Annotated in this window: 106 protein-coding genes and 1 tRNA gene (1 of these 107 cut by a window edge); 76 read left to right on the plus strand and 31 right to left on the minus strand. The window is 63.8% G+C overall.

Annotated elements, in window-relative coordinates; all coding sequences use genetic code 11:
• Positions 1-137 precede the first annotated feature (137 nt).
• Both AC0L3C_RS15930 and AC0L3C_RS15935 read left to right on the plus strand, forming a co-directional pair.
• A complete protein-coding gene (locus AC0L3C_RS15930) occupies positions 138-401 on the plus strand; it encodes a hypothetical protein (RefSeq protein WP_035992883.1) in 264 nt (87 codons plus the stop codon).
• A gap of 33 nt (positions 402-434) precedes the next feature.
• Positions 435-677, plus strand: a complete 243-nt coding sequence (locus tag AC0L3C_RS15935; RefSeq protein ID WP_473257635.1) for a hypothetical protein — start codon at positions 435-437, stop codon at positions 675-677.
• 38 nt (positions 678-715) lie between these two features.
• Here AC0L3C_RS15935 and AC0L3C_RS15940 read toward each other — a convergent pair whose 3' ends face one another.
• Complete coding sequence (locus tag AC0L3C_RS15940; RefSeq protein ID WP_473258369.1) at positions 716-1966, minus strand: DUF763 domain-containing protein; 1251 nt, start codon at positions 1964-1966, stop codon at positions 716-718.
• A 127-nt stretch (positions 1967-2093) separates the two neighbouring features.
• Here AC0L3C_RS15940 and AC0L3C_RS15945 point away from each other — a divergent pair, with 127 nt between their 5' ends.
• Positions 2094-3242, plus strand: a complete 1149-nt coding sequence (locus tag AC0L3C_RS15945) for a mechanosensitive ion channel family protein (protein WP_473257633.1) — start codon at positions 2094-2096, stop codon at positions 3240-3242.
• An 86-nt stretch (positions 3243-3328) separates the two neighbouring features.
• Here the strand turns inward: AC0L3C_RS15945 and AC0L3C_RS15950 are convergent, their stop codons facing one another.
• Positions 3329-4309: a tripartite tricarboxylate transporter substrate binding protein gene (locus tag AC0L3C_RS15950; protein ID WP_473257629.1), complete on the minus strand. Its 981-nt coding sequence runs from the start codon at positions 4307-4309 to the stop codon at positions 3329-3331.
• Between the two features lie 114 nt (positions 4310-4423).
• Between AC0L3C_RS15950 and AC0L3C_RS15955 the strand changes: the two genes are divergently transcribed.
• The 6 genes from AC0L3C_RS15955 (at position 4424) to AC0L3C_RS15980 (ending at position 9334) form a co-directional block, all read left to right on the plus strand.
• Positions 4424-5131 carry a TetR/AcrR family transcriptional regulator gene (locus AC0L3C_RS15955; protein ID WP_473408429.1) on the plus strand — a complete coding sequence of 236 codons (708 nt, stop codon included), beginning with the start codon at positions 4424-4426 and terminating at the stop codon, positions 5129-5131.
• Between the two features lie 29 nt (positions 5132-5160).
• Positions 5161-6045: an amidohydrolase family protein gene (locus AC0L3C_RS15960; RefSeq protein ID WP_473257625.1), complete on the plus strand. Its 885-nt coding sequence runs from the start codon at positions 5161-5163 to the stop codon at positions 6043-6045.
• Between the two features lie 83 nt (positions 6046-6128).
• Positions 6129-6842, plus strand: a complete 714-nt coding sequence (locus tag AC0L3C_RS15965; RefSeq protein ID WP_473257623.1) for a PIG-L deacetylase family protein — start codon at positions 6129-6131, stop codon at positions 6840-6842.
• Positions 6839-7522, plus strand: coding sequence for a 4-carboxy-4-hydroxy-2-oxoadipate aldolase/oxaloacetate decarboxylase (locus AC0L3C_RS15970; protein ID WP_473408430.1), 684 nt, complete (start codon positions 6839-6841; stop codon positions 7520-7522). The genes AC0L3C_RS15965 and AC0L3C_RS15970 overlap by 4 nt, the downstream gene beginning before the upstream one ends.
• A gap of 19 nt (positions 7523-7541) precedes the next feature.
• A complete protein-coding gene (locus AC0L3C_RS15975; protein WP_473408431.1) occupies positions 7542-8411 on the plus strand; it encodes a substrate-binding domain-containing protein in 870 nt (289 codons plus the stop codon).
• Entirely contained in the window at positions 8411-9334 is a 924-nt protein-coding gene (locus tag AC0L3C_RS15980; RefSeq protein WP_473408432.1) for a DUF1932 domain-containing protein, read from the plus strand. The genes AC0L3C_RS15975 and AC0L3C_RS15980 overlap by 1 nt, the downstream gene beginning before the upstream one ends.
• Before the next feature lie 12 nt (positions 9335-9346).
• Here AC0L3C_RS15980 and AC0L3C_RS15985 read toward each other — a convergent pair whose 3' ends face one another.
• Complete coding sequence (locus tag AC0L3C_RS15985; RefSeq protein WP_473257615.1) at positions 9347-9658, minus strand: hypothetical protein; 312 nt, start codon at positions 9656-9658, stop codon at positions 9347-9349.
• Positions 9659-9871: 213 nt separating this feature from the next.
• A complete protein-coding gene (locus AC0L3C_RS15990) occupies positions 9872-11113 on the minus strand; it encodes an amidohydrolase family protein (protein WP_473408433.1) in 1242 nt (413 codons plus the stop codon).
• 143 nt (positions 11114-11256) lie between these two features.
• Here AC0L3C_RS15990 and AC0L3C_RS15995 point away from each other — a divergent pair, with 143 nt between their 5' ends.
• The 5 genes from AC0L3C_RS15995 to AC0L3C_RS16015 all read left to right on the plus strand — a co-directional run bounded on the left by AC0L3C_RS15995 (position 11257) and on the right by AC0L3C_RS16015 (position 16097).
• Positions 11257-11676 carry a nuclear transport factor 2 family protein gene (locus AC0L3C_RS15995; protein ID WP_473257611.1) on the plus strand — a complete coding sequence of 140 codons (420 nt, stop codon included), beginning with the start codon at positions 11257-11259 and terminating at the stop codon, positions 11674-11676.
• Between the two features lie 178 nt (positions 11677-11854).
• On the plus strand, positions 11855-12763 hold the full coding sequence (locus tag AC0L3C_RS16000) for an amino acid ABC transporter substrate-binding protein (RefSeq protein WP_473408434.1): 909 nt from the start codon (positions 11855-11857) through the stop codon (positions 12761-12763).
• 216 nt (positions 12764-12979) lie between these two features.
• Entirely contained in the window at positions 12980-15031 is a 2052-nt protein-coding gene (locus AC0L3C_RS16005; RefSeq protein ID WP_473408435.1) for an FUSC family protein, read from the plus strand.
• The gene (locus AC0L3C_RS16010; RefSeq protein WP_027517340.1) at positions 15028-15234 is read left to right on the plus strand and encodes a DUF1656 domain-containing protein; all 207 of its coding nucleotides are present in this window, start codon (positions 15028-15030) and stop codon (positions 15232-15234) included. The genes AC0L3C_RS16005 and AC0L3C_RS16010 overlap by 4 nt, the downstream gene beginning before the upstream one ends.
• Positions 15231-16097 carry an efflux RND transporter periplasmic adaptor subunit gene (locus AC0L3C_RS16015; RefSeq protein WP_473408436.1) on the plus strand — a complete coding sequence of 289 codons (867 nt, stop codon included), beginning with the start codon at positions 15231-15233 and terminating at the stop codon, positions 16095-16097. Before AC0L3C_RS16010 ends, AC0L3C_RS16015 begins: the two co-directional genes overlap by 4 nt.
• Before the next feature lie 21 nt (positions 16098-16118).
• Here AC0L3C_RS16015 and AC0L3C_RS16020 read toward each other — a convergent pair whose 3' ends face one another.
• Both AC0L3C_RS16020 and AC0L3C_RS16025 read right to left on the minus strand, forming a co-directional pair.
• Positions 16119-17330 (minus strand): acyl-CoA dehydrogenase family protein, encoded by a 1212-nt coding sequence (locus tag AC0L3C_RS16020; protein ID WP_473408437.1) that lies wholly within the window; start codon positions 17328-17330, stop codon positions 16119-16121.
• A gap of 43 nt (positions 17331-17373) precedes the next feature.
• Positions 17374-18999: a long-chain fatty acid--CoA ligase gene (locus AC0L3C_RS16025; protein ID WP_473408438.1), complete on the minus strand. Its 1626-nt coding sequence runs from the start codon at positions 18997-18999 to the stop codon at positions 17374-17376.
• Between the two features lie 176 nt (positions 19000-19175).
• On the opposite strand from AC0L3C_RS16025, the gene AC0L3C_RS16030 reads away from it, so the two are divergent.
• The 11 genes from AC0L3C_RS16030 (at position 19176) to AC0L3C_RS16080 (ending at position 29617) form a co-directional block, all read left to right on the plus strand.
• Positions 19176-21029 carry a flavin-containing monooxygenase gene (locus AC0L3C_RS16030; protein ID WP_473408439.1) on the plus strand — a complete coding sequence of 618 codons (1854 nt, stop codon included), beginning with the start codon at positions 19176-19178 and terminating at the stop codon, positions 21027-21029.
• A gap of 39 nt (positions 21030-21068) precedes the next feature.
• Positions 21069-21887: a lytic murein transglycosylase gene (locus tag AC0L3C_RS16035; protein ID WP_473408440.1), complete on the plus strand. Its 819-nt coding sequence runs from the start codon at positions 21069-21071 to the stop codon at positions 21885-21887.
• A 195-nt stretch (positions 21888-22082) separates the two neighbouring features.
• Positions 22083-22304 carry a hypothetical protein gene (locus AC0L3C_RS16040; RefSeq protein ID WP_007592399.1) on the plus strand — a complete coding sequence of 74 codons (222 nt, stop codon included), beginning with the start codon at positions 22083-22085 and terminating at the stop codon, positions 22302-22304.
• 12 nt (positions 22305-22316) lie between these two features.
• Positions 22317-22739 (plus strand): hypothetical protein, encoded by a 423-nt coding sequence (locus AC0L3C_RS16045; protein WP_007592397.1) that lies wholly within the window; start codon positions 22317-22319, stop codon positions 22737-22739.
• Positions 22740-23123: 384 nt separating this feature from the next.
• On the plus strand, positions 23124-23570 hold the full coding sequence (locus AC0L3C_RS16050) for a MaoC family dehydratase (protein WP_247297582.1): 447 nt from the start codon (positions 23124-23126) through the stop codon (positions 23568-23570).
• A gap of 90 nt (positions 23571-23660) precedes the next feature.
• Positions 23661-24173, plus strand: a complete 513-nt coding sequence (locus tag AC0L3C_RS16055) for a hypothetical protein (RefSeq protein WP_211399667.1) — start codon at positions 23661-23663, stop codon at positions 24171-24173.
• 240 nt (positions 24174-24413) lie between these two features.
• Complete coding sequence (locus tag AC0L3C_RS16060) at positions 24414-25571, plus strand: helix-turn-helix transcriptional regulator (RefSeq protein WP_473257589.1); 1158 nt, start codon at positions 24414-24416, stop codon at positions 25569-25571.
• A 228-nt stretch (positions 25572-25799) separates the two neighbouring features.
• Positions 25800-26771, plus strand: coding sequence for a helix-turn-helix transcriptional regulator (locus AC0L3C_RS16065; protein WP_473278328.1), 972 nt, complete (start codon positions 25800-25802; stop codon positions 26769-26771).
• An 82-nt stretch (positions 26772-26853) separates the two neighbouring features.
• Positions 26854-27102: a DUF6894 family protein gene (locus AC0L3C_RS16070; RefSeq protein WP_473257583.1), complete on the plus strand. Its 249-nt coding sequence runs from the start codon at positions 26854-26856 to the stop codon at positions 27100-27102.
• Positions 27103-27267: 165 nt separating this feature from the next.
• On the plus strand, positions 27268-28386 hold the full coding sequence (locus AC0L3C_RS16075) for a helix-turn-helix transcriptional regulator (RefSeq protein WP_473408441.1): 1119 nt from the start codon (positions 27268-27270) through the stop codon (positions 28384-28386).
• A 112-nt stretch (positions 28387-28498) separates the two neighbouring features.
• On the plus strand, positions 28499-29617 hold the full coding sequence (locus AC0L3C_RS16080) for a helix-turn-helix transcriptional regulator (protein WP_473408442.1): 1119 nt from the start codon (positions 28499-28501) through the stop codon (positions 29615-29617).
• Positions 29618-29857: 240 nt separating this feature from the next.
• Here the strand turns inward: AC0L3C_RS16080 and AC0L3C_RS16085 are convergent, their stop codons facing one another.
• On the minus strand, positions 29858-30121 hold the full coding sequence (locus AC0L3C_RS16085; RefSeq protein WP_473408443.1) for a hypothetical protein: 264 nt from the start codon (positions 30119-30121) through the stop codon (positions 29858-29860).
• Positions 30122-30286: 165 nt separating this feature from the next.
• Between AC0L3C_RS16085 and AC0L3C_RS16090 the strand changes: the two genes are divergently transcribed.
• Positions 30287-31015 (plus strand): sulfite exporter TauE/SafE family protein, encoded by a 729-nt coding sequence (locus tag AC0L3C_RS16090; protein ID WP_473408444.1) that lies wholly within the window; start codon positions 30287-30289, stop codon positions 31013-31015.
• On the opposite strand, the gene AC0L3C_RS16095 is transcribed toward AC0L3C_RS16090, so the two are convergent.
• Positions 31012-34200 carry an efflux RND transporter permease subunit gene (locus AC0L3C_RS16095; RefSeq protein WP_473408445.1) on the minus strand — a complete coding sequence of 1063 codons (3189 nt, stop codon included), beginning with the start codon at positions 34198-34200 and terminating at the stop codon, positions 31012-31014. The genes AC0L3C_RS16090 and AC0L3C_RS16095 overlap by 4 nt on opposite strands.
• A gap of 148 nt (positions 34201-34348) precedes the next feature.
• The gene (locus AC0L3C_RS16100; protein WP_473408446.1) at positions 34349-35590 is read right to left on the minus strand and encodes an efflux RND transporter periplasmic adaptor subunit; all 1242 of its coding nucleotides are present in this window, start codon (positions 35588-35590) and stop codon (positions 34349-34351) included.
• A gap of 201 nt (positions 35591-35791) precedes the next feature.
• On the opposite strand from AC0L3C_RS16100, the gene AC0L3C_RS16105 reads away from it, so the two are divergent.
• Positions 35792-36397, plus strand: coding sequence for a TetR/AcrR family transcriptional regulator (locus AC0L3C_RS16105; RefSeq protein WP_473408519.1), 606 nt, complete (start codon positions 35792-35794; stop codon positions 36395-36397).
• A gap of 22 nt (positions 36398-36419) precedes the next feature.
• Here AC0L3C_RS16105 and AC0L3C_RS16110 read toward each other — a convergent pair whose 3' ends face one another.
• Positions 36420-37922 (minus strand): amidase, encoded by a 1503-nt coding sequence (locus tag AC0L3C_RS16110; protein ID WP_473408447.1) that lies wholly within the window; start codon positions 37920-37922, stop codon positions 36420-36422.
• Between the two features lie 265 nt (positions 37923-38187).
• On the opposite strand from AC0L3C_RS16110, the gene rnz reads away from it, so the two are divergent.
• Complete coding sequence (rnz, locus tag AC0L3C_RS16115; protein WP_473408448.1) at positions 38188-39090, plus strand: ribonuclease Z; 903 nt, start codon at positions 38188-38190, stop codon at positions 39088-39090.
• A 61-nt stretch (positions 39091-39151) separates the two neighbouring features.
• Here the strand turns inward: rnz and AC0L3C_RS16120 are convergent.
• Positions 39152-39225 (minus strand) — tRNA-Gln (locus tag AC0L3C_RS16120).
• Positions 39226-39520: 295 nt separating this feature from the next.
• Between AC0L3C_RS16120 and AC0L3C_RS16125 the strand changes: the two genes are divergently transcribed.
• From AC0L3C_RS16125 to AC0L3C_RS16160, 8 genes are all read left to right on the plus strand, one after another.
• Entirely contained in the window at positions 39521-39883 is a 363-nt protein-coding gene (locus AC0L3C_RS16125; protein ID WP_473408520.1) for a DUF1428 domain-containing protein, read from the plus strand.
• Between the two features lie 180 nt (positions 39884-40063).
• Positions 40064-41317 carry an ABC transporter substrate-binding protein gene (locus AC0L3C_RS16130; RefSeq protein ID WP_473408449.1) on the plus strand — a complete coding sequence of 418 codons (1254 nt, stop codon included), beginning with the start codon at positions 40064-40066 and terminating at the stop codon, positions 41315-41317.
• Between the two features lie 65 nt (positions 41318-41382).
• Positions 41383-42246, plus strand: coding sequence for a branched-chain amino acid ABC transporter permease (locus AC0L3C_RS16135; RefSeq protein WP_275167357.1), 864 nt, complete (start codon positions 41383-41385; stop codon positions 42244-42246).
• A 13-nt stretch (positions 42247-42259) separates the two neighbouring features.
• Complete coding sequence (locus AC0L3C_RS16140; protein WP_473257553.1) at positions 42260-43231, plus strand: branched-chain amino acid ABC transporter permease; 972 nt, start codon at positions 42260-42262, stop codon at positions 43229-43231.
• Positions 43221-43988: an ABC transporter ATP-binding protein gene (locus AC0L3C_RS16145; RefSeq protein WP_473257551.1), complete on the plus strand. Its 768-nt coding sequence runs from the start codon at positions 43221-43223 to the stop codon at positions 43986-43988. Before AC0L3C_RS16140 ends, AC0L3C_RS16145 begins: the two co-directional genes overlap by 11 nt.
• A complete protein-coding gene (locus AC0L3C_RS16150) occupies positions 43985-44704 on the plus strand; it encodes an ABC transporter ATP-binding protein (RefSeq protein ID WP_473257549.1) in 720 nt (239 codons plus the stop codon). Before AC0L3C_RS16145 ends, AC0L3C_RS16150 begins: the two co-directional genes overlap by 4 nt.
• Positions 44705-44753: 49 nt before the next feature.
• Positions 44754-45020, plus strand: a complete 267-nt coding sequence (locus AC0L3C_RS16155; RefSeq protein ID WP_473278343.1) for a hypothetical protein — start codon at positions 44754-44756, stop codon at positions 45018-45020.
• A 123-nt stretch (positions 45021-45143) separates the two neighbouring features.
• Positions 45144-45272, plus strand: coding sequence for an SEL1-like repeat protein (locus tag AC0L3C_RS16160; protein ID WP_473257545.1), 129 nt, complete (start codon positions 45144-45146; stop codon positions 45270-45272).
• Here AC0L3C_RS16160 and AC0L3C_RS16165 read toward each other — a convergent pair.
• Entirely contained in the window at positions 45267-45935 is a 669-nt protein-coding gene (locus AC0L3C_RS16165) for a TetR/AcrR family transcriptional regulator (protein ID WP_473278345.1), read from the minus strand. The two genes, AC0L3C_RS16160 and AC0L3C_RS16165, sit on opposite strands and share 6 nt — an antisense overlap.
• A gap of 108 nt (positions 45936-46043) precedes the next feature.
• Here AC0L3C_RS16165 and AC0L3C_RS16170 point away from each other — a divergent pair, with 108 nt between their 5' ends.
• On the plus strand, positions 46044-48332 hold the full coding sequence (locus AC0L3C_RS16170) for an arylsulfatase (protein WP_473408450.1): 2289 nt from the start codon (positions 46044-46046) through the stop codon (positions 48330-48332).
• Positions 48333-48343: 11 nt separating this feature from the next.
• Here AC0L3C_RS16170 and AC0L3C_RS16175 read toward each other — a convergent pair whose 3' ends face one another.
• From AC0L3C_RS16175 to AC0L3C_RS16185, 3 genes are all read right to left on the minus strand, one after another.
• The gene (locus AC0L3C_RS16175; protein ID WP_473278347.1) at positions 48344-48916 is read right to left on the minus strand and encodes an invasion associated locus B family protein; all 573 of its coding nucleotides are present in this window, start codon (positions 48914-48916) and stop codon (positions 48344-48346) included.
• Between the two features lie 66 nt (positions 48917-48982).
• Complete coding sequence (locus AC0L3C_RS16180) at positions 48983-52129, minus strand: efflux RND transporter permease subunit (RefSeq protein ID WP_473257535.1); 3147 nt, start codon at positions 52127-52129, stop codon at positions 48983-48985.
• Positions 52126-53298 (minus strand): efflux RND transporter periplasmic adaptor subunit, encoded by a 1173-nt coding sequence (locus tag AC0L3C_RS16185; protein ID WP_473408451.1) that lies wholly within the window; start codon positions 53296-53298, stop codon positions 52126-52128. The genes AC0L3C_RS16180 and AC0L3C_RS16185 overlap by 4 nt, the downstream gene beginning before the upstream one ends.
• A gap of 375 nt (positions 53299-53673) precedes the next feature.
• Here AC0L3C_RS16185 and AC0L3C_RS16190 point away from each other — a divergent pair, with 375 nt between their 5' ends.
• The 6 genes from AC0L3C_RS16190 (at position 53674) to AC0L3C_RS16215 (ending at position 59584) form a co-directional block, all read left to right on the plus strand.
• The gene (locus AC0L3C_RS16190) at positions 53674-53913 is read left to right on the plus strand and encodes a hypothetical protein (protein ID WP_473408452.1); all 240 of its coding nucleotides are present in this window, start codon (positions 53674-53676) and stop codon (positions 53911-53913) included.
• Between the two features lie 229 nt (positions 53914-54142).
• The gene (locus AC0L3C_RS16195) at positions 54143-56674 is read left to right on the plus strand and encodes a TonB-dependent receptor (protein ID WP_473408453.1); all 2532 of its coding nucleotides are present in this window, start codon (positions 54143-54145) and stop codon (positions 56672-56674) included.
• A gap of 19 nt (positions 56675-56693) precedes the next feature.
• On the plus strand, positions 56694-57383 hold the full coding sequence (locus AC0L3C_RS16200) for a Fe2+-dependent dioxygenase (RefSeq protein ID WP_473257524.1): 690 nt from the start codon (positions 56694-56696) through the stop codon (positions 57381-57383).
• A complete protein-coding gene (gene exbB, locus AC0L3C_RS16205; protein WP_473408454.1) occupies positions 57380-58300 on the plus strand; it encodes a tonB-system energizer ExbB in 921 nt (306 codons plus the stop codon). Before AC0L3C_RS16200 ends, exbB begins: the two co-directional genes overlap by 4 nt.
• Positions 58301-58303: 3 nt before the next feature.
• Complete coding sequence (exbD, locus tag AC0L3C_RS16210) at positions 58304-58759, plus strand: TonB system transport protein ExbD (RefSeq protein WP_007609020.1); 456 nt, start codon at positions 58304-58306, stop codon at positions 58757-58759.
• A 9-nt stretch (positions 58760-58768) separates the two neighbouring features.
• Positions 58769-59584: an energy transducer TonB gene (locus AC0L3C_RS16215; protein ID WP_473257516.1), complete on the plus strand. Its 816-nt coding sequence runs from the start codon at positions 58769-58771 to the stop codon at positions 59582-59584.
• Here AC0L3C_RS16215 and AC0L3C_RS16220 read toward each other — a convergent pair.
• From AC0L3C_RS16220 to gntR, 7 genes are all read right to left on the minus strand, one after another.
• Positions 59572-59994 (minus strand): hypothetical protein, encoded by a 423-nt coding sequence (locus AC0L3C_RS16220; protein WP_473258367.1) that lies wholly within the window; start codon positions 59992-59994, stop codon positions 59572-59574. The genes AC0L3C_RS16215 and AC0L3C_RS16220 overlap by 13 nt on opposite strands.
• A 65-nt stretch (positions 59995-60059) precedes the next feature.
• On the minus strand, positions 60060-60740 hold the full coding sequence (locus AC0L3C_RS16225; protein ID WP_473257514.1) for a site-2 protease family protein: 681 nt from the start codon (positions 60738-60740) through the stop codon (positions 60060-60062).
• A 161-nt stretch (positions 60741-60901) separates the two neighbouring features.
• Positions 60902-61294: a GFA family protein gene (locus tag AC0L3C_RS16230; protein WP_473408455.1), complete on the minus strand. Its 393-nt coding sequence runs from the start codon at positions 61292-61294 to the stop codon at positions 60902-60904.
• 7 nt (positions 61295-61301) lie between these two features.
• Entirely contained in the window at positions 61302-62048 is a 747-nt protein-coding gene (locus AC0L3C_RS16235; RefSeq protein ID WP_473257512.1) for an SDR family NAD(P)-dependent oxidoreductase, read from the minus strand.
• 16 nt (positions 62049-62064) lie between these two features.
• The gene (locus AC0L3C_RS16240; protein WP_473257510.1) at positions 62065-62796 is read right to left on the minus strand and encodes an SDR family oxidoreductase; all 732 of its coding nucleotides are present in this window, start codon (positions 62794-62796) and stop codon (positions 62065-62067) included.
• A 132-nt stretch (positions 62797-62928) separates the two neighbouring features.
• Positions 62929-64758, minus strand: a complete 1830-nt coding sequence (locus AC0L3C_RS16245; RefSeq protein ID WP_473408456.1) for an IlvD/Edd family dehydratase — start codon at positions 64756-64758, stop codon at positions 62929-62931.
• A gap of 122 nt (positions 64759-64880) precedes the next feature.
• Positions 64881-65981 (minus strand): HTH-type transcriptional regulator GntR, encoded by a 1101-nt coding sequence (gntR, locus tag AC0L3C_RS16250; RefSeq protein WP_473408457.1) that lies wholly within the window; start codon positions 65979-65981, stop codon positions 64881-64883.
• A gap of 202 nt (positions 65982-66183) precedes the next feature.
• On the opposite strand from gntR, the gene AC0L3C_RS16255 reads away from it, so the two are divergent.
• The 14 genes from AC0L3C_RS16255 (at position 66184) to AC0L3C_RS16320 (ending at position 78991) form a co-directional block, all read left to right on the plus strand.
• Positions 66184-67245 carry an ABC transporter ATP-binding protein gene (locus tag AC0L3C_RS16255; RefSeq protein ID WP_473257504.1) on the plus strand — a complete coding sequence of 354 codons (1062 nt, stop codon included), beginning with the start codon at positions 66184-66186 and terminating at the stop codon, positions 67243-67245.
• Positions 67246-67322: 77 nt separating this feature from the next.
• On the plus strand, positions 67323-68636 hold the full coding sequence (locus AC0L3C_RS16260; protein ID WP_473257501.1) for an ABC transporter substrate-binding protein: 1314 nt from the start codon (positions 67323-67325) through the stop codon (positions 68634-68636).
• Positions 68637-68702: 66 nt separating this feature from the next.
• Positions 68703-69650, plus strand: a complete 948-nt coding sequence (locus tag AC0L3C_RS16265) for a carbohydrate ABC transporter permease (protein ID WP_473257499.1) — start codon at positions 68703-68705, stop codon at positions 69648-69650.
• Positions 69651-69652: 2 nt separating this feature from the next.
• Positions 69653-70528: a carbohydrate ABC transporter permease gene (locus tag AC0L3C_RS16270; RefSeq protein ID WP_007592322.1), complete on the plus strand. Its 876-nt coding sequence runs from the start codon at positions 69653-69655 to the stop codon at positions 70526-70528.
• A 79-nt stretch (positions 70529-70607) separates the two neighbouring features.
• Positions 70608-71594 carry a D-erythronate dehydrogenase gene (denD, locus tag AC0L3C_RS16275; RefSeq protein WP_473278356.1) on the plus strand — a complete coding sequence of 329 codons (987 nt, stop codon included), beginning with the start codon at positions 70608-70610 and terminating at the stop codon, positions 71592-71594.
• 23 nt (positions 71595-71617) lie between these two features.
• Entirely contained in the window at positions 71618-72598 is a 981-nt protein-coding gene (locus tag AC0L3C_RS16280; protein WP_473408458.1) for a sugar kinase, read from the plus strand.
• 13 nt (positions 72599-72611) lie between these two features.
• A complete protein-coding gene (gene eda / locus AC0L3C_RS16285; RefSeq protein WP_473257489.1) occupies positions 72612-73262 on the plus strand; it encodes a bifunctional 4-hydroxy-2-oxoglutarate aldolase/2-dehydro-3-deoxy-phosphogluconate aldolase in 651 nt (216 codons plus the stop codon).
• Between the two features lie 59 nt (positions 73263-73321).
• Entirely contained in the window at positions 73322-74491 is a 1170-nt protein-coding gene (locus AC0L3C_RS16290) for an acetyl-CoA acetyltransferase (protein ID WP_473408459.1), read from the plus strand.
• A 116-nt stretch (positions 74492-74607) separates the two neighbouring features.
• Entirely contained in the window at positions 74608-74814 is a 207-nt protein-coding gene (locus AC0L3C_RS16295; protein ID WP_007592312.1) for a hypothetical protein, read from the plus strand.
• 121 nt (positions 74815-74935) lie between these two features.
• Entirely contained in the window at positions 74936-76159 is a 1224-nt protein-coding gene (locus tag AC0L3C_RS16300) for a CaiB/BaiF CoA transferase family protein (protein WP_473408460.1), read from the plus strand.
• Entirely contained in the window at positions 76156-77292 is a 1137-nt protein-coding gene (locus AC0L3C_RS16305; protein ID WP_473408461.1) for a thiolase family protein, read from the plus strand. Before AC0L3C_RS16300 ends, AC0L3C_RS16305 begins: the two co-directional genes overlap by 4 nt.
• Positions 77289-77648 (plus strand): Zn-ribbon domain-containing OB-fold protein, encoded by a 360-nt coding sequence (locus tag AC0L3C_RS16310; RefSeq protein WP_473408462.1) that lies wholly within the window; start codon positions 77289-77291, stop codon positions 77646-77648. The genes AC0L3C_RS16305 and AC0L3C_RS16310 overlap by 4 nt, the downstream gene beginning before the upstream one ends.
• Before the next feature lie 486 nt (positions 77649-78134).
• A complete protein-coding gene (locus AC0L3C_RS16315; RefSeq protein WP_473408463.1) occupies positions 78135-78662 on the plus strand; it encodes a carboxymuconolactone decarboxylase family protein in 528 nt (175 codons plus the stop codon).
• 26 nt (positions 78663-78688) lie between these two features.
• Entirely contained in the window at positions 78689-78991 is a 303-nt protein-coding gene (locus AC0L3C_RS16320) for a nucleoside triphosphate pyrophosphohydrolase family protein (protein WP_007592303.1), read from the plus strand.
• Between the two features lie 5 nt (positions 78992-78996).
• Here AC0L3C_RS16320 and glsA read toward each other — a convergent pair whose 3' ends face one another.
• The 4 genes from glsA to AC0L3C_RS16340 all read right to left on the minus strand — a co-directional run bounded on the left by glsA (position 78997) and on the right by AC0L3C_RS16340 (position 84532).
• A complete protein-coding gene (gene glsA / locus AC0L3C_RS16325) occupies positions 78997-80844 on the minus strand; it encodes a glutaminase A (protein ID WP_473408464.1) in 1848 nt (615 codons plus the stop codon).
• A gap of 22 nt (positions 80845-80866) precedes the next feature.
• Entirely contained in the window at positions 80867-82942 is a 2076-nt protein-coding gene (locus AC0L3C_RS16330; protein ID WP_473408465.1) for a TRAP transporter permease, read from the minus strand.
• Between the two features lie 35 nt (positions 82943-82977).
• Positions 82978-84144, minus strand: a complete 1167-nt coding sequence (locus tag AC0L3C_RS16335) for a TAXI family TRAP transporter solute-binding subunit (protein ID WP_473408466.1) — start codon at positions 84142-84144, stop codon at positions 82978-82980.
• A gap of 166 nt (positions 84145-84310) precedes the next feature.
• The gene (locus AC0L3C_RS16340; protein ID WP_063992790.1) at positions 84311-84532 is read right to left on the minus strand and encodes an acyl-CoA carboxylase biotin carboxyl carrier protein subunit; all 222 of its coding nucleotides are present in this window, start codon (positions 84530-84532) and stop codon (positions 84311-84313) included.
• 94 nt (positions 84533-84626) lie between these two features.
• Here AC0L3C_RS16340 and AC0L3C_RS16345 point away from each other — a divergent pair, with 94 nt between their 5' ends.
• From AC0L3C_RS16345 to AC0L3C_RS16370, 6 genes are all read left to right on the plus strand, one after another.
• Positions 84627-85601, plus strand: a complete 975-nt coding sequence (locus AC0L3C_RS16345) for an IclR family transcriptional regulator (RefSeq protein WP_007609063.1) — start codon at positions 84627-84629, stop codon at positions 85599-85601.
• Positions 85531-87090 carry an acyl-CoA carboxylase subunit beta gene (locus AC0L3C_RS16350; protein ID WP_473278365.1) on the plus strand — a complete coding sequence of 520 codons (1560 nt, stop codon included), beginning with the start codon at positions 85531-85533 and terminating at the stop codon, positions 87088-87090. The genes AC0L3C_RS16345 and AC0L3C_RS16350 overlap by 71 nt, the downstream gene beginning before the upstream one ends.
• A 422-nt stretch (positions 87091-87512) precedes the next feature.
• Positions 87513-89210 carry a GMC family oxidoreductase gene (locus AC0L3C_RS16355; protein WP_473408467.1) on the plus strand — a complete coding sequence of 566 codons (1698 nt, stop codon included), beginning with the start codon at positions 87513-87515 and terminating at the stop codon, positions 89208-89210.
• Positions 89211-89428: 218 nt separating this feature from the next.
• Positions 89429-90943 carry an ATPase domain-containing protein gene (locus AC0L3C_RS16360; RefSeq protein WP_473408521.1) on the plus strand — a complete coding sequence of 505 codons (1515 nt, stop codon included), beginning with the start codon at positions 89429-89431 and terminating at the stop codon, positions 90941-90943.
• Positions 90940-92649, plus strand: coding sequence for a response regulator (locus AC0L3C_RS16365; protein WP_473408468.1), 1710 nt, complete (start codon positions 90940-90942; stop codon positions 92647-92649). The genes AC0L3C_RS16360 and AC0L3C_RS16365 overlap by 4 nt, the downstream gene beginning before the upstream one ends.
• Positions 92650-92952: 303 nt before the next feature.
• Entirely contained in the window at positions 92953-93516 is a 564-nt protein-coding gene (locus tag AC0L3C_RS16370) for a hypothetical protein (protein ID WP_473257450.1), read from the plus strand.
• A 716-nt stretch (positions 93517-94232) separates the two neighbouring features.
• Here the strand turns inward: AC0L3C_RS16370 and AC0L3C_RS16375 are convergent.
• Positions 94233-95408, minus strand: coding sequence for a patatin-like phospholipase family protein (locus AC0L3C_RS16375; protein ID WP_473257447.1), 1176 nt, complete (start codon positions 95406-95408; stop codon positions 94233-94235).
• Between the two features lie 255 nt (positions 95409-95663).
• Here AC0L3C_RS16375 and AC0L3C_RS16380 point away from each other — a divergent pair, with 255 nt between their 5' ends.
• The 3 genes from AC0L3C_RS16380 (at position 95664) to AC0L3C_RS16390 (ending at position 98996) form a co-directional block, all read left to right on the plus strand.
• Positions 95664-96443, plus strand: coding sequence for an acetoacetate decarboxylase (locus AC0L3C_RS16380; protein WP_473408469.1), 780 nt, complete (start codon positions 95664-95666; stop codon positions 96441-96443).
• Positions 96444-96553: 110 nt separating this feature from the next.
• Positions 96554-97570, plus strand: coding sequence for a transporter (locus AC0L3C_RS16385; RefSeq protein ID WP_473408470.1), 1017 nt, complete (start codon positions 96554-96556; stop codon positions 97568-97570).
• Between the two features lie 22 nt (positions 97571-97592).
• Positions 97593-98996, plus strand: coding sequence for a carbohydrate porin (locus AC0L3C_RS16390; RefSeq protein ID WP_473408471.1), 1404 nt, complete (start codon positions 97593-97595; stop codon positions 98994-98996).
• Here AC0L3C_RS16390 and AC0L3C_RS16395 read toward each other — a convergent pair.
• The 3 genes from AC0L3C_RS16395 to AC0L3C_RS16405 form a co-directional block, all read right to left on the minus strand.
• The gene (locus tag AC0L3C_RS16395) at positions 98993-100288 is read right to left on the minus strand and encodes an MFS transporter (protein WP_473408472.1); all 1296 of its coding nucleotides are present in this window, start codon (positions 100286-100288) and stop codon (positions 98993-98995) included. The two genes, AC0L3C_RS16390 and AC0L3C_RS16395, sit on opposite strands and share 4 nt — an antisense overlap.
• Before the next feature lie 110 nt (positions 100289-100398).
• Entirely contained in the window at positions 100399-101595 is a 1197-nt protein-coding gene (locus AC0L3C_RS16400) for an acetyl-CoA C-acyltransferase (RefSeq protein ID WP_473280975.1), read from the minus strand.
• 264 nt (positions 101596-101859) lie between these two features.
• Positions 101860-102630, minus strand: a complete 771-nt coding sequence (locus tag AC0L3C_RS16405; RefSeq protein WP_473408473.1) for an enoyl-CoA hydratase — start codon at positions 102628-102630, stop codon at positions 101860-101862.
• Between the two features lie 154 nt (positions 102631-102784).
• Here AC0L3C_RS16405 and AC0L3C_RS16410 point away from each other — a divergent pair, with 154 nt between their 5' ends.
• Both AC0L3C_RS16410 and AC0L3C_RS16415 read left to right on the plus strand, forming a co-directional pair.
• On the plus strand, positions 102785-103324 hold the full coding sequence (locus AC0L3C_RS16410; RefSeq protein ID WP_473408474.1) for a PaaI family thioesterase: 540 nt from the start codon (positions 102785-102787) through the stop codon (positions 103322-103324).
• Between the two features lie 59 nt (positions 103325-103383).
• Positions 103384-104004 (plus strand): TetR/AcrR family transcriptional regulator, encoded by a 621-nt coding sequence (locus AC0L3C_RS16415; RefSeq protein ID WP_473408475.1) that lies wholly within the window; start codon positions 103384-103386, stop codon positions 104002-104004.
• 131 nt (positions 104005-104135) lie between these two features.
• Here the strand turns inward: AC0L3C_RS16415 and AC0L3C_RS16420 are convergent, their stop codons facing one another.
• Positions 104136-105050: a LysR family transcriptional regulator gene (locus tag AC0L3C_RS16420; protein WP_473280968.1), complete on the minus strand. Its 915-nt coding sequence runs from the start codon at positions 105048-105050 to the stop codon at positions 104136-104138.
• Positions 105051-105151: 101 nt separating this feature from the next.
• Here AC0L3C_RS16420 and AC0L3C_RS16425 point away from each other — a divergent pair, with 101 nt between their 5' ends.
• The 8 genes from AC0L3C_RS16425 to AC0L3C_RS16460 all read left to right on the plus strand — a co-directional run.
• Positions 105152-106648: a CoA-acylating methylmalonate-semialdehyde dehydrogenase gene (locus tag AC0L3C_RS16425; RefSeq protein ID WP_473280966.1), complete on the plus strand. Its 1497-nt coding sequence runs from the start codon at positions 105152-105154 to the stop codon at positions 106646-106648.
• Between the two features lie 118 nt (positions 106649-106766).
• Positions 106767-107912: an isobutyryl-CoA dehydrogenase gene (locus tag AC0L3C_RS16430; RefSeq protein ID WP_473280964.1), complete on the plus strand. Its 1146-nt coding sequence runs from the start codon at positions 106767-106769 to the stop codon at positions 107910-107912.
• Positions 107909-108976 carry an enoyl-CoA hydratase/isomerase family protein gene (locus AC0L3C_RS16435; RefSeq protein ID WP_473408476.1) on the plus strand — a complete coding sequence of 356 codons (1068 nt, stop codon included), beginning with the start codon at positions 107909-107911 and terminating at the stop codon, positions 108974-108976. The genes AC0L3C_RS16430 and AC0L3C_RS16435 overlap by 4 nt, the downstream gene beginning before the upstream one ends.
• A 30-nt stretch (positions 108977-109006) precedes the next feature.
• Entirely contained in the window at positions 109007-109897 is an 891-nt protein-coding gene (gene mmsB / locus AC0L3C_RS16440) for a 3-hydroxyisobutyrate dehydrogenase (RefSeq protein ID WP_473408477.1), read from the plus strand.
• Complete coding sequence (locus AC0L3C_RS16445) at positions 109897-111615, plus strand: AMP-binding protein (protein WP_473408478.1); 1719 nt, start codon at positions 109897-109899, stop codon at positions 111613-111615. Before mmsB ends, AC0L3C_RS16445 begins: the two co-directional genes overlap by 1 nt.
• Positions 111616-112095 (plus strand): MaoC family dehydratase, encoded by a 480-nt coding sequence (locus AC0L3C_RS16450; protein ID WP_473257409.1) that lies wholly within the window; start codon positions 111616-111618, stop codon positions 112093-112095.
• Between the two features lie 282 nt (positions 112096-112377).
• Positions 112378-113295, plus strand: coding sequence for an SDR family NAD(P)-dependent oxidoreductase (locus AC0L3C_RS16455; RefSeq protein ID WP_473257404.1), 918 nt, complete (start codon positions 112378-112380; stop codon positions 113293-113295).
• Positions 113292-113977, plus strand: the 5' portion of a protein-coding gene (locus tag AC0L3C_RS16460) for a BaiN/RdsA family NAD(P)/FAD-dependent oxidoreductase (RefSeq protein ID WP_473258365.1). 541 nt of this gene lie beyond the right edge of the window; the window shows 686 of its 1227 coding nt (coding positions 1-686); the start codon lies at positions 113292-113294; the stop codon falls past the right edge of the window. Before AC0L3C_RS16455 ends, AC0L3C_RS16460 begins: the two co-directional genes overlap by 4 nt.

The raw sequence follows: 113977 nt of genomic DNA on the forward strand, positions 1-113977 counted from the left end.
CGGACCTCGCGGCCGGTGGGGGCGATAACACGATCGCCGGCGTGGTCGACAACGAGGTCAACGCCAGTGGCGGCATCGAATAGGACGGCGCGCGCTGTGGCGCGCGCCGACGAGACCGATAGCTCCGGAGGACGAGCATGCAAGGCAAGAAGACCCACGAGCAACAGGTTCGCATCCTCGAGCGCAAGCCGGATGTTCCGGACGCGCGAGAGCTTGACCAGGCCATCGGCCACAATCCGGAGGACACGGCCGTCCATCGCGCGCGACCTGAGGCGCGGCAGAGTGAATTTCCGGTGAGCCGGGGCGGCCTCAACCAGGAAAGCGATCACAACAAACACAACGATACCGGCCAGAGCGGCCACAAGCCGCCGAAACCGACGCCGGCACAGCAGAAGCACTGAGCTTCACGGCTATCAAAGCAAGAGGAGAAAAAGATGCCAGGTGGTCATGGCAGCAAGACGCATTTCAGATCGGGCATGCACGGCAAGGGCGACGGCACCGGCGCCATGACGGACGTGCCCAAGGACAAGATCGGCGACAACATGGTCCTGTCCAACCGCGACAAGAAGCAGCATTCCGACATTCGCGGCATGGACGGCAAGGCGATCCAGACAGATCAATATCAGGATCACTCGGCCAACCGGCTCGACGAGGAGCCGGGCACCGACGAGACGTGAGAGCGGCGTTCCTCCCGGCTAAACTCGCGGACCGGTCTTCAGCCGGTCCGCTTTTTTGTCGATGCCATCTCGCGTTCCCAGCCGAACACGGAGCGGCCGTCGAGATCGGGTGAGGCGGCACGCTCGCCGGTGATGAACGCATCGACCGACGGCCCGCGCGCGGTGCGCTCCAGCCGCCGCGCCTGGTCGTCGAGGCGCTTGATGGCCTGCATCTCATCCTCGCGCCCGAGCTTTGCGTTCTGGATCGCCCCCTTCAGCACGCGAATAGTTTCGTCATAGACCTTGATCGGAACGGGGTAGGGGTGCCGGTCCTTGCCGCCATGGGCGAGCGAGAAGCGGGCGGGATCGTTGAAGCGGTAGGGCGCGCCGTGCACCACCTCGGCCACCATCGCCAGGGAACGGACGGTGCGCGCGCCAACGCCGGGCGTCAGCAGCAGCTCCGGAAAGTCGACCGGGCCGCGTTCGGCCGCGGCCGCGAGTGTGCCGTGCAGGCGACGCGCGAACACATCCTTCGGCCGGACGTCGTGATGCGCGGGCATGATCAGGTGCGGCAGCATCCCCTGCGCGGGCTCGGGCGCAGTCCCGGTCAGCCGCTCGAATTCTGAAAGGATGCGGTCCGGGCCGAGATCGCTCAGAAGCTCAAGCTGCGCGGCGCGCGAGATCTCGGCGCGATGGTCGGTGAGATTGACGATCTCGCCCTGCAGCGGCCCGTCGATCGCGCTGTGCGGGGTATCGACAAAACTCTTCAAGGCCTCGGAATGCCAGTGATAACGGCGGGCCTGCCGCTTGTCGCCGTTCATGCCCTGCTGCACCACAGTCCATTTGGCGTCGGAAGTGACGAAGAACCCGTGGAGGTAAAGGTCAAAGCCGTCCTGGACCGCCGCGCTGTCAACCTTGGCCACGAGGCGACTCGCACGCGTGAGCTTTGCGCCGTCGAAGCCGACGCGATCGCCGAGCTGCATCAGTTCGTCCGGGGTCTTGCGCGAGTGCTGGCCACGGCCGCCGCAGACGTAGATTCCGAGCTCATCCTGGAGCGGTCCCAACCCGCGCTTCAGCGCCCCGATCACGGAGGTTGTGATGCCAGAGGAATGCCAATCCATCCCCATCACGGCGCCGAAGGACTGGAACCAGAACGGGTGCGAGAGCCGCTGGAGGAATGCATCGCGTCCGTAGTGATGCACGATCGCCTGCGTGACGATCGCGCCGAGCGAAGACATGCGGGTCGCCAGCCAGGGTGGAACCCGGCCGGTGTGAAGGGGAAGATCGGCGCTGCCGGTCCGTCGAGTCATGATTGACCAGAAATAGCGCAGTTCGGCGATGATTGCACTAGAGGGATGCTGCATTGCACAGAGCGGGGGAGCGAACCACGCTGTAATGCGTTGAGCGGCAAGCGCGAATGCAAATGCGGGGACTTTAATGAATCGGCAGACCATTTTGGCCGACATCGACAGGATGTTCGGGTGGATACCGTCGTGGTTCGTCGGCCTCTGTCTGGTCGCTGGCGCTATTCTGATGGCCCTGTCGATCTATCGCCTCTCGGTTTGGCTGTTCAACCGCGCCTTCGGAACCCGTCTTCCGCTCGTGAGCGTGTTCATCGCGCGCACGGCGGGCCCTGCTCAGTTGGCCCTCAGTCTTGCCGCCGTAGCCTTGGTGCTGCCGCTCGCGCCGCTGGACGATGCCTTCCGCACGCCGCTGACGCGCCTGTTCGTCGTCGCCTTCATCGCGCTGATCGGCTGGATCTCGATCCGGATCGTCGATATGAGCGCGGCACGGTATCTCCTGAACTTTCGCGACGTCACCGAGAATTTTGTCGCGCGCAAGCACGTCACCCAGGTCCGCGTCTTCAAGCGCGTCGCCGATATCATCATTGTCATCATCACGGTGTCGACCGCGCTGATGACGTTCGACTCGGTCAGGCAATATGGCGTCAGCCTGTTCGCCTCCGCCGGTGCCGCGGGTATCATCGTTGGTCTTGCCGCCCGACCGCTGCTGAGCAATCTGATCGCGGGCATGCAGATCGCGATCACCCAGCCGATCCGCATCGAGGATGCCGTGATCATCGAGAACGAGTGGGGCTGGGTCGAGGACATTGCCTCGACCTATGTGGTGATCCGGCTGTGGGACTGGCGCCGCATGGTGGTGCCGCTGTCCTATTTCATCGAAAAGCCATTCCAGAACTGGACCCGCGACACCGCGTCCCTGATCGGCGTGATTGCGTTCCATGTCGATTATCGTGCCGACGTGCCGCGGATCCGGCGCTGGCTGGAAGAAGCAGTGAAGGAGTCCAAGCTCTGGGACGGCGAGGTGGTCAACCTCCAGGTAGTCGATGCGGATTCGCGCACCATCGAGCTCCGCGCCCTCGTCAGCGCCAGGAACGCGCCGCAGTCCTGGGACCTGCGCTGCGAGATGAGGGAGAAGCTCATCGCCTTCATCCGCGACGAGATGCCGGAAGCGCTGCCGCGCGAGCGCGCGATCCTGATCCCATCGGGGGGAGGCGACGATGAAGCCGATTTCGTGCGGCGTCCCGCGCCGCCAGAGAAGAGGCGGGCGAGCGCACGCAATTGACCTACTCGCGCGTCGCCCCCGTGGCGCCGCGCGATCCGGCCTGGCGCTGGATCGTGTCCAGCGCGCCGGTCCTCATCCGAAGCACCTCATTGCGCGCGGATGTCGGCGGCCTTCAGCACCGGCTCCCATTTGATCGCCTCGGCATGCATGTAGGCGTCGAATTCCCTCGACGAAGAACCGACCGGGGCCGCGCCGATCTTGCCGAGCGTCGACAGTACGTTCGGGTCCTGCAACGCCGCCTTCAGATCGGTTTCGAGCTTTGCCACGATCTCCGGCGGCATTTTCGCCGGGCCGAGAACGCCCCACCAGACGGAGACGTCGTAACCCGGCACACCCGACTCGGCGATGGTCGGAACATTGGGCAGCGCCTTCGAGCGCTCGGCCGAGGTCACCGCGAGTGCGCGCACCGGGCCGCCTTCGATCTGGCTGATGGCCTCCGCAAGTGGATTGATGCTGAGCGGGATGTCGCCGGCGATCACGGCAGTCAGCGCGGGGGCGCCGCCTTTGTAGGGGATCGCGACGATCTTGGTGCCGGACATGTATTTCAACAGCTCACCGGCGAGATGCGCCGAGGTGCCGTTGCCGGACATGCCGTAGGAAAGCTTGTCAGGGTCCTTCTTCGCCGCAGCGAGGAGATCGCCGAGCGTCTTGTAGGGGCTGTCCTTGGCGACGACGATCGCGAGCGGTGAGGAGGCGACCTCGGTGATCGCGGTAAAATCCCTAAACGTATCGTAGGGTACGCTCGGATAAATGAACTGATTGAGGGGATGACCGCTCGCGACCAGGATCAGCGTGTAGCCGTCGGGGGCGGCCTGCGTCAGGGCCTGCGAGGCGACGATGCCGCCGGCGCCGGGGCGGTTGTCGACCACCGGCTGCTGGCTCCAGGTCTTCGCCAATGCCTGTGCGAGCGTGCGCGCGAGCACGTCGACCGCGCCGCCGGCCGCGTAGGGCACCAGGATGTGAACCGGCTTGCTCGGATAGTTGTCGGCGGCCTCGGCGCCGCCGCCCGCCAGCAGCAGACCGGCACCCAGCATCAAGCCGCCGATCTTCTTGTTCAAACCCAGCATTTTCCAGCACTCCTTGCGGGCGTCTGCGCGAACCGTCGCTCTTTCGAGCCGTCCGGACGCCGCCCACGGTTTTTGTTGACGAGACCTGATCTTTTGTACGATAGTACAAATCATATGATGCGCAACCCCGCCAGCAAGGAAACGGCCCGCAAGCCGAACATGCGCGAGGCGATTCTCGCCGCGGCCGAGGAGTTATTCGCTACCAACGGCTTCAACGCCGTGTCGGTGCGCGATATCGCGCAGGCCGCCGGCGCCAATCCCGGCAGCGTCACCTATCATTTCAAGACCAAGGACGGCCTGCTGCTGGAGATCTACCGGCGCCATTGCGGGCCGATGAACTTGCGTCGTTCCGAGCTGCTCGCGGCCGCCAAACGCGTGCGTGATCTCCAGGACCGGCTCGAAGCAGTGGTGCGGGCCTATGTTGTGCCGGCCTTCACCTCGGGCAGCGATCTTGCCGGGGGTGGGGCGCGGTTCACGCGGCTGCGCGCGGTGATGTCTGCGGAGGGCAACGAGGTCGCGCGAAAAATCATCGCGCAGACGTTTGACGACACCAGTCACGCCTTCATCGACGCGATCCACGAAAGCCTGCCGCACGTTCCGCGCACCGATATCGTCTGGCGTAGCCACTTCCTGCTCGGCGCACTCTATTATTCGCTGGTGACGCCGGATCGCGTCTCGCGCCTGTCGCGCGGCGAGGCCGACGGCAGCGATGCCGCCATCGCCATCGAGCAATTGGTGCAAGCCACCGTGGCCGCGTTCCAGGCACCGGCGCTGGATCAGGCGCCAGCACGGCGACGGTCGGTCGTCGGCAGCAAGACTTAAAGACGCGGTCCCGTTCGGCGGTTTATCTGATGGCAATGATGTACACGCCGACCATTCCGCCGCCCAACCCGAACACGCGCACGCCGAAGTTCAAGCTGCCGAAGCTGGCATGCGATGCGCATTGCCACATCTTCGGGCCCGGCGCGAAATACCCTTACGCGCCGGACCGTTCTTACACGCCGCCGGATGCGCCGCTCGCGGATTTCCGCGCGTTACATGCCAAGCTCGGCGTTGGACGTGCCGTCATCGTCAATGCCAGTGTGCATGGCACCGACAATACGGTGGCGCTCGACGCTATCGCGCAGAGCAAGGGGGCCTATCGCGCGGTTGCCAATATCGACGACACCATCACCGAGCCCGGGCTCCGCGTGCTGCACGAGGGCGGCTTCCGCGGCTGCCGCTTCAATTTCGTCCGCCATCTCGGCGGCGTTCCCGACAAGCGGGTGTTCGACCGTATCGTCGCGATGGTCGCGCCGCTCGGCTGGCACATCGACCTGCATTTCGACGCGATCGACCTGCCCGAATACGCCGATATGCTGACCAGGCTGCCGCTGAGCTACACGATTGACCATATGGGACGGGTGAAGGCGTCCGAAGGGCTCGATCAGCTTCCGTTCAGGATCCTGATCGAGCTGATGCAGCGCGACGAGAAGTGCTGGGTCAAGATCTGCGGCTCGGAACGAGTGTCATCGGCCGGTCCGCCGTTCACCGATGCCGTGCCGTTCGCGCGAAAGATCGTCGAGACCGCACCCGACCGGGTCATCTGGGGCACCGATTGGCCACATCCCAACGTCAAGACGATGCCGAACGACGGCGATCTCGTCGACCTGATCCCGCTGTTCGCGCCGGAGCCGGAGTATCAGCAGAAGATCCTCGTCGATAATCCAGCGCGCCTGTTCGAGTTCGACCAATGACGGCGCTTGCGATCGACAAGCCGCGCGGCCGCGTCGCTTGATGAACTTATGACGTTGACGAACAGAAGAGGGGAGTTTGTCCCATGAAAACAGGTCTCGTAGTCACCGCCCATCCCGGCGACTTCGTCTGGCGCGCTGGCGGCGCCATCGCGCTGCATGCGAAGAAGGGCTATCGCATGAAGATCGTCTGCATGTCCTACGGCGAGCGCGGCGAGAGCCAGTTCGCCTGGAAGGAGAAGGGCGCGACGCTGGAATCGGTCAAGGCCGGCCGCAAGGACGAGGCGGAGCGGGCTGCCAAGCTGCTCGGCGCCGAGATAGAGTTCTTCGATTGCGGGGACTATCCGCTGAAGCTGACGGAAGCGCATTTCGACCGCATGGTCGACATCTACCGCGAGCTCAATCCGAGCTTCGTGCTGACGCACGCGCTGGAGGACCCCTATAATTTTGACCATCCGAACGCCGCGCATTTCGCGCAGGAGACCCGCGTGGTCGCGCAGGCCATGGGCCACAAGCCCGGCGCGCAGTACAAATACTCTGCGCCGCCGGTGTTTTTGTTCGAGCCGCACCAGCCCGAGCAGTGCAACTACAAGCCGGACCTGCTCCTCAAGATCGACGAGGTCTGGAAGGAGAAGTACGAGGCGTTCCAGATCCTCGCCGCGCAAAGACATCTCTGGGGCTACTACGAGCGTGTCGCGCTCAACCGCGGCATCCAGGGCAGCCGTAACACCGGCGTTCCCATGACGTATGGCGAGGCCTATCAGCGCTTGTTCCCGACGGTAGCGGAGGAGCTGGCATGAAGCCGGTCGTCGTTCGCAACATTGAGCGAGCCGATCCCGCTGCCATGGCGGAGTACGGCGTCTCGACCGTGCACGAGGCCTATGGTCGGCTCGGCCTGATGAAGCCGTATCTGCGGCCGGTCTGGGTCGGCGCGGCGATCGCCGGCCCCGCGGTCACCGTACTGGCGCAGCCCGGCGACAACTGGATGATCCATGTCGCGGTCGAGCAGTGCAGGAAGGGCGACATCCTCGTCGTCGGCTGTACCACCGACAACACCGACGGCATGTTCGGTGAGCTGCTCGCAACCTCGTTGCGGGCGCGCGGCGTACAGGGGCTGATCATCGATGCCGGCTGCCGCGACGTCAGTGCACTGCACGAGATCAAGTTTCCGGTGTGGTCGCGCGCGGTCTCGGCCAAGGGGACAGTGAAGGCGACGCTCGGCTCGGTCAATGTCCCCGTGGTCTGCGCCGGCGTCAACGTCGATCCTGGCGACATCATCGTAGCCGATGACGACGGCGTCGTGGTGGTACCGAAGCGCTACGCGGCCGAGGTCGCCGCGAAGGCGAAGAAGCGCAACGCGGAGGAAGGCGGCAAGCGCACGCGGCTGGCTTCGGGCGAGCTGGGCCTCGACATGTACTGCATGCGCGAGGCCTTGGCGAAGGCGGGGCTCGTCTATGTCGACAATCCCGAGGATGTCTGAAGAGAAGCGGAGCGGGCCGATGGATCGTCTCAAGCTGAAGGCCGTGCTCGGCAATCACCCCCACGTCCAGGCGGTGAAGAGCGGCGAGCTGCGCTCCGACCGCTTCGATCTCGACTTCATCGAATACACGCCAACCAACACCGCGTTCAAGCCGATGGTGCGCGAGCAGGCCTTCGACGTCTGCGAGATGGCGATTGTCACCTATCTGATGGCGAAGGCGCATGGCAAGCCGCTGGTGCTGCTGCCTGCCACCATGCTCGGCCGTTTCCAGCATTCCTATGCGCTCTATAATCCTGCGCGTGGAACGCTTGGGCCGTCCGATCTGGAAGGCAAGCGCGTCGGCATCCGCTCGTTCACGACCACGACGGGCGCCTGGATCAGGGGCATCCTTGCCAACGATTACGGCGTCAATCTCGACAAGATCCGCTGGGTCACGTTCGAGGATCCGCACGTCGCCGAATATGTCGACATCACCGAGCGCGCGCCGAATGGCAAGAAGATCTTGCAGATGCTGATCGACGGCGAGCTCGATGCAGTCCTTGGCGAGGCCTCTGATGATCCCAAGCTGAAGCCGCTATTTTCCGATCCGGCCGCGGAAGCCGCCAAATGGTACGCCCGTCGCGGCGTCGTGCCGGTCAATCATTTCGTGGTCGTGACCGAGCAGCTGGCGAAATCGCGTCCTGACGTGGTTTCGGGCATTTATGATCTCCTCAAGCGGAGCAAGGTGCAGGCGGGACCGGCGGCAATGCCGGACCTTGTTCCGTTCGGAATCGAAGCTAACAGGAAGCCGCTGGAGCTGATCGTGGACTATGCGTTCCAGCAGGCGCTGATCCCGCGCCGCTACGCGGTCGAGGAGCTGTTCGACGAGACGACGCGAGGATTGAACTGATGGCGGGTGATCCAAGACGATGGCAGATCGGACTGGTCGGTTACGGCGAGGTCGGCAGGATTCTGGCCGAGGATCTGCGCCAGCAGGACATCAAGGTCTCTGCCTATGACATCAAGCTCGGAGGCGAGCAGGGCGGTTCGCTGCAGGAGCATGCTGAAAAATTCGGTGTCTGGCTCGCAGCCTCGCACTCTGAGCTGACCGCTAAATCCGATTTCATCGTCTCCGCGGTCACCGCCAGCCAGGCCGTGCCGGTGGCGAAGGCCTGCGCGGCCGCGATCAATCAGGGCACCTGGTTCCTGGATTTCAATTCGGCGTCTCCCGGCGCCAAGCAGCGCGCCGCCGCGCTGATCGATGCCGCCGCCGGACGCTATGTCGAGGGCGCGGTCATGACGTCGGTGCCGCCTTATCGGATCAAGGTGCCGCTGCTGCTCGGTGGTCCCGGCGCCAGGGAGCTGGAGCCGCTTTTGAACGCGATCGGTTTTGCGGCCAAGGTTGCGAGCGACAAGCTCGGTGTTTCATCGGCGGTGAAGATGTGTCGCAGCATCATGATCAAGGGCCTGGAGGCCATGGTCATCGAAAGCTTCACCACCGCGCGCGCCTATGGCGTCGAGGATGCGGTACTGGCTTCGCTGGCGGAAACCTTTCCCACGATCGATTGGGAGAAGCAGGGCGCTTATTGCTTCCAGCGCGTGATCGAGCATGGCCGCCGCCGCGCCGAGGAAGTGCGCGAGGTCGCCGAGACTGTGCGTGAAGCGGGGCTGACGCCGTGGTCCGCGCAGGGCACCGCCGAGCGGCAGGCCTGGGTGGCGGACCTTGCCGATGAGGGCCTGTTCGGAACGAAAGGCACCGAGGAGTTCGCCCGCAGCGCTGATTGGCGCACCGAGGCGGACCGAATCCTGGCGAAGATCAATCGCGAGAAATAGGGCGGCTTCTGCTCAGGACTTTGGCGTGCGACAGCCCGTGAACTCGTCGCGGGCGCGTTCGATCAACTCCATCAAGTCTTCGGCCTTGCGGGCCAGCCGATCGTTCGCGACTTCGGTCCGGAATTCTGCGCGGATCGATCGAATACACTTGTCGGCCGTATCGAGCGTCAGGAGCATGCGCGTCAGGTCATCCTGTGTCCGGACGCCCGCCAGATCGAGGTCCGACAGGACGTGCCCGATGCCGTCGAGCCGCTTCACCGCGGCCTCGCTGGGCGTTCTCGCTCGAATGGAGTGAGTGTCGATGCCGCTGAATGCGCTGAACATGTCGATGCTTCCCCGTTGAATGCAGACATCAGTGCCGGTCCTACTATGACCGGCACCGCGGGACTTGCAATGCGCGCAGCTATCGGGAATCAGCAAGAATCTACTATCCGGGAATCTACCGGATTCGGAATTGCGAAACGATCAGCGGTAACATCGAACGGAAGCTGCTCGGAAATAAGCCGCCCTTCAATGCAGATATGCATCGAGAGCGGATCAGCAGCCGGGGCTGAACAGAGTGGGCCGTTGACGCGCAAAAGTCTGCCGGCCGCTCTTGAAGCCCATCACGATATCCGGCAGTTCGGCGATGGCGAAGCGGCTGTCCTGCGTATCGAGCAGGACGAGATCGGCCGGATTCCCAACCTTGATGCCGTAATCCCCGAGGTTCATCAGCCGCGCCGGCAGCTCGGTCACGAGATCAAGGCAGGTATCGAAGTCGTTGACCGAGGCATGCGCGACGTTGGCGTAGAAATTCGCCATTCGCAGGAGTGAGGCATCACCGAACGGCGTGAAGGGATTGAGCACGTTGTTGGTCGCGATGGAGCACACCACGCCTTCGCCAGCGAGCTTGTGGGCGAGCGTCAGCCCACGCGGCGCGTTGTGGGTCGCCTCGCGCCCCATCAGATAGAGATCGGTTGCCGGCAGCACGGTGACGGCAACGCCGGCCTTGGCCAGTTGCGCGGTAGCAGCCTTCAGCCGCTCCGGTGGCAGTGCGGAGAGTTTCGTCGCATGGCCGATTGCCACGCGACCCCCGTAGTTGCGCCGCTCGGTCTGCCGGCAGACCTCGTCGAGGTGCCACCAGGAGGGATCGAGATCGAAATCGAGATGGAGATCGACATCGAAGTCGAATTCCTGCGCTAGCTCGAAGATGCGGGCGAGATGTGCGTTCGGGTCGCTGTCGGTGTAGGGGCAGCCGCCGATCACCTCGCTGCCGTCACGCAGCGCCTGGACCAGAAGCTCCTCGCTGCCGGGATCGTTGGTGAGGCCTTCCTGAGGAAAGACACAGAGCGACAGGTCGATCGCCCAGGCATAGTCACGCTTCAGCGCCTTCACCGCCTCGAAGCCGCGCAACCCGATGCGCGGGTCGATCTCGACATGGGTGCGCATGCGCGTGGTGCCGTGGACGATGGCACGTTCGAGCACCCTGGCGCCGCGTTCATATACGTCCTCTACCGTGAAGTCCTTCTTCATCCCGGCGACGGCGCGGATCGCTTCCGAGACGCTGCCGTGACCATGCCCGCAGCGGCCGAGCAGGCAGGCCTTGTCGAGATGGATGTGGCTGTCAACGAAGCCGGGCAGGGCGAGGCGCCCGCCGATATCGACCTCGACGGCCTCGCAGGCGAGCGTCGGTTCGATAGCGGTGATCCGGCCGCGCGTGACGCCGATGTCCATCGGGTCGGCGGCACCACGCAGCAAGGCGTTGCGAAAAATGAGGTCAAAGGCGGATTGGGTGATCATGGCTCTTGCGGAAGGAATTTAGTGCATTCAGCCGCGTTTGGCGGCTCCAGATTGTCGGCAGTGTAGCGACGGAAATGTTCAAAATATATGCACGTATTCCCCGAGAGCGGCGTTAGTATTCCGGAAACCGGGGAGAACGAGCCATGTCCGTTGCCGCAAAAGCCGAAGCCGGTCCGTCGTCCGACGCCGAGATCGTGGAAGCCTATCTCACGGCATCGATGATCCCCGATCCGGACGCCGCCGCGGCCTATATGGCGCCGGGCACGGTGATCACCTTTACCGGCGGGCGCGAGTTCGATCATCCGCGCGGCCCGACCGGGTTCAACGCCAAGCGCTACCGCTGGGTCAAGAAGAAGATGGATCGGTTCGATATCTGCCCGGGCGACGGCGAGACCGTGGTCTACAGCGTCGGCACGCTCTACGGCGAATGGATGGATGGGACCGCGTTCGAGGGCAACCGCTATGTCGACCGCTTCGTGGTCCGGAATGGCCAGATCACCAAGATGGATGTCTGGAACGACAGCGCCGAGCGCATCCTGGTCCAGCGCGGTATCGACGCGTAAGCGCCATCCTGGCGGTTGAGCCGCCCTGACTCCACGGAGACAAACGGCCGGTCACCGTATCGCAAGCCGCGATAGCTGATAGACGCAAGCTCGTCTGGCGGCTGTCGCGCGCCTGCGCTATCAACGGCGCGATTGCTGCGCCCGGCATGGAGGCGCGAGCCTCCTCGAGGAGTTCCCGATGCGTTTACCCACCCTTGTCCTGGCCCTCACATGCCTTGCAACTGCCGCCTCCGCCGAAGACCTGTCGGGTACGCTTCAGAAGGTCAAAGAGACCAAGAAGATCACGCTGGGCTATCAGGAGGCCTCGGTCCCGTTCAGCTATCTCGACGGCAACCAGAAGCCGGTCGGCTTTGCCATGGATATCTGCCTGAGAATCGTGGATGCCGTGAAGAAGCAGCTCGGCATGCCCGACATCGCCGTCGACACCATCGCCGTGACGTCGTCGAACCGGATTCCGCTGATGGTCAACGGGACGCTCGACCTGCATTGCTCGGCGACCACCAACAATGCCGATCGCCAGAAGCAGGTCGCCTTCACCAACACGCACTTCCTCAGCGCAACGCGATTTGCGGCCAAGAAAGCCGCAAAGATCAACACCATCGACGATCTCAAGGGCAGAGCGGTGACCGCGGTGGCCGGATCGGTCAATCTGACGCAGCTCGCCAAGGTCAACACGGAGCGCAATCTCGGCATCAATGTGATGCCGGCCAAGGACCAGGCCGAGGCCTTCCTGTTGCTGGAAACCGACCGCGCCCAGGCCTACGCGCTCGACGACGTGCAGCTCGCGGTCGCGATCGCGCGCTCGAAGGAGCCGCAGCTGTTCATGATCAGCGAGGAGACGTTCTCGAAGCCTGAGCCTTACGGGATCATGCTGCGGCGGGAGGACGCGCCGTTCAAGGCGCTCGCCGACCGCGCAACGGCGGAGCTATACGCGAGCCAGGAGATCGAGGTCCTCTACAAGAAGTGGCTGCAATCGCCGACGCCACCGAACGGCCTCAACTACAACGTCCCCATGTCGGGCGCCTTGCGCAACGCCTTCAAGAAGCCGAGCTCCAGCTTCGATCCGGATGTGTACGTCGTCAATTGAGGCGAGGACTGTCGCCGCCGGAGGCGTGTCGCGCGCGAGCGGTCCGCCGAGATGTCAGTAGGCCGTCGGGAACCCCCGCCGCGCCCCGGGTCCGGCCGGGGGCGGGCCAGCCTGCTGCATGATATCGGCCCCGAGGAACTTGCGGTCACCTTCGCGACTCTCCAGCGCATAGAACGGTGGGCAAGCCGCCAAGACCGACGCCGAAGCGAAATAGCCATGCGCGCAAATGAACCCTTCCTGGTCCGCCACGCGGACCTGATTTTCGCTTTGAAGACGTTCGCCGCGTCGATCCTGGCGCTCGTCATCGCGCTGGCAATGGATCTGCCGCGGCCTTATTGGGCGATGGCGACCGTATACATCACCTCGCAGCCGCTGGCGGGGGCGACCAGTTCGAAGGCGTTCTTCCGCGTGATGGGCACGCTGGTCGGCGCGATCACGACGGTGGCGCTGGTCCCCAACCTGATCGATGCACCCGAGCTGCTGTGCCTCGCGATCGCACTCTGGGTCGGGCTCTGTCTTTATCTCTCGCTGCTCGACGGCACACCGCGCAGCTACGTCTTCATGCTGGCCGGGTACACGGTGGCGCTGATCGGCTTTCCCTCGGTGTCCGAGCCGGGCGCCATCTTCGAAACCGCGGTGGCAAGGCTCGAGGAAATTTCGCTCGGCATCATCTGCGCCAGCCTGGTTTCGACCATCGTCTTTCCGCGCAGCGTCGCGCCGGCTGTTGCCAATCGGATCGAGAATTGGGTGGCGGACGCGCAGCGCCTAAGTCAAGTCGTCCTGCTGCGCCACGGGACGAACGAAACCCGCCGCGGCAAGCGCATCAAGCTTGCGACCGACATCGTCGAAATCGACACGCTCTCCACCCATCTTGCTTATGACCGGTTGACCGACCGCAATGCCGTCGTCGGACTGGGTGAAATCCGGCTTCGCATGCTGATGCTTTTGCCGGTGATCGCTTCGCTCGAGGACCGGCTCGCCGCGCTGGGCGAGGAGGCGTTGAGGCGGCAACCCGAGCTGGGGCGGCTCCTGGAAGATCTCGCGGGATGGATCACGAGCGACGCCAACGAACGGCAGCCGGCCGAGCGGATTCGCGCCATGATCGCACGGCAGCAGGCGGTCCTCGACGACAGCGCGTCCTGGGAGCGGATCATCGTCACCAGCCTGTTGTCGCGGCTGCGCGAGCTGGTCGACCTCTCGAGCGATTGCCGCGCCCTGACGGAAGCGATCGTCGAGAACCGGAACGTCTCGACCCTCGATCTGGATTTCCAATCCGAAGCAGGTGCCGCGCCGGTGCGCCATAGGGATCGCGGCCTTGCCCTGTGGTCGGCTGCCGGCGCGTCGGCGGCCATCCTGATCTGCTGCGCGTTCTGGATCGGTACCGGCTGGCCGGACGGCGCGTCGGCGCCGATGATGGCGGCCGTCGCCTGTTCGTTCTTCGCCGCGCAGGACGACCCCGCGCGCTTCATCCGCAGTTTTGGCCTGTGGTCCCTGGTCGCCATTGTCGTCGTGGCGATCTACCTTTTTGCGCTGGTGCCCGCGATCTCGCATCTCGAGGTTTTGGTCGCCGCGCTCGCGCCAACATTCCTCCTCTATGGCTTGCTGATTGCAAGGCCCGCAACGACCGGAACCGGCATGGCGCTCGCAGCCAACACGGCGACGCTGCTGGCGCTGCAATCGACCTACAGCGCGGATTTCGCGTCCTACGCAAATTCCGCTGTCGCCTTCTTCGTCGGTGTCATCATTGCCGAGCTGGTGACGCGGATCGCGCGTGGGGTGGGGGCGGAGTGGATCGCCAACCGCCTGGTGCTGTCGAACTGGACGGCGCTCGCGGTCGCCGCCGAACGGCGCGGCAAGCGGGATCGCGCGGAGTTCGCGGGCCTGATGCTGCACCGGCTCGGCCTTCTGGTGCAGCGAATCGCGTTTCTCTCCGAGAGTGACCGCCGCGACGCCGAGAGCCTGGTCCAGCTTCGTATCGGAATCAACATCATCGATCTGCGGCGCGCCCGCTACGGGCTTGCGGCATCCACCATTGCCGTGATCGACGACATGCTCGATCAGCTCGCCATCGCCTGCCGCAGATATGCGGGTGATGGAATGCCGGCCGAACTTCTGACAAGCGTCGATCGGGCACTGGCCCGGGCGGTGAAGGATCCCAACGGAAAGGCGCGCGAGGACGCTCTGGTCGGCCTCGTCGGCATAAGGCGCGGCCTGTTTCCGGACGCACCGGCCTATCGGCCGCGGGCAGGCGAGAGTGTTGCGGCGTGAGATACGTGATCGATATCTACGGTGTGCTCGTGCCAGCGCTGCTGTTGTGGATCATCATCGCCTACGCACTGAGTGCTCTGCTGCGCCGCTTCATGCAGCGCTTTGATCTTTACCGGCTGGTCTGGCACCGCGCGCTGTTCGATTTCGCGATCTATGTCTGCATTCTCGGCGTCGTCGTCTATCTCTCGGAGTATCTTGCATGAAAGGGAATGTTGCCTGGCTCGGGCGCCTCGCGTTGACGCTCCTTGCCGTCGTCGCCGCGCTCGCTGTCGGCCGCGAGCTCTGGGTCTATTACATGGAGCAGCCATGGACCCGCGACGGCCGGGTGCGCGCCGACGTGGTGCAGGTCGCGCCCGATGTGTCGGGCTTCGTGACCGAAGTGTTGGTCAAGGACAACCAGAAGGTCCATCGCGGTGACGTCCTGTTCAAGATCGACCGCGAGCGTTTTGCGCTGGCGCTGCGGCAGGCCGATGCGTCGGTGGCCGGTCATCAGGCTACGCTCGATCAGGCCAATGCCGATTTGAAGCGCTACAGCGCGCTGACGACCGACGCCGTGTCGCAGCAGAAACAGGAGCAGGTGCTGGCCACCCAGCTCCAGGCCAAGGCGGCTTTCGATGCGGCCGTTGCCGACCGCGCGGTCGCCCAGCTCAACCTCGATCGCAGCGAGGTGCATGCCTCCGTGAACGGCGTGATCACTAACATGAATCTGCGTCCCGGTGCTTACGTCACGGCCGGGAAGGGCGTGATGGCGCTGGTCGACACCGACACGTTGCATGTCGAAGGCTATTTCGAGGAGACGAAACTCGCGCGCATTCGTATCGGCGACAAGGTGCAGGTCCGACTGATGGGCGAGAAGGTGACGCTGCTGGGTCATGTCGAGAGCATCGCGGCCGGCATCGAGGATCGCGACCGTGCCGAGGGGGCCAGCCTGCTTGCCAACGTCAACCCGACCTTCAGCTGGGTGCGCCTCGCCCAGCGCGTCCCGGTGCGAATCGCGCTGGATCATGTGCCTGACGGGATGTCGCTGGTGGCCGGGCGTTCGGCGACGGTTGAGGTGTTGAACTAGGCGCGACTGCCATCACTCGCTTCAAGCATTCGAATATTTCTTCAGCTCGAACCGCGCAATCTGGTTCCTGTGGACCTCATCCGGGCCGTCGGCGAGACGCAGCAAGCGCGCGGTTGCGTAGGCCTGGGTCAATCCGAAATCATTGGACGTGCCGCCGCCGCCGTGGGCCTGGATCGCCCAGTCGATGATCTGGCAGGCCATGTTGGGCACGGCGACCTTGATCATCGCAATCTCGGCTTTCGCCACCTTGTTGCCGACGGTATCCATCGCGTAGGCGGCGTTGAGCGTCAGCAACCGGGCCTGCTCGATCATGATGCGGGCTTCAGCGATGCGCTCCTGCGTCACCGTCTGCTCGGAAACCGGCTTGCCGAAGGCGACGCGGCTGCGCACCCGGCGGCACATCTTTTCCAGCGTGCGCTCGGAGAGCCCGATCAGCCGCATGCAGTGATGGATACGCCCCGGGCCGAGGCGTCCCTGCGCGATCTCGAAACCACGGCCCTCGCCGAGCAGCATGTTCTCCTTGGGCACGCGCACATCGGTGAAGACGACCTCGGAGGCGCGATCGGGCACGCCGTAGAAGCCGAACACGGGCAGGGGACGCTTGACCGCGACGCCCGCTGTGTCCATCGGCACCAGGATCATGGATTGCTGCTTGTGGCGGTCCGCATTGTCGGGATCAGTCTTGCCCATGAAAATGCAGATCTTGCAGCGCGGGTCGGTCGCGTTGGTGGTGTACCATTTTCGGCCGTTGATGACGTAATGGTCGCCGTCGCGGACGATCGAGCTTTCGATGTTGGTCGCATCGGACGAGGCGACGGCAGGCTCGGTCATGGCGAAGCAGGAGCGGATTTCGCCTGCGAGCAACGGCTTCAGCCAGCGCTCCTTGTCGTTCTCCGTGCCATAGCGCTCCAGCACCTCCATGTTGCCGGTATCGGGCGCCGAACAGTTGAAGACTTCGGGCGCGAGATGCGAGCGGCCCATGACTTCGCAAAGCGGGGCATATTCGAGATTGGTCAGGCCTGCACCGTGCCCGGAGTCCGGCAGGAACAAATTCCAGAGACCTTCGGCGCGCGCCAGCGGCTTCAGCTCCTCGACGACCGGATAGACCTTCCAGGGCCCCAGCTCCTCCGCCTCGCGATAAAAGCGTTCCTCGTTCGGATAGATGTGCCGGTCCATGAAACCGTCGAGCCTGCGCTTCAGCTCGACGACTTTGGGGGACATCGGGTAGAGCATCTTTGGTCTCCTCGATCGATGGACAGGCTGGCGCGCAATCGGCTCAGGCGACGCGATACTCTTTGAATTTCTCGCGCAGCGCCGATTTAAGCACCTTGCCGGTGCCGGTCATCGGGAACTCGTCCATGAACTCGACGGCGTCGGGCATCCACCAGCTCGCGATTTTCGGGCGCATGTGGTCGAGCAGCGTCTTGCCGTCGACGGTCGCGCCCTTCTTGCGGACGACGATGAGCAGAGGCCGCTCCTGCCATTTCTCATGGTTGATCGCGACCACGGCGGCTTGCAGCACATCGGGGTGAGACAAGGCGACGTCCTCGAGCTGGATCGAGGAGATCCATTCGCCGCCGGACTTGATCACGTCCTTGGAGCGGTCGGTCAGCGTGACGTGGCCCTGGGGGTCGATCACGGCCATGTCACCGGTGATCAGCCAGCCGTCGCGGTCCAGGCCTTCGTCGAGTTTCATGTAGCCGGACGCAACCCACGGTCCCCGCGCGCGCAGATGGCCGACGCTCTTGCCGTCGCGCGGCAGCTCGTTGCCGCCGTCGTCGACGATGCGCAAGGCGGTGCCGAAACACGCGCGGCCGGACACCTGGCGGCGGTCGAACTTCTCCTTGTCTTCGAGATGCTCGGAGCCCGGCCGAAGGCCCGGCATCGAGCAGCCCAACGCTTCGGTCATGCCCCAGGCCTGGATGTAGTCGATGTCATACTCACGCTTGAGCTTCTCGACCATCGCGCGCGGCGGCGCCGAGCCTGACGACAATGTTGCGCGAAGTGTCGAGAACCTGTTGCCGGTGCGTCCGAGCCAGTCGAGCAGGATCAGCCAGAAGCTAGGCACGCCCGCCGACAGCGTCACCTTCTCTCCTTCAAGCAATTCGTAGAGCTTGTCCGGCTCGTAATTGCGGCCGGGCAGCACCAGCTTCGAACCGGTATAGGGCGCGGTGAACGGCATGTTCCAGCCGTTGCCGTGGAATAGCGGCGCCATCGGCATCATCACCTCGCGCACACCTTCCAGGTGCCCGGGCAGGAAGTCGAAATTGCAGGAGACCATGGTCTGCAGGATCGCGGCGCGGTGCGAATAGATCACGCCCTTCGGATTGCCGGTGGTGCCGGAGGTGTAGCAGATCGTGGACGCCGACTTTTCGTCGAACTCCGGCCAGACGAAGCCGGCGTCGTTCTCTTTGTCCAGAAGCTCCTCGTAGCAATGGACGTTGGCAAGTTTGGTCTCCGGCATCCGCTCGCGCGAGCACATCACGACATAGGCTTCGATCGATTTGAGCTGCGGCGCGATTGCCTCCACGATCGGCAGCGTGGCGCGGTCGATGAACAGCAGCCGGTCCTCGGCATGATTGACGATATAGACGAGCTGTTCGGGGAACAGCCGCGGGTTGATCGTGTGCAGCACATAGCCCATGCCCGGCGCGGCGTAGAACATTTCGAAATGCCGGTGCGTATTCCAGGCCAGCGTTCCGACGCGGTCGCCGGGCATCATGCCGAGCCGCTTGAGCGCCAATGCCATGCGCTTGATGCGCGGATGGGCGTCCGCATAGGTGTAGCGATGGATGTCGCCCTCGATCTCGCGGGCGACGACCTCGGCCTCGCCGTGATAATCGGCGGCATACTGGATCAGGCCGCTGATCAGGAGCGGCATGTCCATCATCAATCCCTGCATCGTTCCTCCGGATCGCCACGTCGTTGCGCGGCGTGCGCTTGTGATGTGCGCTTGAGGTTAGCGGAACGCCACGCGACGTTCACGTAAAAAGCGAGGGACCTGATTGCATGCGTCTCTTTTTCAGGGCTAAGTGATGTGAGCTGCCGGCGAAGCAGTTTCCGCCGGGGAGGAAATGGATGTCAGCGGAAAGACACAAGACCGGTGCAGCCGGCGAATCTACAATCGACATTGCCGCACTCCGCGCGCGCTATCGCGATGAGCGCGATCGCCGCCTGCGCACCGAAGGCAAGGCGCAATATGTCGAGGTGACCGGCGAGTTCGGGCGCTATCTCGACGATCCCTGGGCCAATTCCGGATTTGCGCGCGAGGCTGTCAGTGAACAGACCGAGGTGCTCATCGTCGGCGGCGGCTTCGGCGGCCTTCTGTGTGGCGCGCGACTGCGCGCGGCCGGCATCGATGATTTCCGGGTCGTGGAAAAGGCCGCCGATTTCGGCGGCACCTGGTACTGGAATCGCTACCCTGGTGCGGCCTGCGATACCGAGAGCTACATCTACCTGCCGTTATTGGAAGAGACCGGCTACATGCCGGTGCGTAAATATGCGCGAGCCCCCGAGATCTACGAACATTCGCGCCGCATCGGCCGTCACTTCGATCTCTACGAGCGCGCGCTGTTTCAGACCGTCATCACGCGCATGGAATGGCAGGAGTACGAGGCACGTTGGCTGGTCGAGACCGATCGCGGTGATTGCATCCGCGCGCGCTTCGTCATCCTTGCTGGAGGCCCACTGAGCCGTCCGAAGCTGCCGGGCATTCCCGGTATCGAAAACTTCAAGGGACACAGCTTCCACACTAGCCGCTGGGATTACGCCTACACCGGCGGCACGGCCGAAGGTGATCTTGGTGGTCTTGGCGACAAACGCGTCGGTATCATCGGCACCGGCGCCACCGCCGTGCAATGCGTGCCGCATCTCGGCCGCTCGGCCAAGGAGCTCTACGTCTTCCAACGTACGCCGTCGGCGATCGGCGTGCGCGACGACCGCCCGACGGATCAGAGCTGGGCGCAGGGACTCAGACCCGGCTGGCAGCGCGAGCGCATGGACAATTTCACCACGGTGATCTCGGGCGAGCCATTCGAACAGGATCTGGTGCAGGACGGCTGGACCGGCCTGCTCGGCGAGATACTGCTGGCGCCGCGTCGCCAGACGCAGCCGGTGACCTCGATCGAGGAGGCGCTCAAGGTCATCGAGCAGGCCGATTATCGCAAGATGGAAGAGATCCGGGCGCGCGTCGACGCGATCGTCAAGGACGAGGCAACTGCTTCGGCGTTAAAGCCGTGGTACAAGGCCTTCTGCAAGCGGCCGTGTTTCCACGACGAATATCTCGACACCTTCAATCGTCCCAACGTGCATCTCGTCGACACCAGGGGGCAAGGCGTCGAGCGCATCACCGAGAACGCCGTCGTGGTCGACGGCAAGGCCTATGAGCTCGACTGCCTGATCTATGCGAGCGGTTTTGAAGTCGGCACCGATTACGCCCGTCGTATGGGCTTCGAGATTTATGGACGCGATGGCACGAGTCTGTCCGAGCGCTGGCGCGACGGCGTCAAGACGATGCATGGCTTCTACAGCCGCGGCTTCCCGAACTGCTTCCTGATCGTCATGGTGCAGGCCGGCCAGAGCGCCAACTTTCCGCACATCATCGACGAGCAGTCGCAGCACATCGCCTACGTGATCGCTGAAGCGCGCAAGCGCAAGGCGCGAACTCTTGAGCCGACGCTGGCGGCCGAAAACGCCTGGGTTGAGGAGGTGGTCAAAGCCGCGCTCGGACGCCAGACCTACCTCGCTGAATGCACGCCCGGCTACTACAACAATGAAGGCGTGTTCGATCCGATCGCGGCGAGAAACAGCCAGTATTGGCGCGGGCCGGTGGCATTCCTGCGGCTGCTCAACAAGTGGCGCAAGGAGGGCAATTTGGACGGACTGGAACTGTCGTATGAGCACGCCATGGAGTCGGCGCCTTCGTCCGGGTAAGCTCGGGCATTGGATCGCGCCAGAGAGAGGACATTGGACATGATCAGGGGCAGAACTGTAACTGCGGCGGTTTTCGGGGCGATGACGCTGCTCGGCTGCCTCTCGCCCGCCGCCCACGCCGCGCAATGCGGCAGTTCGCCGGCCGGCTTCGAGGCCTGGAAGCGCGAGTTCAGTGCGGAAGCGCAGGGCAAAGGCGTCGGCCAGACCGCGCTCGGGGCGCTGATGCAGACCAATTACGCCAGTGCCACCATCGCGGCCGACCGCGGCCAGCGCAGCTTCTCGCTGACACTCGACCAATTCCTCGCCAAGCGCGGCGCCACTACCATCGTCGCCAAGGGGCGCCAGCTCAAGCAGTCGCAGGCCGCCTTGTTCGCCTCGATCCAGCAGCGCTATGGCGTTCCGCCGGGGCCGCTGATCGCGATCTGGGGCATGGAGACCGGGTTCGGCAGCCAACGCGGCAACCAGAACATGCTCTCCTCGATCGCAACGCTTGCCTATGACTGCCGCCGTCCCGAATTCTTCACCGAGCAGCTCTATGCGGCGCTGAAGCTGATCGATCGCGGCACGCTGTCGGGGGCAACCCGCGGCTCGATGCACGGCGAAGTCGGTCAGACCCAGTTCATGCCCAAGAACATCCTGGCCTACGGCACAGGCAATCTCGAAGTTGCCGCCAATGCGCTGAACTCGACAGCGAATTTCCTCAAGGCCCATGGCTGGCGTGCAGGAGCCGGTTACCAGCCGGGCGAGCCGAATTTCGCCGCCATCGAAGCCTGGAATGCCGCCGGCGTTTATCAGAAGGCGATCGCCCTGATGGGACGGCAGATCGACGAGGGCGGAGGTACGGCCGCGTCGCGCTGACCAGAGCCCCGTTTCGAACGGGCTCTACCTTCTTGTTTTGGCGCGTTTTCCTTATGCGGACCGGCATCCACTTCGCTTGGGCACCCTGCTGCTCAGCAAGGCGTGATGCGCGGGCAAGAGAAAGTTGTTGCCAACTGGAACCGACGGCACGAGGTTTGCTTTGATCGAACAGGGCTGGGCATGAGGAGACTCAACATGGCAACCCAGATCGTGATGGACCAGACTGGCGACACGCGCCACGAGTTTGATCCTGGCAATGCCGAAGCGCTGGCGCGGGCCGAACGGCGCTTTCGGGAGCTGACCGGAGCGGGCTTCACCGCCGCGCTGCGAACCGGACCCGGCGAAGTCACCCGGATCCGATCGTTCGACCCGACCGCGCAGGAAACGCTGTTCTATCCCCGCCTGGTCGGCGGTTGATCTGAGCTGCTCATGATCGCGGCGGTCTGGCTCCGCGCGCCGGCGCGTGCGCGTCTGCATGCGCTACGCGAACTCTATCGGCGCTTCTTCGGCGAGAACACGCCGGATGCCCGCGGCCGGCGGCTCCTGGCCGAATGGCTGTCACCGGCGCAGCGCGCGCAATTCGAGCAGTACCGGCATTTCGATGTCGTCGGCTGCGATACCGGCAAGACCTATCGCATCCACTATGGCACCGCCGCCAATGTCCACGAGATCGACGCGGCCGGAAACGCGACAATGGGGTGGTGCTTTGTCCCGTCAGGCTTTCTCGTCCCCGGCGACGTCATGCTCGCACAGAAGATCGCACTCGAAACCGACGAAAGGGGAGCTCTCGCGCTCGCCAACAGGTTTCCGCCGGCAACGCATTCGGAGCATTTCTACCGGCGGCCGTTCTAGGGCAAGGCTATCAGTGCACGGCTATCAGTAATGTGTGGTGCGATAGGCATCCACCGCGTGCGCTGCAAAAACGCCGACGCTGCAAAGCGCGAGCAGGGCCGAGATCAGCTCGATCATAGCTCGTCCTCCTGCGGCGCCAGGGCGACGAGGTGCTGACAGCAGGAATAATCCCAGATCAGGTCGAGGAAGAATTGCATGGTGGCCGTCCCTGTATGATTTTGACAACCAGATAACCGAGCATCTGTTTCAGGCGTGTTTCGTCGCATCTGGAAACGGGTTTCTTGGGGAACCCCGGGCTGGTTTGTGCGCTGCGGAGCCGCTACATCCCGCTCTTGCTCAATCCCATTAGCCGCGAGGCGGCGCATCACATGGCGAGGCGAAATCATGGCGCAGGTCGAGTGGTTCGACGATCTCACCATTGGAATGCAGTTCAAATCCCCCGAAGTTCACGTCACCGAGGCCGACATCAAGCGGTTCGCGGCCGAGTTCGATCCGCAGCCGATGCATCTCGACCACGAAGCCGCCAAGCAGACCCTGTTCCGGGGTCTCGCTGCCTCGGGATGGCACACCGCTGCGATTGCCATGAGCCTCGCGATCCAGACCCGCCCCTTCGGCCCGCATCCGCTGATCGGCGCCGGCGTCGACGGGCTGCGCTGGACCATCCCGGTACGGCCCGATGACCGCCTGCATCTGGTTGGCGAGGTCATGAGCCTGACGCCGTCGAAGTCGAAGCCGCAGGGTATCGCACTGGTGAAATGGACCATGTTCAACCAGAACGGCGAGGAGGTTTACACCTTCACCCCGATCGCGATCGTGCCGCGGCGGGAGTAGGGCAAGGTCGGGGCCTACGCACCCCTGAAGCCCTTGCGGGTCACCGGCAGAGGTGGTCATCTCGGTCCGGGGAACACGCTGGAGGCTGACATGAAACGATCTCTTCTCGCCGCCGGGTTGCTGGCCGGCGCCTTGAGCGCAGTCGCTTTGACCGCAAGACCGGTGCAGGCGCAACAATCCAAGGTCGGCGACTGGACCATCGAAAAGCGTACGCAAGACGCACATTGCAATGCGAGCCGCGGCTACAAGGACAAGGAAGACGAGAACCGGGACTACGTCATCGTCATTACCTATTCCGAGAAGGCTATTGTCATCGTCATGATCTATGACGGCTGGGAGTGGGACAAGGTTGGTGAGATCCTCCGGGCCGATGTCGGCACCGACGACGCCGATATCATGAAGAAGGCCAAGTGGGAGGTCATGGACAAGACCACCGTGCGCGGCATCTTCGAATACGATCAGTCCATGATGGACCGGCTGTCTAAGGCCAAGCGTCTCTCGCTCGATTTCGAGGACGATGACGACGACAGCATCGAGATGCAGGTGCCGCGTGCCGGTGAAGCGCTGGCGGCGCTGAAATTCTGCGAGGAGAATCGCAAGTAAATTGCCGGAATCGGATGCGACGTCGGCGGGATCGGTGACGACAGGGTTCTGCAGCGCGCGGCGCCTGACGCATCGCGCACGTGACTCATCGCACACAGTCCGCGCGCTGTTCGCATTTATCCTAGTCTTTGGCGAAAACGTCCAAGCCGCATCCTGCGGTTGACGTTACGCAAGGACGATGTTCGATATTCCAGCATTTCGTTGCAACGTTTTCTCCGCGTCGATTGCGTCGTCCGGCCGATGACAATCCTCCACGCAAATCGGTTTTCGTCTCTCGTCGGCGAGATCTACGACGCGGCGGTCGATCCCGCGCTACGCAGCGGGGTGCTGGAACAGGTTTCGCATTTCATCGGCGGATGTGCCGCGACCATCCTGTCCAGGGACAGAGCCAGGCTCTCGATCGAGATCCATGAGCATTTCGGCAGCGAATCCCGCTTCCGCCAGCTATATCGCGACCGATATGTGGAGCTGGACCCTCTGCTCGATCGTCATCTCACGCTCGCGGCGGAACAGACGATCGGCGTAGCCGACATCATGCCTCATGCGGATTTCCTGACAACGAGCTTCTATCGCGAGTGGGTGGAACCGCAAGGAGCGATGGACCTTGCAACCGTCGCGCTCGAGACGTCGGCCACGCGCACCACGATCCTGCAGGTGTTGCGGCACCGGTCGCACGGACTCGTCGACGAGCCGATGCGTGAGCGCATGCGGCTGCTTGCTCCGCACCTCCAGCGCGCCAGGATCATGGGCCGGCAGATCAGGGCACGCTCGCATACCGTGGACGACCTTGCCGATATCTTGGATGGGCTGAGCACGGCGATCTGCCTGCTCGACGCAGATGGCCGCGTCGTGCATTCCAACGCAGCATGCCGCGGGCTGTTCGCGGATGCCAGACTGCTCGCAATGGTCGGCGACCGGATCGTGGCCCGTAACACCCAGACCGAGAAAATATTCCGTGGCCTGTGCGAAATCGATTCAGGGAACGAAACTCGTTCCGTTCCCCGCCGTCAGATCGAGCTTGCGACATCAGTTGATGGGCAGCACTATCTGCTCCACGCTTTTCCCCTGAAGCGCGATCGCACTCCATCGCGAGATGTTGCAGCCACGGTGCTGTTCGTTCAGAAGGCATCGGCGGCGACATGGCTCGCAGCCGATGCGATCGCTGCGGCCTTCAGGCTGACACCGTCCGAATTGCGCGTATTGATGGCAATTATCGAGATTGGCGGCGTTCCCGACATTGCGGCAAAGCTCGGCATCGCCGAAACGACGGTGAAGACGCATCTCGGCCGCCTGTTCGAGAAGACCGGCGCCGGCAGGCAGGCCGACCTGGTCAAGATCGCCACCGGCTTTGCCGTTCCATTCGCGCGTCGAACGAACGACGGTGACGATGCCTTGTGATTTATTTCACATGGTTCGCCGGCTATGTGCCGCAATCTCAATCCATTGTGATGAGCCGAGCTCCGGTGTCCTCCGAATGCAGGACGCGAGTCATTTGAGACTTTCGTATATCGCGTTGCAGAAAAGTGAAAAGCAGCAAGCGCCGCGAAGAGATGCCACGACGGCATCGAACGCGAGTGTGAGGAACGACAGCGCGCGGCCGGCCTGCTCATCGGTTGGAGGATTGCAGTGAGCCAGTTTGATTTTTCCGTTATCAACGTTTCAACGAACGAAATTCCCGAAAACGAGCGCATCCCTCTGCTTCGCGATTTTTACTGCCGCGGGGTGTTGAAAGCGGAGGTCGAGCCCAGGGAAGGAAAGCCGTTCGCGGCGAGCTTCACGTCCCACGTCATGCCGGAAGCCCAATTGCTGATCGGAGGATTGTGCGGAGCGCGGGTCATTCGCACCAAGCACATGGTTGCCGATGGCGATGACAGTCTGGCCCTGATCGTGAATCGATCCGGCGTGCTTGGGATATCCGAGCGAGGGCACGATCTGAGCCTCCGTGCCGGAGAGGCTGTCCTGACGAGCGCGGAGGACGTCACGACGTTCGAGCGATTGTCGCTGGGTAGCTGTTTCTCGCTGCGTGTGCCGAGACGCGTGCTGGCGCCGATGATCGTGGATGTCGATGACGCTGTGATGAGGGTCATACCGGAGAGTTCAACGGGACTTCGGCTGCTGGTCGATTACGCGGTGACGCTGGTGCGGGAGAATGCGTTCGCGATGCCCAATTTGCGCCAGCTCGGGGTCGGGCATCTGCACGATCTTCTGGCAATCGTCCTCGGTGCCACCAACGAGCCGCGGGAACTGGCCGGGCGGCGCGGCCTCAAGGCGGCACGGCTGCAGAAGGCCAAAGCCTCCATCGCCAACAATTGTTGGCGGCAGGACCTGTCGGTTGCCACGGTCGCCCACGAGCTCGGCGTGACGCCGCGTTATCTCCAGCGCCTGTTCGAGGCCGACGGCAAGACGTTCTCGTCCTTCCTGATCGAACAACGCGTCAAGCGTGCACATCGCATGTTGCGCGAACCCGGATACGCCGAGCGGACGGTCAGCTCGATCGCCTACGATGTCGGTTTCGGCGATCTCTCCTATTTCAACCGCTGCTTCCGGCGGACTTATGGCGCCACGCCCAGTGACGTCAGGAGCCGCGAGATGTCGTGACCGCGCGCGATTGAATGTCAGGTCAAATGCCGATTGGAGACGGCACGGGCGTGCGCCGCCCGCAGTTGGAGTGTTGTATTGCATGCGCCGTTTTTTCTTTGATCTTATGCTCGGCAATATCGTGAAGATCGATCCGGGTGGCATGGTGTTCGAATGCCCCGAAGCGACATTCGTGGTGGCCAACGAGATGGCAAGCCACCTGTTCGTCTGGCGCGACGATTTGCGCGGCCGCGATGCCTGCATCCGGGTCAGAGACACCGACGGGCGCGAGATCTATCGCGCCGCGGTCTGGTCGGAGAATCTGGAGAAGGTCGGCTGGGACGAGGCGTGAGCGTCCCGGTGCGGTATTGCAACTCCGCATCAGCAGCGCCCAAAACGGATGTCCGTTCGTTCCGGCCGGCTCGATCCGCCGGGCCGGCGTCCTCCGATCGGAGGATGCCGCATGCTGTGGTTGTGGTATGCTTGGTGATATTGATCACCCAGGCCATTTATAGCCATGCACGGACCACGGAAACTGCCCGACCTGGTCGAGGCCATCTACGATGCCGGGCTCGATCCCTCGCTGTGGAATAACGTCGTCACCGGCATCCGCGACTTCGTCGGCGGCCAGGCCTGCGGGCTGTTTTCCAAGGACTCGGTCAGCAAATTCGGCGTCACGCACTATTATTGCGGGGCGGACCCGCACTACATCCGGCTCTATTCCGAGACGCATTCGAAGTTCGATCCGCTGACAGTCCTGCCGCCGCATGGCCAGATCGTCAGCATCCCGGATCTCGTCAATTTCGATGAATATCGGCGAGGACGCTTTTACCAGGAGTGGATGCGGCCGCAGGGTTGCAGCGATGCGGCCAACGTCGTGCTCGAGAATTCGAATCCGAACTGCCCGGTGATGATGACGGTGCTGTCGGGCCGCCGGATGGTGGATCCCGTGATGAAGCACCGCCTCTCGCTGGTCGTCCCGCACGCCAGCCGCGCGTTGCTGATCAACCGCGCCATGACCTCGCAACTGACGCTGGCGACAGCGCTGGCGGAGGTCCTGGACAATCTTGCCTGCGGCATCTTCCTGCTCGATGGTTTCTGCCGGGTGGTGCACGCGAATTCCGCGGGGCACGATTTGCTTGCGGCCGACGATCTGGTTCGGTCCGTTGCGGGGCAATTGGTGACCAGCAGTGCGGAGGCCAATCAGACGCTGCGGGAAGCGTTCACGGCCCGCAATGAAATTGCCCTGCTTGCCACAAAGGGGCATGCGTTTTCACTGCTTTCGCCTTCGGGCGAGCGTTACGTCGCGCACATCCTGCCGCTGTCGTCCGTCCTGCGGGACCGCAGCGAGCGGGTGGTCGATGCCGTCGGTGCGCTGCTCCTGCGCCAGGTATGGCCCGGCGGACAGTCCTACGGCGAATTGATCGCGCGGACATTCGACCTTACGCCGGCCGAGCTGCGCGTGTTCGTGTCGATCGTCGAGGTTGGCGGCGTCCCGGAGACGGCGGTCGCGCTCGGTATCGCGGAAACGACGGCGAAGACGCATCTGCACCGCGTGTTCGCCAAGACGGGCGTTTCGCGTCAGGCTGATCTCGTCAAGCTTGCAGCAGGGTTCTCCAATCCGCTCGTCAACTAGACCGTTGATTTTGCCATCGCGATTGAACCTTTCGCTCCCGCGAAAGACTCACGGAAGCCGCCAGGCATGAAGAACATGTCGCCATGTCCATGTGTCACCATTGGCTCTTCCGATGCCCCGACCTCCAAAGCCGTCCGAGTTGATCGAGACTATCTATGACGCGGGTCTCCACCCGGAGTTGTGGAGCGATGTCGTTGTCAAACTCAATGCCTTCATCGGCAGCCAGGCCTGTGGTCTGATTTCGAAGGACCCGGTCAGCAAATCGGGCGCGACGCATTATTACTGCGGAGTCGATCCGCACTACATTCAGCTCTATGCGGAGACCTACTCCCGGTACGACCCGCTCGCTCGGCTTCCGCGCTACGGCGAGGTGCGCAACATCCCCGATCTCGTGGATTTCGACGAATATCGCCGCGGCCGCTTCTACCAGGAATGGCTGCGCCCCCAGGGCTGCGTCGACGTCGCCAACGTGGTGCTGGAGCAGTCGAAGTCGCCGTGTCCGATGCTGATGACCGTGATCCCGGGCAGGGAGATGCTCGACGCCGAGCAACGGGCGCGGATGCAGTTCCTGGTTCCGCATGCGAGCCGGGCGCTGCTGATCAACCGGGCCATCGAACGGAAGCAGCAGCGCGCGATCGCGCTCACCGACGTCGTGGACCGACTCAACGCGGGCGTCATTCTGCTCGATTCGACCTGTCATATCGTCCACAGCAATCTGGCCGCGGAGACGATCCTGGCCGTCGATGATGTCCTGCGGTCTGTCTCGGGCCGGTTGGTGGCAAGCTCCTCCGCTGCAAACTCGGCCCTGCGCGATATCTTCCGCGACACAAGCGAAGTCGCTTTGGCGGCATCTTCGGGGCGGAAAATTCCGCTGATATCGCGTGACGGTTCCTACTACGTCGCGCAAATCATCGCGCTGCCGTCATTGCTGCGCGAGGGGACGGCCGAGCGCAGTTCGGCCGTAGGAGCCTTGTTCATCTGGAAAGCGGAACTCGACGGCCGCTCATGTGCCGGTCTCATTGATCGCACCTTCGAACTCACGCCTGCGGAACTGAGGGTCTTGCAGTCGATCGTCGATGTCGGCGGCGTGCCGGAGACCGCGGTTGCGCTCGGTATCGCAGAGACGACGGTGAAGACGCATCTGCATCGGGTGTTCGCCAAGACCGGCGTTTCTCGTCAAGCCGATCTCGTCAAGCTCGCAGCTGGATTCTCCAATCCGCTCGTGCACTGAGACGCGTTCAAAACGCAGGCGAGTCGCAGCAGCTCGCAATAGGTTCAATCAGAAACATCATTAGAAAGTTATCGCGCGTCGTTCGATCGAATGACGCGTTTTTCCGCGCTCTATTCTACTGAACATCACGCGGTCTGTTGTTCGACATGTCAGGCATTGTGTGAAGCAACTCACTGCAGGCGGAAGTGGATCCCGTCAATCTCTCGAACAGGTTGAGAGGAGATTGTCATGCGAACGGCGTCACCGGTTCTGACAGGCAGGTTCCGCGATATCGTCGCCCGCATAGGCGCGGTACTCCGCGCGCAGCGGGAAATCGACGCGCAGCGCGTGTTGCAACGCTATCGTCACCTGCTGGACCAGCCGCACGAAGCGCCGTGTTTGAATGAAATTATTCCCGTCTCCCGTGAAGAGGATACTTTTGAAAATGCCAACGGAGTTGATCCGCGCGAGCGTAAGACCGGCCACCCCAAATTCGAGCGTGCGTAACGTCAGCATCGTCGCCATTGCGCTGACCGCGGCGCTCGTTGCTCTCCAACTGGTCGGCCTCGCGATGCTGGAGCGATCGCACGCTTACGCGCATCCGTCGGTTCCACTCGTGCCGGCCGTTTGCACCGAGAGCGCCGATATCCCTGTCTTGCAAATTCCCTACGACTGACCCGAGGGCGGATTGTGCCTGATGTCACGACTGTGATGCTGCTCAGCGCCGCCGTGTTCGCCGGTGCGTTCGTCTCCGGGCTCTCGGGATTTGCCTTTTCCGCAGTGGCGGGCGCCATCCTGCTCCGGGTGTTTCAGCCGCTCGAAGCCGTGCCGCTGATGATGGCGTGCAGCATCGGCGTGCAGGCCACCAATCTGTGGGCGCTTCGGCGCAATATTCGCTGGGAAGGCAGTCTGCTGCTGATCGTCGGTGGCTTGATCGGCGTTCCCATTGCGGTGGCGCTGCTCCAGAGCACCGATACGCATCTGCTCCGGCGCGGCTTCGGCATCATCGTTGCACTCTATGCGGCCTACATGCTGCTGCGGCCGACGCTGGTGACGGCCGGCGAGGCGGTCGGACGACACTGGGTCGCGTTGATCGGGTTCGGGGGAGGGCTGGTCGGCGGGCTGACCGCGATGCCCGGCGCGATCCCGACGATCTGGTGCGACATGCGCGGCGTGCCCAAGAGCGAGCAGCGCGGTCTGGTGCAGCCGTTCATCGCCGCGATGCAGCTGTTCGCGATCGCGCTGCTGATCGGACATCAGGATCTGTCGTCAAAAGTCTTCGTCGATCTCGCGGTCAGCCTGCCGGCGCTGTTCGCCGGCTCCGCGCTCGGCGTGATCGCGTTCCACAGGGTCAACGAGACGGTCTTTCGCAAGACCGTGCTCGTTTTGTTGTTGCTGTCAGGGATTTCCCTGATCTAGTGCCCGACGGGTTGCACCGGCGCCGCGCTGGTGTCGCTGCCGTGATGCGTCAGCGGCTTCATGCCGGTGACCGTCCGCAGCAGCACATAGAACACCGGCGTCAGGAACAGGCCGAATACGGTGACGCCGATCATGCCGGAGAACACGGCGACGCCCATGGCGCGCCGCATCTCCGAGCCGGCACCGGTCGAGAGCACCAGCGGCAGCACGCCCATGATGAACGCCATCGAGGTCATCAGGATTGGGCGCAACCGCAGCCGACTCGCCTCGATGGCGGCCCGGACCGGCGTGCGGCCTGCGAACTCGAGCTCGCGCGCGAATTCGACGATCAGGATCGCGTTCTTGGCCGAGAGTCCCACCAGCACGATCAAGCCGATCTGGGTGAAGACGTTGTTGTCGCCCTTGGAGATCCAGACGCCGAACATCGCAGCCAACAGGCCCATCGGCACGATCATGAGGATTGAGAGCGGCAAGGTCAGGCTTTCATAGAGTGCGGCCAGCACCAGGAACACCAGCAGGATCGCCAGCGGGAACACCCAGAGGCCGGAATTTCCGGCGATGAACTCCTGATAGGTCAGGTCGGTCCATTCGAAGGCGAAGCCGGGCGGCAATGTCTCCGCCGCGATCCGCGTCGCGACCTCCTGTGCCTGGCCGGAGGAAAAGCCGGGCGCAGCCGCCGCGTTAATGTCGGAGGACAGAAAGCCGTTGTAGCGGATCGCGCGCTCGGGGCCCGCGCTCTGGCGGATCGTGAGCAACGCCGACAGCGGCACCATGTCGCCGGAGGACGAGCGCACCTTCAACTGCCTGATGTCGTCGGCACGCGCGCGGAACGGCGCGTCGGCCTGCACGTAAACGGAATAGGTGCGGCCAAACTTGTTGAAGTCGTTGACGTAGTAGGAACCGAGATAGATCTGGAGCGTGTTGAACACCTCCGTCACGGGGACGCCGAGCTGGAGCGCCTTGGTGCGGTCGATGTCGGCAAAGAGCTGGGGCACGTTGACCTGGAAGCTCGAGAACACGCCGGCGATCTCCGGTGCCTTCTGCATCGCCGCCATGAACGCATTCGTCGCCTGGTTCAGCGCCTCATAGCCGAGGCCGGCGCGATCCTCGATCTGCAGCTTGAAGCCGCCGATGGTGCCGAGACCGTTGACCGGCGGCGGCGGGAACATGGCGATGAAGGCTTCCTGAATCCCGGAGTATTTCTTGTTGAGGTCGGCCGCGATTGCATTGCCGCTCAGCGCGGGGCTCTTGCGCTCGTCGAACGGCTTCAACGTTGAGAACACGATGCCGGCGTTGGAGGAGTTGGTGAAGCCCGAGATCGACAGGCCCGGGAATGCAACCGAGCTCTCGACACCGGGCTGGGTCAGCGCGATGTCGCTCATCTTGCGGATGACGTCTTCGGTGCGGTCCAGCGTTGCGCCATCAGGCAGTCGTGAGAAGCCGACCAGATACTGTTTGTCCTGACCCGGCACGAAGCCGCTCGGGACCTGCTGGAACAGGAAGGCGGTGAGGCCGACCAGGACCACATAGAGGCCCATGACGGCCGCCTTGCCCGAGATCACCTTGGTGACGGTGCCGCTGTAATTCTCCGACGAGCGTGTGAACACCTTGTTGAAGCTGCGGAAGAACCACCCGAGGCTCTTTTCCATGATGATCGTCAACCGGTCCTTCGGCTCGTTGTGTCCCTTGAGCAGCAGGGCCGACAGCGCCGGCGACAGCGTCAGCGAGTTGACGGCCGAGATCACGGTCGAGATCGCGATCGTCAGCGCGAACTGCTTGTAGAATTGCCCGGTGAGGCCGGAGATGAAGGCGAGCGGCACGAACACGGCGATCAGAACCATGGCGATCGCGATGATCGGCCCCGACACCTCGCGCATCGCCTGGTAGGTCGCATCGCGCGGCGACAGCCCGCCCTCGATGTTGCGCTCGACGTTCTCGACCACGACGATGGCGTCGTCGACCACGATGCCGATCGCAAGCACCAGGCCGAACAGGCTGAGCGCGTTGATGGAGAAGCCGAAGACGTGCATCACCGCGAAGGTGCCGACGATCGACACAGGCACCGCCAGCAGCGGAATGATCGAGGCGCGCCAGGTCTGGAGGAACAGGATCACCACCAGCACCACCAGCGCGATCGCCTCCAGCAGCGTGTGGATCACGGCCTCGATCGACGAGCGGACGAATTGGGTCGGGTCGTAGACGATCTGGTAGGACACGCCTTCCGGCATGTTCTTCTTGATTTCGGCCATGGTGGCGCGAACGTGGTCGGAGATCTCGAGCGCATTGGAGCCGGGCGCCTGGAAAATCGGGATCGCCACCGCCTGCTTGTTGTCGAGCAGCGAACGCAGGCCGTATTGCGAGGCGCCGAGCTCGATGCGTGCGACGTCGCGCAGCCGCACCACCTCGCCACGCGTGCCGGTCTTGACCACGATGTCGCCGAACTGCTCCTCGTTCGCAAGCCGTCCCTCGGCGTTGACGGACAGTTGCAGGTCGATGCCCTTGACGTTCGGGGAGGAGCCGACCACGCCGGCGGCGGCTTCGACGTTCTGCGCCTGGATCGACTTAACGATATCGCTTGCGGTGAGGCCGTGTTCGGCGGCCTTCTGCGGATCGACCCACACCCGCATCGAATAGTCGCCGGCGCCATAGAGTTGAACATCGCCGACGCCGTCGATCCGCGCCAGCCGGTCCTTGACGTTGAGCACGGCGTAGTTGCGCAAATACGTCATGTCGTAGCGATTGTTCGGCGACAGCAGATGCACCACCATGGTGAGGTCGGGCGAGGACTTCTTGGTGATGATGCCGAGCTGCCGCACCACAGCGGGCAGGCGCGGCTCGGCCTGCTGCACGCGGTTCTGCACCAACTGCGTCGCCTTGTCAGGATCGGTGCCGAGCCGGAACGTCACCGTCAGAGTCATCGCGCCGTCGGTGGTCGCCTGGCTCGACATGTAGAGCATGTTCTCGACGCCGTTGATCTGCTCCTCGATCGGCGTCGCCACCGTTTCCGCGATCACCTTCGGATTGGCGCCGGGATAGGTCGCGCGCACCACCACCGAGGGCGGCACGACGTCGGGATATTCCGAGATCGGCATCGCGAACAGCGAGATCAGGCCCGCGAGAAAGATCAGGACCGACAGCACGCCGGCGAAAATCGGACGATCGATGAAGAATTTCGAGAGATTCATGGCCTTGCCCCTGCGCGAGAGACGACTCTCCCGTCATTCCGGGGTGCGGACAAAGCCGCGAACCCGGAATCCAGAAGTATGTCTAGGTGGTTCAACGATTTCGACATTCCGGTTCGCGCTGCCCGCGCGCTCCGGCATGGCGGAGACGCTAACGCTGCACGACGTCCTGATTGCTGTGGTTGGACGCCTGCTGCGGCCCGCCCGCGCCCATTGCCGCGATCTCCGTCTTGAGCAGGGCACCCGGGCGCACGCGCTGGAGGCCGTTGACGATGATGCGGTCGCCGGTCTTCAGCCCTGCCGTCACGATACGCAACCCGTCCACCGAGCCGCCGAGCGTGATCGACCGGTAGACCGCGCGGCTATCGTCGCCGACCGCCATCACGAACTTCTTGTCCTGATCGGTGCCGATCGCGCGCTCGTCGATCATCACCAGCGCCTGCTGCTTCGGTTGGCCCATGCGCACGCGGGCGAACTGGCCGGGAATGAGACGCCCGTCCTCGTTTCTGAACACCGCGCGGACGCGGATGGTGCCGCTCTGGCCGTTGACCTGGTTGTCGATGAGCTGGATGTGGCCCTTCGCCGAGAGGCCGCCTGAGGTCGCCATCTCCACCGGGATCTGGTCGAGATTGCCGCGCTTGCCGGAGCTATCTGCGATCGAGTTCAGCGCCCGCAGCACCACCTCCTCATCCGCATCGAACGACGCGTAGATCGGATTGACCGAGACCAGCGAAGTCAGCACGGGGGAGGCGGTACCGGCGGCGACGAGATTGCCGACGGTGATCTCGATCTTGCCGACGCGGCCGTTCACGGGCGCGCGCACCTCGGTGTAGTCGAGATTGAGCTTTGCGGTCTGGAGCGTCGCCTCGGCCGCCTTCACGTTGGCGATGGCCTCGCGGTAGGCATTGTCGCGCTGGTCGTAGTCGCGCCGCGTGACCACCGCGTTGCCGACCAGCTGCGCGCCGCGCTCGAGCTCATTCTGCGTGAACACCACGCGCGCTTTCGCGGCTTCGAGCTGCGCCGCGGCCTTGTCCACCTCGGCCGCGTAGGGCGCTGGATCGATCTTGAACAGGACGTCGCCAGCCTTCACCAGCGCGCCTTCGGTGAAGTTGGTCGCAAGGATCGCACCCGCGACGCGCGGGCGAAGCTCGACGCGTTGGATAGCCTCGAGCCGGCCGGAGAAATCGTCCCACAGCACCGTCTGCTTTGGTTCGATCAGCGCGACCGTGACAGGGACGGCTTGCTCGGCCGCGGCGGTCGCGGTCGCCTGCGCGGCACGAAAGTAATGGCCCGTCGCGATCGAGCCGGCTACGACGAGAGCGCCCACGATGGCGATGCCGCCGAGAACGCGGCGAACACGGCCAGGGCGAGAGGTATTTTGGGAGGGGGGCATTTGCGCGCTCCAGATATGTAGTGTTCACTACAGATGTGGAGCTGGATACCGCAGCGCAAGATACTTATGTACCGTCCGCTAAGAAAATTGTAGCCGCTTACCGCAAGAGTTGGCAAGTGGAAGAGAAAATAAAGCGAGAACAAAGAGATAGGATCTGGCGTTAGGTTGAGAGACGACGCCGATTTTGAGGAGAACAGGCACATGGGCATAGGACGCCCCCGCGAATTCGACGCCGAAACGGCGTTGGACCAGGCGATGGAAGTGTTTTGGCGCCATGGCTACGAGGGTGCCACGATCGCTCAGTTGACCGAGGCCATGGGGATCAATCCGCCCAGCCTCTATGCCTGTTTCGGCAACAAGGAAGGGCTGCTGAAGGCCGCACTCGACCGCTACACCAAATTGCGCAACGTCTGGATGGATGAGGTGGTGGCGGCACCCACCGCCCGCGACGTCGCGGAGCGGATGCTGATGGGCATCGCCGACAAGCAAACTGATCCGGCCAACCCGCCGGGCTGCCTGCTTGTGCAGGGCGGCATTGCGTGCGGCACCGGATCAGAGAGCGTCCCTTTTGAACTCGCCGCCCGCCGCGCCGAGAACGAAGATCAGCTCCGCGATCGCTTCATTCGCGCAAAGGCCGAAGGCGATCTCAAGGAGAGCGCCGACCCCGCGGCACTCGCACGCTATGTCTCAGCGGTATCCGTCGGTATGGGCGTGATGGCGTCTTCGGGCTCGGACCGCGAAGCGTTGCAGCAGGTCGCGAGTGTCGCCGTACAGGCGGTCGAGGCGCAATCGACTGAAAGAACCTGACGACCGTTGGCGTCTTCGCCTCTCATCTCACCGATTGCGTGGCAGCCAACGACGGCGGCGGGACGAAGCCGCCGAACGCGCATTCGATCAATCCGGCGAGCGCAATCGTGGTGCGGTCCTCGAGATAAGCTCCGATGATCTGGACGCCGATCGGCAGGCCCGATGGCGTGCGCTCGATCGGAACGGCCGTTGCAGGCAGTCCGCAGGTCGAAGCGGGGTCTCCCCAGATGAAGCCCGCATCGGCATAGTTGTAGAGCTGTCCGTCGATATCGAGTTGCCGCGCGTCGAACGGCTCGGACTGGTCCTGTGGAAAGGCCGGCACGGCGGCGGCCGGGTAGATCACTGCGTCGAAATCGCGGAACAGCTCCTGCCATCGTTGTTGCAGCTGCAGGCGCGCCGCATCGGCCGCCAGCCATTCACGATGGATCATCGCCCAGCCGCGCGCGCGCTCTGCCTGCAGGCTGCGGTCGTCGGGCGAGAGTGCCGCGGCAACGCCTTCCGCCTCTGCGAGGGCGGCCGGTGTCAGGCGTGGACTTCGCGCCGCGTTCAACAGCTTCATGTAGAGCCGCGCGGATTCGGCGAGGTCGGGCAGCGACGCGCTCGAGCGCGAAACCCGCGCGCCTGATCGTTCGAGCCGTTCCGACAGCCGCCCGATGGCGGAACGCACGGCATCGCCCGTCGGCATCAACGGATGCGTATCGATCACGAGGATCCTGAAATCCCTGAGCTGGTCGTGGCGCGGGGCCGGCAGCGCAAGACGATAGCCGATCCCGTCGCGCGTCTCATCCGGCCCCGCGATCACGTCGAGGGCGAGCGCAAGGTCCGAGGCGGTGCGCGTCATCGGCCCGACGACGGCCAGATCGCCCTGGCCAGGCGCGGGCGGTGCCGGCGGAAGGCTGTATCCGCGCAGCGGGACCAGGCCGAGGCTCGGCTTGTGTCCGAACACACCGCAGAAATGCGCCGGGACCCGGATCGAGCCGCCGATATCCGAGCCCATCGAGAGCGGACCGAATCCCGCGGCCAGCGCCGCGCCCGATCCGCCTGAAGAGCCGCCGGGCGATCGGCCGAGGTCCCACGGATTGTTCGTCGTCCCGTAGATATCATTGTAGCTCTGAAAATCCCGCAGACCGATCGGGATGTTGGTCTTGCCGATGATGATGGCGCCCGCCGCCTTCAGCCGCGAGACGACAAGGGCGTCCTCCGCCGGTTGGAAATCTTTGAAATGCGGAAAGCCCCATGTCGTCGGCAGGCCGGCGACGTTGAACGGTTCTTTCAACGTCACGGGGATGCCGAGCAATGGCAGGCGCTCGCCGCGGCCAAGCGCGGCATCAGCGGCGCGTGCGGCGTCTCTTGCGCGATCGAAATCGCGAACGATGACGGCATTGATCCGCCCGTCCAGCGCCTCGATGCGCGCGATCGTATGCTCGATCAACTCCGACGCAGAAAGTTTGCGTGCGTGCCGGGCGCTCAGCAGTGTGCTGATCGAACCATAGTCCCAGTCAGTGGCGGTCAATCCGGGCGGCATCACGATCTCCATTGCCTTGCATCGCCGCGCTGATGTCGTTCGGCTGCAAATCAATCCGAGGATTGAGCATGCAGTTTGGCAGATGGGATGAGGAGGCCGCGCAACGGGAACCAGATCTGTCCGCCGGTCGGGGTCCGAAGGCGGCGCCAGGCAATCAGATCGCGGGATACGCACCTCTTGCCGCGATCTATGCGCGATCGATGGGCTCTGTACGCGCTGCTGCTCACGTGGCATTGGGGGCGGTGAAGCCTGGATACTGACGAGCATGTTCGCCCTGACATTCCTTGGCACTTCGGCGAGCGTTCCGTCCGCGGAGCGCAACCATCCCGCTCTCCTGGTGGAGGCAGCGGGCAAGCGCGTTCTCATCGATTGCGGCGAGGGCACGCAGCGCCAGTTGCTGCGCAGCGGCGCGGGCTTTCGACGGCTTGACCGCATCCTGCTGACGCATGCCCATCTCGATCACGTGCTCGGCGTCCCCGGTCTCTTCTCGACGCTGGGGTTGCGCCAGCAATCGGACGCAACGACCGTTCACGGAGGGCAGGGCACGCTCGACATCGTCATCCGCATGCTTGCCGGTCTGTGGGGCGCGGGCAGGGCGCCGATCCCTGTTGAGTTCGCGCCGCTGATCGAAGGACTGGTTATCGACGTCGGCGACTTCACCATCGATTGCTTTCCGGTCCGCCACCGCGACACCGACAGCTTTGGATTTTCTTTCCAGAGTCCCTCACGTCGCCATCTTGAGCGGGCGCGCCTCGCCGAGTTCGGCGTTCCCGATGGGCCGCTGCGCGGAGAACTGGCCGCGGGACGACCAGTCGTGATCGCCGGCCGCACGATCGATGCGGAAGACGTTCTGGGGCCGCCGAGCGGCGGCAGGAAGCTCGTGGTGATCGGCGACACCGAAACAACCGAGGGGCTGTCCAAACATGTGGCCGACGCCGACCTGCTGGTGATCGAGGCGACCTTCCTCGATCGCGACGCCGCGACCGCACGGAACTATGGCCATCTCACCGCACGCGAAGCGGCTTCATTGGCCGCCGCGAACAACGTCGGGCAACTCGTGCTGAATCACATGTCGGGGCGTTATCGGGACGAAGAGATTTTGGCCGAAGCGAGGACGATTTTTCCAAGCACGCGGATCGCCGCCGACTTCGATCGCATCGTGATTTAGCGGCAGCGCTCAAAGAGAGCGCAACCTCTGACGGTCTGATTGTGAGCCGCTTAACCTGCGGTGGCTGGGGAACTAGGATTCGAACCTAGACAAACAGAGTCAGAGTCTGTTGTGCTACCGTTACACCATTCCCCAACGGAATAGCCGAACAAATTCAATGACTTGTTGATTTGTCTGGCTGCGGCCGATGGCGCTTATCGCGCAAATCACGGCTCAGGCGTGGAGGGTTTCTACCCGCTCGGCTGTGGGCTGGCAAGCGCTGCGACGCAGGGCTGTTTTGCGGTTCACCTGCGGCCTGCGGGCCGTGGGGTGGAGGCTCCGGCGGAGCGCCGCGGCGGCGCGCGACCGTTTGCCTCATCCGAAATCACGCTTCCCGGTCGGATCGTTACGCGCCCCATCGTCCTTCGGACACACAACAAGGAGATCCATGATGCCCTATGTCGATGGTTTCGTGCTGGCCGTGCCGAAGGACAAGATCCAGGCCTACAAGGCGCTGGCGACAACGGCCTGCGCGATCTGGATGGAGCACGGTGCGCTCGATTATGTCGAAAGCATCGGCGACGACGTGCCCTATGGCGAGCTCACCTCGTTTCCGCGTGCGGTGATGGCGAAGGAGGACGAGATCGTGGTGTTTTCCTGGATCGTCTATCGCGACCGGGAGACTCGCGACGCCGTCAACCAGAAGGTGATGGCGGACCCTCGCCTGAAGTTGGACAGCATGCCGTTCGACAGCAAGCGCATGATCTATGGCGGCTTCACGACGCTGCTGAGGGCGAGCGACCCCGTGGGGTGAGGCGCTGACCCAGCCCACACGTCGGTGCTTGTCTATGCAGCATCGTGGCAAGCCGTTTTGCTTGCCGGTACCGGGCCAGCATGCCATCCTCTCATCGCCAGGCATAAACAAACGGAAGCGGGCGCTTAGCCGAGCTTCCAAAAAATCTGGTTGGGGAAACCCTTTGGGAGGTCTGATTTCATGAGATTGAAGCACGTCACCGGGCTGCTTTGCGCGGCCGCGATATCCGTTGCGTTCGCTTCTGGCACGCAGGCCCAGGACAAAATTGTCAAGATCGGCGCGATCCTGCCGATGTCCGGCGGCACCGCCTCGATCGGGGCGCACGCCAAGGCGGCGCTCGAGGTCGCCATGGATATCATCAACAACGCTCATCCCGAACTCGAGACTCTGCCGCTGGCCAAGAACGCAGGCCTTGCGGGCCTCGGCGGCGCCAAGATCGAGATCGTGTTCGCCGACAACCAGGGCAACCCGGCAACAGGCCAGAACCAGGCGCTGCGCCTGATTACGGAAGACAAGGTGGCCGCCGTGTTCGGCTCCTATCAGTCCGGCGTCACGCTGACGTCGAGCGCGATCGCTGAGAAATACGGCATTCCCTTCCTGAACTCCGAGTCGGTCGCCGCCAATCTCACCGAGCGCGGCTTCAAATGGTTCTTCCGCACCACGCCGATCGCCACCGACTTCGCCAAGGCCTATGTCGATTTCCTCGCCGACATCAAGGCGCAGGGCGCCAAGACCGATGCAATCGCGCTGGTTCACGACAACACCGAATACGGCACCTCGGTCGCCAACACGATCAGCGCCGCCTTCAAGGAGAAGGGCCAGGCCATCGCAATTGACGTCGCCTATCCCGTCAACGCGACCGATGTTCAGGGCCAGGTGCTCCAGCTCAAGGACAAGAAGCCCGACGTGATCATCATGATCAGCTACACGTCGGATGCGATCCTGTTCGCCAAGACCATGCAGTCGCTCGACTACAAGCCGGCGGTGCTTTTGGCCGATGACGCCGGCTATTCCGATCCCTCCTTTATCAAGGCGGTCGGCAAGATATCGCAAGGCGTCTTCAACCGTTCGTCATGGTCGGTGGGGCCGGCCGGCTCACCGTCGGCCATCATCGCCGACATGTACAAGAAGAAGAGCGGCGAGGAGATGGACGACACCGTCGGCCGTCAGATGCAGGGCTTCTTCGTGCTGGCCGACGCGATCGACCGCGCCGGCTCGACTGAGCCTGCAAAAATCCAGGCCGCGCTGAAGGCGACGGATCTGAAGCCCGAGCAATTGATGATGGGCTACAAGGGCGTGAAGTTCGACGACAAGGGCCAGAATATTCTCGCGTCCGGGCTCATCATCCAGCTCCAGGACGGCGAGAACTACACCGCGGTGTGGCCGAAGGCCAACGCCGCGAAGGCGCCGGTGCTGCCCTACAAGGGCTGGTGAGATTTGAAGGCGGGGCTGCGCGCCCCGCCACTCCCGAAATGATTTGATCAGAGCAACACTGGCTCATGTCCTTTGTCCTCGTACAGGTGATCGTCGGCGGGCTTCTGCTTGGCGCCGTCTACGCCCTGTTTTCCTCAGGCCTCACACTGGTCTGGGGCATGATGAACATCGTCAATTTCGCGCATGGCGATTTCGTCATGCTCGGCATGTATGTCGCCTATGTCGTCTACACCCTGATGGGGGGAGGGCCGATCCTCGGCGCGCCGCTGGCGACGCTGGTGCTCGCGACCGTCGGCGTCGTGGTCTATTTCGCCCTGATCCGCGATATCATGAAAGGGCCGATGCTGGCGCAGATTCTCGGCACTTTCGGGCTTGCGCTATTGCTGCGCTATTCCGTGTTCTGGTGGTTCGGGGCCAACTTCCTGTCGATGCCTCCGAACATCGTGGGGGGCACTTATGCGTTCGCGGGCCTGCGCATCGAGGCCTCGCGGCTGCTTGCCGGCGTAGTCGCGCTGCTCGTCACGCTCGGGCTGCATCTGCTGCTGACGCGGACGTCGCTCGGTTCGAAGATGCTGGCGGTGGCGGAGGATCAAACCGCAGCCCAGCTGATGGGCATCCGTCCCGACACCATGCAGGCAATTGCCTGGGCGATTGCGGCGGGCGCCACAGGGCTTGCCGGCGCGCTGATTGCGAACTTCTTCTACATCGTGCCGACCGTCGGCGAGACGCTCGGCATCGTCGCCTTCGTCACGGTGTCGCTCGGCGGCTTTGGGAGTGTGCCGGGCGCCCTCGTTGCAGGCCTGCTGATCGGCGTGATCGAGTCGCTGTCGGGCTATCTGATCGGCGCGATCTACAAGGACATCGTCGTCTATGTCCTGTTCCTGCTCTTCCTCTGGTTCCGGCCACAGGGCCTGATGGGGAAGATGTGATGAGCAAGCTGTGATGCGGCGCTTGATCTGGCTCTCAGTTGTCGCGGCGATTGCGATCGCCTATCCGCTGCTGCTGTCCTCGCCGTTCCAGCAGCGCGTGGGCGCGCTGGTGCTGCTTTATGCGATTGCGGCATCCGCATGGAATATCGTCGGCGGCTATGCCGGCCAGGTTTCGGTCGGCCACGTCGTGTTCTTCGGCTGCGGTGCTTATGCCGCGATGGGATCTTACGCAAAGTTCGGCCTGTCGCCCCTGTTCGGCATTCCCGGCGGGATCGTGCTCGCCGTGGCGCTGGCCGCGATCATCGGCGTGCCGACGCTGCGCCTGTCGGGCCATTATTTCAGCATGGCGACAATCGCGGTCGCCGAGACGATGCGGCTGATCGTAACCAACACCGACTGGCTCGGTGCGGCGGTCGGGCTCTCCGGGCCGACGGTGCCGCGCAACATCTTCGATCTCTCGTTCCTGTCGTCGCTGCCGTACTACTATCTCTTCCTCGCAATCCTCGCGATCACTCTGTTGATCACCTGGTGGATGACCAACAGCCGCATGGGATTTTACTTGCGCGCGATCAAGGATTCCGAGCGCGCGGCGCGCTCGCTCGGCGCACCCGCCAGCCGCACCAAGCTCTACGCCTACATGCTGAGTGCGGCGCTGACGAGCGTTGCCGGCGCGCTCTATGCCATGATGTTCGGCTTCGTCGATCCCGAGTCGGGATTCGGCATCCTGATTTCGGTGAAAATTCTGATCATGGCGGCGCTCGGCGGGGCAGGGCTATTGTTCGGACCTTTGGTCGGTGCCGCGATCCTGGTGCCGCTGGAGGAGATCTCCAACAGCTGGCTCGGCGGCAAGGGCGCCGGGCTCACCTTCGTGCTCTATGGCGCGATCATCGTCGTGATCGCGCGTTTCCAGCCGGGTGGCTTGCTCAGCCTGCTCACGCGGCGCAGCAAACCGACCAAGGACACGGGAGCTGGCCATGCTCCTTGAGGCACGCGCAATCACTAAGGCGTTCGGCAGCTTCAAGGCGGTGGACGACGCCTCCGTGACCTTGGAGCAAGGCGACATCCTCGGCTTGATCGGCCCGAACGGCGCGGGCAAGTCCACCTTCTTCAATTGCCTGACTGGCGATCTCAAGACCACCTCGGGCCGCGTCCTGTTCGAGGGCCGCGACATCACCGACTTCACGCCGGAGCTGCGCGCCGGACTTGGGCTCGCCCGTACCTTCCAGGTGCCGCAGACCTTTGAGGGCATGACGGTGCTGGAAAACGTCATGATCGGCGCCTTTCTGCGCACCTCGCATCGCAAGGACGCCGAGACCAAAGCGCGCGCGGTGCTTGAGCGCGTTGGCATGATCAGGCTTGCGGATGCGCCGGCACGCTCGCTCGGCACGCCCGGCCGCAAGCGGCTGGAGATCGCACGGGCGCTCGCGACCGAGCCGAAGGTGCTTCTGCTCGACGAAGCCATGGCCGGCCTCAACGCCCATGAGGTGAGGCTCGCCATCGATCTGGTGCGCGACATTCACCGTTCCGGCATCACCCTCGTGATCGTCGAGCACATCATGGAAGTTATTATGTCGCTCGCCAGCCGCGTGATGGTGTTCCACCAGGGCAAGGAGATCGCCCGCGGCTCGCCGCGCGAGGTCACCTCCAACCCGGCGGTGATCGAGGCCTATCTCGGCAAGCGTGCAGCGAAGGCAGCCGCCGGCCACACGCCAGTCGAGCTGATGGGCGGGCCGGACCTATGAGCGAGCCGTTGCTGCGGATCGAGCACCTCGAGGTGCGCTACGGCGATCTCATCGGCGTGTCCGACGTCTCGCTGGAGGTTCCCGAAGGCAGCGTGGTCGCGCTGCTCGGCTCCAATGGCGGCGGCAAGACCACGACGCTGAACGCGATCGCCGGCCTCATTCCCGTGCATTCCGGATCGATTCGCTTTCGCGGCGAGGACATCGCGGGCGAGAAGGCGTTTGCGATCGTGCGCAAGGGGCTGGCGCTGTCGCCGGAAGGTTGGCGGCTGTTCGTGCAGCAGAGCGTCGAGAACAATCTTCTGCTCGGAGCAACGCCGCTGCGCGACAAGTCGCGTCGGGCCACGCTGCTCGAACGCGTCTACGAGATCTTTCCGCGCCTGAAGGAACGCCGCAATCAGCGCGCCGGCACCATGTCCGGCGGCGAGCGGCAGATGCTCGCGGTCGGGCGCGCGCTGATGAGCGACCCGAAGCTGTTGATGCTGGATGAACCGTCGCTCGGTCTCGCGCCGGCGGTGGTCGAGTCCATGTACGAGACCTTCGGCCGCCTGCATCGCGAGGGCCTGACCATTCTGCTCGCCGAGCAGTCGATCGAGCTCGCACTGGAGGTCTCGGATTTCGCCACGGTGCTCCAGGTCGGCAAGAGCGTGCTGTCAGGCACGGCGGCCGCGCTCGCGGAGGATCCGCAGGTGCAGAAGGCTTATCTCGGGGTGGACTGATCGGCGTCCGTTCGCAGCAACCGCGGGATGTCAGCGAATGATGTTATGCTTGCAGTTTGCGAGCCTGCCGGGAGATTGGATCGTGTTCTCAGACGGGCTCGGATTCGATGTTGGGGTCGCCCGACAACTTTTGAAGGAAGTCGGGGACGGCGAAGGCGTCGCCTATCTGGAGGCGTTCATCGCGAAAGGCTCTGTCATGGCCATGATCGAGATGGCTGAATATCTGCATGACAAGGGCGATCAGCCAGCCAGTCTGGCGCTGATGGCGCGAGCCGGGGCATCGATCGCTGCCGACGATTGCGAGTCATGGCTCTAGCTCGCCGGAGCCTTGCGAAGAGGGCTCGGGGCCGGAACCCCCAGGGAGCGCTACTTCAGGGCCTTCGATCTGAAGGAGCGGGTGGCCGAGTCAGGTCATTTGGCGACGATCCGAGAGATGATCGTGAATTGTTTTGACGGCCTCAACGGCACGCCGAAAGATAATGAGCGTGCCGTGTATTGGCTCAGCAAAGCCGCGGAGCTCGGGGACGAGGAGGCGAAGCAGATCCTTCGCGAGGAAGGACTGTCATAGCTCCGCCTGAAGCAGCAGCAACAGGCAGCCGGCCAGCCGCGTCTCCATCTCTTTCGACGAAAGCGACAGCGGGCCGGGATCGTTGAGGATGGCGTTCACCAGCGTACCGAGGACGATTTGGAAGCCGAAGGCGATGGTGCGGGTCTTGGCAACCTTGCGTCGCTTGCCCATGGCCGACAGCAGGAGAGGGGTGGCGCCCATCGTGGTGGCTTTCGCCAGCGCCTTGAACGCCGACCATTTGTCCGGGCGGTTGTCGTCATGCTGGAGCGCGGCGCGCAGCACGCCCTCGTGGTTGCGCATCCAGGCGATGATGCCTTTGACAACGATTTGGCAGAGCTCGCCAAGGCCTGTCTCGGGCGACGGCTGCCTGATCTCGCCCAGTCGGTGCTCGCCGTCGCGCGCGGCCAGCGCCATCAACGCGTTGAAATAGGCCTCCTTGCTCTCGAAGCGGCTGTAGAAGGCGCCAACGGTGGCGCCGACCTCGGTGCAGAGTGCTTCGATCGAGAGCTCGGCGAGGCTGCGCGTCCGCAGCATCTCGGCGCCGGCGCGCAGCAGCGCCAGCGTCGTCTCTCTGCTGCGCTTCTGGCGCGACGGGGCGACGCCGGGCAGGTCGAAATCGCGAACCCCGGGGTCTTCGGAACGTGGCTGCTTCCGTGCTTGCATCGCGGCTAAATGATAATCATAATTCTTATTATAATTTAGGTGGGGACGAGCTGCGGGTCAACCGTGGCCGTCCGCGGCCACCCAGGCCGGCCGAACAGGGAGGATCAGATGAGTGCAGGCAGCGATACGCGGTTTCGCGGCACCGTCGGCAGGACGGTTGCGGACTCAAAACCCTGGTGGCCGGATTCGCCAAGGCCGCCCGAGGGCGCGCCGAACATCCTGGTGGTGCTATTCGACGACGTCGGCTTCTCCGATTTCGGCTGCTACGGCTCGGCGATCCGGACGCCGACCATCGACCGGCTCGCCGCCGAAGGCTTGCGCTATTCCGGCTTCCATACCACAGCGATGTGCTCGACGACGCGGGCTGCGCTGCTGACGGGGCGCAACCATCACTCGGTCGGCGTCGGGTGTCTTGCCAATTTCGATTCCGGGTATCCTGGCTACCGCGGCAAGATCGCGCGCGAGGCGGGGACACTCGCCGAGATGCTCCGCACCCACGGTTATCGCAACTACATGGTCGGCAAATGGCATGTGACGCCTCTGACCGAGAGCGGCGCCACCGGCCCGTTCGACGGTTGGCCGCTTGGCCGCGGCTTCGATCGCTTCTACGGCTTCCTCGACGCCGAGACCGACCAGTACGCGCCGGAGCTCGTCTCCGATAACACGCATGTCGATCCCCCGGGCACCTATGCCGACGGCTACCATCTGACCGAGGACCTGATCGACCAGTCGATCCGCTTCATCGGAGATCACGTCGCCGATCGACCGGATATCCCGTGGCTGACCTGGGTCGCGCTGGGGGCCTGCCACGCGCCGCACCAGGCTCCGATGGATATCATCAGGAGCTACGACGCCTCGTTTGCGCACGGCTGGGACGTCGAACGCGAGCAGCGGCTCTCGCGTCAGAAGGCGTTGGGACTGGTGCCGGAGGGAACGCGGATGCCGGCGCGCAATGACGGCGTGAAAGCCTGGGAAGATCATTCGGCCGACGAGCGTCGCGTCTTCACGCGCCTGCAGGCGGCCTTTGCCGGAATGCTCGACCATTCCGATCGTCATCTTGCACGCCTCGTCTCATTTCTGGAGAAGGCCGACATTCGCGACAACACCATGATCATCGTGATGTCCGACAATGGCGCGAGCCAGGAGGGCGGGCCGCTCGGTTTCGTCAACGCGATGGGCCCGTTCAACTTCAAGCCGGAGCCGATCGCGGAGAAGCTGAGCCGCATCGACGACATCGGCGGGCCGGACACCCACAGTAATTTTCCGCATGGCTGGGCGATGGCCTCGAACACGCCGCTGCGCCGCTACAAGCAGAACACCCATGGCGGCGGCATCCGCGATCCCTTCGTCATCAACTGGCCGAAGAAGATCGCGGGCACGGGCGAGCTGCGGCACCAGTTCGTGCACGCCTGCGACCTCACGCCGACGCTGCTGGAGCTGATCGGCATCGAGGCGCCCACGACGATCGCTGGCTGCCGGCAGATGCCGCTGGAAGGCGATAGCTTCGCGCGCTCGATCATGGACGCGTCTGCTCCTTCAAAGAGCTCGCCGCAATATTTCGAGATGTTCGGCCATCGCGGCCTCTGGAAGGGCGGCTGGAAGGCGGTCGCCTTCCATCCATCGGGCACGCCGTTCGAGAGCGACAAATGGGAGTTGTTCCATCTCGATGAGGATTTCTCCGAGACCGATGATCTCGCGGCGAAAGAGCCGGAGCGGCTGGCAACGATGATCGCAGCATGGTGGGCGGAGGCAGAGAAGCACAACGTGTTACCGCTCGACGACCGGTTCGGGCCGCGCTTTGCGGAGAATGCTGCGCGCTTTCACGGTGCCCGCCATCGTTTCGTCTTCCATGCTGGCATGGGCCATGTGCCGACCGATGTTGCACCGGACGTACGCAGCCGTAGCTATACGATCGAGGCGCATGTCGAGCTCGACGAGGCGGGTGCCGACGGCGTGCTGATCTCGCATGGTGATGCGACGTCAGGCTATAGCCTCTACGTCAAAGGGGGGCACCTCGTGCACGACCTCAACATCGGCGGCAGTCACCAGATCATCCGCTCGGACCGCAAGGTGCCGTCGGGCGCGCGGCGGCTCGGCGTTCACGTGAAGCGTCTCGTGCGCCAAGAGCCGCCGGCGAAGGGCTCGCGCACCGGTATCACCGACTACACGCTTCTGATCGATGGCGAGAAGGCGGGATCGCTGCAGACCCAGCTGGGATTCCACACGCTGATCTCGTGGTCGGGCCTCGACATCGGCCGCGACCGCGGCAGCCCGGTGTCGCATTACGAGGCGCCGTTCGAATTCACCGGACGGCTCTCGCACGTCAGCGTGACCATGCACGACGACCAGAAGCTCGACGGCGACGCCGTCGGCAATGCGCAGATGGCGCGGCAGTGACGACGATACGGCTACTTGATCTTGTCGTAGGCGGCCGCGAAATCGCCCAACGGCATCGGGATCGCGATCGTTTCCTTGGCCATGTTCTGGAAGGAGACCTTCAACTGCTTGCCCGAGCGCAGGGCCGCGAGCAGGTCCGGCGCAATCGGCGTCGAGGCGTAGCAGCCGCGATTCTCGCAGGTCTGGATTGGGAGATCGACCGTCTTGCCTTCGTCGACCTGGAGCTTGGCGCCGATGGGAAGGTTGAGGCCGAGCGGCAATTGCAGCAGCGCCACCGGCGTGCGGGTGTCGGACGCGATGCGGATGTTGATCAGGACGATGGTCTGGCCAGTCTTGGTCAGCACTGCGTTTTGCTCCATCGCGCATTCGAGCGGTGCGTCGCGGCTGACGCTGGTGCAGCGCACGACCCAGCCGGGCTGCTGCGCCGGAGCGCCGTCAGCCTGCGGTTGCGTCGGAGCCGGTGCGGGCTGTGCCACCGGGGCAGAGGGAGCCGCGTTCTTCTTGGCGCCTTGCTGGGCATGCGCGGTGCCCGCCGACAACAGGACAGCGGTGGCAAGGGCGACAAATCTGGATTGCATGGGCATGGCAAGACCGCATTGACGTGAACCGAGGGCCTCGCTGTAACGTCGTGAGACGCGCGGTGCAAGCTGCTACTCGGCAGCTTCCTTTACGGTGCCGTGCTCGACCCTCTCGTCGCCTTCGCCGTCACCCTTACGGCCCCAGCCGGAGAACCAGTTGTTGAGCTCGTCGAGATAGAGATAGACGACCGGCGTGGTGAACAGCGTCAGCGCCTGGCTGACGATTAGACCGCCGACCATGGCGTAGCCGAGCGGCTGGCGAATCTCGGCGCCGGTGCCGTGGCCGAGCATCAGCGGCACGCCGCCGAGCAGGGCAGCCATCGTCGTCATCATGATCGGACGGAAGCGCAACAGCGCCGCCTGCCGGATCGATTCCGCCGGCGTCTTGTGCTCGTCGCGCTCCGCGGCGATGGCGAAGTCCACCATCATGATGCCGTTCTTCTTCACGATGCCGATCAGCAGAATGACTCCGATCAAAGCAATGAGGCTGAACTCGAAGCCGGCTGCCATCAGGATCGCGAGCGCGCCGACGCCGGCCGAGGGCAGGGTCGACAGAATCGTGATCGGGTGGATGTAGCTCTCGTAGAGGATGCCGAGGATCAGATAGACCACCACCAGCGCGGCGAGGATGAGGAGCGGCACAGTGCCGAGCGACTGCTGGAACGCCTGTGCCGTGCCCTGGAAGCTCGAATTGAGCGTCGGCGGCGCGCCGAGATCGGCCATCGCCTTCTGCACGGCCTCCGTGGCCTGGCCGAGCGCGACGCCCTGGGCGAGGTTGAAGCTGATCGTGATCGCCGGGAACTGGCCCTGGTGGCTGATTGAGAGCGGCCGAACCGGGTCGGTGCTCCAGGTCGCAAACGTCGACAGTGGCACCTGGTCGCCGGTCAGCGGAGATTTCAGGTAGAGCTTGTTCAGGCTCTCGAGGCTGCCCTGCATCTCCGGCAGGATCTCAAGGATCACCTTGTAGGTGTTGAGCTGGGTGAAATACTGCGTGACCTGACGCTGTCCGAACGCGTCGTACAACGTATCGTCGATCAGCTGCGGCTGGATTCCGTAACGCGCTGCCGTATCGCGGTTGATCTTGAGCTGGACCGTGGTGCCCTGGGTCTGCTGGTCGGTCGCGACGTCGCGCAGTTGCGGCAAGGTCTGCATCTTGGCGAGGATCTTGGGCGCCCAGTCGTTGAGCTCGGCGAGATCGGCGTCCTGCAGGGTGAACTCGAACTGCGTACGGGTCGGCCGGCCGCCGAGCCGGACGTCCTGGGCCGCCTGCATGTAGAGGCGGGCGCCGGACACCTTTTCGAGCTTGGGACGCAGCCGGGCGATGATCTGCTGCGCGGAGGCATTGCGGACGCTGAGCGGCTTCAGCGTGATGAACATGTTGCCGTTGTTGCCGGCGCGGCCGCTGCCGCCGATGTTCATTGCGATCGTTGCGACGTCGGGATCGTCCATTACGATCTTGCCGAGCTCGACCTGGCGGCGCTGCATCTCCGCGAACGAGATGTCCTGGGAGGCTTCCGAGGTCGCGGTGATCAGGCCGACGTCCTGCTGCGGGAAGAACCCTTTCGGGATCAGGACGAACAGATAGATCGACAGGGCAAGGGTCGCGAAGAAGATCGTGAGCGTCGTGCGGCGCCAGGCCAGGGCATGGTCGAGCACCCATTCGTAACCGCGCAACATCCGGTCGAAGCCGCGCTCGCTCCACTGGTAGAACTTGCCGTGCGTGACCTCGCCATGGGCGCGCAGGAAGCGCGAGGCCATCATCGGCGTCAGGGTCAGCGACACGAACATGGAGACGAAGATCGTCATCGCCAGCACGACGGCGAATTCGCGGAACAGGCGCCCGATGATCCCGCCCATCAGCAGCAGCGGAATTAGCACTGCGACCAGCGAGATGCTGATCGACACGATGGTGAAGCCGATTTCCTTGGAGCCCTTGAAGGCGGCCGCCATCGGCGATTCGCCTTCCTCTATATAGCGGGTGATGTTTTCGAGCATCACGATGGCGTCGTCGACGACGAATCCGACCGCGATGGTGAGAGCCATCAGCGACAGATTGTCGAGCGAATAGCCGACGACCCACATCAAGGCGCACGCGCCCAGCAGTGCCAGCGGCACCGTGATGGTGGGAATGACGGTCGCCCAGAAACTGCGCAGGAAAATGAAGATGACCATGACCACCAGCGCAATGGTCAGCAGCAGCGTGAACTGGACGTCCTCGACCGCGGCGCGGATCGTCGTGGTGCGGTCGCTGATGAGCTCGATCTTGATCGCGGGCGGGATCGCGGCGACGAGGCGAGGCAGAGTGGCCTTGATCCGGTCGACGGTCTCGATGACGTTGGCGCCTGGCTGCTTGAATATCACCAGGAACACGCCGCGCTTGCCGTTGGCCCAAGCCGCCTGTTTGGCGTCCTCGGCGCCGCTGACCGCCTGGCCGACATCGCGGATTCGCAAGGGACCGCCATTGCGATAAGCGATGATGACGTCGTTCCAGTCCTTGGCCTGGGTGAGCTGGTCGTTGGCGTAGATCGTGTAGGCGCGCTTCGGACCGTCGATGTTACCCTTCGGGCTGTCGACCGTGGTGATCGCAATCTGGCTGCGCACGTCCTCCATCGACAGGCCCTTGGCGACGAGTTTCGCCGGGTCGATCTGGATGCGGATGGACGGTTTCTGCTGGCCGCCGATGAAGACCTGCGCGACGCCGGAGAGCTGGCTGATCTGCTGGGCGAGCTGGGCGTCGACCGCGTCGCTGACACTGGTCAGCGGCAATGTCTCGGAGGTCGCCGACAGCAGCAGGATCGGGGCGTCGGCCGGGTTGACCTTGCGATAGGTCGGCGGCGAGGGCAGGTTCTTCGGTAGCTGACCGCTCGCGGCGTTGATGGCGCCCTGCACGTCGTTGGCGGCGCCGTCGATGCTGCGGTTGAGGTCGAACTGGATGGTGATCGACGCGGTGCCCAGATAACTCGTCGAGGTCATCTGGGCGATGCCGGGGATCTGGGCGAATTGCCGTTCGAGCGGCTGGGCCACCGACGAGGCCATGGTCTCCGGGCTGCCGCCCGGCAGATTGGCGGTGATCTGGATGGTCGGGAAGTCCACCTGCGGCAGGGGCGCGACGGGCAGCAGGGGATAGGCGACGAGACCGACGAAGAGAATGCCGGCCATCAGCAGCGAGGTGCCGATGGGATAACGGATGAAAGGTGCCGAAATCCCGCCCGCGTTCATTCCTGTCGAACCTTGTTCTGAGCCGGATCCGTACTCGCCACGGCCGTGGAGACGAGGCTTCCGGGCTGGACCTTGAATTGGCCGCCGGTGATCACCTGCTGCCCGGGCGTGAGCCCTTCGTCCACGACCGAACGTCCGTCGATGGCGTAGCTGACCTTGATCTTGTGCACCTCGGCCTTGTTGTCCTGATTGACGGTATAAGCGTAGAGTCCATTGGTGGAGTGCTGGACCGCGTCATCCGGAACAACGGTCGCATCTTTCAGAGTACGCACCAGAAGGCGCGTCGACACCGACTGCCCGGGCCACAGCGCGTGGTCCTTGTTCTCGAAGACCGCCTTGAGCCGGATCGTGCCGCTGCTGGTGTCGACCTGGTTGTTGATGACCGCGAGCTTGCCCTCGGCCAACGTCTTCTTGCCGTCGGTGGTGAAGGCGATCACCCTGAGCGCGCCGGCCTTCTGGCCCTCGCTGATATAGGGCAGCTGATCCTCCGGCGCGGTGAAGATCACCGAGATCGGCTCGACCTGCGAGATCGTGACGATGCCGGTCTGCGTCGAGGAATTGACGATGTTGCCGATGTCGACCTGGCGCAGGCCCGCGACGCCGGTGATCGGCGCCTTGACCTGGGTGTAGTCGAGCTGGGTCTGCGCGTTGGAGATCGAAGCTTCGTCGGCGGCGATCTGGGCGTTGAGCTGGGCGACCGTGGAGCGCTGGGTATCGACCCGCTGGGCGGTGGCGAATTCGCCGAGCTTCATGGCGCGCTGGAGCTCGAGATTGGCATTGGCCAGATTTGCCTCGTCCTGGGCCTTCTTGGCCTTGGCCTGGTCGAGCGTGGCCTGATAGGGGCGGGGATCGATCGAGGCGAGGAGCTCGCCCTCCTTGACGATCTGACCTTCGGTGAAGGCGATCTTGTCGATCTGGCCGTCCACCCTGGTCCGGACTTGGACGGTGTTGAAGCCCTGAACCGTGCCGAGACCGGTCAGGTAAACCGGAAAGTCCACCTTCTGGACCGGCGAAACGCTCACGGGGACAGCGGGCGGGCGCTGCGGCCCCTTCTGTGCGGCCTGGGTTTTTCGGGCGTCGGGCGAGCCGAATTTCTGCCAACCATAGTAACCCGCGGAGGCCACGGCCGCGATGATCAGAATCCAGAGGATCGGCCGGGACTTGTTCATATCGTCTCGTGTCGGCTCTTGTGCCTTAAGTACGAATTATGAGGCAATCATAGGGTTCCAGGGCGCTTGTATAATACACGCCAAGTTCCAGTGTAAACAGCACTATCGGTTGAGAATCCTAAACAATTGGAAAGCTTTGCACTGCTTAGGCAGCTCCGTGTCACTACGGTGTGCAGTGCTGCATTTTCCTGTCAGGAACGATCAGCGTGCAAAGTCTGTGCAATGCTCGAAAGCGGTGTGCTCTGGACAGAGCGGCGCTGCGCATGGGCCGCAAGGCGATGGCCCGCAAGAACGGTTCTAAATCGTGGGACGGCCGTTTCGGTTGTCAGGAAAACCGGCATCGGTCATATCGGCGCGCCACAACGGGAGCGCAGCATGGACGAACTGAACGGCAAGCTGATCGCGTGTCAGATCCTGATCATGGGACTGATCGCGCGCGTCGCCAACGAGCAGCGCGATCCCTTGCGCTTTCTCACCGACTTCCGCGACGAGATCAGAGCCGTCGTCGGCGGCGTCAACATTGCCGGCATGGACAACAGCGATCGCGTGCGCGCGGTGGCGCAGAAGACCGTCGATGAATTGTTCTCGCTGATGAAGCCGCCGAGCAGCGATTGACGATGCGCGCGCGACCGCCGGATTTCGCAGCATTTTCGCGCTCTCTTTAGAACTAATCCAATCTCGATTTAGAACGGTTTCAAACTGCAATTTAGAATCGCTTTGATCTGGACTTATTCAAGGGTTCTCGCGGCTTACTCGCATTGACCCGCTATTTTGCGGCCGATACCAACACTCCAATCGCTCATCGAAGTGAATGGGCGAACAGGAATATGGGGCGTGTTTGGTAATGGGGCAGGTGGTCGCACCGAAGTCGTTGCGTTCGGTCGCAGCATTCGATGAAAAGTTCACGGGCGTTTCCGGCAAGAAGGTCTCGGCTGTCGCGGGCCTGATCGCGGCAGCATCGGTGTCGGGCGGCGCGGAGGCGCAGCAGTCGAACCTGCCGCCGGTAACAGTCGATGCGCCGGTCGCGCGTCCGCGCCCGGTGGCTTCGAAGCCGACGGCGGATCAGGTCCGCGCGCGCAATGCGCTTCGCCGCGCCGCGCAGCGGCAGCAGGCGGCGCAGCAGACCGCTCCCACCACGCCGTCCGGCCCCGCCGACGCCAATCCGTATGCGGATCCGGTCGCGCCCTACAAGGTCGATCACGTGCAGGCCGGCGGAAAATTCCCGGAGAAGCTGGTGGATACGCCGAAATCCATCACGGTTCTCAGCAAGGAAGTGCTCGCGGACAAGAACGCCACGTCGCTGAAGCAGGCGATTCTGAGCACGGCCGGCGTGACGCTCGGTTCAGGCGAGGGCGGCAATGCGTTCGGAGACCGTTTCTTCATTCGCGGCTTCGATGCTCGCAACGACATCTTCATCGACGGCGTTCGCGATTCCGGCGTGAGCGTTCGTGAGAACTTCTTCACCGAGCAAGTTGAGATCCTGCGTGGTCCCGGCTCGACCTTTTCCGGCCGCGGTGTCGCTGGCGGTGCGATCAACATCGTCACCAAGCAGGCAAATTCGGACAAGAGCTTCTACAACATGGACACGACGTTTGGCACCGACCAGACCAAGCGTGTCACGCTCGACGTCAACCAGGTGATCAATCGGACGCTCGCCGTTCGCGCCGGCGGTCTGTTTCAGGACGCCAATGTCGCCGGTCGCGACTACGTCAAGGACGACCGCAACGGCGCCTTCGTCGCGACGACCTGGAGGCCTGTCGACGCCGTCAAGGTCACCGCTGGCTACATCCATACCGAATTGACGGGAGTTCCGGACTTCGGTGTGCCCTATTATCGGCCGAGCACGACCTCGGCCGCGGGCGGTCCATTCCCGGACTTCGGCGCCAACCGCAACAACTGGTATGGTCAGATCAACCGGGACTTCTTCCGGACCGGTCAGGACATCGGCACGCTCAACGCCGAGGTGCAGATCACCCCGGACCTGATCGTCAGCAACAAGTTCCGCGCGTCGCGTTCGACGCAGAATTATGTCGGAACGCTGCCGGAGAGCCCGGTCATCGCCACTCCGCTCTCGGCGTCGACGCTCACGATGAATCCGCAGAGCCGCCTGCAGATCACCGACGTGCTCGCCAACCAGACGGAGGCGACCTACAAATTCCAGGATGGGGCCGGCTTCAAGCATACCGCGCTGGCAGGAATCGAAGTCGATCGCGAGAGATCGTCGATCGATAAGTACCTCGGGCTTACCTCGGAGGGAAATGGTGTTCTCGTAACGCCAGGTGGCTCGCCGACGGGCGTCAGTGTGTTCTCTCCCCAGGACACTTATCTGCCAGGCAAAGCGCTCGCACTGGCAGGTCTGCCCATCAGCGTCGGCATCGACACCGTCAGCGGCTACGTCATGGACAGCGCGAATTATCGCGACCTGCTGATCCTCAACGGCGGCTTTCGCTACGACAATTACAGCATCAATTCATCCGGCTATGCGGCAAATGGCACGCTCGGCCAGCAGTCGGCGGAATTCCTGATCCCCAACTTCAATCTCGGGCTGACGCTCAAGCCTGCTCCGAACGGCAGCGTCTATGTGGCCTATGCCACTTCGGCGAACCCCGTCGGTGCCGAGTTCGACGGCACCAGCACGCCCTATGGCGCCTTCAATCCGACTCTCGCCGGCGGCAACACCCAGATCTTCGGGCCCGAGAAAAACAAGGCGATCGAACTCGGCACCAAATGGGAGCTGTTCGATCGTCATCTTTTGCTTACCGCGGCGCTGTTCCAGACCACCAAGGACAATGCGCGCGAGTCGCAGAACGTCGGTAGTGCGGCCGCCGCTGCGCCCTTGGGATGCGTCTATCCGACCGGAACGACCGGCAACATATCTTGCATTACCGCCGGTGCAGCCTACCGCATCCGCGGCATCGATCTCGGTATCGGTGGCAAGATCACCGACAAGTGGAGCGTGTTCGGCGGTCTCGTGCTGATGCAGTCGGAGGTGACGCAGTCGCTGGCGCCGTCGGCGAACAAGGCGCTGTATCCGACAAATGTCGGGCGTCCGCTCGCCAACGTCGCCCATGAGTCCTTCAGCTTGCTCACGAAGTACCAGCTCACCGACGTCTGGGAACTGGGTGGACAGGCGGTCTACCGTTCGAAGATCTACGGCGGCACTTTGCTCGCGGCGAACGTGGGCACGTCGCTTCCGAGCTATTGGCGTTTCGACATGTTTGCTGAGGCCAAGATCAACAAGAACTGGCAGGTCAAGCTGTTCGTGAACAACATCTTCGACAAACGCTATTACGACGCGCTGTACCAGAGCGCTGCGCCCTTCGTGCTGGAAGCACCGGGCCGTGCCGCCTATGTGGTGCTCTCGGCGCGCTACTGATGGAGCGACAGCCAGTTTCATGCTGACATGCATAGAAAACGTTCTGAGCAAAGATGATGTGGCGGATTTCCGCCGCATCATGGACGCCAGCGAATGGGAGGATGGGCGCTCCACCGCCGGCTCGCAGTCGGCGATGGTCAAGCGCAACGAGCAATTGCCGCCGGACAGCGAGGTTGCGCGCAAGCTCGGCAACCGCATCATCTCGGCTCTGACGTCGAACCCGCGCTTCATCGCGGCGGCGATCCCGCTCCAGATCTTCCCGCCGCTGTTCAACCGCTATGCGGCCAGCAGCGGCCACCATTTCGGCCTGCACGTCGACAATGCGATCCGCGGCGACCGCCTGACAGGCCTTCGCATCCGCACAGACGTCTCGGTGACGCTGTTCCTGGCCGAGCCGGAGGAGTATGACGGTGGCGAACTTGTGATCGAGGACAGCTACGGTTCGCACGAAGTCAAGTTGCAAGCCGGGGACTGCGTGCTCTATCCCTCGACCAGCCTCCATCTGGTCACCCCGGTGACGAGGGGAACGCGGGTTGCGTCTTTCTTCTGGCTTCAGAGCATGATACGGGACGATCAAGCCCGGAGCATGATCTTTGATCTCGACACCGCGATACAGGCGCTGGTGGAACGGCTCGGGCGTGACGATCCCGAAACGGTCAAATTGACGGGTATCTATCACAACCTCATTCGCTACTGGGCCGAAGTATGAAGATCATGTCCTTCCAAGCAAGCCTCGCCGCAGCTCTGGTGCTGGCGGCCGCCTGGCTTGCATCCCCTGTTTCTGCCCAGACACAGGCCGCGCCCCCGGCACCGGTCCAGTCGACGGCTCAGCCGTCCGCGGTCAGCCCGGCCCCGGTTGTTGCTCCGCCTGCGGCGCCCCAAGCTGCCGTGCCCGCGGCTGCAAAGTCCGATACGGCAGCCGGCATCGCGCCAGCCATGAAGGAACTATCGCCCTGGGTGATGTTCATGTCGGCGGACATCATCGTGAAGGCGGTGATGATCGGGCTCGCCTTTGCATCGCTGATGACCTGGACGGTACTGATCGCCAAGTCGATCGAATTGTCGATTGCCGCGACTAAGCTCCGTTCGGCGCTGAAGAAGATCGCGGAGGCGCGCTCGCTCGCGGAAGCGCAGATGGCGCTCGGCGCCAAGGAGGGCATCCTGCCGTCCTTCCTGGCGGCGGCGCTGCGCGAGGCGCGGATGTCGGCCGGCCTGTCCAGCGATACCGGCATCAAGGAGCGGGCGGCTTCGAGCTTCTCCGAGATCCTACGCGCGGAAGCGCGGCGCATCCGCGTCGGCATGGGCGTGCTCGCGACCATCGGCTCGACCTCGCCCTTCGTTGGCCTGTTCGGCACGGTGTGGGGCATCATGAACAGCTTCATCGGCATCTCGAAGTCGCAGACCACGAATCTCGCCGTCGTCGCGCCCGGTATCGCCGAGGCGCTGCTCGCCACCGCGATCGGCTTGGTCGCCGCCATTCCCGCCGTCATCATCTACAACTACTTCTCGCGCGTGACGAAGAGCTACCTCGAACTCGTCAGCCGTGCCTCGGGCGCGGCGGGGCGGTTGCTCTCGCGCGATCTCGACCGCAGCCACGGCGGCGCGCATTCGCGCGCGGCGGAGTGAACCATGGGCGTTTCGCTCGCAGACAATGATGACGACGACGATTTCGGCGAAACGCATGAAATCAACGTCACGCCGTTCATCGACGTCATCCTGGTGCTGCTGATCATCTTCATGGTCGCAGCGCCGCTGTCGACCGTCGACCTGCCGATCGATCTGCCGACGTCGAGCGCGACGCCGCAGAAGAAGCCGGACAAGCCGACCTATCTCAGCATCAAGCCCGATTTGACGCTTGCCATCGGAGAGAACCCGGTCAACCGCGCCGAGTTGATCGGCACCCTTGACGGCCTATCCGACATGAGCAAGGACAAGTATGTCTTCCTGCGCGCCGATCGCTCGGTGCCGTATGGCGAGTTGATGGGCGTCATGGAGCTGTTGCGCTCAGGCGGCTATTCGCGGGTGAAGCTGGTTGCGCTGGAAGGCGCTCCGGGGGCGCCTGCGGCAGGCGCCGCTCAGCCTTAGAGGCCCGCGATGTCGGACGAGTCCAGACCAGCCCGGACGCTTTGGATTTTGGCAGCGCTGGCGGCGCTCGCGCTGCATCTCGGTGGTGCCGCGCTCGCGCTGGCGCACCTGCGAGCCGATGACGGCGACGATGGCCTCGGCGCGGCCGGCGCGGAGTTCGCTGTCGAGATGGCCTCGCCGAAGGCGCCTGACACCGACCTTCCGCCGGGACCGGATAGCGAAGCGATGCAGGAGCAGCAGGCGCTTCCTGAGCAAAAGGCCGAGACCAAGGAAACCGAGCTTCCAAAGGATCAGTCGCAACAGGTCGACGATCCCGATCGGGTCGTCACCGAGAACATCTCGAAGAAGCCGCAGGACGAGGATCCGAAGATTGCGGCGGTCGAAACGCCCGCTGCGGAGGCCTCGCCGAAGTCCGTTGCGACGGCGCGGCAGACGCTCGACGAGGACGCGCGCGAGGCCGAGAAGGCGCTGGCTCCTGTGCTGGGCATTGGCAAGGACATCTTGAAGATAACGGCCGACTGGAACCGCAAGATTAGCGCGCACCTCACGGCCCACAAAGTCAATCCGGAGGGCAAGGAGCCCAACAATCAGAAGGTCAAAGTCAGCTTCGCGATCAACCGACGGGGCAACGTGCTTTCAGTCGACGTTGTCGAGTCGTCCGGGGACGCAGCTTACGATGCGGCCGCGATCTCGATTGTCCGCAAATCCGATCCCATCCCGCAACCGCCTGCCAGCCTGACCGACGACCGGTTCGAGCGCACCGTCGACATCATCTTCACGCCGCCGGACGCAAAGAAAAAGAAGAAGACGGCTCAGCGCCAGTAGAGCCTGATCCCGACATAGACCGCGACCAGGCAGGCGAAGATCAGCGCCACCGGAAGCGGCCGTTTCTGGGTCGCGCCTGCGGTCGCTGCCCCGAAGAAATTGGCCTTCTTCGGCTTCGGTTCTGGGCGGCGGAAAGCGGTAACATTGTCCGCCGCCGGTTCGGCCGCCCGGGGCCGGACGTCAGGCGGGGTTCCCGCGCCGCCCATCTCCGCATAGTAGGCCTTGTAGATGGCGCCGATGGTGGCCTCGGTAGCCTCACCCTCGTTCATCTGCGCCTGCAGGTTCTTGTAGCTCACGAGGAATTCCTGCGCCCCCGGAGGCAGCGCCGATGACCCGTTGAGCTTGGCCATCATCTTCCAGGTGGCGAAATCCGCGCGGGCGCGGGTATCGGCGCGTCGCGCAATCAACATATCGGCAGCTTTGACCAAGTCGGCCTCGAGCCCTTCGGCTTGTGTTCGGGTGTCTCGCTGTTCAACTACGCATTGCCGGTCAGAATGAGAACACCCTGAATCACATAACCGGTCAACGTTCGCAGTATTGCTGAAATAACATCAAGATTTAGACCGAACTGGGAGCCCGCCAGCGGTAGCAGGATCAGCAGACCGATCAGGATCAGCATCCCGAACGGCTCGAGCCGGGCCAGCGGCAGGGCGAGCGGCCGGGGCAGCAGCCCGACCGCGACGCGCCCGCCGTCGAGTGGCGGGATCGGCATCATGTTGAACACCGCCAGCACCGCGTTGATCAGCAGTGCGTTCTTGAGATTGTCGAAGATCCATTGCGCCGAGTTCGCCGGGGCCAACGGCAGGGCGTGCAGGGCAAGAGCTGCGGCCAGCGCCAGCAGGATGTTGGTGGCAGGCCCGGCCAACGCCACCCACACCATGCCGAGCCTGGGGTCGTTGAGCTTGCGGAAATTCACCGGCACCGGCTTGGCATAGCCGAACAGGAACGGCGAATGCGCGAACAGCAGCATCGCCGGCAATATCAGCGTGCCGAACGGGTCGATGTGGCGGAGCGGGTTGAAGCTGACACGGCCGAGCTGCCATGCGGTGTCGTCACCGAGACGATATGCGACGAAAGCGTGCGCAGCCTCGTGGAAAGTGATGGCGAGCACCAGCGGCAGCACCCACACCGAGAGGTCATAGAGAGAGATATTCACGGTTCGTCCGTCCCGGTTTGCCTGCGGTCTTGCAGCCGACCCAGCCAAACCGGTGGTGCAGCAGCGCTTCACCTCACATAGGGTGGCCAGCTCCGAAATGCCACGCCGCAAATGATTGGCGAGACCGGCGGCCTTGACACCGAGCCTTGCCGCCGCATGAGCTACGTCGGGATCGTCCCCTCATATCGGATCATGCCGTCTTCGATCGTCACCCAGCCCATCTTTTCGCTGACCCAGATGTGCTCGGTCGGCACAAACGCGTTGCGATCGTCGAAGGTCGCCAGTGCGACGCCCGCCAGCGTGCCGTTGCGCCGCCAGGCGAACAGCCGCGTGCCGCAGCGTTTGCAGAACACGCGGTCGATGTGCTCGGACGACGCATAGCGGGCGGTGTCGCCCTCGACGGTCAGCGCGCGTTGGTCGAACTGCGCGCGGGCGAAGTAGGGCGAGCCCATCGCCTTCTGACACATGCGGCAATGGCAGATGCGAACGTTGAGCGGCTCACCTTCCGCCTTGAACCGCACCGTCCCGCACAGACATCCGCCTTCTCTGATCATGACGCCCTCAGTAAGTTGCGCGCCCGCCAGAGATGTCGAACACCGCGCCGGTCGAAAACGCGCAGTCCTCGGATGCGAGCCAGCTCACCATCGCGGCGAGCTCTTCCACCAGTACGAAGCGGCCTTTTGGAATTTTCGAGAGCATGAAGTCGATATGCTGCTGCGTCATCTGGTCGAAGATCGCGGTCTTGGCCGCGGCCGGCGTCACCGCATTGACGAGGATGTCATGCGTCGCCAATTCCTTGCCGAGCGACTTGGTCAGCGCGATCAGGCCGGCCTTGGAGGCCGAATAGTGCGAGGCGTTCGGATTGCCTTCCTTGCCGGCGATCGAGGCGATGTTGACGATGCGCCCGTATTTCTGCTTGAGCATCGCGGGCACGATCGCCTTGCAGACGATGAAGGGGCCGTCGAGGTTGATGCGCAGAACTTTCCGCCATTCCTCGAGATCGGTCTCCCAGACCGGCTTGTTGACCCCGGCGACGCCGGCGTTATTGACGAGGATGTCGATCTTGCCGAAGGCGGCCAGCGTCGCGTCGCGCGCCTGCTCGACGGCCACGGTATCGGTGACGTCGACCTTGAAGACGCGGGCGTTATCGCCGATTTCCTTTGCCGTCTTCTCGGCCAGCGCGGCGTCGAAATCCCAGATCGCGACCTTGGCGCCGGAGGCGACGAAGCGCTGAACGATGGCGCGGCCGAAGCCCTGTGCGCCGCCGGTGACGATGGCGACGCGGCCGTTGAGATCGATCTTGTTCATGCTGGATGCCTTGGCGTCAGAGCATGTAGCCGCCGTCGACGACGAGGTCGACGCCGGTGGTGAACGCGCTCTCGTCACTGCCGAGATAGACCGCCATGGACGCGATCTCGTCGGCGGTGCCGAGCCGGCCCATCTTCTGGCGGGAGACGAACATCTCCTTGCCCTGCGGCCCTTGCGCTGCGGCCCGGTCGAGCATCGAAGGCGTCTCGACGGTGCCCGGGCAGATGCTGTTGCAGCGGATGCCCTTGGTGATGAAGTCGAGCGCGACCGCGCGCGTCAGCAGCGACACCGCGGCCTTCGAGGCGCTGTAGACGTAGCGGTTGGCCGGCGGCCGCAGCGCCGCGCAGGAGGAGATGTTGACGATGCTGCCGCCGCCACCCGCGAGCATGTCCGGCAGGAAGGCCCTGATGGTCCGGTGCATCGATTTGACATTGAGGTCGAACGAGAAATCGAAATCCTCTTCCGAGCATTCGAGGATGGTGCCGTGGTGCACGAAGCCGGCTGCGTTGAGCAGGATGTCGACCTTGCCGATGCGCTTGGCGAAGGCGTTGACGTCGGCGGTGTTGCGGACGTCGAGCTTGGCGACCTCGGCGATGCCTTCCTTGGTCAGGCCCGCGATGCCGCTCTCGTTGATGTCGGTGGCGATGACGGTTGCGCCTTCACGCGCGAATGCGATGGCGCATGCGCGTCCGATGCCTGCCGCTGCAGCCGTGATGACGGCGCGCTTTCCCTTGAGGCGGTCTGCCATTTTTTCTTCTCCCTTGCCTGAAAGTTCTATCGGCTCGTCATTGCGAGGAGCACTTGCGACGAAGCAATCCAGACTGTCTCCGCGGAGATATATCTGGATTGCTTCGCTGCGCTCGCAATGACGATGTCGCTGCTAGTGATTGTCCCGCGCCACACCGAAGCTGCCGGCGACGTTCTGGTAGCGCGTGGCGAGCTCCATGCAGGCGCCGGTCGACTGCTGGCCGACGGTGTTGCGATAAAGCTCCTGCCACGGCGTCTGGTTCGGCGGATGCTTGAAGCCGCCATTGGCCTTGAGCTCGGCGTGGCGCTTCTTCACCTCGTCGTCCGAGATGAGAATGTTGGCGCTGCCCTTGTTCAGATCGACGCGCACCTTGTCGCCGTTCCTGAGGATCGCGAGCCCGCCATTGGCGGCGGCTTCCGGCGAAGCATTGAGGATCGAAGGCGAGCCCGAGGTGCCCGACTGCCGGCCGTCGCCGATGCAGGGCAGGGACATGATGCCGCGTTTGATCAGCGCCGCAGGCGGCTGCATGTTCACGACCTCGGCGCCGCCGGGATAACCGATCGGGCCGGTGCCGCGGATGAACAGCACGCAGCGCTCGTCGATCTCGAGCGAGGGATCGTCGATCCGCTCGTGATAGTCCTCAGGACCCTCGAACACGACGGCGCGGCCCTCGAAGGCATTGAGATCGGTCGGATTGCTGAGGTAGCGATCACGGAATTCCTTGGAGATCACGCTGGTCTTCATGATCGCGGAATCGAACAGATTGCCCTTCAGCACCAGGAAGCCGGCGTCCTTCACCAGCGGCTTGTCGTAAGCCCAGATCACGTCGTTGTCGGGCTTTGGCGCATTGGCGCAGTTCTCGCCGATGCCGCGGCCGTTGACCGTGACAGCGTTCTCGTGGATCCGCTTGTGCTTCATCAATTCGCGCACCACGGCTGGCACGCCGCCGGCGCGGTGGAATTCCTCGCCGAGATAGAAGCCGGCCGGCTGCATGTTGACCAGCAGCGGCACGTCGTGGCCGACCTTCTGCCAGTCGTCGATCGAGAGCTCGACGCCGATGTGGCGCGCCAGCGCGTTGATGTGGATCGGCGCGTTGGTCGAGCCGCCGATTGCCGAGTTGATCACGATGCAGTTCTCGAACGCCTCGCGGGTCAGGATGTCCGAAGGCTTGAGGTCTTCCCAAACCATGTCGACGATACGCTTTCCCGTCTCGTAGGCGATCTGGCCGCGCTCGCGATAGGGAGCGGGGATCGCCGCACAGCCCGGCAGGGAGAAGCCGAGTGCTTCCGCAAGCCCGTTCATGGTGGAGGCGGTGCCCATGGTGTTGCAATGGCCGACCGAAGGCGCCGATGACGCCACAATCTCCATGAACTCTTCATAGTCGATCTCGCCGGCGGCGAGCCGCTCGCGCGACTTCCACACGATCGTGCCGGAGCCGGTGCGCTCGCCATTGTGCCAGCCGTTCAGCATCGGGCCGCCCGACAGCACGATCGCGGGCAGGTTGACGGTCGCGGCCGCCATCATGCAGGCCGGGGTGGTCTTGTCGCAGCCGGTGGTCAGCACCACGCCGTCGAGCGGATAGCCATAGAGGATTTCGACGAGGCCCAGATAAGCTAGGTTGCGGTCGAGCGCCGCGGTCGGCCGCTTGCCGGTCTCCTGGATCGGATGAGTCGGGAATTCCATCGCAATGCCGCCGGCCTCGCGGATGCCTTCCCGGACGCGATGAGCAAGCTCGATATGGTGGCGGTTGCAGGGGGAGAGGTCGTTGCCGGTCTGTGCGATGCCGATGATCGGCTTGCCGGACTGGAGCTCGGCGCGGGTGAGACCATAGTTCAAATAGCGCTCCATATAGAGCGCGGTCATGCCCGGATTATGCGGATTGTTGAACCATTCCTGCGAGCGGAGGTGGCGGCGAGCGCCGTTGCCGGCGGGGGCATGCCCATTGGTTGGTTTTTTTGTCATTGGTTTCTCCTGCAATGCAAACGCACTGGCGTCCGTTTTATGGTATCGGCTTGTGCGATGCCCAACGGCGCGAGCGACGATTTGCCTGCCCGCTGGCGGGTCGTTTCCTCACAAATCCGATACTACTCATGGCCACTTGGTAACGCTACCATTTTGTTCGCAGCGCCTGTGCCTGAAGCGGCTGGCCGGTTGTCCGACCGCCGGGCCAACGAGCTTTGCCGCTCGATCACCTTGAAGCCGAGATCGAGCACCGGGTGCTCCGGGCGCCGTCCGTCGATCGCGTCGATCAGCATGCTGGCGGCCGTGTTGCCCATCTCGTAGCGGTTGGTGCGCACGCTCGTCAAAGTCGGGACGGCGGAGGCCATGAATTCGAGATCGTTGAAGCCGACGATCGCGATCTGTTCAGGGATGGCGATCTCGCGGCGCTTGCATTCGAACAGCACACCCAGCGCGAGGTCGTCATTGGCGCAGAACACCGCGTCCATGCCGGGCTCACGCGCCAGGAGATCGGTGAACAGGGCGCCTCCGAGCGTTACCGAGGTCGGAGTCGCCGTCGTGACGACGAGGCGTTGCTCGAACAGTCCTGCGTCCTTCATGGCCGAGACGTAACCGTCGAGCCGCCGCTGCACTCGCGGATCCATCCGCGCGCCGACGAAGCCGATCTTGCGGTGACCTTGCACGAACAGATGCGCAATCGCCGCACGGGCTGCGTCATAGTGCGAAAAGCCGATCATCATGTCGATCGGATTAGGTCCGATCTCCATGATTTGCACGATCGGGCAGTCGGCGGCATCGAGCATCGCGCGCGATTCCGTGGTCTGGTCGATGCCGGTGACGATCAGCCCGGCCGGCTTCTGCGCAAGAAACAGGCGGAGCAGCTTCTCCTCCTGGAGAATACTGTAGCGTGTGTTGGACAGCTGGATCGAGTAACGGCTGTTTTCGGAGGCGTCGTAGATGCCGCGCAGCACGTCGGAGAACACGTTATTGGTCAGTGACGGGATCAAGACACCGATCACCTCTGTGCGCTGCGAGGCCAACGCGCGTGCCGCCAGGTTCGGCACATAGCCGAGCTCCCTGGCCGCGCTCTCGACCCGGGTCCGCTTGGCGATCGACAGCGCCTCGGGATTGCGGAAGAAGCGCGACGCCGTGATCGGGCTGACGCCGGCAAGCTCGGCGACTTCCGCCAGCCGGATTTTGCCTGACTTGGTGCGGTTTCGACCCATTCGCTGCTCTTAACACACTCATTGTCGCAAACAAAGGAACGTTGACAGCGCTACCAGCACGGACTAACCAAAGACAAATTGCCAAAACCGCACAAACTGCCGACAATGTCGCCCGCTAAGGTTGGGCTTCGTTCGGTGAAGTCTGAAAAAACAAGACGGTCGCGGCGCAAGAGGCGTCGTGGACTTTCGAGGAGGGAGCTAGATGTCGTCTGTGCAAATTCGCGACGTGCGGAAATCGTTCGGCAATTTTGAAGTCCTGCACGGCGTTTCGATTCCGATCGAGGACGGCCAGTTCGTCGTCCTGGTTGGCCCCTCCGGCTGCGGCAAGTCGACGCTTCTGCGCATGCTCGCCGGTCTCGAGAACATCACCTCCGGCACGATCTCGATCGGCGACCGCGTCGTCAACAATGTCCAGCCCAAGGAGCGGGACATTGCGATGGTGTTCCAGAACTACGCGCTCTATCCGCACATGACGGTCGGCGAGAACATGGGTTTCTCGATGAAGCTGCGGGGCGAGAGCACCGAAGAGATCAACAAGCGCGTCAAGCGCGCCGCCGAGATCCTGGCCCTGTCACCGCTGCTCGAACGCTATCCGCGCCAGCTTTCCGGCGGCCAGCGCCAGCGCGTCGCCATGGGCCGCGCCATCGTGCGCGATCCGCAGGTGTTCCTGTTCGACGAGCCCTTGTCGAATCTCGACGCCAAGCTGCGCGTCGCGATGCGCACCGAGATCAAAGAGCTGCACCAGCGGCTGAAGACCACGACGGTCTACGTCACCCACGATCAGATCGAGGCCATGACCATGGCCGACAAGATCGTCGTCATGCATGACGGCATCGTCGAGCAGATGGGTACGCCGCTCGAGCTCTACGACAAGCCCGAGAACCAGTTCGTCGCCGGCTTTATCGGCTCGCCGTCCATGAACTTCCTGAAGGGTCATGTGCGCGTCAACGGCGTTGCGACCTTCGAGGGGCCGAACGGCGTCAAGCTGCCGCTCAAGAACGCGCCGGCGGCGTCCGACGGGCGTCCTGTCGTTTACGGCGTGCGTCCCGAGCATTTCACCATCGCTGACGACGGTGCCGATGCCGAGATCGTCGTGGTCGAGCCGACCGGCTCGGAAACGCAGGTGTTTGCGAAGCTCGGCGGTGAGCAGGTCGTCGCGGTCTTCCGCGAACGTCACCAGTTCAACCCGGGTGACAAGGTCAAGCTGAAGCCCGATCCCTCCGTGATTCATCTGTTCGACGAGGCGACGGGCAAACGCGTGTAGCGAGGCCGAAGAACGGCCCAAGCAGAACTACCCAATACAAGACGACCCAATACAAATATAAAATTAGGGAGAGAACGATGAGCGATTTCGACAGGCGAAGTGTGCTTAAAGTCGGTCTGGGCGGCGCGGCGCTGCTGGCCGGCCCGGGTATCGTCCCGGTGCGCGCGGCGGAGTGGACCAACACGCCCGAGCCGAACGCCTCCATCCGCGTGCTGCGCTGGAAGCAGTTCATTCAGGCGGAGTTCGACAAATTCGCCGAGCAGACCAAGGCGTTCTCGGAGAAGACCGGCGTCAAGGTCAAGCTCGAGGCCGAGAGCTGGGAGGACATCCGCCCGAAAGCCGCGGTCGCCGCCAATGTCGGCGCCGGTCCCGACCTGATCATCGGCACGCTCGATGATCCCCACAAGTTCCCGGAAAAGCTCATCGACATGACTGACGTCGCCAACTATCTCGGCGCGCAATATGGCGGCTGGTATCCGGTTGCCGAACGCTATGGCAAGAAGGGCAACAGCTGGATCGCCATTCCGCAGGGCGCGACCGGCGGCTGCCTGAACTACCGCGTCAGCCACGTGAAGGCCGCCGGCTTCGATGAATTTCCCAAGGACACCGCCGGCTTCCTCAAGCTCTGCCAGGCGCTGAAGAAGAACAACACGCCGGCCGGCTTCGCGCTCGGCCACGCCACGGGTGACGCCAACGGCTGGTGCCAGTGGGCGCTGTGGGCCTTCGGCGGCAAGGTCGTCAACGACAAGAACGAGGTCGTGATCGACTCCCCGGAGACGATCGCCGCGCTCGAATACGTCAAGCAGCTCTACGAGACCTTCATCCCCGGCGTGCTGTCGTGGAACGACTCGAACAACAACAAGGCGTTCCTCAACGGCGAGCTCAGCCTGACGCTGAACGGCATCTCGATCTGGACCGTCGGCAAGAACTCGACCGATCCGAAGCAGCAGGAGATCGCCAAGGACATGAACCACGCGCCGATGCCGATCGGTCCCGTGGGCGTGTCGACCGAGCAGCAGAACGTGCTCGTCTATTACGGCTACAAGCACTCGAAGTATCCCAAGGCGGTCAAGGAATACATCAAGTTCATGATGGACAAGGCGAACTACGATGCCTGGGAGGTCTCGTCCAACGGCTACGTGTCGCCGCCGCTTCCGGCCTACAACGACAACCCGGTGTGGACGTCGGATCCGAAGATCACGCCGTATCGCGACTGCCTAAAGCGTTGCCGCGATAACGGCTATGCCGGCGATCTCGGCTATGCCTCGGCCGCCGTGATGGGCGATTTCGTCGTCGTCGACATGTTCGCGGAAGCCGCGTCGGGCTCCGTGACGCCGAAGGCGGCAGCCGCACGCGCAGCCGAGCGCGCCAAGCGCTACTACCAGGTCTGATCAGCTCCATTCTGCGCGGCGTCCGGTTCGCCGGACGCCGCGACTTTTCGTCGAGGGGAATCCGACATGGCAGTTATGGCCGAGTCCGCAGTCGCGCAGGTCAAGCGCCCCAGCTTGTGGACCAGAGCATTCGAAAGCCGGCATTTTCTCGGCGCGATGTTCATGGTGCCGGCAATCGCGATCCTTATCCTGTTTCTGGCTTACCCGCTGGCGCTGGGCTTCTGGCTCGGCATGACCGACACCAAGATCGGTGGCGCCGGGCGCTACATCGGCTTCCAGAATTTCGTCTCGCTCTCGAAGGACTCGGTGTTCTGGCTGTCGGTGTTCAACACCATCTTCTACACGGTCGCCGCCAGCGCGGTGAAATTCGCCATCGGACTCTACCTGGCGCTGCTGCTCAACGAGCGGCTGCCGTTCAAGTCGATGGTCCGCGCCATCGTCCTGTTGCCCTTCGTCGTGCCCACGGTGCTCTCTGCGATCGCGTTCTGGTGGATCTATGACAGCCAGTTCTCGATCATCTCCTGGGTGTTGATCAAGGCCGGCCTGATCACACGCTATATCGACTTCCTCGGCGATCCCTGGAATGCGCGCTGGTCGGTCGTCGCCGCCAATATCTGGCGCGGCGTGCCCTTCGTGGCGATCACGCTGCTGGCGGGACTTCAGACCATCTCGCCCTCGCTCTATGAGGCCGCCAATCTCGACGGCGCCACCAATCTGCAGCGATTCCGTCACATCACGCTGCCGATGCTGTCGCCGATCATCGCGGTGGTGATGACGTTCTCGGTGCTGATGACCTTCACTGACTTCCAGCTCATCTACACCATCACGCGGGGTGGGCCGATCAACGCCACCCATCTCATGGCGACGCTGTCGTTCCAGCGCGCCATCACCGGCGGCAACCTGGGTGAGGGCGCGGCGATCTCGAACGCGATGATTCCGTTCCTGGTCGCGGCGATCCTGCTCAGCTTTTTCGGGCTTCAGCGTTCCCGCTGGCAGCAGGGCGGGAGGGACTGACCATGACCACGGCAGACGACCAAAGCGTCGGAATGGACTACCTCGAGAGCTTCCCCCGGAAGTTTTTTCGGGTCTACCTTCCGCTCGGCCTGATCATCTTCTTCCTGCTGTTCCCGTTCTACTGGATGGCGGTCGCGACGTTCAAGCCGGACGCGGAGATGTACGACTACGAAAAGTACAATCCGTTCTGGATCGTGCATCCGACGCTGGAGCACATCAAGAAGCTGTTCTTCGACACCGACTATCCGCTCTGGATGTGGAACACCGTGATCGTCTCGGTGTCCTCGACCTTCATCTCCCTGTTCGCCAGCGTCTGCGCTGCCTACGCGATCGAGCGCCTGCGCTACAAGGGATCGCGCTATGTCGGCCTTGCGATCTTCCTCGGCTATCTCGTGCCGCCCTCGATCCTGTTCATCCCGCTGGCGGCGATCGTGTTTCAGCTCGGCCTGTTCGACGGCAATCTGGCCCTGATCCTGACCTATCCGACCTTCCTGATCCCGTTCTGCACTTGGCTCCTGATGGGTTATTTCCGCACCATCCCCTATGAGCTGGAGGAATGTGCGCTGATCGACGGGGCGACGCGGCTGCAGATTCTGATGAAGATCACGCTGCCGCTTTCGCTGCCGGGCGTGATCTCGGCGGGCATCTTCGCCTTCACGTTGTCCTGGAACGAGTTCATCTACGCGCTGACCTTCATCTCCTCGTCCGAGAACAAGACGATCCCCGTCGGCGCGATCACCGAGCTCGTCAATGGCGACGTCTATCATTGGGGCGCGCTGATGGCGGCGGCTCTGACCGGCTCGGTCCCGGTAGTTATCCTTTATTCCTTCTTCGTGGAGTACTATGTGTCGGCGATGACCGGCGCCGTGAAGGAATGATCGCGGGGCCTGCCTTGAGAGCACGCCAGGACGAATCGCCGAAACCGGCGCGTTCCGGCCAATAAAAAGGAGTAGGCTCTTGCACATTCTGGTTCTGGGCGCCGCCGGCATGGTCGGCCGCAAACTCTGTGAACGGCTGCTGCGCGACGGCCGGCTCGGCAAGAGCGACATCACCAAGCTGACCATGCATGACGTGGTCGAGCCGAAGGCGCCGGAAAAAGCCGGTTTTGCCGTCGAGACCATGTCGAGCGATTTCGCCGTGCCGGGTGCGGCCGAAAAGCTGATCGCCGGCCGTCCGGACGTGATCTTTCATCTCGCCGCGATCGTCTCGGGCGAAGCCGAGCTCGATTTCGACAAGGGCTACCGCATCAATCTCGACGGCACGCGGATGCTGCTCGATGCCGTCAGGCTCGCCGGCGGCGGCTACAAGCCGCGCGTGGTCTTCACGTCCTCGATCGCGGTGTTCGGCGCGCCGTTCCCCGATGCGATCGGCGACGAGTTCTTCCACACGCCGCTTCTGAGCTACGGTACGCAGAAGGCGATCGGCGAATTGCTGCTGGCCGACTATTCCCGCCGCGGTTTCCTCGACGGCATCGGCATTCGCCTGCCGACCATCTGCATCAGGCCCGGCCTGCCCAACAAGGCGGCATCGGGCTTCTTTTCCAACATCCTGCGCGAGCCGCTGGCCGGCAAGGAAGCGGTCCTTCCCGTGTCCGAGGACGTCCGCCATTGGCATGCCACGCCGCGCTCCGCCGTCGGCTTCCTGCTGCATGCAGGCACCATGGACCTGGCCGCAGTGGGGCCGCGCCGTAATTTGACCATGCCGGGCCTGTCGGCGACGGTTGGCGAGCAGATCGCTGCGCTGAAGCGCGTCGCCGGCGACAAGGTCGCCGCCCGCATCAAGCGGGAGCCGGATCCCTTCATCGTCGGCATCGTCGGCGGCTGGCCGCGCAACTTCAATGCAAAGCGGTCGCTCGAGCTCGGCTTCACCACCGCCGAGAAGACTTTCGACGACATCATCCGCATTCACATCGAAGACGAGCTCGGCGGCAATTTCGTCGCCTGATCCCTGACTGAGCGGGTAAAGTGATGGCGAGCGTTGCTTGCATCGGCGAATGCATGGTCGAGCTCCGGCAGGCCCAGGGTGGACAATCCGCCGGACATTCCAGCGGGCAGGGTGGTGGCCTCTACTCGCGTGGATTCGGCGGCGACACTCTCAACACGGCCGTGTACCTCGCGCGGCTCGAGGTCAAAGTCGATTATTTTACCGCGCTTGGCGACGATGCCCTGAGCGATGAGATGATCGCGGCCTGGACTGCGGAGGGCGTCGGCTCGAGGCGCGTCGCGCGCCTGCCCGGCAAGCTGCCCGGCCTCTACATGATCCAGCTGGATGCGAAGGGCGAGCGCCAGTTCTTCCACTGGCGCGACAGTGCGGCGGCGCGCCAGCTGATGAATCTGCCGGAGACGGACGATCTCCTCAACTCCCTGATGAGCTACGACATCGTCTATCTCTCTGCGATCACGCTCTCGATCTACGACGCGGCCGGGCGCGAGCGGCTGTTCGCGGCGATCAAGCGCGCGCGCCTGCTCGGCACCCGCTTCGTGTTCGACACCAATTTTCGTGCGCGCGGATGGCCGGATCGCGACGTCGCGCGCGAGGTGTTTTCAGCGGCCTTCGCGACCGCCGACATCGTGCTGACCTCGACCGAGGATCTGCTCGCCCTTTATCCCGGCGAGAGCCACGAGCAGTTGATGGCGCGCATCCCGAGCCCCGAGCTCGTATTCCGGCTCGCCGAGCCGGTCAGCCTGCTGCGTTTTCCCGGGGGGCCCTACGAGGTCCGCGCCGAGCCCATGACCAAGCCCGTGGTCGACACCACCGCGGCCGGCGACAGCTTTGCGGCGGCCTATATCGCTGCACGGCTCGCCGGTTCCGACCCGGTCGAGGCCGCCCAGGCCGGGCACCGCCTCGCCAGCCTCGTGATCTGCTATTCCGGCGCCATCATTCCGGGCTATGCCATGCCGCCGAAGAAACGGCACCGGCCGGCGACGACGCGTCAAGTGACCAAGTGAAACGAAAGCCAAGATGACCACGACTGCCCAGCAGAACCACCTCGCCGCGCTGTTCAAGGCCGCGACCGTCATTCCCGTCCTCACCATCGAGCGGATTCAGGATGCGGTGCCGCTGGCGCGTGCGCTGGTGGCCGGCGGCGTCCGCACCCTGGAGGTGACCATGCGGACCCCTGTTGCGATTGAGGCGGCGAGGGCGATGATGGCCGAGGTGCCCGAGGCGGTGGTTGGCATCGGCACGATTCTCAATCCGGCCGACTTTACGCGTGTCGAGAAGCTCGGCGTTGCGTTCGGCATCAGCCCGGGCTTGACCCCGGACCTGTTGAAGGCCGCCACCCATAGCTCCTTGCCGTTTGCGCCGGGTATCGCCACGGCGTCGGAGCTGATGATGGCGCTGTCCTACGGCTTCGACGTCGCAAAATTTTTCCCGGCCGAGCAGGCCGGCGGCATCAAGGGGCTGCGCTCGCTGGGTGGACCGTTCCCGAACGTGCGGTTCTGCCCGACCGGTGGGGTCGGCGAGGCCAATGCGGCAACCTGGCTCGCGGAGCCCAATGTGGTCGCGGTCGGCGGTTCCTGGCTGTGCCCGGCGGCGGAGATCAGGGCCGGGAACTGGGCCGGCATAACTGCCATCTGCCAGCGCACCCTCCAGGCCCTTAAACCCGCGTGAAGTCTTGCCATCGCTGGGCTAAGACTTAGGTCAGCAAGAGACCGCCAGGGAGAAAGACCATGACCGCCAGCATCGTCGGATGGGCGCATACGCCGTTCGGCAAGTTCGACACCGAGACCGTGGAAAGCCTTGTGGTGAAGGTCGCCAATGAGGCGCTGGCGGATGCCGGCATTTCGGCCGGCGATGTCGACGAGATCGTGCTCGGCCATTTCAACGCCGGCTTCTCGCCCCAGGATTTTACCGCCTCGCTGGTGCTCCAGGCCGACCCGCAGCTGCGCTTCAAGCCGGCGACCCGGGTGGAGAACGCCTGCGCCACCGGCTCCGCCGCCGTCCATCAGGGCGTGCGCGCGATCGCGGCCGGCGCGGCCAGGATTGTCCTCGTTGTCGGCGTCGAACAGATGACGCGCACGCCGGGGCCGGAGATCGGCAAGAACCTGCTCAAGGCGTCCTATCTGCCCGAGGACGGCGACACCGTCGGCGGCTTCGCCGGCGTGTTCGGCAAGATCGCCAGCTCCTATTTCCAGAAATACGGCGACCAGTCCGATGCACTGGCGCTGATCGCGGCCAAGAACCACAAGAACGGTGTCGCCAATCCATTCGCCCAGATGCGCAAGGACTTCGGCTTCGACTTCTGTCGCGCCGAGAGTGAGAAGAACCCCTACGTTGCCGGCCCCCTGAAGCGCACCGACTGCTCGCTGGTCTCGGACGGTGCCGCTGCCCTGGTGCTGGCCGACGCGGAAACCGCCAAGGGCATGAGCAAGTCGATCGGCTTCCGCGCCACTGCGCACGCCCAGGATTTCCTGCCGATGTCCAAGCGCGACATCCTCCAGTTCGAGGGCTGCACGGTCGCCTGGCAGCGCGCGCTGGAGAAGGCGGGTGTTGCGCTCAGCGATCTCTCTTTCGTGGAGACCCATGACTGCTTCACTGTCGCCGAGCTGATCGAGTACGAAGCGATGGGGCTGACGCCGAGGGGGCAGGGCGCCCGCGCCATCAAGGAAGGCTGGACGCTCAAGGAGGGCAAGCTGCCGGTCAATCCGTCCGGTGGCCTGAAGGCCAAGGGCCATCCGATCGGCGCCACCGGCGTCTCCATGCACGTGATGACCGCGATGCAGCTCGCCGGCCAAGCGCCCGAGGGCATGCAGCTCAAGAACGCCAAACTCGGTGGCATCTTCAACATGGGCGGTGCGGCGGTTGCCAACTACGTCTCCGTGCTGGAGCCGCTGAAGTAAGGCTGCACGGTGAGCAAGGCGCGAAGCGCTGTGCCCACCTTCTTAATCTTGCGCTAGATCATGGTGGGCCCGCCGGGGGCCCTTAAAGCTCTTGATCGATTTGCAGGGGATGCATCATGAGCAATGACTACGAAGATTCGCTGTCGATGGACGCTCTCAACGATCGCATCGCGATTCTCGAGGACAATATCCGTCAGCTCATCGAGCAGGCCGCGGCCGCCTCGGGTGAGCAGAACGAGTCGCGGATCGCGGACCGCATCAACCAGCAGAACGAGGAGCTCGACCGTCTCCTCAAGGTGCGCGAATCCCGTCAGAAGAAATAGCGGCCTTTCGCCGCCGGCGCATGCGGCCATACGCCGGCCGCCCTTGCGCAGGCGCCGCCGCTGCCGTTAGCTGGACCGAAATCGCAGGGCTCATCTGAGCCCGCGCAATCGGGAGCGAACGATGGGGCCGCTGAAGGGCATCAAGGTCGTCGACATGACCACCGTGCTGATGGGTCCCTATGCGACCCAGATGCTCGGCGACTACGGCGCAGACGTCATCAAGGTGGAGTCGCTGGACGGCGACGTCACGCGCCTGATTGGCCCGATGCGGCACGCGGGCATGGGCCCGGTGTTCCTCAACACCAACCGCAGCAAGCGCTCGATCTGCCTCGACCTGAAAAAGCCCGCCGGCCGCGAGGCCGTGCTGCGCTTGCTGAAAGATGCCGACGTTCTCGTCTACAACGTCCGCCCGCAGGCGATGGCGCGGCTTCAACTCGGCTATGACGTTGTTTCCGAGATCAATCCGCGGCTGGTCTATGCCGGCGTGTTCGGCTTCGGCCAGGACGGGCCGTATGCCGCAAAGCCCGCCTATGACGATCTGATCCAGGGCGCCACCGCGCTGCCGGCCTTGATGGCGCAGACCGGTGACGGTGTGCCGCGCTATGTGCCGAACGCGCTGGTCGACCGCATCGTCGGCCTGACCGCCGTCGGCGCGATCTGCGCCAGCCTCGTGCACCGCGACCGCACCGGACGCGGCCAGCGCGTGGACATCCCGATGTTCGAGACCATGGCCGGCTTCGTCATGGGCGACCACATGGGCGGGCTCACCTACGAGCCCCCGCTCGACAAGGGCGGTTACGCCCGCCACCTCTCGCGCGACCGTCGGCCCTACAAGACGTCGGACGGCTATCTCAGCGTCATCGTCTACAACGACAAGCAGTGGGAGAATTTTTTCAAAGCGACGGGACGCGAGGATCTGCGCGCCGATCCGAAATTCGCGACATTCGCCGGCCGCGCCGCCAATATCGACATCGTCTATGCCGAACTCGCGCGCATCTTCGAGACGCGCAGCACCGAGGAATGGATCGACCTGCTGACCAAGGCGGACGTGCCTGTGATGCCGATGCACGACCTCGCGTCGATGCTGCACGATGAGCATCTGGAGGCGACCAACTTTTTCCCGGTGGTGAACCATCCAACCGAAGGGCCGATCCGAAGCATGAGGGTGACAGCGACCTGGTCCGAGACCGAGGCCGAACCGGTGCGGCTTGCCCCGCAGCTCAACGAGCACGGCGCGGAAATCCTGCGTGAGGTCGGCTATTCCGCCGACGAGATCGACGCCATGGTCCGCGATGGCGTCACCCGTTCGCCGCCCCGGAATGACGATGCACTGGTGCGCCCATGAGCTTCATCACCGGCGTCGGCCTCACATCTTTCGGCAAGCACGAAGGCTTATCGTCGCTCGACTTGATGAGCAAGGCCGCGCAGTCCGCGCTCGACGATGCCGGGCTCAAGCGCGCCGAGATCGACGGCATCCTCTGCGGTTATTCCACCGTATCGCCGCACATCATGCTGGCGACCGTCTTTGCCGAACATTTTGGCATCCGGCCCGCTTACGCCCATGCCGTCCAGGTCGGCGGCGCGACCGGGCTCGCGATGACCATGCTCGCCCATCATCTCGTGGAAGCAGGCGTCGCCCGCAATGTGCTCGTCGTCGCCGGCGAGAACCGCCTCACCGGGCAGAGCCGCGATGCCTCGATCCAGGCGCTGGCACAGGTCGGCCATCCCGATTACGAGGTGCCGCTCGGACCGACCATTCCCGCCTACTACGGCCTGGTCGCGAACAGGTACGTGCACGAATACGGCGTGACGGAAGAAGACCTCGCCGAATTCGCGGTACTGATGCGCGCTCATGCCTGCACCCATCCCGGCGCGCAATTCCGCGATTCCATCACTGTTTCCGACGTCATGGCTTCCAAACCGGTGGCGATGCCGCTGAAGCTGCTCGATTGCTGTCCGGTCTCCGACGGCGGCGCGGCTTTCGTGATCAGCCGCGAGCGGACGGGAGAGGCCGGCGTGCGCATTCGCGGCTGTGCCCAGGCCCACACCCATCAGCACGTCACTGCAGCGCCCGCCCTGAGCGAACTCGGCGCCGAGATCTCCGTCGGCCGCGCCAAGGACGCGACCGGCCTTGCGATCTCCGACGTGCGCTACGCCGCGATCTATGACAGCTTTACGATCACGCTCGCGATGCTGCTGGAAGACCTCGGTCTCGCTGGCCGCGGCGAGGCAGCCGCGCGCGTGCGCGCCGGCCATTTCAGCCGAGACGGCGCGATGCCGCTGAACACCCATGGCGGCCTGCTCAGCTACGGTCATTGCGGCGTCGGCGGCGCCATGGCGCATCTGGTGGAAACGCATCTGCAGATGACGGGGCGGGCGGCGGATCGTCAGGTGCGCGACGCTTCGATCGCGCTGCTGCACGGGGATGGCGGCGTGCTGTCGTCCCACGTGACCATGTTCCTGGAGCGGGTGCGATGAGCGAGCGAATCGCGGATTGGACCCAAGGTGAGCAGGTCATCACCTTTCAGACCTGCACCTCATGCAAACATGTGCAGTATTTCCACCGCGCCTTCTGCGCGGCCTGCGGCGCGTCCGATCCGCGCGAGCAGCGCGCCAGCGGCAAGGGCAAGGTCTACGCGGCATCGCTGGTCTGCCGCGCCGCGACGCCTGAGACGCGGTCCCACGTGCCCTACAACATCCTGCTGGTCGATTGCGCCGAGGGTTTTCGCATGATGGCGCATGGTGAGAATGATCTCGCCATCGGCGATGAGGTCAGTGCGAGCTTCAAACTGTTCGCTGGGAAGATTGTGCCGTTTTTCACGAAGAGATCATAGTGGGATTCGTCATTCGGGGGCGGTCCTGAGAGACCGAGCCTGGAACGGGAATTCTGGGCCTGGCTTGTGCGAGGGCCACCCCGGAATGACGAAAACTCTTACGCGACTCTTAACTAACGCCCGTAGAACAAGATGCTGGCGATGACGAGCATCGCCATCACCGCCAGCATATGCGCGAACGCTTCCGAGGCCGCCCCCTTGGTGGCTTCCTTCATGCCATTTTCTCCCTAGACTTGGGCGTGACTCATCGATGCGCGGTTAGCGCCCAATGGCCAATTGTTTTTACTCGGAACACCCCTTGCGAGTATCCGCCGCGATCAAGTCCCCACGCGGCGAATATCGACTGTGCCAAGGTCGTTCAGCAATGCGGCGGCATTTTGACTCGATGTTGTTGCTCCTGCGGACGCGCAAGAATACAGTTTCGTGGAACTTTCGCCGCTAGCGACAAAAAGCATCAAAGGCCTAGGGAAAAACTTCAGGAAAATCATGGCCCGTATCAACTACAGCGACCCGTCCAAGGCATCCGACCGCACCCGCGAGATCCTCGACAAGAACCGCAATGCCAACATCTTCCGGATGATGTCGCATTCGCCGAGCTATTTCGAGCAGTACTGCCGGCTCGGCGGCGCCATCCGCCACAAGGGGGAGCTCAATCCGATCGTGCGCGAACTCGCGATCACCCGCACAGGCATTTTGTGCGAGGCGCCGTACGAGATCGTCGCGCACAAGCGCATCGGCAAGAATGTCGGCGTCACCGACGAGCAGAACGAAGCGATCGAGAACTGGCAGGATGCCAAGTGCTTCGACGAGGTGCAGCGTGCCGCGCTCGCCTTCACCGACGAGATCGTGAAATTGAACAAGCCGACTGATGCGACGTTCAAGGCGATCTCATCGAAGCTGACGCCGGCCGCGCTGGTTGAACTGCAGCTCTCGGTCGGATTCTACATCATGACGTCAAAGTTTCTGGAGACCTTTGAGATCGACCTTCAGCCGGTCACCGAAGTGGTAGGCTGATCGAGCAATTGCTGTGAGGGATGCTCATGACAATCGATGAATATGCGGCCTGGGCCGCCACCGTTGCAAAAGTCGATGAGCATCCGTCCAACGAACGGCTGTCCTATCTGGGCCTCGGTCTCGCCGGCGAATCCGGCGAGGTCGCCGAGCACATCAAGAAGCTGCTGCGCGATGACTGGCTTGACCAGGCAGGCCTCGTCGAAGAGCTCGGCGATGTCATCTATTACTGGGCCTGCCTGTGCGCCGCGACCGGCCAGCAGCCATCCGAATTGCTCAAGGCGAGTGCGGCCAAGATCAATCGGCGGATCAGCGAGGCGGCGGGCCGCTAGGCCGCTCAGGTCGACGTCAGGATATCCACCCTGGCGTTGGCGACGATCAGGCGGTCGGCGAGAAGCTGCGCAAGATTGCGCATGATGCGTTCGCTGGCGTGCGGGTGTTGCTTGCGGAAGCGTTCGAACGCTTTCAGGGGCGCTTCGAACGCGGTCGCCGCCATGTCCGCGAACACGTCGGCGGAGCGAGTGGTCTCGATCAGGGCCATTTCGCCGAAGGCCATGCCGGCGGTGAGCGTCGCCAGCCGCACGCCGTCGGGCAGCGTGACATGCACGGCGCCGCTGCGCAGGAAGAACAGAGCATCGGCGGGATCGCCCGTGGTGAGGATCTTTGTCCCGGATTGATAGGTCCGGATCGTGCAGATCGAGGCGAGGTCGGTCAGCTCTTCCTCGCTCATGCCGTCCAGCAGCGGCTGTTCGGCAAGCTCGGTGGCCTCGTGGAAATCGATCGAACCTCCGTACCGATAGATGATCTGGTCTTCGGCCCATTCGATCGCGGTGTCGAGCAGATAGAAGTCGCGGACGTTCTTGAGCTCGGCGGTCCATTCCCGCAGGCTGTCCCATTCCTTGGAGGCGCGCCTGACGCCTGACAGGACGACAGTCACATTCAGCGCCGCCAGCTCCTCGAACGCTTCGGCCACCAGCCGCGCTCCGGCGCGCGTGGTGGAGGTGACGCGGTGGAGATCGAAGATCACGAATTGCGGCCGCGGCCGGCCCGCAAGCCGGCGCGAGACATAGTCGACAGCCGACAGCGACAGCGTGCCGACCAGCTCGATGATCCGCACTTCCTGTTCGTGGGCCGCGAGAATATCGCGCTCCTGCGGGCGGCGCACGCGCCGCGATGGACTTTTGCCGATGTCGTAATCGGCGATGACGGCGTTGCGCGCATCGTCGCTGCGGTTGAGCATATGCAGATCGTAATGCGAGGACAGCGCCTCGCAGACCTTGATGCCGCGCACGCTGTTGCCGTGCTTGTCGAGCCTTGGCGAATAGCTGCCGAGCCCGAGGCGGGCGGGGAGGGCTGCGAGAATTCCGCCGCCGACGCCGCTCTTGGCGGGGATGCCGATCCGGTAGATCCATTCGCCGGCATAGTCGTACATGCCCGACGACGTCATCACCGACAGCGTGCGCGAGATTGCGTAAGGCGTCAGCACCTGCTCGCCTGTGACCGGGTTGACGCCGCGGTTCGCGAGCGTTGCCGCCATCACCGCGATGTCGCGCGCGGTGACCAGCACCGCGCATTGCCGGAAATAGACGTCGAGTACGGCGGCGACATTGTCCGAGATCACCGCATTGGTCTTGAGAAGATAGCCGATGGCGCGGTTGCGGTCGCCGGTCTGGCTTTCGGAAGCGTAGACGGCCTCGTCGACGGCGAGGTCGCGGCCGGCAAAACGACTGAGCGCGAGGCGAATTTGCTCGAAGGCATCTGGACCCTTGCTGTCGTGGATCAGCCCGGTGCAGGCGATCGCGCCGGCATTGACCATCGGGTTGAAGGGATGGTTCTCCGAGTTGAGCCGGATCGAGTTGAAGGGATCGCCTGAAGGCTCGACGCCGATCGCGCTCTCGACCCTGTTTGCGCCGAGCAGGTCCAGCGCCAGTGCGAACACGAACGGCTTTGACATCGACTGGATGGTGAAGGGCACCCTGGAGTCGCCGACCTCGTAGACATGACCGTCCAGGGTCGCGAGGCTGACGCCAAAACAGGCAGGATCGGCCTTGCTCAGCTCGGGAATGTAATCGGCGACTGTGCCGGAGGTCTCCGCCGAGAATTCGTTGAGGCAATTGTCCAGAAACCGCAGCAAAGGCGGCTTCGAGCGGGTCCAGGCGGTGGCGAGAGGCGAAAGCGGTTTCATCGCCTCTCTTTGTGCAACGCAATCAGGGCACGCGCAACCCGTCCGGCACCACGGTCTGCCGCCGGACCAGCAGCAGGGCGAGCAAAACCGTGGGGACGAGGATGGCGAGGCCGAGCGCCGTCACCTGCAGCTGCGACAGCGGCATGATGCCGCCGCCGGGGGTGGCCACCACGAACCCGCCGATCACCAGCAGCACGCGAATCGGCCATTCCAGCGCACCGGCGCCGCGGAGATCGCCGACAAAGGGCTGGTAGCCCTGGATGCCGCCGCAGATGAACAGTGTGCCGAACGCCGCGAGTGCCATCAGCCCGAGACCGGCGAGATAGGGGCTCGGCCCCTGCAGCACCAGCGCGGGATTGAGCACGAAGAAGAACGGGATGAAATAGATGATGCTGCCGACCCACATCGATTCCCAGCCCGTCTTCATCGCCGGCGAGCCGGCGATGCCTGCGGCCGCGAACGAGGCGATCGCGACTGGCGGGGTGATCGAGGACAGCATGCCCCAGTAGAAGATGAACATGTGCACGGCCATCCTGTTCAACCCGAGCTTCTCCAGCGCCGGCGCGACCAGGATGGCGAGAAAGATGTAGCAGGCCGTCGTGGTCAGCCCGAGCCCGAGGATCAGGCTGGTGAGGGCGCACATGCCGAGCAGCAGGAACGGATTGTCACCGGCGATGCGCAGCAAATCGTTGGCGAGGCTCGACACCACGCCGGTCATCGAGAAGGCGCCGATCAGCAGGCCGCAGCCGGCGAGGATGCCGACGAGCTCGACGAAGGTGCGCCCGTTGACCTCGAGGAATTTGCCGATGGTCGCGACAGTCCAGCGCGTGTCCTTCGCGAACAGCTGGTTGAGGACCAGAAGCAGGGCGGTGGCGTAGAACGGCGCATGGCTCTCGCGCTTGAAGTAGAGCAGCATCACGATCAGCAGCGCGATCACGAAGACGTAGTACCAGCCATCCTTGATCGTATCCATGACCCGCGGCAGCTCCGCGCGCGGAATGCCCTTCAGCCCGTGTCGTGCGGCGTAGGAATCGACCTGCATGAACAGGCCGATGTAATAGAGCACCGCCGGAATGATGGCTGCGAGCGCGACATCGGCGTAGCTGACGTTGAGGAACTGTGCGATCACGAAAGCGGTCGCGCCCATCACCGGCGGCGCCAGCACCGCGCCGGTCGAGGCACAGGCCTCGATCGCGCCGGCATAGGAGGCGCGAAAGCCGCTCTTCTTCATCACCGGGATGGTCATCGTGCCGGCGGTCAGCACGTTGGAGATGATCGAGCCCGACATCATGCCGAGCAGGCCGCTGGCGAAGATGCAGACCTTCGCCGCGCCGCCACGGAACGTGCCGCACAGGGCGAAGGCGAGATTGATGAAGAACTTTCCGGCGCCGGTCATCATCAGCGCGGTGCCGAATACCAGGAAGCCGATTACGGTGTCGGCGAACGCCTGGATGGGAATGCCGAGCAGGCTCTCGCCCGACAGCACGTGATAGGCGGTCGCCTGCTCCAGAGTCGATTGCGTGCCGCGGAACGGACCTAACCAGCTGGATTCTGCGAACAGCGGATAGACGGTGAAGGGAAGTACGCTCAGTAACAGGCTCCAGCCGCCGGTCCGGCGCAGCGCCTCCATCAGCATCACCCACATCACGAGACCCGCGGCGGTCACGCTGTTCGGCGCCCCCCCGAATTCCCAGCCCGCTTCCGCGGCCTTGCGGACGTTCGACATCAACACGAGCGCCGCGGCAAAAGTCACGACAAAGCAGACAAGGTCATACCAGGGAATGCGGTCAAGCGGCGCGCGCGGGGTCCCCGGGAAGATCAGGAACGTGAACGGCAGCATCAGGGCGATCAGGAGATAGAAGTACTCGGTGTTGAGCTGGGTGTAGCCGACGAAGAAGCGCAGCGAGAATTGCTGGTTGATGCAGAGCAGGATGGTCGCGGCGGTCGCGACGACGAGCATCCAGCGCCAGGCACCGCGCAAGCTTCGCGCGCGCGTGACCTCCGCCTCCTGCATGTTGCCGGCCGCGCCGTGCGGATCGTCGAACACGATCCGCTTGGCCTCGTCCTGCGGGGCGGTGGAGACTGAAGCAGACGACATGATCGACCCCGCGCGTGGGCAATTAACGCTGAGAACTAATCCTCGAACCCGTTCGGCATGTTGGCCTTCGCAAGCGCTGCGGCACGCGCCTTCATCCAGCCGTCGAGGAACGCCTTGTCATCCGCAGGCGGATTGGACTTGCCGTAGTCGGTCCACGCTGCGCCAAGCACCTCCTGGCGCTTGATCAGCTTGTTATTGTGCGCGTCCTGCGCGTCACTCCATTGCCCGGCTTCCTTCAGTGCCTTCACCGCGCCTGGATGCACCGGCACCACCCAGTTCTTGGTCTGGCGATCGGCCGCAAGCCCGCCGGCGCCGGGCGCGGAGTCCTTGTAGGAATCGTAGTTCACGATCATCGCCTTGGTGATCGCATAGACCTGGTCGGGGGCTTGCGAGGCGTAGGCGACGAAGATCGGGTAGGGGTAGTTGCCGAGCTCGATCGGCTTGTCCGGCGAGATGCCGGCGCCGCAGGTCGCGGTCTGCGGGAAGAAGAACGAGCCGACCTTCTGCATCCGCGCCCAGCCTTCCTTGTCCTTGGCGGGCAGCGGCGGCCAGACCAGGCCGCGCGGCGAGGTCTCGGCTTCCTTGGCGGGGCCGGTGATGGTGGTGCCGAAGGCTGCGTCGGTGTCGTTGTTGATCAAGCCCTTCCACATCGCGCCGTAGCTCGCGAACTCGACCACCTTGACGTCCTTCTGCGTCAGGCCGGCGAAGGCGAGCACCGCGAGCGAGTTCTGGTTCAGCGCCGGCGAGCCGACGACGAATCCGACACGCTTTCCCTTGAGGTCCTTGAGCTCCTTCACGCCTGTATCCGCGGCCACGCCGAGCGTGCCGCAATTGCAGTCGACGGATGAGAGCATGATCTGGAGCGGTTGCGGGCCCCATTCCCTGGAGCCGAACTCGAACACGCCTTCCTGTGCGAAATAGGTGCCCGATCCCATCGCCGCGGAAACCGCACGCTTGGCGCGCAGCGGCGCCAGACGCGCGACGTCGTTGCCTGCGGGGAGCACGCGCACGTCGCTCGCGTATTTGTCCTTCATCATCTTGCCGACGCCGACAGCGATGTTGAAGCCGGCGGTGCCGGTGTCATAGGCGGTGAACGTCAATGTCGCCGGCAGCTTGATGTCTTCGGCGGACGCATAGCGTGTAGACGCAAAAGAAATGCCCGCCACCAAGGCAGGCGCGAGCACGATCAGCCCACGAAGCATGTTTCCCTCCAATGATCCTCGCGTTTGCCGCGACGATTTTCTTTCTTTGTTTGAAACAGGTTTTGTTTGAAACGGATCATGTCATCGCCATCAAGCGATGGCAACGCCGTAGCGCGAACGCCGCAATGAAGCTGACAGAATGTCGCGGAAACTCCGGATAATGCAGTCAGTTCGCCACGATCGCGATCGCCTGTCCCTCGGCAACGACGTCGTCGAGCTTCACCAGAAGCGATGTGATCTCGCCGCTCACAGGAGAAAGCACAGGGATCTCCATCTTCATCGCTTCGACCACCACAATCTCATCACCATCTGCAACGGTTCCTCCAACTTGCACGGGAGTTGCGCAGACGCGTCCGGCGATCTCCGTGACGATCTTAATTTCTGGCATGCCATCGCCTTTTTGTTGTGGTCGCAAAATGCCTGAGGTAGTTTCTTCTGCAAGCGGAATTTAATTCCGCACAGCGGAACAAGCGGTAGGGATCATGGGACGACGTTCGGAGCGGTTGAGTAGACAAGGTGCGCTCGCCGGCGATGCCGGTGAGGGTGATGTCATCCAGGTGGTGTCGCGCGCGTTCGACGTGTTGCGATGCTTCGAGGGCCACGATAGCAGGCTCGGCAATCTCGAGATTTCAAATCGCTGCGGCCTGCCGCGCTCGACGGTGTCGCGGCTCACGCACACGCTGACGCGGATGGGGCAGCTGGTCTATCTGCCGCGCGATCAAAAATATCGCATCGGGCCGAGCGCGGTGGCGATGAGCGCCTCGATGATGAAGGGCGCGCAGCTGCGCAGCATGATCCGCCAGCGGCTCCAGGAAGTCGCCGAGCAATTGCCCGGCACCGTCGGCTTCGTGGTCCCCGATCGCTTCCATCTGGTCTATCTCCAGTTCGCGCGCTCGGCCTCGGCGCTCGGCCTGCACGAGGGCACCGGCAGCCGCATCTCGATGGCCTCGACCGCTGCGGGCGCAGCCTACACCGCGGCATTGGCGCCCGAGGTCGGCGATGCCTTCATCGCGGACATGGAGCGGGAAGCTCCCGAGGCTGCGAAAATCCTGCGGCCCCGCATCGAGGCCAACCGGCAGTCGCTGCATGAGCGCGGCTATGTCGTGGCCTGCGGCCTGTGGAGCCCGCATATCAACGGGCTAGCGGTGCCGATCTGGTCGCCGCAATACCAGACCTTCGTGGTGATCACGATCGGTCTTCTATCGTCGATGTACGACGAAGAGCGTCTGCATGCCGAGGTCGCCCCGTTGATGGTCGCGCTCGGCCGCTCGCTCGGCAGCCTGATGGACGGCGCGGAAGGCGACGTCTTCAACGCCCGCATCCCGCGCAAACCGGTCGCCATGGCCGTGCACAACAATAACAAGCCGATCAATTCGGAGGGAGTGAATGAACTGGAAGTCGGAACTCGACGAGCTCGCCCGGCGCGAAGCCTTCGCGCGGGAGATGGGCGGCGTTGACAAGGTCAAGCGTCAGCATGACCAGGGCCGACTGACTGTTCGGGAGCGTATCGACAGACTGACCGACAAGGGCAGCTTTCACGAGATCGGTGCCGTCTCCGGCGTCGGCGAGTACGATTCCAGCGGCGAGTTGCAGAAATTGACGCCGGCGAACTGCGTGTTCGGCCGCGCGCGCGTCGAAGGCCGCACCGTCGTCGTGGTCGGCGACGATTTCACCGTGCGCGGCGGCTCGGCGGACGCGTCCATCTCCGCAAAGCCGCTGATGGCGGAGGAGATGGCTCATGATCTCCGCCTGCCCATCGTCCGCATCATCGAAGGCTCCGGCGGCGGCGGCTCGGTCAAGACCATCGAGACCAAGGGCGCGGCGAACTTGCCGGGTGGCATCGGCGGCACACGCTGGTATCGCTTCACCACGGAGAATTTGTCGCGCGTGCCCGTGGTCGCGCTCGGCCTCGGCTCGGTCGCAGGGCTCGGTGCCGCGCGTCTTGCCGCCAGCCATTATTCCATCATGACCCGGAAGTCGGCGATGTTCGTCGCAGGCCCGCCGGTGGTGAAGGCGCTGGGGCAGGACCTCTCGAAGGAAGAGCTCGGCGGCGCCGACATCCAGACCCGCGCCGGCGCGGTCGATCATGCCGTCGACACCGAGGAGGAGGCCTTTGCCTGCGCGCGGCGATTCCTGTCCTATCTGCCGTCGTCGGTTGACGGTCTGCCGCCGACCTTGCCCTGCACCGACAATCCGGAGCGCACGGAAGAGGCGCTGATGAGCGCGGTGCCACGCAACCGCAAGCAGGTCTACAAGATACGGCCGATCGTCGAACAGGTCGTGGACAAGGGCTCGTTTTTCGAGGTCGGCAAGAATTTCGGCAAGCCGATCATTGTCGGCCTCGCGCGGCTCGAGGGCAGGGCGGTGATGGTGCTTGCCAGTGACAGCTTTCACTATGGCGGCTCCTGGACGGCGGACGCCTGCCAGAAGGTGGTGCGCTGGGTCGACTTCGCAGAGACCTTCCATTTGCCGATCGTCTATCTCATGGACTGCCCCGGCTTCATGATCGGGCTCGATGCGGAGAAGGCGGGGACCATCCGCCATGGCGTTCGCGCCATGGCCGCGGTCAACCAGACCACGGTGCCCTGGTGCACGGTGATCCTGCGCAATGCCTTCGGTGTCGCCGGCGTGGTGCATCAGCCCGCCGACCGCTTCTCGATCCGCTACGCCTGGCCGTCGGCCTATTGGGGCTCGCTCCCGCTCGAAGGCGGCATCGAAGCCGCCTATCGCGCGGACATCGACGCGGCCGAGGACAAGGCGGAGAAGCTGAAGGAGATCGAGGGTCGCCTCAACAAGCTGCGCTCGCCGTTCCGCTCCGCCGAAAAGTTCTGGGTGGAGGAGATCATCGATCCCAGGAAGACGCGGTCGCTGCTGTGCGAGTTCGCGCGGCTGGCGGAGCCATTGCGAAAGCCAGGGCCGCCGGAGAGGTTTTCGATCAGGCCGTAGCTTCAGCGGCCTCTGCGAGCCGCTGATGCCGACCTCAGCCCAATCGCAGTTTCGCAAAATTGATCTAGCGCAACGCCACGCATCCGATTGTCTGCAAGCGTCTCGTTCGGAACGAGGGAGAGACGTCATGACAAATGCGGGTAACGCGCTGCTTTGGACAGCCATATATTTCGGTCTGTCGTTCGCTGCAATTTTTGTAGTCTGGTTTGCCGAGCGGTTGCGCGCCGGCTTCGTGAGGAAGCCGTAAAGCCTCCTGGGTTCGCTACCTCGTCACCTGCTGACCGGACGGCCGATGGCTGCCGCCGGGCGGTGCCTTCGGCGTCGGCGGCGTTGTGCTCGCGCTTTGCCGCGGCAGTGATGACGTGACCTCAAAACAACAACGCGCTACGCTTCCCGGATAAGAACAAGAGGAAGCGCCAATCGTGTACGACTTCATTATCGTGGGCGGCGGCTCGGCGGGGTCCGTGCTGGCCCACCGGCTCTCCGCCAGGAGCGCCAACAAGGTCCTGCTCTGCGAGGCGGGACAGGACACACCGCCCGGAGATGAGCCGGCCGAGATCAGGGACAGCTATCCGGGGACGGCCTATTTCGATCCGCGCTTCCACTGGACCGAACTCAAGGTCACGACGCAGATCGTCAGCCACAACAATCCGAACGAAGGGCGTCCGCCCTTACGCAAATACGAGCAGGCTCGCGTGCTTGGCGGCGGCTCTTCGATCAACGGCCAGATGGCCAACCGCGGCGCGCCGACCGACTACGACGAATGGGAAGCGCGCGGCGCTGCGGGGTGGAGCTGGAACGATGTGCTGCCCTTCTTCAAGAAGGTCGAGCGCGACCTCGATTTCGACGGGCCCTACCACGGCAAGGACGGTCGCATCCCGGTCCGCCGAATCCCCAGGGAACACTGGACGCGGCATTCTGAGGCGTTCGCGCAAGCCTTCCAGCAGGCCGGACATCAGTTCCTGCCCGACCAGAACGGCGAGTTCGTCGACGGGTTTTTCCCCGTGACGCACTCGAACCAGGCCGAGCAACGCGTCTCGGCTGCCATGGGCTATCTCGATCGCGACACGCGCAAGCGCGCCAACCTCACGATCTCCACCAACACGCAAGTCAGGGAATTGCTGTTCGAAGGCACGCGGTGCGTCGGCGTGAAGGCGGTGGTCGACGGGCGGGAGCAGGAATTCCGCGCCCGCGAGATCATTCTCTCCAGCGGCGCCATCCATTCGCCGGCGCATCTGTTGCGCGCCGGCATCGGCCCGGTCGGTCACCTCAAGGATATGGGCATTCCCGTACTGATGGGGCTGCAAGGCGTCGGCCAGCGCCTGATGGATCATCCCTCGATCTCGCTGTCGTCCTTTGTTCGCCGCGGCGCGCGGATGAATGAGCACACCCGGCGACACATGCAGCTCGGCCTGCGTTACTCGTCCGGGCTCGAAGGCGTACCGAAAGGCGACATGTTCGTCGTCCTGCTCAGCAAATCGGCCTGGCACGCGGTCGGTGAGCAGATCGGATCACTGCTGACATTCGTCAACAAGACCTATTCCGAGACCGGACAGGTCAAGCTTGCCTCGCGCGATCCGGTCGTCGAGCCGATCGTCGAGTTCAACCTGTTGTCCGACCGGCGCGACCTCGATCGGCTGATGAGCGGTTTCCGCAAGATGGCGGCCGTGCAGATGAGCGACGTTGTCAGGGCCGTGACGGACAAGCCGTTCCCGGCCTCCTATACCGACCGCGTGCGCAAGATCGGCGTGGTCAACACCAAGAATCGGTTTCTGACCAAGATCGCCGCGGCCCCGATGGACGGGCCGGCAGCGCTGCGCCACTACATGATCGACAATTTCGTGGTCGAGGGCTTCACCTTCGACGACGTCATCAACGATGACGAGGCGCTGGAAGCCTTCGTGCGCAAGGCGACCATCGGCGTGTGGCACGCCTCCTGCTCGTGCCGCATGGGCCGGGCCGACGATCCGATGGCGGTGGTCGATCCAGAGGGGCGCGTCAAGGGCGTGCAGGGCCTGCGCGTCGTCGATGCCTCGATCTTCCCGGTGGTGCCGTGCGCCAACACCAATTTTCCGGTCCTGATGTCGGCGGAGAAGATCGCGGCCGCGATGATGCAGTGAGCTCGCGCGGCTTTCGGGCTGGCGGTAGAACGAAAAATTGGGGTCGAGAACGGTTCCGCGGCAGGCGGTCTGGCGGACATGCGTCCGCAGGCGGAACTTGGAACCCAGCTTAGGCGTTCTTTGCCAGATTTCGCCTTCCGGCTGGGACCGGGCCGCTGACCGCGCGTCCCCTCTCGGGGCCGGAGCGCATGTCGGCGATGGAGCTTCATGGGGGTTCAATGATCAATTCATCAAGCCGGGCGCAAACCAGCGACCCCGGAGAGTTGCCTAGGATTTCGACCGGCAGTGACGGCCTCGACGATATCCTCTACGGCGGGCTCGATCCCAATCGCATGTACCTTTACGAGGGTCGGCCCGGCTCGGGCAAGACCACGATGGCGCTGCAATTCCTTCTCGAGGGCGCCCGTTGCGGTGAACGCGTGCTCTATATTTCCTTGTCGGAAACCAAGCGTGAGCTGACGCTGGTGGCACAGCGGCACGGCTGGTCGCTGCAAGGCGTCGACATCTTCGAACTGGTGCCGCCGGAGACGACGCTCGATCCGGAGCGCGAGCTCACCGTCTTCCATCCCGCCGAAATGGAGCTGAGCGAAACCACCGGCCTGATATTCAAGGAGGTCGAACGGATCAATCCCGCGCGCGTCGTGCTGGACAGCCTGTCCGAGCTCCGCCTCCTTGCGCAGAACCCGCTGCGGTACCGGCGCCAGGTTCTGGCGCTGAAGCACTTTTTCACCAACCGCAATTGCACGGTCATCCTCCTCGACGATCTCTCGTCCTCCCAGGACGATCTGCAGCTCCATTCGATCGCGCATGGCGTCGTGATGCTCGAACAGCTCGCTATTGATTATGGAGCAGAGCGCCGGCGGCTTCGCGTCATCAAGATGCGCGGCATTCGATTCCGCGGCGGCTTCCACGATTTCACGATCGAAGCGGGAGGGGTGCGGATATTTCCCCGTCTGGTGGCGGCCGAACATCACACCTCGTTCATCGGTGAGTTAACGCCCAGCGGCAATGCGCAACTCGACCAACTCCTGGGAGGAGGGCTCGAGCGCGGCACCAGTGCGCTGCTCTTGGGCGCCGCCGGTGTCGGCAAGTCTTCTCTCGCGCTGACCTATGCGATCGCGGCGGCAGATCGCGGTGAGCATGCGGTGTTCTTTGCCTTCGACGAAGGTCGCGGCACAGTGGAGGCCCGGGCTCGAACGCTGGGCCTGCCCCTTGAAAGCCATCTGCAATCGGGGCTCATCCGATTTAAACAGATCGATCCCGCCGAGATGTCCCCCGGCGAATTCGCCGCCAATGTGCGCAACAGCGTCGAAAACGATAGCGCCCGAATTGTTATCATCGACAGTCTGAACGGCTACCTCAACGCAATGCCGGATGAGCGATTTCTGATCCTCCAGATGCACGAGCTCCTGAGCTATCTCGGACAGAAAGGCGTGCTGACCGTCCTGATCCTCGCTCAGCATGGGCTGGTCGGTCCGATGGAAACGGCTCTCGATATCAGCTATTTGAGCGATGCCGTGCTCATGCTGCGCTATTTCGAAGTCGGCGGAACGGTGCGGCGTGCGCTCTCGGTCGTGAAGAAGCGCAGCGGCAATCATGAAAATTCCATCCGCGAGTTTCGTCTTGGCAGTGCCGGCATTACGGTAGGTCCTCCGCTGACCGGGTTCAGCGGCATCTTTTCCGGGAATCCGCGTTACTCGGGCACGGAAATGCCGGAAGGGCTGTCGGAATGAGCGCCGACCGCGATCATTGCGTCCTGGTGTTTGCTCCGATCGGCCGCGATGGACCGGCATCGGTCGAGCTCTTCCGAAATTCGAATCTCCTAGCAATCAATTGTCGTAGTCTCCCTGAGCTGGTCAGCGAGATGTCGGCGGGCGTGGGCGCGGTTCTTCTCGCCGAGGAGGGCCTGTTCGGGAAGGATACCCAGCCGTTGGCACATTGGATCGAGCGGCAGCCGCCCTGGTCCGACCTGCCCTTTGTCATTCTCACCAGCCACCGGGAGCAGCCGGCGGTGGTTGCTTGGCGCCGCAGCATCGTCGAGACACTCCGCAACGTTTCGCTGCTGGAGCGCCCGGTTCAGCCGATCACGCTGACGAGCGCTATCCAATCCGCAATGCGGGCCCGCCGGCGGCAATATGAAATTCGGACCTTGCTGCAGGCGCGCGAGCGGACGGCCCAGGAGCTCGAGAAGCTCGTCGTCGAGCGTACCCGCGCCCTCGAGGAGGCCAACAAGCATCTGCGGGCCGAAATGGAAGAGCGCGCCCGCGTCGAGGAGACCCTTCGTCAGGCCCAGAAGATCGAAGCCATCGGACAATTGACCGGCGGAGTAGCTCACGACTTCAACAATCTGCTGATGGTGATCTCCGGTGGATTGGACATGCTCGATCGGCAGACTGATCCTGATCGGCGGCGTCGTCTGTTGGAGGGAATGGTTCAGGCGGCGCAGCGGGGTGCCGGCCTGACCAGGCAGCTTCTGGCTTTTTCACGGCGGCAGAAGCTCCGGCCCGAGGCCGTCGACATCCCAGCGCAGATCGGCGGCATGCGCGAATTGCTCGATCGGAGCCTGAGAGGCGACGTTCACGTCGAGTTTGATTTTCCCGAGGGCCTTTGGCCGGTTGAGGTCGACCCGGGAGAGCTCGAGCTGGTCATTCTCAACCTGGCGGTCAACGCCCGCGATGCGATGCCGAACGGTGGCACCATCGTTGTCCGCGGGGAGAACCTGGCCGGCCTGACCGAGGACGAGATCGCGGGCGATTACGTTCGTCTGTCCGTGGTCGACAGAGGTGTTGGAATGAGGCCCGAGATCCTGGCGCGGGTCTTCGAACCGTTCTTCACGACCAAGGATGTCGGGAAAGGCTCGGGCCTGGGGCTTGCTCAGGTCCACGGATTTGCGACGCAGTCACGCGGAATGGTTCGCATAAAATCGATCGTCGACGAGGGCACCAGCATCGAGCTCTACTTGCCGAGATCCAGGAATATTCCTTCGGGTGAACGGCATCTCATCGACCTGAACAGGGCTCGGCCCAAGAAGGCCAATCATGGCCGGGTTCTCCTCGTCGAGGACGACGACGAGGTCGCCGCGCTGGTCAGCGAGATGCTTGCGCAGCTCGGTTACCAGGTCACTCGCGCGGCGAGCGCTGCGGCGGCTCTCGGTGCCCTGGCGGACGGCCGCTCCGTCGACCTGGTGTTTTCCGATATCATGATGCCGGGCGGCATGAACGGTGTCGAACTCGCGTCCGAGATCAAGAGAAGGCGAAGCGACATCCCGGTCTTGCTGACAAGCGGATACGCCGAAGCCGCGGTTCACGACGCCGAAGCGGCCGGGATCCGGATCCTGCCGAAACCCTACCACATCGACGAACTCGCCGCAGCGCTCGGTGCGGCAAAGTCGGACTTTGCGACAACCGCAGGACCGGGCTTGGCGAAGACTCGGGGCTGACGATTCGCGCGACAATCACCGGCCGGGCTATGGCTTCCGGGCGCGCCTGCGCAATTGCGCGCTCTGCCGATCGTGCCGCGGCGCGCAACGATGCGACGAACAAATGCAAAGCGGTCGCGTCTGGATTGCGCAGACACGCATTCGTTTTCTGCGAGTTAAAGATTTCCGCCACTATGTGTGGCTATATTGATTGCCAAAATCGGCCCGCAAATGCAGCCACTTTCAGCCGTCATTTGAGACCATTTCAGCCAAACTGTTGTTGATTTCTTTGCAGGGGCAGGGACCCTCAGTTGGAGCCCTGCAATGTTCAAGTCGGTTCTTTCCGCGTGTTTCTTCGTTGCCTTTAGTTTCGTCGCTTCCGAAGCACGGCCTTATCGCATTCATCAAGCACCCGAATGCAACGTGACGATGCCCTGCGACTTCTCGTATTCGCAAATGCGTCGTGAGCGGACGTCCAGGTCCTTCCTAACGCCCGGGTCCTCACTCCAATCCTATCGCGCGACGCAACTGACAGTGACCGACGCAGGCGGCGCCGCGACGGCGAGCCTCTCCGGCGCTCGCATCGTCGGTGGTCGTCCGGCAGGTTGCCCTTCCTCCTTCTGCGGCTGCGGCGCTGCTCTGCGCGTGTTCGGCCGTATCGTGCCGGAATTGAATCTCGCGTCGAACTGGCTGCGCTTCCCGCGGACATCACCCGCACCGGGAATGGTCGCAGCCCGACACGGACATGTGTTCGTCCTCGAGCAACACCTAAGCGGGGATATCTGGCTGGCGTACGACGCCAACTCGGGCGGACACGCGACGCGAATGCATGCGCGTTCATTGCGTGGCTACACGATCGTCAACCCGCGCGGCGGTTCGGTCGCTTGAGACGCGGGCCGGCAGGTGCGTTACGAGACCTGGTGCGCCATCGCGCGGAACACCTTGTCAACCCCGCACTGAAATAATATTCGTATTTACAGAAGTTCGGATAAGGCGTAGTTTGCGCGCATCCCGGCCTGCTACAAGGGCGTTTCGCGATCGTCACGAGACGCGGGCCGGGAGGCGGTGGCCGCGACTGCGTCGGCGCGCTGGGCAGGCTGCAGGGCGGGTTTTCCCGTGAGCAGCTGCACACGCGGTACGACACGGCGCTGACAGCCTCCTCGTTCGGTCTCGATGGCGAGCGCACGCCAGGCATCGAGGACAGGGGCGGGGAGGTGCGCGGACGGCAAAATCGTGTGGTCCTGACGCCCGGGGTCTGTGCGTCAAGTCTTGTGGTGATGCTCTGCCCAACCGGGTCAGCACATCAGCCATCCGCAAGGCGACGGGGGCAATAGTGCATCGCTCCCCGGGGAGAGCGCGTCATAAGCCGTAAAACCATTCGCGCAGGGAAGGCCGGTTGCCGGCGTCACCTGTCGTCCACCCCGTGCGCGTCTTGCTCGCACACGGGACTACGGGTGCCAGCCGGCGCCCGGCCTTCCCTGCGCCCTTTCCTTCGAGAGGGTGCGAAGACAAGAGCAAAGCTCGGGCAAAATGAGCCGCGAGAATGCGAAAGTGTGCCTGCAAGCCGGGAACGGGAATTGGGTGATCGCGACGGGACGATAGAGCTACGCGCTCTCCGTCTCCCGGTGCACGTCGTGCACCACGAGGCCCATGCCTTCGTCGGGCATCTTGATCCAGTCGCGGCGCTTGAGGGTGCGCTTGGTGTCTTCGTAGCCGGAGGTCCAGTGCTCGCGCATCGAGGTGCCCGAGAATTCGTGGTCCTTGGCGTCGCCCTCGTAGGCCTTCTGCTGGTAGATCAGATGCAGGATCGCGATCTCCGGCATGTGGCGCAGGCTTGACTTGAGTTTGCGCTCCTCCTCGGAGAGCTGCTCGTCGGGCAGCTTGGCCAAGGCCTTGTAGAGCAGGACCTTGAGGTTGTGGGTTCGGCGGTAGACGTCGGTGTTGTGGCGGGTGCGCGAGGAATACATGATGTCCTTGTGGCGGGCCATCACGTCCTGGATCGAGCGCGGCAGCACGCCGCGTGCGCTGAACAGGTCGACCTGGAACACCAGCGAATTGAGCGCGTCTTCCTGGTCGAGCAGGTGCTGAAGCGGCGTGTTGGAGACGATGCCGCCGTCCCAGAAATGATCGGTGCCGATCCGTACCATCGGCAGTGCCGGGGGCAGGGCGCCGGAAGCCATGATGTGCTCCGGCTCGATCTCGTCATGGGAATTGTCGAAATAGATGAAATTGCCGGAGAGCACGTTGACGGCGCCGACCGCGAAGCGAACCTTCTTCTCGTTGATGAGGTCGAAGTCGACGAGCTCGAGCAGGCTCTCCTTCAGCGGCATCGTGTCGTAATAGCTGGTGGCGGTCCGGGCGCCGACCGGGCTCAGCCAGGGATTGACCTGATGCGGGCTGAAGAAGCCCGGTTGGCCCATCGCCGACGTCATCCACGCGCTGGTGAGATTGCGCCACTGGCGGAAGATGTCTCCGTCAGGCGTGTAGTGCCAGATCTTGCGGTTGGTGATGCGCTCCCAGAAGATGCGCAGCGCCTCGAGCCGCTTCTCCGGCTTGTTGCCTGCGATGATGGCGGAGTTGATCGCGCCGATCGAGACGCCACAGACCCAGTCGGGCTCGATGCCGGCCTCGTGCAGCGCCTGGTAGACGCCGGCCTGGTAGGCGCCGAGCGCGCCGCCACCTTGCAACACCAGCGCAACGCGGTCGCAGCGCTCGGGCCGCCAGCCTCGCGAGGGAGGCTGATGGGTCTGATGAGCCGGTTGCGACGTTCGGGCGTCCATGGTGTGCCTCCTGGCAAGCATGGAGATCATGCTTCAATGACAGAGGCCAAACGATTGCGTCGGGCGGTGACGGCGTGATGACATTCTGGCGCCGATGCATCGCTTGCATGCACCATGAGCGCCCTAAGAATGGCTGCGGTCGTGCGGATGACGGAAATCCTTCACATCGCAGTCAATGACGGCGGCTAGCAATCTGCATCGCCGCCTGACGCTGCCGGGCGGGCATCACATGAGCACCACGAGAGGAGACCGGCGATGCGCAGGGAAGATTTACTGAGGCTTCCATCCATGCCGGCGGCTGGGCCGAGCTATCCGGCGGGGCCCTATCGCTTCGTCAACCGCGAATTCCTCGTCATCACCTACGAGACCGATCCGGAGCTGATCCGCGCCGGCCTGCCTGAGCCGCTGGAGCCGATCGACCAGCCGATCGTGCATTACGAATGGATCAGGATGCCGGACTCGTCCGGCTTCGGCAGCTACACCGAGTCTGGCCTCGTCATCCCCGCGCGCCTGCACGGCGAGGAGGTCAACTTCGTCTCGCAGATGTATCTGGACGACGATCCGCCGATCGCAGCCGGCCGCGAGATATGGGGCTTTCCCAAGAAATACGCCCATCCCAAACTCGAGATCGTCAAGGACACGCTGACGGGCACGCTGGAATATGCCGGCCAGCTCGTCGCCATGGGCACGATGGGCTACAAGCACGAGAGCATGGCCGGCAACGGAGACCTGACCCGGGCGACGCTGTCGAAGACGCAGGTCAATCTGAAGATGACCCCCGGCGTCGACGGCCGCCTCGAGATCTGCCAGCTCGTCGCGATCAACCTCATCGACATCGTGCCGAAGGGCTCCTGGATGGGGCCCGGCCGGCTGCATCTGGTGCCGCATGTCAATGCCCCCGTAGCCGATTTCCCGGTCCGCCGCTGCCTCGGCGCGCATCATTACATCGCCGACCTGACGCTGCCGTTCGGCCGCGTCGTGCACGACTACATCAGGGAAGCCGAGTTGGCCACCACCGGGCTGGCCGCGGAGTAGGGCGTTATCATCAAACTGTAACAATGCCGTAATTGAGTACCCGCGAGGGTCCGGAAGATGCCGTCAGCCATCTTGCGGAGCGGGGCGTTCGTTGACGGTTGGGGTTGGTCATGGCTGAGCCGGCTAAGCTTGTCAGCGCGATATCGGATTCCGTGCCTTGCATTCCCGGCCTGGTATGGGCATTCCGCCTCCACGGCGACGGCGGCGCCGAGGCGCTGCCGATCGACCAGCCGATCGAGTTCAGTCACGACGGCCGGCTCTGGCTGCATTTCAACCTCACGGACACGCGCGCACGGCCGTGGATCGCCGCGTCACAGCTGCCGCCGCTCGCGCGCGAGCTCTTGCTGTCCAGCGACACCTTCCAGCAGCTTCACGTCATCGACCACTGCGTCTACGGCGTATTCTCCGACCTCGTGCGCGAGATCGACAGCGCGACGGAGGAGACCGCGTTCCTGCGCTTCGCCATGACCGAGCGGCTCCTGATCAGCGGCCGCCATCAGGCGCTGTGCTCGGCGGATGCGACACGCCGGGTGCTCGAAGGCGGCTACCGCGTCGACAACGTCGCCCATCTCCTTGAAAAGATCGTCGACGAGGTCGCCGACACGCTTGATAGGATGGCCGACAAGCTCGGCCAGGAGATCGACGACATCGAGGAGCGGATTTTGGCCGACGACGCCAAGCCGGAGATGCGCCGCAATCTTGGCCGGCTGCGCCGGACCTGCGTCAGGCTGCATCGCCAGCTCACCGGCCTGCGTACGCTGTTCCATCGCCTCGACCAGAAGAACACCGACCACCTGTCGCCGGACCTGCGAATCCAGGCCGGCAAGCTGGCGCAGCGGCTGGACGGCCTCGACCACGATATCGTCGAGCTGCGCGAACGCAGCCGCCTGCTCGAGGAGGAGCTGCGTTTCAAGAACGAGGAGGAAAGCAACAACCACCTCCACACGCTCTCGATCGTAACCTCGCTGCTGCTGCCGCCGACGCTGATCACCGGTATCTTCGGCATGAACACCAAGGGCCTGCCGCTGACCGATGTCGAGAGCGGATTTTTCTGGGCGGCGCTCCTGATGGCCTCGTCGGTCGGTGCGGCCTATCTCTTCATGCGGCGTACCGGCATTTTCAAATAGCGTACGCCAACCGGTATCAGCCGTGATCGCGAGTGCACATCAATTTTCGCTGCGAAATGCGGCCGCGATTGTGCTGGCCTCGACAGTGGCGAGCACCGGCGCGCTCGCCGGCGCCAAGGACGAGAGCTCGGCGGAGTGGCTGGCTCCAAGATGGTTCAACGCGTGGCATGACGGCCTCGCCAACAAGGGCCTGAATTTCGGCGCCACCTACATCGCCGACAACATCGGCAATGTGTCGGGCGGCGTTAAGCGCGGCGCCATCCATTTCGGCCGGCTCGATCTGTCGGTCGATGCCGATCTCGACAAGCTGGTCGGCTGGACCGGCGGCCGCTTTTACGCCAATGCCTTCGTGATCTACGGGCGAGGTCTGAGCCGCAACTACGTCATGAATCTCGCCACCATCAGTGAGATCGAGGCGCTGCCGGACCAGCGCCTCTACAATGCCTATTTCGAGCAGAGCTTCTTCAATGACAGGCTGAACATCAGGGCCGGCCAGCAGGCCGCCGATGTCGAGTTCTTCGACAGCCAGACCGACGACCTCTTCATCAACGGCACGTTCGGCTGGCCCGCGATCAAGGCATCCAACCTTCCGGCCGGCGGCCCGGCACCGCCGATCGCGGTGCCCGGCATTCGCATCAAGGCCGCGCTGGCGGATCAGATCACGGCGTTCGGTGCTGTCTTCAACGGCGATCCGTCAGGACCTGGCGATGCAGATCCGCAGCTTCGCGACCATCATGGTCTCGCCTTTCGCGTCAACGACCCGCCGTGGGTGATCGGGCAGGTTCGCTTCAACTACGCCATCGATATCGGCGGCCGTCCGCTCGCCGGCAATGTCACGCCGGGTGCCTGGAAGCATTATGGCTCCTTCGACAGCCAGCGCTTCGCCGCGGATGGGCGGTCGATCGCCGATCGCGACGGCAGCGGCATTCCGGCAAAGCTTCGCGGCAACTACGGAGTCTTTGCCGTCATCGAGCAGGTGCTCTATCGCCCGCCGGAGGTCAAGGACAACAGCACGTCGGCCTCGATCCCAGGCGTCACCGCGTTCGGCCGCATCGCCTACAGCCCACCGGACCGCAACCTGATCGATCTCTATCTCGACGGCGGCATCGGCTTTGTCGGCTTCGTCCCGGGCCGTTCGCTCGACCGCTTTGGCGTGGCCGCGGCCTACATGCGCATCTCGAACACTGCGCGCAACCTCGATCTCGACACGCAATCCTTCACGGGCGTCCAAAGTCCCGTGCGCAGCAACGAGACGCTGATCGAGATGATCTACGAGGCGCATATCAAGCCGGGCTGGCTGATTGCGCCTTATTTCCAATACGTGTTCCGCCCCTCGGGCGGCATCCCGAACCCGAACGACCCGACGGGAGTTTCGCGGATCGGTGACGCCGCGGTCTTCGGCGTCACCACCACGATCAGATACTAAGCCATCGCGGCTTGCGGCTTTGGCTTCGGTTGTCGCGACAGTGTCAGCACGATCAGCGAGGCGAACACGCAGAGCGCGCCGGCGATGAAGAAGGCGGGCAGGTAGCTCTGATAGACCGTCCGCGAGAAACCGGCGCCGAAGGCGGCGGTGCCGGCGCCGAGCTGGTGGCCGGCAAAGATCCAGCCGAACACCAGATTGGCGCGCTCGGGTCCGAATTTCTGCGCGGTGAGGCGCACCGTGGGCGGCACGGTCGCGATCCAGTCGAGGCCGTAGAACATCGCAAAGATCGAGAGCCCATAGAACGAGAAATCGCTGAAGGGGAGGAAGATCAGCGAGAGCCCGCGCAGGCCGTAATACCAGAACAGCAGATAGCGGTTGTCGTAGCGGTCCGACAGCCAGCCCGACATGATGGTGCCGAAGAAATCGAAGATGCCCATCGCAGCCAGCAGGCCCGCGGCCTGCACCTGGGGGATGCCGAAATCGAGGCACATCGGAATCAGATGTACCTGCACGAGGCCATTGGTGGATGCGCCGCAGACGAAGAAGGTCGCGAACAGAACCCAGAACGCGCTGCTCTTCGAGGCGTCGCGTAGCGTGCCGAGCGCCACGCCGGTGATCGAGCCGTGGCTCACGGGCGGCGCGGGCAGGGGCTCTGCGCCTTCGTCGCCGAAGGGGCGCAGGCCGACGTCGCTCGGGCGGTCGCGCATCGCGAGCAGCACCGCGAGGGCGGAAACACCAAGCGCGATGCAGACGAAGCCGAGCGCAACCCGCCAGCCGAAACGTTCGGTGAGGCTTGCCAGCAGCGGCAGGAACACCAGCTGGCCGGTGGCGACGCTCGCGGTCATGATGCCGACGACGAGGCCGCGCCGCGCCGCGAACCAGCGCGTCGCGATGGTGGCGCCCAGCACCAGCGCAGTCATGCCGGTGCCGATCCCGATCACCACACCCCACAGCGCCACGAGCTGCCAGACCTCGGTCATGCCGAGCGAGAGCACCAGCGCCGAGACGACGATGAGCTGTGCGGTCAGGGTGACGTTGCGCAGGCCGTAGCGGTTGAGCAGGGCAGCCGCGAACGGCGCCATCAGCCCGAACAGGATGAAGCGGATTGACAGCGCGGAGGAGATCTCCGCCGTGCTCCAGCCGAACTCCTTCTGAAGCGGAACGATGAACACGCCGGGCGCGCCGACCGTGCCGGCGCTGATCAGCGCGGTGAGGAAGGTCACGCCGACCATCACCCAGCCGTAGTGGATATTGCGGCGGCCGAGTGTTGCCGCGAGCCAGCTCGAGATCATTGGGCCTCAATCTTGATGGGCAGGATTTGAAACACCTGCGCGAGTTTGCAGAATGGCACGGGACGCGTCTGTCTGAAATGACAGAGTTCCCTCATTTCCGGACGTTTACGTCAGTGCTTCAGGCGCTCCACCGCGATCGCAGTGGCTTCGCCGCCGCCGATGCAGAGCGCCGCTACGCCGCGTTTGAGGTTTCGCGCCTCGAGCGCATGCAGCAGCGTCACGATCAGCCGTGCGCCGGTGGCGCCGATCGGATGGCCGAGCGCGCAGGCGCCGCCGTTGATGTTGAGCTTGTCACGGGAAATTCCGAGATCGCGCTGCGCCGCCATCGCCACCACGGCGAAGGCTTCGTTGATCTCGAACAGATCGACATCGCCGGCACTCCAGCCGACTTTGTCCAAGAGTTTGCGGATCGCCGGGATCGGCGCCGTGGTGAACCATTGCGGTTCCTGGCTGTGGGTGGCGTGGCCCTTGATCACGGCGAGAGCCGGCAGGCCGCTGCGATCGGCGAGCGAGCGCTTGGTCAGCACCAACGCAGCGGCGCCATCGGCGTTGGCGGAGGAGGCCGCCGGCGTGATGGTGCCGTTGGCGCGGAACGCCGGCTTCAGCCCGGGGATTTTTGCGGGATCGACCTTCAGCGGATGCTCGTCATTGGCGACGGTGCGGGGACCTGCCTTCTCGCTCAGCGTGATCGGCGCGATCTCGGCCTTGAACGCACCGCCCTCGACCGCCTTGCGCGCACGGCTCAACGTTTCCATCGCATAGGCGTCCTGGTCCTTGCGGGTGAATTGATAGGCCTCTGCCGTCGCCTCGCCGAAATCGCCCATGGAGCGGCCGGTCTCGTAGGCATCTTCCAGCCCGTCCATCATCATGTGGTCGATGATGCGGTCATGGCCGGCGCGGTAGCCGCCGCGCGCCTTCGCCAGCAGATACGGCGCATTGCTCATGCTCTCCATGCCGCCGGAGACGACGATCTCGGCCGAGCCGGCGCGAATGATGTCGTGCGCCAGCATGGTCGCTTTCATGCCGGAGCCGCAGACCTTGTTCACGGTGGTCGCCCCAGTGGCGTCGGGCAGGCCGGCGGCACGCGCAGCCTGGCGCGCCGGGGCCTGGCCCTGGCCGGCGGGAAGGACGCAGCCCATGAAGACCTCGTCGACCTTCTCCGGCGCAACCTTGGCACGCTCGAGTGCCGCGCCGATCACGTGCGAACCGAGCTTGTGTGCGGGAAGCGGCGACAGCTCGCCCATGAAGCGGCCGAGCGGGCTACGGACGGCGGAGACGATGACGACGGGATCGGCGGCTTCTGCCATGGGGGAGACTCCCTACGATGTCGGACATGTAAGATTATGATCATCATATGATGCGGCGCAAAAAATGCAACTGCGTCCGGCATGAGAAAATCTTGTGGTTCGCATGAGATTTGGTCGTGCGAGCCGAAGAGTTGTCCCACAACTTGCTGTCATCGCCCGCGCAAGCGGGCGATCCAGTACGCCCAGGCGGTTGTGATTGAACCGATGGCGCGCGGAGTACTGGATGCCCGGCCTGCGCCGGGCATGACACCGTTGCTGGTGGCCCTATCGCTTCCGATTCACAAACGCGCCCATCAGCCGCGTCGGCTCGTCGGTCAGGAACGACTCGCCAAAGACCTTGACGCTCAGATTCACCGACTCCGTGAGCGGCAGTTCCTCCCACTGCCGCAGCAATGCCTTCTGCGACCGCAGCGCCTCGGGGCCGCATTCGAGCAGTGCCGTCACGAGATGCTCGACCTCGGCATCGAGCCCGCCCTCCGGCGCGACCTTGTCGACCAATCCCCAGGCCAGTGCCGTCGGCGCGTCGATGTTCTCCGCGGTCATCACCAGCCAGCGCGCGCGGGCCCAGCCGATCAGACGCGGCAGCAGCGCGGCATGGATCACCGAGGGAATGCCGACGCGCACCTCCGGCATGCCGAAATGCGCATCATGGGCGGCGATCCGGAAATCGCAGGCGGCAGCGACTTCGAGCCCGCCGCCGAGGCACCAGCCGGGCATGCGCGCGATCATCGGGGCCGGAAAGGCGCGCACCACCTCGCAGAGGTCGCGCAGGCGGCTGATGAAGGCTTCGGCGGACTTCTGGTCGAGCCCGGCCATCTCCTTGATATCGGCACCGCCGATCATGCTCTTCTCGCTCTGGCCGCGCAGCACCACAACCCGGATGCTGCGGTCCGACGAGAGCTGCTGCAAGCCTTCGCGCACCGCTTCGGTGACGGGCGAGCCCAAAATGTTCAGCGAGCCGGCGTTGCAGATCGCGACATGAACGACGCCGCGCGCATCGCGCGTCACGCCGCAGTGGTTGTTGAGCATTTCCATGGTGGCATCTCGAAGGTTTCGTGGACTTGCGCGAGGGCGCGCCTGTCGGGATCACTTCCGGGCCGAAACGCCCGGCTTGTCAAGCGGGCGAGGAGGCAGTTGCCAGCGCGAAGTCCGCAGAATAGTATGATGGAAATCATACAAAGAGGCCGCGATGACCAACGTCGATCAACTCGACCTGTTTTCGCCCGCGCAGCGGCGCGAGCGGCTGGTGGAGTGGCAGGTGCCTGCGCCAGTGGCGAAAGTGGCGATGGGCCTGTCAGGCATGGATGCGATGCTGGGCATCCGCGACGGACGGTTGCCGCCGCCACCTTTTGCCAAGCTGATCGGCTTCGTCATGGCCGTGGTCGAGCCGGGCCGGATCGTCATGGAACTCGAGCCGCGCGAGGATCTCGAGAACACCATCGGGCTCCTGCACGGAGCCACAGCCGCCGCGCTGATCGACACCGCGATGGGATGTGCGATCTCGACCAGGCTGGAGTCCGGGCAGGGCTCCGTCACCCTCGATCTGAAAATGGCCTTCCTGCGACCGCTCTCGGTCCGGTCCGGGCTGATCGCCGCCGAAGGCAAGGTGATCAAGCTGGGACGCCAGACCAGCTACACCGAGGGCTTCGTCCGCGATGGTAAGGGGGCACTTGCGGTGCACGCAACGGCGACCTTTTCCATGATCGGCAACAATTTTACCGGGAATTAATGCGCCGTCAGGCCGATATCCGTGTTATTAGATGACCTCCGACATCCAATGAGATCCGCATGCGCTATTCCCGGGAACACAAGCAGGAAACCCACGACCGTATCGTGAAGAAGGCCTCCGTGCGGCTGCGCGAAAAGGGCGCCCACGGCATTGGCGTCGCCGATCTCATGAAGGAAGCGGGCCTCACCCATGGCGGCTTCTACGCCCATTTCGACTCGCGTGAGGCGCTGGTGATCGAGGCCTTCGACTACGCCATGAATCGCTCGATGGAGCACTGGCGCAAGCAGTCCGATCAGGTCGCGCCGGAAAAGCAGCTTCCCCAGATCGTCGAGACCTATCTCTCGACGGTGCATCGCGACAACCCCGGTCACGGTTGCTCGATCCCTGCGCTCGGCGCCGAGATCGCCCGGGAGAGCCCGAAGACGCGAAAGGCCTTTGCCGGCAAGCTCGACGAGATGATCGAGATGATCACGGACTTCATCCCGAATCTGCCGCGCAAGGCTGCGCGCAAGCAGGCGATCGCGACCCTGGCGACCATGGCCGGCACCATGTTGCTGGCGCGCATTGCCGGCTCGAGCGAGCTGTCGGACGAGGTGCTGAAGACGGGCAAGGACAGCGCGCTGGACGGCGCGCGGCGTGAGCCGAAGGCAACGGTGGCGAAGAAGCCGAAGCAGAGCTAGGCCGAGGTGCCGTTGAACGCGTATGGTGGGTTAGCCGAAGGCGTAACCCACCATGCTTTGGTGAGCGCTGGACGAAGTTGGTGGGTTACGCCGAGCAGATGCGCTTTGCGCATCTGCAGGGCTAACCCACCCTACGAAGTCCGCCCCGCAAACAGCGCCCGCTCGCGCTCCACGATCTCGGAAATATAATCCGCCACCGCGCGAATCCGCGCCAGATCTTTGCTGTCGGCGTGCATCAGCATCCAGAAGGTGCGGGTGATCGAGACCTCTTCCGCCAGCACCGCAATCAGCTGCGGATAGTCGGCCGCCATGAAGTGCGGCAGCACGGCGATACCGAAGCCTGCGAGCGTGGCATTGAGTTGCGCGATCAGATTGGCGCTGCGCAAGCGCGCGGAGATCTTCGGCGACACCTGCGGCAGATAGTCGAGCTCGGGCGTGAACAAGAGCTCCTCGATATAGCCGACGAAACGATGTTGCGGCAGGACCTCACGCGAGGTGATTTTCGGGAAGCGGTCGAGATAGTTGGGTGCGGCATAGAGTCCGAGTCGGTAGTCGAGCAGCTTGCGGCCGACGATGCGCCCTTCCTTCGGCATGGTGAGGCTGATGGCGATATCGGCCTCGCGCTTGGAGAGGCTGAACAGCCGCGCGGTGGCCACAAGTTGCAGGTCGAGATCGGGATACCGGTCCGCGAACGGCGCCAGTCGCGGCGCCAGGAACGCGGTCCCAAAGCCGTCGGGGGCGCCGATCCGTACCGTGCCGGTCAGCCGCGCCACGGAGCCACCGACCTGCTCCTGGTTGGCGACGATGGTCGATTCCATGGCTTCGGCGCTGTCGGCGACGCGCTGGCCGGCCTCTGTCAGCAGGTAGCCGGTCTTGCGCCGGTCAAAAAGCTTGGCCGAGAGGTGCTTCTCCAGCCGGTCGACACGGCGGATGACGGTGGCATGGTCGACGCCGAGCTGCTTTGCCGCAGCCGAGACCGAGCCGCCCCGCACGATGGCCAGCACGAAGCGGAAGTCGTCCCAGTCGATAGCGCCTTGATCCAGCATTTTCGCACATCTATGGTGCATTATCTCAGACTTGAATCCTATAAAATGCAGGTCGATAGGATTTGTCAAAGCGTTCAAGCTCGCCTCAAGGAGACCATTCCATGCGTTCAGTCGGACATTTCATTGGTGGCAAGGAGGTCAAGGGCACCTCGGGCCGCACCGCCGACGTTTTCGAGCCGATGACCGGTGACGTCCAGGCCAAGGTGGCGCTCGCGTCCAAGACCGAGGTCCGCGCTGCCGTGGAGAACGCCCGCGCCGCGCAGCCGGAATGGGCTGCGACCAACCCGCAGCGCCGCGCCCGCGTCATGATGAAGTTTGTCGAGCTGGTGCAGCGCGACTACGACAAGCTCGCCGAACTGCTCGCCCGCGAGCATGGCAAGACCGTTCCTGACGCCAAGGGCGACATCCAGCGCGGCCTCGAAGTCGCGGAATTCGCCTGCGGTATCCCGCATCTGATGAAGGGCGAATACACCGAAGGCGCCGGCCCCGGCATCGACATCTACTCGATGCGCCAGGCGCTCGGCGTCGTTGCCGGCATCACGCCGTTCAATTTCCCGGCGATGATCCCGATGTGGAAGTTCGCGCCCGCGATTGCCTGCGGCAACGCCTTCATCCTGAAGCCGTCGGAGCGCGATCCCGGCGTGCCGATGATGCTTGCCGAGCTGATGATCGAGGCGGGCCTGCCGGCCGGCATCCTCAATGTCGTCAACGGCGACAAGGAAGCGGTCGACGCCATCCTCGACGATCCCGATATCAAGGCCGTCGGTTTCGTCGGCTCCACGCCGATCGCGCAATACATCTACGAGCGCGCCGCGCAGACCGGCAAGCGCTGCCAGTGTTTTGGCGGCGCCAAGAACCACGCCATCATCATGCCCGACGCCGACATGGACCAGGCCGTCGACGCACTGATCGGCGCCGGCTATGGCTCGGCCGGCGAACGCTGCATGGCCGTGTCCGTCGCGGTCCCCGTCGGCAAGTCCACAGCCGACCGCTTGATGGAAAAGCTGGTCCCGCGCGTCGAGTCGCTCAAGATCGGCACTTCGATCGATCCCTCCGCCGATTACGGTCCGTTGGTGACGCGCGAGGCGGTCGAGAAGGTGAAGGGCTATATCGACATCGGCATCAAGGAAGGCGCGACGCTCGCCGTCGACGGTCGGGGCTTCAAGATGCAGGGCTACGAGAATGGCTTCTATCTCGGCGGCTCGCTGTTCGACAACGTCACCAAGGACATGCGGATCTATAAGGAAGAGATTTTTGGGCCTGTGCTCTCGGTCGTGCGTGCGCACGATTACAAGGAAGCGCTGGCGCTGCCGTCGGAGCATGATTACGGCAACGGCGTTGCGATCTTCACCCGCGACGGCGACGCCGCGCGCGACTTCGCGGCCAAGGTCAACGTCGGCATGGTCGGCATCAACGTGCCGATCCCGGTGCCGATCGCCTATTATACCTTCGGCGGTTGGAAGAAGTCGGGCTTCGGCGATCTCAACCAGCACGGCCCGGATTCGGTCCGCTTTTACACCAAGACCAAGACGGTGACCTCGCGCTGGCCGTCCGGCGTCAAGGAAGGCGCGGAGTTCTCGATCCCGCTGATGAAGTGATCCCGTCCGCCGTCATTGCGAGGAGCGCAGCGACGAAGCAATCCAGCATCTTTCCGCGGAGGCGGTCTGGATTGCTTCGCTTCGCTCGCAATGACGAGTAAAACATGAGCAGCCCATCATGCAGTTCGCTCTGAACGAGGATCAGATCGCGGTTCGCGAGATGGCGTTGGCGTTTGCGGCGGGAAAGATCGCGCCGCATGCGCTGCGTTGGGACGAGGAGAAGCATTTTCCCGTCGAGGTGATGCGCGAGGCAGCAGCGCTCGGCATGGGCGGCATCTACATCCGCGACGATGTCGGCGGCTCCGCCATGACGCGGTTCGACGCTGCGCTGATCTTCGAGGCGCTGGCGACCGGCTGTCCGACCACGTCGGCCTTCATCTCCATCCACAACATGGCGTCCTGGATGATCGATGCCTATGGCAGCGACACCCAGCGCCACACATGGTTGCCCAAGCTCTGCACCATGGAGCTGATTGCGAGCTACTGCCTGACGGAGCCCGGCGCCGGCTCGGACGCGGCAGCGCTCCGCACCCGTGCCGTGCGCGAGGGCGATCATTACGTCCTCAACGGCCAGAAGCAGTTCATCTCCGGCGCCGGCGGCACCGACCTGCTGGTCGCGATGGTGCGCACCGGTGGCGACGGTCCCGGCGGCATCTCGACGCTCGTGATTGACGGCAATACGCCGGGCGTCTCGTTCGGCGCCAACGAGCGCAAGATGGGCTGGAACGCGCAGCCGACCCGCGCCGTGATCTTCGAGAACGCACGCGTGCCGGTCGCCAATCGCTTGAGCGAGGAGGGCATTGGCTTCAAGATCGCGATGGCGGGCCTTGACGGCGGGCGTCTCAACATCACGGCCTGCTCGCTCGGCGGCGCGCAGACCGCACTCGACAAGGCGCGCGCCTACATGAAGGAGCGCAAGGCGTTTGGAAAGCGGCTCGACGAATTCCAGGCGCTGCAGTTTAAGCTAGCTGACATGGCGATCGAGTTAGAAGCTGCGCGCACCTTCTTGTGGCGGGCAGCGGCTGCACTCGACCGGAAAGATACGGACGCCACAATGCTCTGCGCGATGGCAAAACGCTTCGGCACCGACGTCGGCTTCGAGGTCGCCAACCAGTCGCTCCAGCTTCATGGCGGCTACGGCTATCTCAGCGAATACGGCATCGAGAAGATCGTGCGCGATTTGCGCGTGCACCAGATTCTCGAAGGCACCAATGAAATCATGCGGCTGATCGTGGCGCGCAAATTGATCGAGGGCGCCCGATGAGTGGTGTGGAGGAGGGCGATCTCGTCGCACGGGTCGAGGGCGCCGCCGGCATTATCAGGCTCAATCGTCCGAAGGCGATCAATGCCGTGACGCTGGAGATGTTTCGCGACATCGATAAGGCGCTCGACCGTTTTGAGGCCGATCCAGCCGTTGCCGTGATCGTGCTGGAAGGTGCCGGCGAGCGCGGCCTGTGCGCCGGCGGCGACATCCGCGCGCTCTGGGAGAGCTCCAAGGTCGACGGCGACCTCGGCAAGATCCTGTGGTGGGAAGAGTACATCCTCAACGCGCGGATCAAGAAATTCCCCAAACCCTATGTCGCCTTCATGGACGGCATCGTGATGGGCGGCGGCGTCGGGCTTTCGGCACATGCGAGCCATCGAATCGTGACTGACCGCACCAGGCTTGCGATGCCCGAGGTCGGGCTCGGTTTCTTCCCGGATGTGGGCGGCACCTTTCTATTGTCGCGCTCGCCCGGTGAGATCGGCACTTATTTCGGCCTGACCGGCCAGACCATGAACGGCCCCGACGCGATTCACGCGAAATTCGCCGACGCTGTGGTGCCGGCGGCCAAATGGCCGGGGCTGCGCGAGGCGCTGACCAAGGTTCGCCAGGGCGTGACCGCGGCCGATGTGAGCAAGCTCATCAACGGTTTTGCGACTGGAGAAGCCGCGGGACCGGTGGCTGCAAAAGAGCCGATCATCGATGCACTGTTCGGCTTCGACCGCATGGAAGACATCTTTGCCGCGCTCAAGCGCGACGGTTCCGAGTTCGCGCTGGCGACGTTGAAGACGCTCAACGAAAAATCGCCGCGTGGCATGGTGGTGACGCTCAAGCTGCTACGGCTCGCGCGTACCGCGTCGAGCCTGGAAGAGTGCCTGGTGCGCGAATATCGTGCCGCGCTGGAAGTCTTCCGCAGCGACGACTTTCGCGAAGGCGTGCGGGCCGCCGTGATCGACAAGGACCGCAATCCGACGTGGTCGCCGTCGCGGATCGAGGACGTCGCGCCGGAGATGCTTGCGCGGTATCTCGCCGAGATCGGCGCCGACGAATTGAAGTTCAACTAATCAACGAAGCGTTCAGCGGAGGAAATGAAGATGGCCACGATCGCATTCATCGGTCTCGGCAACATGGGCGGCCCCATGGCCGCCAATCTGGTCAAGGCCGGCCACAAGGTCGTTGCTTTCGACCTCGCCGAGGCCTCCCGCAACCAGGCCAAGGCCGATGGAGCCGGCATCGCCGAGAGCGCCGCTGGCGCCGTGAAGGGCGCCGAGGTGGTCATCACCATGCTGCCGGCCGGCAAGCATGTGCTCGGCGTGTGGGGCGAGGTCGTCCCTGTCATGACCAAGGGCGCACTGATCATCGACTCCTCCACCATCGACGTCGAGAGCGCGCGCCAGGCGCATGCGCTGGCGGCCAAGCACGGGGTGCTTTCGGTCGACGCTCCGGTCTCCGGCGGCACCGGCGGCGCCAAGGGTGCGACGCTCACCTTCATGTGCGGCGGCGAGGACAACGCGTTTGCAGCGGCAAAGCCCGTGCTGGAGAACATGGGCAAGAAGATCGTGCATTGCGGCGGTGCCGGCGCGGGCCAGGCGGCAAAGATCTGCAACAATATGATCCTCGGCATTTCCATGATCGCCGTGAGCGAGGCGTTCGCGCTGGCCGAGAAGCTCGGGCTCTCGCATCAGGCGCTGTTCGACGTCGCCTCGACCTCGTCGGGCCAGTGCTGGTCGCTGACGACCTATTGCCCGGTGCCCGGGCCGGTGCCGACATCGCCCGCCAACAACGACTACAAGCCGGGCTTTGCCTCCGCGCTGATGGTGAAGGATCTGACGCTGGCGCAGGACGCCGCCAAGGCCGCGGGCGCGGCGACGCCGCTCGGCAAGCATGCGCAGGAGATCTATCAGTCATTCGACGCAGCCGGCCAGGGCGGGGTGGATTTTTCCGGAATTATCAAGCACGTTAGGAGTCTAGCCGGGAAAGCTTGATGACGACATTTCAGGAAGCGCGCGCGTTTCTGCTTCACAACCGCACGGACTACGAGACAGCGGTCAAAGACTTCCGCTGGCCCGATCCGGTTCCCTTCAACTGGGCACTCGACTGGTTCGACGCCGAGCTGGCGGCGAATGCGGACAGCAAGGATCGTCCTGCGCTCTGGATCGTCGATGCCGCGCAGGACCGGCAGACCAAGCTCTCGTTCGGAGCTTTGTCGCGCCGCTCCAACCAGGTCGCGAACTTCCTCCGCGCGCAGGGCCTGAAGCGCGGCGACCATCTCCTGCTGCTGCTCGGCAATGTCGTTCCGCTGTGGGAGACGATGCTGGCCGCAATGAAGCTCGGTGTCGTCGTGATTCCCGCAACGACGCTGCTCACCGCCGACGAGCTCCGCGACCGGCTCGATCGCGGCAAGGCGAAGGCGGTGGTGGCAGCGCAGGACCAGGTTGCGAAGTTCGCAAGCCTTGGCGCCGACAATATCGTCCGCATCGTCGTGGGCGAGGCCTCCGATGGCTGGCTTTCCTATGATGAGGCGGCAATGGCGTCGGAGAGCTTTGCAGCCGACGGTCCGACCAACGCCGACGATCCGATGCTGCTCTATTTCACCTCGGGCACTACGGCAAAGCCAAAGTTGGTGCGGCACAGCCAGCGCAGTTATCCCGTCGGCCATCTCTCGACCATGTACTGGATCGGGCTAAAGCCGGGTGACGTCCATCTCAATATCTCTTCGCCCGGCTGGGCCAAGCACGCCTGGAGCTGCTTCTTCGCGCCGTGGAATGCAGGCGCGACCGTGTTCGTGGTCAACCAGCCGCGCTTCGATGCCAAGGGCCTGCTTGCCACCATCGGCCGCTGCGGCGTCACCACGCTGTGCGCGCCGCCGACGGTGTGGCGGCTGTTCATCCAGGAGAATTTGGCGTCGTTCAAGGTGGCCTTGCGCGAGGTCTGCGGCGCCGGCGAGCCGCTCAATCCTGAGGTGATCGACCAGGTGCAGGCCGCCTGGGGCCTCACCATCCGCGATGGTTACGGGCAGACGGAAACGACGGCGCTCGCCGGCAACTCGCCGGGGCAAAAGATCAAGATCGGCTCGATGGGCCGGCCGCTGCCGGGCTATCGCGTGCAAGTCAGCGACGCCGATGGTCATCCGGCCAAGGAGGGCGAGGTGGCTCTGGTGCTCGGCGAAAACCGCCCCGCCGGCCTAATGCAGGGCTATCAGGGCGACGACGGCGGACTATCCGGCGCCGAAGGCGAACTCTATCGCAGCGGCGACGTCGTGTTCGAAGACGACGATGGCTATCTCACCTTCGTCGGCCGGTCCGACGACGTGTTCAAATCCTCCGACTATCGCATCAGCCCGTTCGAGCTCGAGAGCGTGTTGCTCGAGCACGAGCTCGTCGCGGAAGCCGCCGTCGTGCCAAGCCCGGATCCGATCCGGCTCGCGATTCCCAAGGCGTTTGTGCTGCTGACATCCGGCGCGGAGCGCTCGCCGGAAACCGCGCTCTCCATCTTCAAGCACCTCCACACGCGTCTTGCGCCGTTCAAGCGCATCCGCCGCCTCGAAATCGTCACGGAGCTGCCGAAGACGATCTCGGGAAAGATCCGCCGCGTTCAGCTCAGACGTCTCGAGCGCGACGACGATCGCAACGATCCCCTGCGCGGCCGGGAATTCCGCGAAGAGGATTTTCCGGAGCTGTCGAAAACACGGAGCGAGACCTAAGTGAACGAAATCTGGAAGAAGCCGCCGATTGCGCTGGAGGCCTATCAGGCCATGGTCGGCAAGGAGATCGGGGTGTCGTCGTGGCACCTGGTCGATCAGCCCCGCATCGACACCTATGCCGACGTGATCGAGGATCACCAGTTCATTCACGTCGACCCGGAGCGTGCGAAGAAGGAGACGGCGTTCGGCACCACGATCGCACACGGATTCCTGACGATGTCGCTGCTGTCGATCATGTCCTACGAGGTGATGCCCGTCATCGCGGGCACCACGATGGGGGTCAATTACGGTTTCGACAAGCTGCGCTTCATCTCGCCGGTGCGCTCGGGCAAGCGCGTTCGCGGCCGTTTCGTGCTGGCGGAAGCCAAGCTGCGCAAGCCTAATGAATTGCAGTCCCGCACCAACGTCACTGTGGAGATCGAAGGCGAGGACAAGCCCGCGCTGGTCGCAGACTGGCTCGGGTTGATCTATTTCGCCTGACGCTAACAGTTTTTGCCGGGCTTGACCCGGCTCCCCAACGCTGCTCAAAACTTGTCCAAATCGGTGCGCTCGACCCCTCTCCCCTTGTGGGAGAGGGTGCCTCGCGGAACGCGAGGCGGGTGAGGGGTCTCTCTCCGCGAGCACATCCGTTGTGAGAGACCCCTCATCCGGCGCCGTAGCCAACGCTACGCGTTGGCGTTTTAACCAGGAACGGCGGCCGTTGGCCGCCTATGCCACCTTCCCCCACAAGGGGAGAAGGAAGAAGAAGCAGGAACTGCACTCATGGCAATCAGGTTCGACGGACGCGTCGCCATCGTCACCGGCGCGGGCAATGGTCTCGGTAAGGCGCATGCGCTGGGATTGGCGAGCCGCGGCGCCAAGGTCGTGGTCAACGATTTCGGCGGCGCGCGCGACGGCAGCGGCGGCTCGCTGTCGCCGGCGGAAGCCGTGGTCGAGGAGATCCGTAAAGCGGGCGGCACCGCCATGGCAGATGGCGCCGACGTCTCCAATTTCGAGCAGGTCACGGCGATGGTCGAGCGCGCCACCAAGGAGTGGGGCAGCGTGGACCTCTTGTGTGCCAATGCCGGCATTTTGCGCGACAAGTCGTTTGGCAAGATGGAAGCGGCCGATTTCCAGAAGGTGCTCGACGTGCACCTCGTCGGCACCTTTTATTGCTGCAAGGCGGCCTGGGCCGGCATGCGCGATCGCAACTATGGCCGCATCGTGCTGACGACGTCGTCCTCCGGCCTCTACGGCAATTTCGGCCAGGCCAATTACGGTGCGGCCAAATCCGGCATGGTTGGCCTGATGAACGTGCTGGCGGAGGAGGGCCGCAAGACCGACATTCGCGTCAACATCATCTCGCCGACGGCGGCAACCCGCATGACGGAAGAGCTGCTGCCGCCGCAGGCGCTGCAGTTGATGAAGCCGAACGCGATCACGCCCGCGGTCGAGTACATGCTGAGCGAGGACGCGCCGACCCGTACCATCATGGGCGCCGGCGCCGGTTCCTTCGCGGTGATCAAGATTGTCGAGAGCGAAGGCATCAACCTGCCGGAGTCCGAGTGGACGCCGGACGCGGTCGCGGAGCATTTCGCCGAGATCAGCGACATGTCGAAGGCGAAGGCGCTGCAGGGGGCTTTCGAGCAGACGCAGAAATACGTGGCGCAGGCCGCTGCGCGTGCCGGGGTAAAACTCTGACAGCCGTCGCCGTCATTGGCGCCGGCCCTGCCGGGCTGATGGCGGCAGAGGTGCTCGCGCGAGCCGGTGCTCGCGTCACCGTCTACGACGCGATGCCGTCCGCGGGCCGCAAATTCCTGATGGCCGGCCGCGGCGGGCTCAATCTCACCCACAGCGAACCGCTGCCGCAGTTCATCACACGCTACCGTGAGGCGGCGCAGAGGTTGCAAGCGGCGATCGAAGCGTTCCCGCCTGACGCGCTGCGCGCGTGGAGCGAGGCGCTGGGCGAGCCGACCTTTGTCGGCTCCAGCGGGCGTGTGTTTCCGAAGGCGTTCAAGGCCTCACCCCTGCTGCGGGCCTGGCTACGACGGCTCGATGCCGCGGGCGTGCGCTTTGCGTTTCGCCAGCGCTGGATGGGCTGGGACGGGGACGGACGACTGGTCTTTGACACACTGGGCGGCGGCGCCACCATCGCCGCGGATGCGACAGTGCTGGCACTCGGCGGCGCCAGCTGGCCGCGACTAGGCTCCGATGGCGGCTGGACGACGATCCTGGCCGACAAAGGCGTTGCGATCTCGCCGCTGCGGCCGGCGAACTCCGGCTTCACCGTGGCATGGTCCGAAATCTTCCGCGCGCGCTTCGAAGGCCAACCGCTCAAGGGCATCACGCTGTCCTTCGGCCCGCACCGCGCGCGCGGCGAGGC

It is taken from the genome of Bradyrhizobium sp. WSM4872 (genome assembly GCF_055811715.1).

Bases quoted from the DNA above. Each gene is read 5' to 3' on its own strand.
- AC0L3C_RS15930 (WP_035992883.1), top strand. From the start codon at position 138: ATGCAAGGCAAGAAGACCCACGAGCAACAGGTTCGCATCCTCGAGCGC.
- AC0L3C_RS15935 (WP_473257635.1), top strand. From the start codon at position 435: ATGCCAGGTGGTCATGGCAGCAAGACGCATTTCAGATCGGGCATGCAC.
- AC0L3C_RS15940 (WP_473258369.1), bottom strand. From the start codon at position 1,966: ATGACTCGACGGACCGGCAGCGCCGATCTTCCCCTTCACACCGGCCGG.
- AC0L3C_RS15945 (WP_473257633.1), top strand. From the start codon at position 2,094: ATGAATCGGCAGACCATTTTGGCCGACATCGACAGGATGTTCGGGTGG.
- AC0L3C_RS15950 (WP_473257629.1), bottom strand. From the start codon at position 4,309: ATGCTGGGTTTGAACAAGAAGATCGGCGGCTTGATGCTGGGTGCCGGT.
- AC0L3C_RS15955 (WP_473408429.1), top strand. From the start codon at position 4,424: ATGATGCGCAACCCCGCCAGCAAGGAAACGGCCCGCAAGCCGAACATG.
- AC0L3C_RS15960 (WP_473257625.1), top strand. From the start codon at position 5,161: ATGGCAATGATGTACACGCCGACCATTCCGCCGCCCAACCCGAACACG.
- AC0L3C_RS15965 (WP_473257623.1), top strand. From the start codon at position 6,129: ATGAAAACAGGTCTCGTAGTCACCGCCCATCCCGGCGACTTCGTCTGG.
- AC0L3C_RS15970 (WP_473408430.1), top strand. From the start codon at position 6,839: ATGAAGCCGGTCGTCGTTCGCAACATTGAGCGAGCCGATCCCGCTGCC.
- AC0L3C_RS15975 (WP_473408431.1), top strand. From the start codon at position 7,542: ATGGATCGTCTCAAGCTGAAGGCCGTGCTCGGCAATCACCCCCACGTC.
- AC0L3C_RS15980 (WP_473408432.1), top strand. From the start codon at position 8,411: ATGGCGGGTGATCCAAGACGATGGCAGATCGGACTGGTCGGTTACGGC.
- AC0L3C_RS15985 (WP_473257615.1), bottom strand. From the start codon at position 9,658: ATGTTCAGCGCATTCAGCGGCATCGACACTCACTCCATTCGAGCGAGA.
- AC0L3C_RS15990 (WP_473408433.1), bottom strand. From the start codon at position 11,113: ATGATCACCCAATCCGCCTTTGACCTCATTTTTCGCAACGCCTTGCTG.
- AC0L3C_RS15995 (WP_473257611.1), top strand. From the start codon at position 11,257: ATGTCCGTTGCCGCAAAAGCCGAAGCCGGTCCGTCGTCCGACGCCGAG.
- AC0L3C_RS16000 (WP_473408434.1), top strand. From the start codon at position 11,855: ATGCGTTTACCCACCCTTGTCCTGGCCCTCACATGCCTTGCAACTGCC.
- AC0L3C_RS16005 (WP_473408435.1), top strand. From the start codon at position 12,980: ATGCGCGCAAATGAACCCTTCCTGGTCCGCCACGCGGACCTGATTTTC.
- AC0L3C_RS16015 (WP_473408436.1), top strand. From the start codon at position 15,231: ATGAAAGGGAATGTTGCCTGGCTCGGGCGCCTCGCGTTGACGCTCCTT.
- AC0L3C_RS16020 (WP_473408437.1), bottom strand. From the start codon at position 17,330: ATGCTCTACCCGATGTCCCCCAAAGTCGTCGAGCTGAAGCGCAGGCTC.
- AC0L3C_RS16025 (WP_473408438.1), bottom strand. From the start codon at position 18,999: ATGCAGGGATTGATGATGGACATGCCGCTCCTGATCAGCGGCCTGATC.
- AC0L3C_RS16030 (WP_473408439.1), top strand. From the start codon at position 19,176: ATGTCAGCGGAAAGACACAAGACCGGTGCAGCCGGCGAATCTACAATC.
- AC0L3C_RS16035 (WP_473408440.1), top strand. From the start codon at position 21,069: ATGATCAGGGGCAGAACTGTAACTGCGGCGGTTTTCGGGGCGATGACG.
- AC0L3C_RS16040 (WP_007592399.1), top strand. From the start codon at position 22,083: ATGGCAACCCAGATCGTGATGGACCAGACTGGCGACACGCGCCACGAG.
- AC0L3C_RS16045 (WP_007592397.1), top strand. From the start codon at position 22,317: ATGATCGCGGCGGTCTGGCTCCGCGCGCCGGCGCGTGCGCGTCTGCAT.
- AC0L3C_RS16050 (WP_247297582.1), top strand. From the start codon at position 23,124: ATGGCGCAGGTCGAGTGGTTCGACGATCTCACCATTGGAATGCAGTTC.
- AC0L3C_RS16055 (WP_211399667.1), top strand. From the start codon at position 23,661: ATGAAACGATCTCTTCTCGCCGCCGGGTTGCTGGCCGGCGCCTTGAGC.
- AC0L3C_RS16060 (WP_473257589.1), top strand. From the start codon at position 24,414: ATGACAATCCTCCACGCAAATCGGTTTTCGTCTCTCGTCGGCGAGATC.
- AC0L3C_RS16070 (WP_473257583.1), top strand. From the start codon at position 26,854: ATGCGCCGTTTTTTCTTTGATCTTATGCTCGGCAATATCGTGAAGATC.
- AC0L3C_RS16075 (WP_473408441.1), top strand. From the start codon at position 27,268: ATGCACGGACCACGGAAACTGCCCGACCTGGTCGAGGCCATCTACGAT.
- AC0L3C_RS16080 (WP_473408442.1), top strand. From the start codon at position 28,499: ATGCCCCGACCTCCAAAGCCGTCCGAGTTGATCGAGACTATCTATGAC.
- AC0L3C_RS16085 (WP_473408443.1), bottom strand. From the start codon at position 30,121: ATGGCGACGATGCTGACGTTACGCACGCTCGAATTTGGGGTGGCCGGT.
- AC0L3C_RS16095 (WP_473408445.1), bottom strand. From the start codon at position 34,200: ATGAATCTCTCGAAATTCTTCATCGATCGTCCGATTTTCGCCGGCGTG.
- AC0L3C_RS16100 (WP_473408446.1), bottom strand. From the start codon at position 35,590: ATGCCCCCCTCCCAAAATACCTCTCGCCCTGGCCGTGTTCGCCGCGTT.
- AC0L3C_RS16105 (WP_473408519.1), top strand. From the start codon at position 35,792: ATGGGCATAGGACGCCCCCGCGAATTCGACGCCGAAACGGCGTTGGAC.
- AC0L3C_RS16110 (WP_473408447.1), bottom strand. From the start codon at position 37,922: ATGCCGCCCGGATTGACCGCCACTGACTGGGACTATGGTTCGATCAGC.
- rnz (WP_473408448.1), top strand. From the start codon at position 38,188: ATGTTCGCCCTGACATTCCTTGGCACTTCGGCGAGCGTTCCGTCCGCG.
- AC0L3C_RS16125 (WP_473408520.1), top strand. From the start codon at position 39,521: ATGCCCTATGTCGATGGTTTCGTGCTGGCCGTGCCGAAGGACAAGATC.
- AC0L3C_RS16130 (WP_473408449.1), top strand. From the start codon at position 40,064: ATGAGATTGAAGCACGTCACCGGGCTGCTTTGCGCGGCCGCGATATCC.
- AC0L3C_RS16135 (WP_275167357.1), top strand. From the start codon at position 41,383: ATGTCCTTTGTCCTCGTACAGGTGATCGTCGGCGGGCTTCTGCTTGGC.
- AC0L3C_RS16140 (WP_473257553.1), top strand. From the start codon at position 42,260: ATGCGGCGCTTGATCTGGCTCTCAGTTGTCGCGGCGATTGCGATCGCC.
- AC0L3C_RS16145 (WP_473257551.1), top strand. From the start codon at position 43,221: ATGCTCCTTGAGGCACGCGCAATCACTAAGGCGTTCGGCAGCTTCAAG.
- AC0L3C_RS16150 (WP_473257549.1), top strand. From the start codon at position 43,985: ATGAGCGAGCCGTTGCTGCGGATCGAGCACCTCGAGGTGCGCTACGGC.
- AC0L3C_RS16165 (WP_473278345.1), bottom strand. From the start codon at position 45,935: ATGCAAGCACGGAAGCAGCCACGTTCCGAAGACCCCGGGGTTCGCGAT.
- AC0L3C_RS16170 (WP_473408450.1), top strand. From the start codon at position 46,044: ATGAGTGCAGGCAGCGATACGCGGTTTCGCGGCACCGTCGGCAGGACG.
- AC0L3C_RS16175 (WP_473278347.1), bottom strand. From the start codon at position 48,916: ATGCCCATGCAATCCAGATTTGTCGCCCTTGCCACCGCTGTCCTGTTG.
- AC0L3C_RS16180 (WP_473257535.1), bottom strand. From the start codon at position 52,129: ATGAACGCGGGCGGGATTTCGGCACCTTTCATCCGTTATCCCATCGGC.
- AC0L3C_RS16185 (WP_473408451.1), bottom strand. From the start codon at position 53,298: ATGAACAAGTCCCGGCCGATCCTCTGGATTCTGATCATCGCGGCCGTG.
- AC0L3C_RS16190 (WP_473408452.1), top strand. From the start codon at position 53,674: ATGGACGAACTGAACGGCAAGCTGATCGCGTGTCAGATCCTGATCATG.
- AC0L3C_RS16195 (WP_473408453.1), top strand. From the start codon at position 54,143: ATGGGGCAGGTGGTCGCACCGAAGTCGTTGCGTTCGGTCGCAGCATTC.
- AC0L3C_RS16200 (WP_473257524.1), top strand. From the start codon at position 56,694: ATGCTGACATGCATAGAAAACGTTCTGAGCAAAGATGATGTGGCGGAT.
- exbB (WP_473408454.1), top strand. From the start codon at position 57,380: ATGAAGATCATGTCCTTCCAAGCAAGCCTCGCCGCAGCTCTGGTGCTG.
- exbD (WP_007609020.1), top strand. From the start codon at position 58,304: ATGGGCGTTTCGCTCGCAGACAATGATGACGACGACGATTTCGGCGAA.
- AC0L3C_RS16215 (WP_473257516.1), top strand. From the start codon at position 58,769: ATGTCGGACGAGTCCAGACCAGCCCGGACGCTTTGGATTTTGGCAGCG.
- AC0L3C_RS16220 (WP_473258367.1), bottom strand. From the start codon at position 59,994: ATGTTGATTGCGCGACGCGCCGATACCCGCGCCCGCGCGGATTTCGCC.
- AC0L3C_RS16230 (WP_473408455.1), bottom strand. From the start codon at position 61,294: ATGATCAGAGAAGGCGGATGTCTGTGCGGGACGGTGCGGTTCAAGGCG.
- AC0L3C_RS16235 (WP_473257512.1), bottom strand. From the start codon at position 62,048: ATGAACAAGATCGATCTCAACGGCCGCGTCGCCATCGTCACCGGCGGC.
- AC0L3C_RS16240 (WP_473257510.1), bottom strand. From the start codon at position 62,796: ATGGCAGACCGCCTCAAGGGAAAGCGCGCCGTCATCACGGCTGCAGCG.
- AC0L3C_RS16245 (WP_473408456.1), bottom strand. From the start codon at position 64,758: ATGACAAAAAAACCAACCAATGGGCATGCCCCCGCCGGCAACGGCGCT.
- gntR (WP_473408457.1), bottom strand. From the start codon at position 65,981: ATGGGTCGAAACCGCACCAAGTCAGGCAAAATCCGGCTGGCGGAAGTC.
- AC0L3C_RS16255 (WP_473257504.1), top strand. From the start codon at position 66,184: ATGTCGTCTGTGCAAATTCGCGACGTGCGGAAATCGTTCGGCAATTTT.
- AC0L3C_RS16260 (WP_473257501.1), top strand. From the start codon at position 67,323: ATGAGCGATTTCGACAGGCGAAGTGTGCTTAAAGTCGGTCTGGGCGGC.
- AC0L3C_RS16265 (WP_473257499.1), top strand. From the start codon at position 68,703: ATGGCAGTTATGGCCGAGTCCGCAGTCGCGCAGGTCAAGCGCCCCAGC.
- AC0L3C_RS16270 (WP_007592322.1), top strand. From the start codon at position 69,653: ATGACCACGGCAGACGACCAAAGCGTCGGAATGGACTACCTCGAGAGC.
- AC0L3C_RS16280 (WP_473408458.1), top strand. From the start codon at position 71,618: ATGGCGAGCGTTGCTTGCATCGGCGAATGCATGGTCGAGCTCCGGCAG.
- eda (WP_473257489.1), top strand. From the start codon at position 72,612: ATGACCACGACTGCCCAGCAGAACCACCTCGCCGCGCTGTTCAAGGCC.
- AC0L3C_RS16290 (WP_473408459.1), top strand. From the start codon at position 73,322: ATGACCGCCAGCATCGTCGGATGGGCGCATACGCCGTTCGGCAAGTTC.
- AC0L3C_RS16295 (WP_007592312.1), top strand. From the start codon at position 74,608: ATGAGCAATGACTACGAAGATTCGCTGTCGATGGACGCTCTCAACGAT.
- AC0L3C_RS16300 (WP_473408460.1), top strand. From the start codon at position 74,936: ATGGGGCCGCTGAAGGGCATCAAGGTCGTCGACATGACCACCGTGCTG.
- AC0L3C_RS16305 (WP_473408461.1), top strand. From the start codon at position 76,156: ATGAGCTTCATCACCGGCGTCGGCCTCACATCTTTCGGCAAGCACGAA.
- AC0L3C_RS16310 (WP_473408462.1), top strand. From the start codon at position 77,289: ATGAGCGAGCGAATCGCGGATTGGACCCAAGGTGAGCAGGTCATCACC.
- AC0L3C_RS16315 (WP_473408463.1), top strand. From the start codon at position 78,135: ATGGCCCGTATCAACTACAGCGACCCGTCCAAGGCATCCGACCGCACC.
- AC0L3C_RS16320 (WP_007592303.1), top strand. From the start codon at position 78,689: ATGACAATCGATGAATATGCGGCCTGGGCCGCCACCGTTGCAAAAGTC.
- glsA (WP_473408464.1), bottom strand. From the start codon at position 80,844: ATGAAACCGCTTTCGCCTCTCGCCACCGCCTGGACCCGCTCGAAGCCG.
- AC0L3C_RS16330 (WP_473408465.1), bottom strand. From the start codon at position 82,942: ATGTCGTCTGCTTCAGTCTCCACCGCCCCGCAGGACGAGGCCAAGCGG.
- AC0L3C_RS16335 (WP_473408466.1), bottom strand. From the start codon at position 84,144: ATGCTTCGTGGGCTGATCGTGCTCGCGCCTGCCTTGGTGGCGGGCATT.
- AC0L3C_RS16340 (WP_063992790.1), bottom strand. From the start codon at position 84,532: ATGCCAGAAATTAAGATCGTCACGGAGATCGCCGGACGCGTCTGCGCA.
- AC0L3C_RS16345 (WP_007609063.1), top strand. From the start codon at position 84,627: ATGGGACGACGTTCGGAGCGGTTGAGTAGACAAGGTGCGCTCGCCGGC.
- AC0L3C_RS16350 (WP_473278365.1), top strand. From the start codon at position 85,531: ATGAACTGGAAGTCGGAACTCGACGAGCTCGCCCGGCGCGAAGCCTTC.
- AC0L3C_RS16360 (WP_473408521.1), top strand. From the start codon at position 89,429: ATGATCAATTCATCAAGCCGGGCGCAAACCAGCGACCCCGGAGAGTTG.
- AC0L3C_RS16365 (WP_473408468.1), top strand. From the start codon at position 90,940: ATGAGCGCCGACCGCGATCATTGCGTCCTGGTGTTTGCTCCGATCGGC.
- AC0L3C_RS16370 (WP_473257450.1), top strand. From the start codon at position 92,953: ATGTTCAAGTCGGTTCTTTCCGCGTGTTTCTTCGTTGCCTTTAGTTTC.
- AC0L3C_RS16375 (WP_473257447.1), bottom strand. From the start codon at position 95,408: ATGGACGCCCGAACGTCGCAACCGGCTCATCAGACCCATCAGCCTCCC.
- AC0L3C_RS16380 (WP_473408469.1), top strand. From the start codon at position 95,664: ATGCGCAGGGAAGATTTACTGAGGCTTCCATCCATGCCGGCGGCTGGG.
- AC0L3C_RS16385 (WP_473408470.1), top strand. From the start codon at position 96,554: ATGGCTGAGCCGGCTAAGCTTGTCAGCGCGATATCGGATTCCGTGCCT.
- AC0L3C_RS16395 (WP_473408472.1), bottom strand. From the start codon at position 100,288: ATGATCTCGAGCTGGCTCGCGGCAACACTCGGCCGCCGCAATATCCAC.
- AC0L3C_RS16400 (WP_473280975.1), bottom strand. From the start codon at position 101,595: ATGGCAGAAGCCGCCGATCCCGTCGTCATCGTCTCCGCCGTCCGTAGC.
- AC0L3C_RS16405 (WP_473408473.1), bottom strand. From the start codon at position 102,630: ATGGAAATGCTCAACAACCACTGCGGCGTGACGCGCGATGCGCGCGGC.
- AC0L3C_RS16410 (WP_473408474.1), top strand. From the start codon at position 102,785: ATGACCAACGTCGATCAACTCGACCTGTTTTCGCCCGCGCAGCGGCGC.
- AC0L3C_RS16415 (WP_473408475.1), top strand. From the start codon at position 103,384: ATGCGCTATTCCCGGGAACACAAGCAGGAAACCCACGACCGTATCGTG.
- AC0L3C_RS16420 (WP_473280968.1), bottom strand. From the start codon at position 105,050: ATGCTGGATCAAGGCGCTATCGACTGGGACGACTTCCGCTTCGTGCTG.
- AC0L3C_RS16425 (WP_473280966.1), top strand. From the start codon at position 105,152: ATGCGTTCAGTCGGACATTTCATTGGTGGCAAGGAGGTCAAGGGCACC.
- AC0L3C_RS16430 (WP_473280964.1), top strand. From the start codon at position 106,767: ATGCAGTTCGCTCTGAACGAGGATCAGATCGCGGTTCGCGAGATGGCG.
- AC0L3C_RS16435 (WP_473408476.1), top strand. From the start codon at position 107,909: ATGAGTGGTGTGGAGGAGGGCGATCTCGTCGCACGGGTCGAGGGCGCC.
- mmsB (WP_473408477.1), top strand. From the start codon at position 109,007: ATGGCCACGATCGCATTCATCGGTCTCGGCAACATGGGCGGCCCCATG.
- AC0L3C_RS16445 (WP_473408478.1), top strand. From the start codon at position 109,897: ATGACGACATTTCAGGAAGCGCGCGCGTTTCTGCTTCACAACCGCACG.
- AC0L3C_RS16455 (WP_473257404.1), top strand. From the start codon at position 112,378: ATGGCAATCAGGTTCGACGGACGCGTCGCCATCGTCACCGGCGCGGGC.